The 84,336-nt window shown below is 33.9% G+C and carries 66 protein-coding genes and 1 pseudogene (1 of these 67 cut by a window edge); 30 read left to right on the top strand and 37 right to left on the bottom strand.

The window, feature by feature from the left end; translation table 11 throughout:
* Nucleotides 1–177: 177 nt before the first annotated feature.
* The 8 genes and pseudogenes from NZ698_RS14500 to NZ698_RS14465 all read right to left on the bottom strand — a co-directional run bounded on the left by NZ698_RS14500 (nt 178) and on the right by NZ698_RS14465 (nt 15,692).
* Nucleotides 178–4,113 carry a hypothetical protein gene (locus NZ698_RS14500; RefSeq protein WP_263003912.1) on the bottom strand — a complete coding sequence of 1,312 codons (3,936 nt, stop codon included), beginning with the start codon at nt 4,111–4,113 and terminating at the stop codon, nt 178–180.
* A gap of 18 nt (nt 4,114–4,131) precedes the next feature.
* Nucleotides 4,132–9,000: a hypothetical protein gene (locus tag NZ698_RS14495; protein WP_263003911.1), complete on the bottom strand. Its 4,869-nt coding sequence runs from the start codon at nt 8,998–9,000 to the stop codon at nt 4,132–4,134.
* 217 nt (nt 9,001–9,217) lie between these two features.
* A complete protein-coding gene (locus tag NZ698_RS14490) occupies nt 9,218–10,822 on the bottom strand; it encodes a BamA/TamA family outer membrane protein (protein WP_263003910.1) in 1,605 nt (534 codons plus the stop codon).
* A gap of 182 nt (nt 10,823–11,004) precedes the next feature.
* Nucleotides 11,005–11,805, bottom strand: a complete 801-nt coding sequence (locus NZ698_RS14485) for an SDR family oxidoreductase (protein WP_263003909.1) — start codon at nt 11,803–11,805, stop codon at nt 11,005–11,007.
* A 458-nt stretch (nt 11,806–12,263) separates the two neighbouring features.
* Nucleotides 12,264–13,487: pseudogene (locus tag NZ698_RS14480) on the bottom strand (3-phosphoshikimate 1-carboxyvinyltransferase); the annotation flags it as partial.
* Nucleotides 13,488–13,497: 10 nt separating this feature from the next.
* Nucleotides 13,498–13,947 carry a hypothetical protein gene (locus NZ698_RS14475; protein ID WP_263003908.1) on the bottom strand — a complete coding sequence of 150 codons (450 nt, stop codon included), beginning with the start codon at nt 13,945–13,947 and terminating at the stop codon, nt 13,498–13,500.
* 4 nt (nt 13,948–13,951) lie between these two features.
* On the bottom strand, nt 13,952–14,278 hold the full coding sequence (locus NZ698_RS14470; protein WP_263003907.1) for a nucleotide pyrophosphohydrolase: 327 nt from the start codon (nt 14,276–14,278) through the stop codon (nt 13,952–13,954).
* Nucleotide 14,279: 1 nt separating this feature from the next.
* Nucleotides 14,280–15,692, bottom strand: coding sequence for a hypothetical protein (locus tag NZ698_RS14465; protein ID WP_263003906.1), 1,413 nt, complete (start codon nt 15,690–15,692; stop codon nt 14,280–14,282).
* A gap of 239 nt (nt 15,693–15,931) precedes the next feature.
* Here NZ698_RS14465 and NZ698_RS14460 point away from each other — a divergent pair, with 239 nt between their 5' ends.
* The 8 genes from NZ698_RS14460 (at nt 15,932) to NZ698_RS14425 (ending at nt 24,102) form a co-directional block, all read left to right on the top strand.
* On the top strand, nt 15,932–16,183 hold the full coding sequence (locus tag NZ698_RS14460) for a type B 50S ribosomal protein L31 (RefSeq protein ID WP_047445187.1): 252 nt from the start codon (nt 15,932–15,934) through the stop codon (nt 16,181–16,183).
* A 200-nt stretch (nt 16,184–16,383) separates the two neighbouring features.
* Entirely contained in the window at nt 16,384–17,544 is a 1,161-nt protein-coding gene (locus NZ698_RS14455; RefSeq protein WP_263003905.1) for a GlmU family protein, read from the top strand.
* Nucleotides 17,545–17,805: 261 nt separating this feature from the next.
* The gene (locus NZ698_RS14450; protein ID WP_263003904.1) at nt 17,806–18,315 is read left to right on the top strand and encodes a GFO_1088 family ECF-type sigma factor; all 510 of its coding nucleotides are present in this window, start codon (nt 17,806–17,808) and stop codon (nt 18,313–18,315) included.
* Nucleotides 18,290–18,949, top strand: a complete 660-nt coding sequence (locus tag NZ698_RS14445) for a hypothetical protein (RefSeq protein ID WP_263003903.1) — start codon at nt 18,290–18,292, stop codon at nt 18,947–18,949. Before NZ698_RS14450 ends, NZ698_RS14445 begins: the two co-directional genes overlap by 26 nt.
* Nucleotides 18,950–19,012: 63 nt before the next feature.
* Nucleotides 19,013–20,281, top strand: coding sequence for a DUF4252 domain-containing protein (locus NZ698_RS14440; RefSeq protein WP_263003902.1), 1,269 nt, complete (start codon nt 19,013–19,015; stop codon nt 20,279–20,281).
* A gap of 11 nt (nt 20,282–20,292) precedes the next feature.
* Nucleotides 20,293–20,793: a DUF4252 domain-containing protein gene (locus NZ698_RS14435; protein ID WP_263003901.1), complete on the top strand. Its 501-nt coding sequence runs from the start codon at nt 20,293–20,295 to the stop codon at nt 20,791–20,793.
* 154 nt (nt 20,794–20,947) lie between these two features.
* A complete protein-coding gene (gene guaB / locus NZ698_RS14430) occupies nt 20,948–22,408 on the top strand; it encodes an IMP dehydrogenase (RefSeq protein WP_263003900.1) in 1,461 nt (486 codons plus the stop codon).
* Between the two features lie 278 nt (nt 22,409–22,686).
* Nucleotides 22,687–24,102 (top strand): T9SS type A sorting domain-containing protein, encoded by a 1,416-nt coding sequence (locus NZ698_RS14425; RefSeq protein ID WP_263003899.1) that lies wholly within the window; start codon nt 22,687–22,689, stop codon nt 24,100–24,102.
* A gap of 156 nt (nt 24,103–24,258) precedes the next feature.
* Here NZ698_RS14425 and NZ698_RS14420 read toward each other — a convergent pair whose 3' ends face one another.
* The 4 genes from NZ698_RS14420 to NZ698_RS14405 form a co-directional block, all read right to left on the bottom strand.
* Nucleotides 24,259–24,780 carry a DsbA family protein gene (locus tag NZ698_RS14420; RefSeq protein ID WP_263003898.1) on the bottom strand — a complete coding sequence of 174 codons (522 nt, stop codon included), beginning with the start codon at nt 24,778–24,780 and terminating at the stop codon, nt 24,259–24,261.
* A gap of 5 nt (nt 24,781–24,785) precedes the next feature.
* Nucleotides 24,786–25,253, bottom strand: a complete 468-nt coding sequence (locus NZ698_RS14415; protein WP_263003897.1) for a redoxin domain-containing protein — start codon at nt 25,251–25,253, stop codon at nt 24,786–24,788.
* A 30-nt stretch (nt 25,254–25,283) separates the two neighbouring features.
* The gene (locus NZ698_RS14410; RefSeq protein ID WP_263003896.1) at nt 25,284–25,481 is read right to left on the bottom strand and encodes a KTSC domain-containing protein; all 198 of its coding nucleotides are present in this window, start codon (nt 25,479–25,481) and stop codon (nt 25,284–25,286) included.
* A gap of 117 nt (nt 25,482–25,598) precedes the next feature.
* On the bottom strand, nt 25,599–26,669 hold the full coding sequence (locus NZ698_RS14405) for a DUF4407 domain-containing protein (protein WP_263003895.1): 1,071 nt from the start codon (nt 26,667–26,669) through the stop codon (nt 25,599–25,601).
* A 228-nt stretch (nt 26,670–26,897) separates the two neighbouring features.
* Here NZ698_RS14405 and NZ698_RS14400 point away from each other — a divergent pair, with 228 nt between their 5' ends.
* Nucleotides 26,898–28,793, top strand: coding sequence for a zinc-dependent metalloprotease (locus NZ698_RS14400; protein ID WP_263003894.1), 1,896 nt, complete (start codon nt 26,898–26,900; stop codon nt 28,791–28,793).
* A gap of 53 nt (nt 28,794–28,846) precedes the next feature.
* Complete coding sequence (locus NZ698_RS14395; protein WP_263003893.1) at nt 28,847–29,293, top strand: lipocalin family protein; 447 nt, start codon at nt 28,847–28,849, stop codon at nt 29,291–29,293.
* Nucleotide 29,294: 1 nt separating this feature from the next.
* Here NZ698_RS14395 and ruvC read toward each other — a convergent pair whose 3' ends face one another.
* Nucleotides 29,295–29,849: a crossover junction endodeoxyribonuclease RuvC gene (gene ruvC / locus NZ698_RS14390; RefSeq protein ID WP_263003921.1), complete on the bottom strand. Its 555-nt coding sequence runs from the start codon at nt 29,847–29,849 to the stop codon at nt 29,295–29,297.
* An 89-nt stretch (nt 29,850–29,938) separates the two neighbouring features.
* Here ruvC and NZ698_RS14385 point away from each other — a divergent pair, with 89 nt between their 5' ends.
* Both NZ698_RS14385 and NZ698_RS14380 read left to right on the top strand, forming a co-directional pair.
* Nucleotides 29,939–30,418: a hypothetical protein gene (locus NZ698_RS14385; protein ID WP_263003892.1), complete on the top strand. Its 480-nt coding sequence runs from the start codon at nt 29,939–29,941 to the stop codon at nt 30,416–30,418.
* A gap of 2 nt (nt 30,419–30,420) precedes the next feature.
* Nucleotides 30,421–31,785, top strand: a complete 1,365-nt coding sequence (locus NZ698_RS14380; protein WP_263003891.1) for a T9SS type A sorting domain-containing protein — start codon at nt 30,421–30,423, stop codon at nt 31,783–31,785.
* Nucleotides 31,786–31,834: 49 nt separating this feature from the next.
* Here the strand turns inward: NZ698_RS14380 and thpR are convergent, their stop codons facing one another.
* Nucleotides 31,835–32,362, bottom strand: coding sequence for an RNA 2',3'-cyclic phosphodiesterase (gene thpR / locus NZ698_RS14375; RefSeq protein WP_263003890.1), 528 nt, complete (start codon nt 32,360–32,362; stop codon nt 31,835–31,837).
* Nucleotides 32,363–32,453: 91 nt separating this feature from the next.
* On the opposite strand from thpR, the gene NZ698_RS14370 reads away from it, so the two are divergent.
* The 3 genes from NZ698_RS14370 to NZ698_RS14360 are packed head-to-tail and all read left to right on the top strand — an operon-like array spanning nt 32,454 to nt 34,123.
* Entirely contained in the window at nt 32,454–32,777 is a 324-nt protein-coding gene (locus NZ698_RS14370) for a PadR family transcriptional regulator (RefSeq protein ID WP_263003889.1), read from the top strand.
* Nucleotides 32,774–33,385: a hypothetical protein gene (locus NZ698_RS14365; protein ID WP_263003888.1), complete on the top strand. Its 612-nt coding sequence runs from the start codon at nt 32,774–32,776 to the stop codon at nt 33,383–33,385. Before NZ698_RS14370 ends, NZ698_RS14365 begins: the two co-directional genes overlap by 4 nt.
* A 12-nt stretch (nt 33,386–33,397) precedes the next feature.
* Complete coding sequence (locus tag NZ698_RS14360; RefSeq protein ID WP_263003887.1) at nt 33,398–34,123, top strand: hypothetical protein; 726 nt, start codon at nt 33,398–33,400, stop codon at nt 34,121–34,123.
* Here the strand turns inward: NZ698_RS14360 and NZ698_RS14355 are convergent.
* The 5 genes from NZ698_RS14355 to NZ698_RS14335 form a co-directional block, all read right to left on the bottom strand.
* Nucleotides 34,116–35,222: a serine hydrolase domain-containing protein gene (locus NZ698_RS14355; RefSeq protein ID WP_263003886.1), complete on the bottom strand. Its 1,107-nt coding sequence runs from the start codon at nt 35,220–35,222 to the stop codon at nt 34,116–34,118. The two genes, NZ698_RS14360 and NZ698_RS14355, sit on opposite strands and share 8 nt — an antisense overlap.
* Nucleotides 35,223–35,325: 103 nt before the next feature.
* Nucleotides 35,326–37,575, bottom strand: a complete 2,250-nt coding sequence (locus NZ698_RS14350; RefSeq protein WP_263003885.1) for a carbohydrate-binding domain-containing protein — start codon at nt 37,573–37,575, stop codon at nt 35,326–35,328.
* Nucleotides 37,572–38,063: a T9SS type A sorting domain-containing protein gene (locus NZ698_RS14345; protein ID WP_263003884.1), complete on the bottom strand. Its 492-nt coding sequence runs from the start codon at nt 38,061–38,063 to the stop codon at nt 37,572–37,574. Before NZ698_RS14345 ends, NZ698_RS14350 begins: the two co-directional genes overlap by 4 nt.
* Nucleotides 38,064–38,206: 143 nt before the next feature.
* On the bottom strand, nt 38,207–39,100 hold the full coding sequence (locus NZ698_RS14340) for a hypothetical protein (protein WP_263003883.1): 894 nt from the start codon (nt 39,098–39,100) through the stop codon (nt 38,207–38,209).
* 37 nt (nt 39,101–39,137) lie between these two features.
* Nucleotides 39,138–39,848: a Dph6-related ATP pyrophosphatase gene (locus NZ698_RS14335; protein ID WP_263003882.1), complete on the bottom strand. Its 711-nt coding sequence runs from the start codon at nt 39,846–39,848 to the stop codon at nt 39,138–39,140.
* A gap of 10 nt (nt 39,849–39,858) precedes the next feature.
* Here NZ698_RS14335 and NZ698_RS14330 point away from each other — a divergent pair, with 10 nt between their 5' ends.
* The 3 genes from NZ698_RS14330 to NZ698_RS14320 all read left to right on the top strand — a co-directional run bounded on the left by NZ698_RS14330 (nt 39,859) and on the right by NZ698_RS14320 (nt 43,424).
* Nucleotides 39,859–40,167: a hypothetical protein gene (locus NZ698_RS14330; RefSeq protein ID WP_263003881.1), complete on the top strand. Its 309-nt coding sequence runs from the start codon at nt 39,859–39,861 to the stop codon at nt 40,165–40,167.
* A 136-nt stretch (nt 40,168–40,303) separates the two neighbouring features.
* A complete protein-coding gene (locus NZ698_RS14325; protein ID WP_263003920.1) occupies nt 40,304–42,421 on the top strand; it encodes a M16 family metallopeptidase in 2,118 nt (705 codons plus the stop codon).
* A 259-nt stretch (nt 42,422–42,680) separates the two neighbouring features.
* A complete protein-coding gene (locus tag NZ698_RS14320; protein WP_263003880.1) occupies nt 42,681–43,424 on the top strand; it encodes a phage tail-like protein in 744 nt (247 codons plus the stop codon).
* A 127-nt stretch (nt 43,425–43,551) separates the two neighbouring features.
* Here NZ698_RS14320 and NZ698_RS14315 read toward each other — a convergent pair whose 3' ends face one another.
* Nucleotides 43,552–46,899: a methylmalonyl-CoA mutase family protein gene (locus NZ698_RS14315; protein ID WP_263003879.1), complete on the bottom strand. Its 3,348-nt coding sequence runs from the start codon at nt 46,897–46,899 to the stop codon at nt 43,552–43,554.
* Nucleotides 46,900–47,257: 358 nt separating this feature from the next.
* Here NZ698_RS14315 and NZ698_RS14310 point away from each other — a divergent pair, with 358 nt between their 5' ends.
* From NZ698_RS14310 to rpsB, 4 genes are all read left to right on the top strand, one after another.
* Nucleotides 47,258–47,590, top strand: a complete 333-nt coding sequence (locus NZ698_RS14310) for a hypothetical protein (protein ID WP_129535865.1) — start codon at nt 47,258–47,260, stop codon at nt 47,588–47,590.
* A gap of 169 nt (nt 47,591–47,759) precedes the next feature.
* Nucleotides 47,760–48,215: a 50S ribosomal protein L13 gene (gene rplM / locus NZ698_RS14305; protein ID WP_047445148.1), complete on the top strand. Its 456-nt coding sequence runs from the start codon at nt 47,760–47,762 to the stop codon at nt 48,213–48,215.
* A gap of 5 nt (nt 48,216–48,220) precedes the next feature.
* Nucleotides 48,221–48,607, top strand: a complete 387-nt coding sequence (gene rpsI / locus NZ698_RS14300) for a 30S ribosomal protein S9 (protein WP_263003878.1) — start codon at nt 48,221–48,223, stop codon at nt 48,605–48,607.
* A gap of 183 nt (nt 48,608–48,790) precedes the next feature.
* Nucleotides 48,791–49,558, top strand: coding sequence for a 30S ribosomal protein S2 (rpsB, locus tag NZ698_RS14295; protein ID WP_047445142.1), 768 nt, complete (start codon nt 48,791–48,793; stop codon nt 49,556–49,558).
* A 60-nt stretch (nt 49,559–49,618) separates the two neighbouring features.
* Here the strand turns inward: rpsB and NZ698_RS14290 are convergent, their stop codons facing one another.
* The 11 genes from NZ698_RS14290 to tsf form a co-directional block, all read right to left on the bottom strand.
* Nucleotides 49,619–49,807 carry a bacteriocin-like protein gene (locus tag NZ698_RS14290; RefSeq protein WP_263003877.1) on the bottom strand — a complete coding sequence of 63 codons (189 nt, stop codon included), beginning with the start codon at nt 49,805–49,807 and terminating at the stop codon, nt 49,619–49,621.
* Between the two features lie 190 nt (nt 49,808–49,997).
* Nucleotides 49,998–50,408 (bottom strand): DUF6759 domain-containing protein, encoded by a 411-nt coding sequence (locus tag NZ698_RS14285; protein ID WP_263003876.1) that lies wholly within the window; start codon nt 50,406–50,408, stop codon nt 49,998–50,000.
* 2 nt (nt 50,409–50,410) lie between these two features.
* Nucleotides 50,411–51,136: a DUF6759 domain-containing protein gene (locus NZ698_RS14280; RefSeq protein WP_263003875.1), complete on the bottom strand. Its 726-nt coding sequence runs from the start codon at nt 51,134–51,136 to the stop codon at nt 50,411–50,413.
* A gap of 15 nt (nt 51,137–51,151) precedes the next feature.
* Nucleotides 51,152–51,829, bottom strand: coding sequence for a tRNA (guanosine(46)-N7)-methyltransferase TrmB (gene trmB, locus NZ698_RS14275; RefSeq protein WP_263003874.1), 678 nt, complete (start codon nt 51,827–51,829; stop codon nt 51,152–51,154).
* 92 nt (nt 51,830–51,921) lie between these two features.
* Nucleotides 51,922–52,704 carry a DUF6759 domain-containing protein gene (locus NZ698_RS14270; protein WP_263003873.1) on the bottom strand — a complete coding sequence of 261 codons (783 nt, stop codon included), beginning with the start codon at nt 52,702–52,704 and terminating at the stop codon, nt 51,922–51,924.
* A gap of 172 nt (nt 52,705–52,876) precedes the next feature.
* Nucleotides 52,877–53,665: a hypothetical protein gene (locus tag NZ698_RS14265; protein ID WP_263003872.1), complete on the bottom strand. Its 789-nt coding sequence runs from the start codon at nt 53,663–53,665 to the stop codon at nt 52,877–52,879.
* A gap of 135 nt (nt 53,666–53,800) precedes the next feature.
* Nucleotides 53,801–57,217 (bottom strand): FIDD domain-containing protein, encoded by a 3,417-nt coding sequence (locus NZ698_RS14260; RefSeq protein WP_263003871.1) that lies wholly within the window; start codon nt 57,215–57,217, stop codon nt 53,801–53,803.
* Nucleotides 57,218–57,331: 114 nt separating this feature from the next.
* Entirely contained in the window at nt 57,332–60,160 is a 2,829-nt protein-coding gene (locus NZ698_RS14255; RefSeq protein WP_263003870.1) for a T9SS type B sorting domain-containing protein, read from the bottom strand.
* A gap of 137 nt (nt 60,161–60,297) precedes the next feature.
* Entirely contained in the window at nt 60,298–63,393 is a 3,096-nt protein-coding gene (locus NZ698_RS14250) for an FIDD domain-containing protein (RefSeq protein WP_263003869.1), read from the bottom strand.
* Nucleotides 63,394–63,472: 79 nt separating this feature from the next.
* A complete protein-coding gene (locus NZ698_RS14245; protein WP_263003868.1) occupies nt 63,473–67,936 on the bottom strand; it encodes an FIDD domain-containing protein in 4,464 nt (1,487 codons plus the stop codon).
* A gap of 195 nt (nt 67,937–68,131) precedes the next feature.
* On the bottom strand, nt 68,132–68,959 hold the full coding sequence (tsf, locus tag NZ698_RS14240; RefSeq protein ID WP_263003867.1) for a translation elongation factor Ts: 828 nt from the start codon (nt 68,957–68,959) through the stop codon (nt 68,132–68,134).
* A 147-nt stretch (nt 68,960–69,106) separates the two neighbouring features.
* Between tsf and NZ698_RS14235 the strand changes: the two genes are divergently transcribed.
* Nucleotides 69,107–69,796, top strand: coding sequence for a DUF6759 domain-containing protein (locus NZ698_RS14235; RefSeq protein ID WP_263003866.1), 690 nt, complete (start codon nt 69,107–69,109; stop codon nt 69,794–69,796).
* 57 nt (nt 69,797–69,853) lie between these two features.
* Here NZ698_RS14235 and NZ698_RS14230 read toward each other — a convergent pair whose 3' ends face one another.
* The 3 genes from NZ698_RS14230 to NZ698_RS14220 form a co-directional block, all read right to left on the bottom strand.
* Nucleotides 69,854–70,810 carry an acetyl-CoA carboxylase carboxyltransferase subunit alpha gene (locus NZ698_RS14230; protein ID WP_242803636.1) on the bottom strand — a complete coding sequence of 319 codons (957 nt, stop codon included), beginning with the start codon at nt 70,808–70,810 and terminating at the stop codon, nt 69,854–69,856.
* Nucleotides 70,811–70,857: 47 nt separating this feature from the next.
* Nucleotides 70,858–72,585 (bottom strand): glutamate--tRNA ligase, encoded by a 1,728-nt coding sequence (gene gltX / locus NZ698_RS14225; protein WP_263003865.1) that lies wholly within the window; start codon nt 72,583–72,585, stop codon nt 70,858–70,860.
* A 75-nt stretch (nt 72,586–72,660) separates the two neighbouring features.
* Complete coding sequence (locus tag NZ698_RS14220) at nt 72,661–73,569, bottom strand: glycosyltransferase (protein WP_263003864.1); 909 nt, start codon at nt 73,567–73,569, stop codon at nt 72,661–72,663.
* Nucleotides 73,570–73,661: 92 nt separating this feature from the next.
* On the opposite strand from NZ698_RS14220, the gene NZ698_RS14215 reads away from it, so the two are divergent.
* The 7 genes from NZ698_RS14215 (at nt 73,662) to NZ698_RS14185 (ending at nt 81,328) form a co-directional block, all read left to right on the top strand.
* On the top strand, nt 73,662–74,006 hold the full coding sequence (locus NZ698_RS14215) for a phosphomannose isomerase type II C-terminal cupin domain (RefSeq protein WP_263003863.1): 345 nt from the start codon (nt 73,662–73,664) through the stop codon (nt 74,004–74,006).
* 2 nt (nt 74,007–74,008) lie between these two features.
* Nucleotides 74,009–75,388 carry a hypothetical protein gene (locus NZ698_RS14210; protein WP_263003862.1) on the top strand — a complete coding sequence of 460 codons (1,380 nt, stop codon included), beginning with the start codon at nt 74,009–74,011 and terminating at the stop codon, nt 75,386–75,388.
* A complete protein-coding gene (locus NZ698_RS14205; protein WP_263003861.1) occupies nt 75,378–76,205 on the top strand; it encodes a class I SAM-dependent methyltransferase in 828 nt (275 codons plus the stop codon). Before NZ698_RS14210 ends, NZ698_RS14205 begins: the two co-directional genes overlap by 11 nt.
* Nucleotides 76,206–77,432, top strand: coding sequence for a glycosyltransferase family 4 protein (locus tag NZ698_RS14200; protein WP_263003860.1), 1,227 nt, complete (start codon nt 76,206–76,208; stop codon nt 77,430–77,432).
* 385 nt (nt 77,433–77,817) lie between these two features.
* A complete protein-coding gene (locus tag NZ698_RS14195; protein WP_263003859.1) occupies nt 77,818–79,062 on the top strand; it encodes a hypothetical protein in 1,245 nt (414 codons plus the stop codon).
* Nucleotides 79,063–79,067: 5 nt separating this feature from the next.
* Nucleotides 79,068–80,090: a glycosyltransferase family 2 protein gene (locus tag NZ698_RS14190; RefSeq protein ID WP_263003858.1), complete on the top strand. Its 1,023-nt coding sequence runs from the start codon at nt 79,068–79,070 to the stop codon at nt 80,088–80,090.
* Nucleotides 80,087–81,328, top strand: coding sequence for a glycosyltransferase (locus tag NZ698_RS14185; protein WP_263003857.1), 1,242 nt, complete (start codon nt 80,087–80,089; stop codon nt 81,326–81,328). Before NZ698_RS14190 ends, NZ698_RS14185 begins: the two co-directional genes overlap by 4 nt.
* Before the next feature lie 6 nt (nt 81,329–81,334).
* Here NZ698_RS14185 and NZ698_RS14180 read toward each other — a convergent pair whose 3' ends face one another.
* The 3 genes in view from NZ698_RS14180 to NZ698_RS14170 are tightly spaced (at most 4 nt apart) and all read right to left on the bottom strand, a layout consistent with a single transcriptional unit that may run on beyond the window.
* Entirely contained in the window at nt 81,335–82,546 is a 1,212-nt protein-coding gene (locus tag NZ698_RS14180) for a glycosyltransferase family 4 protein (RefSeq protein ID WP_263003856.1), read from the bottom strand.
* Nucleotides 82,547–82,550: 4 nt separating this feature from the next.
* A complete protein-coding gene (locus NZ698_RS14175) occupies nt 82,551–83,495 on the bottom strand; it encodes a WaaS/CpsH family glycosyltransferase (protein ID WP_263003855.1) in 945 nt (314 codons plus the stop codon).
* Nucleotides 83,495–84,336, bottom strand: the 3' portion of a protein-coding gene (locus NZ698_RS14170; RefSeq protein ID WP_263003854.1) for a hypothetical protein. It continues 145 nt past the right edge of the window; 842 of the gene's 987 nt are visible here — the last part of the coding sequence; its start codon lies off the right edge, out of view; it ends in the stop codon at nt 83,495–83,497. Before NZ698_RS14170 ends, NZ698_RS14175 begins: the two co-directional genes overlap by 1 nt.

Raw genomic sequence — 84,336 nt, 5'->3', positions numbered from 1 at the left:
AGCCCACCAGCGCCGATGGTACTGCGAAAGCGGGAGAGTAGGTCGCCGCCAGTCTTTTTAAATCCTCAATCATTTATTTGATTGAGGATTTTTTTTGCGATAAACTCTAAAAGTAAAACTGAATAAAGTATAAACCTGACATTATATGATTTTAAAAGGTAAGTTCAAAAAGGATGATTAGCAATCCTCACAACAAGTTTCTGATACCGGAGTTAATACTGAAGTTCTGTAGATTCTGAATCTCCCTAACTGATCTGTTAATGGATTGATAATTTTCTTTTCTTCCATGTATTCATTCATAAAATGTTGATCCCAGAATGTGCGGTCATCAATCTTTCTCTCTTTCTTTATAGTATGTTGCCAGCGGCTATCCATTGGGAACATCTCCACTGCGATAACGCTAAGAGTATTGGTTTTAGACAAGCCAAGTTCTTCGAGTTTATTTCCTATTTGTGATAATAAAATTCTTGCTTTTCCCAATCGGTTTCCGCTTTCGCGTTCAAATTGTTTTTCATTTCGCTTTGACCGTTTTGGACGGTACATCATCGGTCCGGAGTCGACAAGAATATTTCTGAAAGACTTTCCGTCGGCTTGCATAACCTGAGTATACATCAAATACCAAAGCGAAGTTGTGGGTGGAAACGAACTGATATTTTTTCCATTTAAAACTGCATTCGCAAATGGAGCTGAAATTTCTAAATATTTCGTAACAGATTCTTTCATTATCCTTTCTGAGCGATAAACATTGCATACCAATTCGGGAGCAGGATGTTGAACGCCGTTCACTTTTAATGGTCTTCCATATCTTCCCTGCGCGGTGCTCCATGATTCTTTTTTATGACCAAGTCTGATTTCATAGGTGAAAAAACCAAAAAGTTCATCGCTGTTAGCATGTAGTCCGGAAGGTAAAGGCAGAAGATAAGTTTTGGTTCCATCAGAAGATGTTTCAGGGATAAGTTCCTGCATTACGCCAATTCCTGCATAATCATTGGTCATATTTGGAATAATTTCCCGTATTTTTTCTTCATTTAAAGCAAATGGTAAATCTTCAGAAACGTTAGATATTAAATTTTCGTCGACTCTACATAAGTATGGATCGGGAGAATGCGCCAATATTCTTGCAAAATAAGTATCTTCAGGATCATCAGGAGGAGTTTCAAATTCAAACCATAGATATTTCTGTCTTTCAACAGAAGATTTGTAATATTCTTCGTCATATTGATATGAACTCATTGCAAGTCCGGCCGAGATCATTTTAGGAATTTGATGCGGAATAATTGTGATCGGAAGTTCTAAAGATTTCTGGTGTAAATTATCAATATTTTCTGCTGGATAATTTTCTTTAAAATTTGGAACTAAAGTATATTCTGCAAATATTTCTCGCGGAAATTTTTGGCTCAGCTGTTCGGGATCAATGACATCTAAAAATAGAATTCTTGTAAAGCTTCTGTCAACATCACCCTGAAGCATAGAAATACTTGCGGTATCTTTCATATCGATATTTCCAACGATGATTTGTGATTCTATTTTCTGACCTGAAATAATAACGCTTCTAATAACAGTGAAACTATTTATTTTCAAGTCGTCCCAAAACCAATCTCTGTTTAAAGTAAAATCGACAGCTACAATCCAGTGATTAAAAAGTTCTTTCACACTTGAGAAGCTGACCGAGCCCGAATCGGGAGAAAGAGAATGCCTGAATTGGTTACTGACTCCAAATTGCGCTCGTGTTCCTTTTAAACCTTCTAACGTTAAATTTTTAACTGTAAGATTAAGCGCGTCTGCCAATCTTTGGAGCTCTACAGAAGTTCCATTTTCTAAAGATTTTTTTAAAATTTCTTTTTGTTCTAAATTTGCCGGTCTATCAGAAGTTTTCTCAGGTTGAAGATAAAATGCTCGTAATCCGCCATTAATTTCTGAAAGCAAATTTTTCTCTGTCTGAGAAGATCTGAATGAAGTGAAAATTATTTTCTTACCTTCTCTTATAAATTCTGAAGCATAATCATTTTTCTCATCTGCATTATCAACAAGAGGAATAAATGTAATTCTTAAATGTCTTGAAGTGGGCAAAAACAGTTCGTTATCAGAAATTTCATTTAATTCTTCATTTAAAGATTTTATATTTAAGATTTTGATATCCTTATAGAAAATTTTTATTTTGGCTGAAAGATCATAGTTTTCATTCGCTGTATCATTTGGAATTTGATATGTTTTTTCTTTTAAAAAAATGTAAGATTCTTTTCCGTTTTCAGAAAGAGCATTATCCATTTCCAACGATTTTACTTCTACAATCACTTTAAAAGTATTTACATCAGGATCAGGTAAACCAACAATATATTCTTTTCGGTCTTCCAAATTTTGCGGTGCCGAAATATTTTCAATTCTATTTTTCAACAAAGTAGCTGCATCAGAATATTTTCCGGTATAAACAACACTTGGATAACTCAGATCAGGACGGCGAATAATTAAAGTATTATCTTCATCAAGAATATTCTCCAGAATACTCATGTCATTTACTTTAGTCTGACTTTGACCCTGATAAAATCTTTCTGCATTTTCGATTTTTAAAGCAGAAGCGGCAATATTTCTTATAAAATGTACTTTCCCGACAGGATTTTGTCCACCGTTTAAAGGATTGTCACTTACACTTGGTCCGCCTCCGGAAATATCCATCAAACGTATTCTGAACTCATAATCTTCTCCATATAAAAGAGGAACAATACTTCTTGAATCTTGCTGGTAAGGATTATAAGTTCTTTTAGGAACTGTGTTAAGTGCATTTTCTGCACCTAAAGTTTCATCAAAAGCTAATTTATCTGCGGTCAGCTGATGAACTTCCTGAGCTTCTTTATCAGGAATGACCATAGAATTTCCACACCATGATGCATAATACATGGGAAGCCAAAATCCTTCATTGATCGTATTTCCGTGTGAAGAAGGATGGACTTCTACAGGTAATTCAAAAAGATGGTTTTGCGGAATGATCAATTGATTTCCAAAACTTATGTTCTGATTTGCAAAAATTAAATTTTGTGAAGACCAGGCTTCAGTATCTTTTTTTCTAACATCAATTTTATATCCGAAAACGCCTAAAGGTGCGTCAATCGGCAAGTCTGTAACTTCATCCTTCTGTTTAAGCTGTCGGTTTCCCCAAATCGTCAGTTGCTCATCATCCCAACCCAGACGAATTCCAATATCTTTTAAAGGAGGATTTGAATGATCATTTTCTTGCAGTAAATCCTGATTAACAGGCTGATTGGCATGCACAATTTTTGCAAAACCATCATTGTACAAAATTGATTCCTGCATCACACTGTCATAGGTTGCATTGTTTTCAGCAGCACTTTTTACCGGAAACAAAACAGGAGCGAAAATCTGACGTTCCTTATCTTTAAGTTTTGGAATTCTACAAGCATAAATCATAGAATTTAAAGTAGAATAACTGTGTTCTGCTGCAAAAGTAGTGTACAACCAACCTCCGTTTAAAAATAAACTGTTTCGTGAAATCTCAGTTCGGACCTTATAAATCAATCCTGCTTTTTCAGCCAATAAAGGATTTCTGATAATAAAAGCAATCAATTTTCCCCATGAAATGTGGTTTCTTTCTATGGCTTCATCGGTGAATATTTTCTCCTTATTTTTGATACTACACTCATATTGGTCATCTGTAATGGCAAATTTCGTTCGTGAGCTGGTAAAATTAAATGAGTTTCTGTAAGACTGCGGAAGATATTTTCTGATCGAAATATTTTTAAATTTTTCTTTTTGAGCACTAAACCCACCATCATTATTTTCATTTACGTCATCGCTGATCTTTAACTGATCGGCTGTTTCAATTTGTTGGATTATTTCTCTGTAAACAATATTTTTATCGTTGATCTCAGAAAGAATTTCAAAGTCAGGAACGTGTGTTACATTTGGAGCGATTGGCAAACCGTCAAGATGATTGATAATTTTCGTTTCAAAACTGAGTTGAACATCTACAAATGGTGGAAGGTTGTCTCCCAGAGAATTATAAAGATTAATATTTCTCGGCAACACCATAATATTATAATACAGATATCCCTCTTTGAAATACTGCGGAAAAGTTAATAGGCTGTATAATGGTTCCATGATTTTAAGTTTTTACAGTTAACTGATTTGGCGGGTTTCTTTCCAGGTTTCCGTGAAATTGAGATTGATCACAAACGCAACCGAAATATCAAGAGCAAACGTACACATTGCAACACAGTTTGTCGGGCCATCATCTATTTTCTCAATCTGACCTGCAGCTTCGATCGAAATAGCAACAGTTACGAGTCCTCCGGCGATTTCCACACGACCGCGGAAATAAATAAATGCTCCCACAACCAAAATGGATGCGTTAATTTTCATATCAATTCCCACCATGTAGGTTACCGAAACAGAACCAATGACCGGTAATCCCACACATAATTCTATTCCGAAACCGAATTTAAAATGTAGAGTCGGTGGATTATTTAAATCTGCGGAAAGACCAACTTCTGCACGTCCTTGAGCATAAATTGTTGCAGCAGCAAGACTTACACACATCACTCTCATATCTGCTCCCAATTCAAGATAAGCACCGATGGAAGGTTTAATCTGATCAATTGTATTTGGAATTTTTATAGGTTGATTAAAATAAACTCCCAACCTGAAAAATGCATCCAATTTCAGTGGAGTTGTTGGTGAATTATAATTAATGGGATCAAAAGGAAATTTTACAAGAGGAATTTCTTTATCTGCTTTAAATTTATATTCCCAACTGTCTGCCGAATTGCTCATTGCTATTTTTAAACCTTTTTTGATCGCCTCACTTGGATTTGTAGGATCAAGATTGTCTAAAAATTCCAGAACTTCATATATTTTTTGAAGAAGGGGATGAAGTTTAAGTTGTGGACCGTTCCCCAATTCTATAGATGGATTGAATTTTTTACCATTCCCAAAATTTCCGGTCACATACATGATTGGTTTAAATCCTAATAAATCAACTGCAATAGTTAAACTTTGCATCCTGTTTGTCCATTGTTCAACTGCGGAAGAATCTGTGACAAAATCTATAACAGATTTCTTTGTATTTTGACCATCCGGATCGGAGGAATCATATTTCACATAAATTCTGAACGCATCTCCATCATCTCCAAATACGTTAAAAGAAAACTGATCCGGAACTTCATATTTAAATGCTTTCTGAATACCTTTCGGAAGCAAGCCCATTGCTGTTTTTGCTGCATCATCAATTGTTATGGCATCAAAAATATTCGGAAAAGGTCCTTTCGAATTCATTAGTCGGAAACAATCTGCAAGCAATGCCGGTTGAGACTCAAACTGATCTGCAAGACCACTCACAAACTCAGGAGCGTTGAGAAGAAGTTTTTGCGTATCTGTATTTTGGAGAAGTCCGTAAGCTTTACCAAAAGAGGTTTGAGAGTTTTTTAACGAATCAGGAAAAGCCAAAAGAGATTGAGGAATAGTATTGGTGAAAACTCCAACTAAGTTTTTAGGTCTCATTCCGTCTTTGATCAATCCTACACTTGTACCAACTTCAAGATTACTTACTTCACCGCCGTTTCTATCGATTTCAACAACACTCCAGCTTCCTTCAGAGGGTAAAATAGTAGAACCTTTTACCGAAGAAACAAATACATGATTATATTGATCATCGTTTTGATAAGAGGCAGAAACTTCAACACGATTTGCTTTGAATTTCTGTAGTGTTTTTTCAATATTAAATGTCGTATCAATACTTCCGCCGAGAGAATTTTGATTTCTGTCAAACATTTCTTTAAGTACTCTTGCAGGAACTGGTGAACCTTCCGGCATCAACTGAAGATAACCTTTAAACTGTTTGCCTGTCACATTTTCATCTAAAGCATTCAGCTTCACATCAGCATCGAAGTAAACAGCGACAAATCTTACATCGACATCGATTCCGGGAACTGCAGTTTTTACTTTCTGAGAATTTGGATTAAAATAATAATCGTCATTTTGTGTAGTATATGTACTTGTGAAAATATCATTTGGATCTTCTTTAATATTTCGGATATTGAAGAGACCTTCAGTCAAACCGGGATAAATTTCATATGGGCTTTCAAAAAAAACTTCGTTATCATTATTATCCAATTCAGTAAAACTAAAGTCGAAAAGTCCTTCACTTTGTGCAACCCAACCGCTGTCTTCCCTAAAAATAATGGCATTGTTGTTTCGAAGAAAAGTAACGGTTCTTGTCGTTCCGATTCCCCACGGATAAATTACACTTACCGCCTGAACGATTTCGTGAGCAGTTCTTCCTTTTAAAATATCAAACTTTGCCTGAGCAATGGAAGCAAATTTGGCACTCGAATCTTTCCAGTTGCTGAAAGTACTTGCACCATAGCCGGAGAAATCGATGTGTGTGAGCGGAACTCCTTTATCTTTGATCTGATTGTTTTTATTAAAAACATTATTGAAAATAAAGGTCACGCTTTCTCCCAAAATACTAATTCCTGGTTGCTCGACTAAATTTTTAATCTGAATGGTTCTTCCTCTCATTAAGGGAGGTTTGTTTTCTGAATTTTGTTTTTTTGCAGCGATTCTCAACTGTATACTTCCGCTAAATTCTTGATTTTGATGTTTAAATTCAGGCATAATGAATTCAAGATGATCATCATTCATCATTTTTTCACCATTGTAAGGAGATAGGGAAACCGTTGCATATTTACCGTTCGGAAGAGTGAATAGAATTTTGCTTTGAAGATTTTCGGATTTTATGACTCCTTTTTTTGATTTTAAATTGGCTTTAAAATATCTGATGAAATTTTTAGGATGGATGGCAATCATCTGATTGCTAAATTGTGAGAAAACCGTGGGAATTGGATTATTTTGCTGCGTTAAAATTCCTTCTTTTGGATCATCGGGAGCGAAAGGTTTGGTCTGATTATAAACAGGTTCCCAACTTACATGCGGAAGAGTAATTCCTTCTAAAAGCGCAAGCGGAGCATGAAGATTATTTCTGCTGATTGTTACTACATTTTCTCCGGTCACGTTGACGTCATCGTGATAAACTTTTCGTAATTCATCAAGATGGTCAAAATTGAGAGAAATTCCCCAATGATCGGATTCTGTACTTACATCAAGCAATGTAAAGGCGCTGTTTCTGACAAACTCATTTTGTGCTAAGGCATAATTTTGAGAATTTGAAATAAATTTCTGCTGGGAAAGTTTAAAATTAACCTCAGATTCTGCGAAATCATTCGTTGTTTGCCAAGTAATAATAGATTGCAGAACTCCGATTTTATTATAAAAAATATCATGACCTTTTACAACTCTTTCTATATGCGGAAGAATATTTGAAGTATAAGGATGAGGAAGTGTCGGAAGAATATCATAAAGCAGATAATTGAAAGTCAGCTTACCTTCGAAAAGATGATTTTCCTGAGTCCAATTGGCATTCAGAAAAACACTCACCTCTTTTGAAGTTGTGAAATAAGCATTTTCTATTGCAAACTGATATATACTGGTGTCTGTTGAAATATTGGGATCTTCAGTTTCACTAATCAAATCTGAATCTGAAAGTATAATGATTTTTTTATCAGAAGTTATTCCTTTTGCATAAATTGACTGCTTAGTTTTAGGATGAATAGGATGATTGTTTGCTCTTAAAGGTTTATCAATCAAAAATTCACTGTCAACATTGGCAGAAATGAGTTCTGTTCCGGCGCTTTGAGATTGCAAAACAAAAGATTGGTATTGACTGAAACTTAGATCAAGTTCCATTTTATAAGGCTTTTCCGGTGATTTTTGCCAAAGTGTAAAATGCTCATGAAGAAGATTGTAATCAGCTCTTTTACTTTGAATATTAATTTCTCCATTATAGAAAAATAATTGACATTGATTGATTTGTACTACATTTTCCTCAACTCTTATTCCGTCCCAATCCGCGGAAAGACCTTGCAATAATTCAAGACGCAAAGCACCGTTCAATTTTACTTCAAGTGATTGATTTTGATTTAAAACTCTGGAAGGCAGCATCCAAAATGCATATCTGATTTTCGCCTGACCTTTTAATTCATAAAATCCGGATTCACAATTTCTGATTTGAAATGTTTCCTGTTCCGAAGCCAATTTTAAAAGAATACATCGACTCTCTGCATCCCAAATGAAAGTTTGATCATTTCCCCGAATATAACTTTCCCAACCAAAGCATGATCCATGCAAAACTTCCATTGCTGAAAGGCTGAATTTAGCATTAAAATAAGTCAGTTTTAAAGAAGAAGGCGGCGTGAAAACTGTTTTTTTAGCATCAATTCCCACATCCGTCGGATTGTCAATAGCTTGATAAGAATTGTCGAGAGACATTTCAATCTCAAATCTTGAATCTTTAGGAATTGTAACCGAATTATTAGCAACCGGAAAACTGTTTCCAAAAGTGATTTTTCCTCCCGTAATTTTGAGCCCGATGTAATTGTTTTGTGGAGCGTTTGCATCTAACAAATCGGCTCTGATCCAAACATTTCCTTTATTTAAAGTGAAAGTATTGAATCTTGTATTGATGAGAACTAAACGATTCAGTCTTACAGGAATGATCAATGCCGCCTGAGTTTCGCCAGGAAAAAAGATTTTAAAATCATTAATATATTTATAGAAATTATAAAAAACAGGAATATCATCAATCGCAGTAAAAGGTCCTAAAATTTGATCCGCAATTGTAAATTTTGAACTCAGGTCAAAATTTTGAAGCAGTTCTGTATTTAAAAAAGGACTTGAAGATTTCTCGACTTCAAATTTCGGGACTTCTGTTTCCGGAACTTGATGGTATTCAAATTTCCGTTTTAGATTTATATTTAAAGGCGAATTTTCGAGAAAAACCTTTGTGGATTTTAAAGGGGTAAAAATTTTCTCAGAAGCGGTGGATTTTTGGATAGTATCAATCAGAATATCCAGTTGCTGAACATCATTTTTGGGATGGGAAAAGTCGATATCTTTCAGCAAATCCAACAGAATGTTAGGATTATTGGGCATGACAGATGACGTTAAGGTTGTTAGTTTTTTGGTGTTTTTTTTTGTTACTCTGCTGCGAAGTATTCTGAAATGGCCATTTACTTCGTATCAAGTTGGCGCTTGTGACTATCCTAAATGGTTGATAAATAGTGTTTTGTTATTTTCAACATAACAAATGTAAGTTTTTTATCCTAAAGTCAATAGAATTTTTTTAATAAATAAAACCAAAATAGAAAGACTAAAATCTACTCAGAATTCCCCAGTGAATTTTAATATCATTAAATTTAAATGGATTTCCAAATTCATTACCATTAGACAACTGGAAACTCATCAAACCGATCGGAATAAAGAAATTAAAACCCAGACCAACGCTGTATAATTTAGGTTTTACGTTGAGTGTTTTGTTATTGAGCTGTCCGTATTGCCCGAAGACGTCAAAAAATGCCTGATTACCGATGAGATAGCGATATTCTAGACCTCCATAATAATAAAAGTCGGCGGCGAGAGAGCTTTCATTAAAGCCCCGCAATGAATTCCAGCCTCCAAAACGGTAGAGTTCGTTGGCTGAAAAATCAATTTTCGAATCCATCATTGCGCCTTCAGCTTTAATGTTGAGAAAATGATTTCCGTTGATGTGATAATTGTGTTCCCCAAAAAAGTAAAACTGATTTTGCGGAGCGGTAATGTTATCTTTGGTATAAACCGTCGTCAGATAATCGTATCCAGCTGTGATTTTTGTTTTATAAAGAAAAAGATCTATGTCTGTAGGTTCAACCATTTCAAACCAGATTCCAATTCCTTTTTTGTTGTAATCTTTTCCCTGAACGTAAAGTGAATCGATGATTGTTGAGCTTTCAAAAGTTCCTCTCAATCCGATTTTATTCCGGCTGTTCAGGTGATAATACAACGCAGGAAGTGCTTTAACGTTGGCGAAAGTAGAATCCTGTCGGAAAATATTCACTTTCATATTCAAACCGACATTTGATTTAAACAGATAAGGAATATCTGCCTGAAGATCAAAATTCTGACCTTTGTCCGGGTTTCTCTGCCAGTATAAATTCACGGTTTCAAAACCGTTGAACATATTTCTGAAATTCACATTCAGCGTTCCGTTTAAGGTAAATTTTTCTGTTTTATCATTTCCAAAACCGATAACACCGTCAAAACTATTCGTCTTTTTCTTTTCCATAAAAAGATAAATCTGCGTAGAATCTTTGGTAAAAAGAGTTTGCGGCGGTCGTTCAAGACTTACAAATGCGTGACTTTGAAAGTTTTTATTAATCGAAATTAAGTTTTTATCATCATACGTTTTTCCTTTAAATTCTTTTTCAAGATTTTTCATAAATCTTTTGGGAACTCTTGAGTAACCTTTCACAACAAAACCATCGATAGTTCGTTTATTATTTTTGCTGATATCTAATTCAACAATCGGATAACCGTTTTTCTGTCCTTTGTATTTGGATTTGATCCTGCTGAATGCAAAACCTTCATCAATATATTTTTTGTTGATGACTTTTTTGGTTGAATCTAAATTTTTAGTGAAAAAATCTCTCTCAATTTTATATCTTTTAATAATAGAATCCGAAAGTGTAACGAATGTTTCGTTGAAGTTTTTTCCTTTGTCATAAAAAATTTCTGTACTATCGCCTTTGATTTTTACATCTTTTAATTCGGTAAAAAAATAATTGCTTTGCGCCAAAGAATCGAGAAATTTGGCCGCAGAAAGTGAATCTTTTACCTTTTTCTTGACTTTCGTTTCAGAATCAATCAGAAAATAATGCTTCTTCTGCGCTTGTACAAAAACGCAAAATAATATAAAAAATATGTTTAAAAATAACTTCAACTGTAATTTATTTAAACCATTAAGATTTATTAAGTTTTTAAGACTATTAAGTTGAGCTTCGCTTTAAGTATTGTAATTCTCAAAAATCTATTGATTTTTCTTAATAAAACTTAATTCTTTAAATCTTCTTAATGGTTCAAATTGTTTTTAATTATATTTAAAATTTGTTTTAATAACTGAATTTACGCCAGTTTATTATACTTCTTCATCAAATTCTCATAAGTTCCCTGTGGAAGAATCCATTTCAAAGGAACTCCGATTTTCTGGCCGAATTTACCGAAATAATAATGAGCTTTCCACTTATTTTTAGTTAAAAGTTGGTCAATGTATTCAGCAACTTCCAATGGTTCAGTTCCGTCTCCAACGTGAGAATTCATTAAGGCATAGACTTTATCAAAAACGTTTTTGTAAGGTTCCGAAACTTTTGTTTTTACTCTGTTTTCTGCAATATTTGTTTTGATGTCACCCAAATGAAGCGAACAAACATCTATGTTCCAAGGGTAAACTTCATATCTCATTGCCTCGGTTACTTTGTCTAAAGCAGATTTTGAAGCCGAATAAAATCCGCGGAAAGGCAATCCCATCTCGCTTCCAATGCTGGAAACATTGATGATCTTTCCGAATTTATTCTCACGCATTTTTGGTAAAACTGCGCTCATCATCTGAACAGCTCCGACCAAATTCAGATTAAATAATTTTAAAATATCTTCTTTTGTAGAGTCCTCCACAGAACCTACCATTCCCATTCCGGCGTTGTTGATCAGAACATCAATTCTGTTTTCTGTTTTTAAAACTTCTGCGATTGCATTCTGAACGGCATCGTTATCTGTAATATCGGTCGGAATTGATTTGAAATATTGACTTTCGGTAAATTTTCGGCTCAAACCGTAAACTTTGTGACCTTTCTTCCCGAAATATTCTGCTAAAACGAAACCTATTCCTGAAGAAGTTCCGGTGATGATGATTGTTTTATGTTGTGACATTTTTAATTACTTGATATTCTTAATTCCAAATTATTTTCAAGTACAAATTCTAAAAAAATATTAAAATGTGAAAAGCAATTTTTATCTTTACTTTCATCATTTAAATTTTTAGTTAATTTCTGTACATTATTTTTAAGCCATATAATATCTGCGTTTGGTATTTCTTCAAATAAATCTAAATAATCCCATCCTTCACATCTCAGCCAATTCATGTAAAAATTAGGTATAGTCGTATCGTTTTTATTTTCAATAAAATCAAATATAGAACTAAAAAGCGATGAAGAATATCCTTTCCACATATCAAAATAATAGATTCCCATTTCTCCTTGCAAATGTTCTCTATTTGTATTCAATTCAAACTTTATGTTTTTAGCATTTGTGTAAAATTTAATATCTGTTTCGTAATATTTTATATAATCCGAAAAGAAATCAAGTTCTAATTCTTCTATTTTTTTTACTTTTTTTAAGATAATCTCCAAATCTTCCCAAAACATCGGATAAGATTTTTCCACTACATTTTCATCTTCAATATTCAATTCTTTAGTCAAACAAAAAGGTGCGAAACTCATTGCCATTCTGTGATCTTGGTAAGTTTTAATCGAAATATTTTCTTCTGCTTCATTAAAAGCTAAAGATTTTATAGTCAGATCTGTAATTTCAGTTTCTGTTCCTAATTTTTTCAGCTCGTTATGCAAAGCTAAAAGTCGATCGGTTTCTTTCACTTTTAAAGTTCCCAATCCTGAAATTTCAAAAGGAATTTTCAACGCAGCTGCAGTTACGCAAAGTGTTTGTGCAATGTCCGGACAATTATTCATATTCAAAATAATCTTTTCAGGAAATTGAAAATCTTCAATTGGTTGAAGTGTCAATTTGTGCTCATCTTCTGTGAAAATTGTTTTAATTCCAAAAAACTTTTCATAAATATTAGCAATCGCAGAATCTCCCTGTGTGGATTCTTTATAAAAAATTTTCAGGTGAATCGTTTTTCTACCTATCGTAGCGAACGAATAAAAGTACGACGCTGAACTCCAATCGCTTTCAACTTCATAATTGACAATTGACGATTGACCGTTGACTTTAAAATTTTCAACTCTAATAGTGTTTCCTTCAAAAGTATTTTTAATTCCGAATTTTGTAAGAATATCCAGAGTCATTTCAATATAAGATCTTGAAGTAATTTCGCCTACTAAATTGATTTCTAAACCGTTTTCTAATTTTCCCGCAATCAATAAAAGAGAAGTGATAAACTGGCTCGAAATATTTGCCGGAACATCTACTTTCGACTGAGTAATTTTCTTTCCCGTAATTTTCAAAGGCGGGAAACCTTCATTTTCTAAATATTCAATTTCGACTCCCAAATTCTGTAATGCAGTGACCAGATTTTTAATTGGTCTTTCTTTCATTCTTCCTGATCCGGTAAGAATTGTAGTTTTTCCTTCCTGAATCGAATAATATGATGTCAAAAATCGCATTGCCGTTCCTGCGTGATGAATGTCAGCAGTTTCAGCATTTTGTTCTAATGCTTTTTTGAGTAATTGTGTGTCCTGAGAATTAGACAAATTCCCGATTTTTATGTTTGAAAATAAACTTTCCAAAATCAACAAACGATTCGAAATGCTTTTCGAACCGCTGATTTGTATGGTTTTATTTTCAATTAATTTTGATTTTTCAAGCTTCTTCATTATTTCTTTTCTATTTTAAAGACAAGCAATCTATTAAAGTTTCTTTACTACTTAATTCTGTCTTAAATTTTTTTGGAAGACTAATTTTATTTGAACAAAAATTCTTTTCGTCATATTTTTGTAATTCCTGATTCCAAATTAATGCTTTAGGCTCATCATAATCAGAATTATAATAATATAAATTTTCCTTATCATCAACATAGCAAAGCCAATAATGATAATCGCTAAAGGCCACATTCATTGGCTGTTGATAAAGAACTTTACCTTTTTTATCAATAATAGCAAATATCTTGCATGAATTCTCTATCTTCTTTACAACAATAGTCTTTTGTGTTCTTCCCCAAAGATAAGTTCCGGTCGTCTCAATAAATCCTTCGTCAATAGATTTAAACTTAGAATTATGGTCAGAAGAGCAGTTTGTTAAAGCAAGAATGGTTATTAAAAGTAGAATGAATTTCATCCAACTATTTCAATTTCTCATTATTCTGATGACGATCTTTATCGCGATCCGTCTTTACTTTCATTTTTTTATCAAAAGCTTCTTGTAGATTGGTTCCGGTTTGATTGGCTAAACAGATCGTAACAAACAAAACATCAGCTAATTCTTCACCCAAATCTTTGGTTTTATCGCTTTCCTTTTCGCTTTGTTCGCCGTATCTTCTGGCAATAATTCTTGCAACTTCTCCAACTTCTTCGGTCAGCATTGCCATGTTGGTTAGCTCATTAAAATAACGAACACCAATGGTTTTGATCCATTCGTCGACTTGTTGTTGAAGATTTGTGATTTCCATATTATTGATAAGCTCCCAAAGTAGGATTTGTAGTTCTCGTAACACCTACAATATCTGAAGGAACAGTTGCTGCAATTGTAGTTGCACCTTTATTTCTTGCCGGAGAATCTGCTTTTACACGCAAATTCATCTGTGCTGTGAAATAATTGATAAATTTAGGATCTTCATTTTTAATACTTTGAATAACGCTCATCGGATTGTTGTCAAAAGTAAAGCCTGCTCCTGAAGCTCCTGCATATTTTATGGATGAGTTTTGAATTAAATATTGAAATTGCTGACTAGGAGTTTGCTCAAAATTTATCGAGTTATCTCGGTCTGAATAAACGATACTATTCAAAATACTTAAATTTTGAAGAGCACCTTGTTCAGTTTGTCCGCTGTCATTTTTCCATTCGTTGGTGGCGAAAATTCCCAATCGGTTAAGAGAGCCCATCGTTCCCGAATAATTGGCGATTGTTGCATGAGTGTAAGAATGATTTCCACCTTTGAAAATTCCTATAGCAGATTCTCCGCAGTTATTCATTACTAAATTATTTGCGGTCACTGTAGAAGCAACTGCATAAATTCCGTATTCCTGAAAGGTATGAATGAATGAGTTTTTAATGGTAGCGGTGCTTTGTCTCAGATCTAAACCTTTTGTTCCTCCGAAAAGTCTTGTGTGGTTCATATTTAAAAGAGAGCCTGCTGCCATTCTGATAGAGTTCCAGTTTTTTGGGATCGTATCATAATAAGGATCATTTCTGTCTCCACGCATGATTACCTGTTGGCTTTGGGTTCCGTTAATATTTAAAATTCCTCCTGCAGCGACTTTCATTCCGCTGTTTTTATGGAAATAAACTTTCGTTCCAGGTTGAATGTCCAAGGTAATATTTTGATCGACAGTAAGATCACCATATATGATTTTCGCTTTATTACTCGTCCAGGTTGTATTATTGGTTAAAACATTCGGGTTTGTAGGCGTCTGAATAAAAAACTCAGCGTCCTGAACTACAGAAAATAAAGTAACATGTTGTTGTCCTGCAGGACTTGTGAAAATAACACGATCTTCAGCGATTGCTTCCGGGCCGGTTGCTTGTGGAGCGATTTCAACGAAAATATACAGACTGTCTTTCTTTCTCAAAGGAACATTGGTAAATTCGTACCCTGCTTTTCCATCAACATTGATCTTATATAAAGAAGCAGCACCTTTTTCAAGATTGATTTTCGGGATCATGATGTCTTTGTCCTCATTGTTATAGACTTTTACAGCATAAGTTTCAGATCGTACCTGATGATAAACTGTATCGCAAAACACAGTGTCTCTCGAGAAACTCAGTTCTTGAGAAGGAGCATCGAAAGAGATCTCATCTTTATTACAAGAAACTGCAAAAACAAGCATCCAGAAAGAGCAAAACAGAAGTAATTTGAATTTCATCGAAATTTAAGTTTAATATAGATTTCAAATTTAACGAAAATACTTCAATTTTCTTACTTTACCATTTATTGTAATGGTTTTTAATTAATTTAAACATATCAATTTCTTATCTCTAAAAAATTATTGCTCAACTATTTGTATATTATAAAAAATATTGTATTTTTGCAACCTAAAATTTAGCAGAGAAATACCATTACTATTTCGAAAGCAAAACTTTAATTTTTTTAAAAAATTGTATTATGAAAAAAGGAATTCACCCAGAAAATTATAGACTTGTTGTTTTCAAAGATATGAGTAACGACGAGGTATTTGTAGGAAAATCTACTGCTGACACAAAAGATACTATCGAGCACGAAGGTGTTGAGTACCCATTGATCAAAATGGAAATCTCTTCTAGCTCTCACCCTTTCTACACAGGAAAGACTAAATTAGTTGATACTGCAGGTAGAGTAGACAAGTTCATGAATAAATACAAGAAATTCTCTAAGTAATTTTTTGTTTTAAAAATATTTAAAGTCTTCCAAATTTTGGGAGACTTTTTTTATACGCTTTAATTAGAATTAAAAGTCAAATCTCTAAAATTAATTCCAGGATTCGTATTTTTGTGCAATGCAGATGTTAGAAATAAAAAGAACAATTATAAACTCCCAGCTTCTAACATCCAGCTTCCAACCTAAAAAACTTTATTCAAATGCAACTCGTATTCTCCGATGCACAATATTGGGAAGATTTTCTTCCGCTTACATTTACCCGCCCTGTTGCAGAAATGCGATGCGGAATTTTAACCTTCTCTGAAAGATGGCAGAAAATTTTAGACAACACAGAAGTTTCTTTTTTTACTGAAAATTACCTTCAGGGAAAATTTAAAAATCCGGAAGATGTAGAAAGTCTTTTTTTGGTAACCAATTTTTTACCGACAGAAACAATCATTCAACAAATTAGAGATTTAAAATTGGGAGAAGCTTTGGTCTATGAAGATGAATTAATTGCTGCAAGAATCAATATGAAAGGTTTTTCTCTGAATCAAATTGAGAAAATGACCGACATCAAAGAAGAATTGATTTTCTTTAAAAAGCCAACTGATCTTTTCACTTACAACGATAAAGCAATTGATTTCGATTTTAAATTATTAGCGGAAGGAAAAGTTAGTCAGGAATTATCTTCTACCAACGGATTTTTGGGTGATAAAAATGATTTGTTCATCGAAGAAGGCGCGCAAATTGAATTTTCAACAATCAATACCAAAACCGGGAAAATTTATATCGGAAAAAATGCTGAAGTGATGGAAGGTTGCAATCTCCGAGGCCCGATTGCATTATGTGAAGAATCAAAATTTAATTTAGGTGCGAAAATTTACGGTGCAACTACGATTGGTCCTCATTCTAAAGTGGGTGGCGAAGTGAATAACATCATTATTTTCGGATATTCTAATAAAGGTCATGACGGTTTTATAGGAAATTCCGTGATTGGTGAATGGTGTAATCTGGGTGCAGATACCAATTCATCTAATTTGAAAAACAATTATGCAAATGTCAAACTTTGGAATTACAGAACCAAACATTTTGAAGATACAGGTTTACAGTTCGCAGGTTTGATTATGGGAGATCATTCTAAAACAGCCATCAATACCCAACTCAATACAGGAACGGTGATTGGCGTAGCTTCCAATATTTTCAGAGAAGGATTTCCGCCAAATCTGATAGAAAGTTTTTCGTGGGGCGGATTTAAAGATGATGAAAGATTTAAATTAGACAAAGCCTACGAAGTTGCGGAGAAAGTGATGGCGAGAAGAAAACTGCCTTTAACAGATGGTGACAAGACAATTTTGAAACATATTTTTGATAATTATTAAAAAAAATAGTGAGAAAATTGAACCATTAAGATGATTTAAGCAGTTAAGTTTTTTTAAGAAAATTATCTGAAGATAATCATTAAGCGATGCGTCTTAAAACAAAGCTCAGCTTAAAAAATCTAAAATTCTCAAATGCCTTAATGTTTAAAAATTGAATTGTTTTTCAATTAAAAATAAAACTTCAAACTTTTTTTTGAAGTTTTTTTGTTTTACATGTAATGTTTTACAGTTTTTAGATGTCTTACTTATAGAAACAAACTTATGACCCAAGAGACTTTCAAGAATACGGTTTTCATTCTCAAAGATGAGATGTATCGTTTTGCGAAAAGATTTGTCATGAGCAGTGATGAGGCAGAAGATGTGGTGCAGGATTTAATGATCAGGTTTTGGCAGAAAAAAGAAGAACTTGAAAGTTTTGGAAATCTAAAATCGTACGCACTAAAATCTGTGAAAAACGAATGCCTCAATAGATTGAAACACCACGATGTGAAGTTGGGTTTTGCAGATCTGCAGCTTCACCGATCGGAACTCTACAGTATGGATGTGAATAATCTCAAGGAACATATCATTAGTTTTATTAATCAGCTTCCTGAGAAACAGAAAATGGTCATCCATTTGAAAGATGTAGAAGAGTATGATGTATCTGAAATTTCCACCATGCTGGAAATGGAAGAAAATGCAGTAAGAGTGAATCTTATGCGGGCAAGAAAAAAAGTAAAAGAACAAATCTCACAACTGATGAGCTATGAGCAAAGATCAATTTCAGGATAAATATAATGAAGTCTTAAAGGACTTAAAAGAGGAAAAAATGAACTGGGATTTTGAAGATTTTCTTCAAAAAGCAGAAGGTAATGCAAATAACGGAGCTGAAATTATTCCGATCAGCAAAGCCAAACCTTCATTTCCAAAATGGTTCTGGATGGCTGCAAGTATAGTTTTGCTTTTCAGTGTCGGGTTTATTTTTAATTATAATCAAAATGCAGACTTAGAAAATCAGGCACAATTGGTTGCTAATGAAATTCAAAAACAGAAATCTGATTTTATTAAAGAAAATCATGAACATCAGACTCAGGTTGCGGTATTAAGCAACGATTCAATTTCCGGAGAGAAAAGAGATTCCATTTTTGAAGAGAATTCGATAGCTGAAGTAGATGTTTTAGATAAAATTCTTTCTAAAAAAAGCAGAATTAAAAAGGAGACCAAACCAAGATACGTCAGTAATTCTGCTGTCAAGAATATAAAAGATTCTACCGGGTACAAAGATTCTTATGTAATTGTCAACGGTAAAAGAATCGAAAATATGGAAGAAGCTATAAATGTTACAAAATATTCGTTTCAGGTGGTTGCAAACAATGTCAATCAGGCTTTGTCACAACCAAAAGTAATGGACAACGTAGAATACTAATAGAAATCATAGATTACGCAACTGATCAGGCGGCTTGTAGTCAACTAAATTTTAATTAAAGTCATGAAAAAAATATTCATCATATTCGCACTCGCTTTCTCACATTTTTTTAATGTGTATGGGCAAAAAGATAAACTCAATCAACTTTTTGATAAATATCAAGAAGCGGAAGGTGTCACTTCTATCAAAATTGCAAAACCCATGTTTGGAATGCTGAGCAATTTAAATATTGGAGATTCTGAATTGGATCAGATAAAACCTTTACTTTCAAAAATAGATGGCTTGAAAGTTTTAATTACCGAAGATTCTGGTAATACGAAAAGTCTCATCAACGTTTCTCAGTTAAATAAAGAAATCACGTCTTACCTGAAAAACATGAATTATAACGAAATCATGTCGGTAAATAACGGAGAAAGCAAAATCAAATTTCTTTCATCTGAAGCTAAAGACGGAATTCTTGAAGACATTCTGTTGAGAATTGACAGCGGAGGTGGCGAAAACATTTTGGTAATGCTTGATGGTAAACTTTCTATGGATGATGTTAATAAAATCATCAACTCAAGTGAAACCAATACCACTTCATCAAAAACTTCTACAACAAGGAGCAGTTTTAATTCAGAAAACACATCATCTTATCTTAATGGGGAAAACAGAAATGTCGGCGAGTTTTCAGGAATCGAAGTGAGTACAGGTGTAAATGTAGTTTTCAAACAGGAAAATGCAACTAATGTTAAGGTTTATGCAGATTCAGACAAACTTCAGAATATCATTACAAAAGTAGAAAATGGAGTTTTGAAAGTGTATATCGACAATAAGGGTGCAAAAAAAATGAAATTTAAAAACTTAAGTGTTAATATTTCTTCACCAAAAATGGATGATATTAAAACATCTTCAGGTTCTACTTTTACAGTTGTAAATTCTATTAAAGAAAATAATCTGAGAATCGATGCTTCGTCAGGATCGAATGTGGCAGGAAAATTTACCATCAATAATACGACAGATCTTACGGTAAGTTCAGGTTCTAATGTAAAGGCGAATATCACTTCTGGTAAAATAATTATGAAAAGCTCAAGCGGTGCAAGTGCAAACGTGGAAGGGAATGCAGACGTTGGAATGATTGATGTAAGCAGCGGTGCAGTGGTAAAAGCAGAAAATCTTCGTGTAAATGTTGCGGAAGTAGAATCTACATCAGGAAGCAGCGCTTCAGTAAATGTTCAGAATAAAATGAGAGTGAAGGCATCTTCAGGAGGATCGGTAAAATATAAAGGAAATCCAAAAATTGATTCTGATGTCAGTAAAGTTTCTGGAGGAAGTCTATCATCAATCAACTAAATATTAAAGCCATGAAAATCTTAAAAACAATCTTCGTTGCCATTTGTGTAATGTTTCTGATGCAATCATGTATCGTTTCAGAAAAACCGAATATGGCATTTTTCTCAAAATCAGAATATGATTACAAAGGCGCAAAATTCGTAAGCATCAATGTGCCGTTATTTTTAGCTAAACCTTACATCAAAAAAGCTTTGAAGGAAGAAGGTGATAATGATGCAGTCATTGCATTAGTAAAAAAAGTTTCTAAAATAAAAGTTCTCACGGTAGAAAACGGAAACAAAAAGATGCTTAAAGATTATGCGAGTTATTTAAATGATAACAATTATGAAGACTGGGCGACTATAAAACACGACGGCAATAACGTAAACATCAGAGTAAAACAAAATGGTGAATCAATCAAGAATATGCTGATTACGGTAAACTCAGATAAAGATTTGGTTTTTGTAGATGTAAAGGGAAGTTTCACGCCGGATGATATTTCCCAGATGATCAGTCACGTTTCAGATAAATAAAATTCATATTAACTTATTTTTATATTGTGGAAAGTCGTAGTCGTTTAGATTGCGACTTTTTTAATAAATATAATTGATTATTAAGTTTTATTTAAACTATTAAAAACGATTTTCGTATCTCGCTAAAAAGCCTTAATTTTGCAAGAAAGTAAAGATGTCTATTCATAACAAAATTGTAGAGACAGCCATCACTTTCGATGACGTGCTTCTAGTCCCTGCTTATTCTGAAGTTTTACCTAATCAGGTTTCATTAAAATCAAGACTTACCGATAAAATTACGCTTAATGTTCCGATAGTTTCCGCTGCAATGGATACGGTAACAGAAGGTGATTTGGCGATTGCATTGGCAAGAGTTGGTGGTTTAGGTTTCATACACAAGAACATGACGATTGCTGAGCAGGCTGCACAGGTAAACCGTGTAAAACGTTCGGAAAACGGAATGATCTCTGATCCTGTAACTCTTACAAAAGATCATACTTTGGCTCAGGCTAAAGAAACAATGGCTAAATATAAAATTTCTGGTCTTCCTGTTGTAGATCCGAATAATGTTTTAATCGGAATTATTACAAACAGAGACGTGAAATATCAGGAAAACCTTGATATGAAAGTCGAAGAAATCATGACCAAAGATCACTTGATTACTTCCGATAAAAGCACAAACCTGGAAAAGGCTAAAGAAATTCTTCTTAAAAACAGAGTTGAAAAACTTCCGATCGTTGATAAAGAATATAAACTGGTTGGTTTGATTACTATCAAAGATATCGACAATCAATTAGAATATCCAAACGCAAACAAAGACGAAAACGGTCGCTTATTGGTAGGAGCCGGAGTTGGAGTGGGTGAAGATACAATGGACCGAATTGCTGCTTTGGTGAAAGCCGGAGTAGATATTATCGCTATCGATTCTGCACACGGTCATTCTAAAGGAGTTTTAGATAAAATTTCAGAAATCAGAAAAGCTTATCCGGATTTGGATTTGGTAGGTGGAAATATCGTTACTGCTGAAGCTGCAAAAGATTTGATCAAAGCAGGAGCAAACGTACTTAAAGTGGGTGTTGGTCCCGGTTCTATCTGTACAACAAGAGTTGTTGCAGGAGTTGGAGTTCCTCAATTATCAGCAATTTATAACGTTTACGAATATGCTAAGTCTAAAAATGTAGCCGTAATCGCTGATGGAGGTGTTAAGCTTTCAGGAGATATTGTAAAAGCAATTGCAAGTGGAGCAGGAGCTGTAATGGTTGGTTCGCTTTTAGCAGGAACTGACGAATCTCCGGGTGAAGAAATTATTTACCAAGGAAGAAAATTCAAAGCTTATCAGGGAATGGGAAGTCTTTCCGCAATGAAGAGAGGTGGAAAAGAGAGATATTTCCAAAGTGAGGCTAAGAAATTCGTGCCTGAAGGTATTGAAGGTAGAGTTCCGCACAAAGGGAAGTTAGAAGATGTTATTTTCCAGTTGACAGGAGGTCTTAGAGCCGGAATGGGGTACTGTGGAGCAAAAGATATTGAAGCTTTACAGAAAGACACTAAAATGGTGATGATCACAGGAAGCGGATTGAAAGAATCTCATCCTCATGACGTTATCATAACTTCGGAAGCTCCAAATTATTCTCTGTAATTGATTATATTAAAAAATAATTTTAAAACATACAGAATCGGCAGTCGCATTGTGACCGCCGATTTTTTTATATATATAGTTCACTCAGTAATTTGGTTTCTTAAATATGATCTTATTTTATAGTATTGTTATAAGAAAAATCATACTTTAGTAAAACAAACTGTCTGAATATCAGTTGCTAAGATCTTGTCGGTAGATAAAAATTGATGACTGAAAATCACAAGCTTGTGGTATTTTAAATAGGATATTTATTATATATATTTGCATAAAAAAAAATTATGAAAAAATCTTTCCTTTCTTTAGGAATTTTATTAAGTATTCAATTTGGTTTTGCACAGTCTGTTGATACTAATTTTGGGAGTAATGGTACTGTAACACATGCCGAAAAAGGTTCTTTTTTCCAGACCACTCTTTTGCCAGACGGAAAAATGATTTTCAGTGGAAACTTTGAAAGCTCTACATCCAAAAAAGCAGTTATTTTGAAATTAAATGCTGATGGATCTTTAGATCAAACTTTTGCAACTGCTGGTGTTTTTACAATGGATCTTTATGCAAATACTAATTATTTCGAAGGTTTTTCGAAGGTTTTAGTACAAAGTGATGGAAAATTATTTTTTGCGTACGGAAATCAGCTTGACAATGGTATTGATCCCGAATCTCTTACATTAAATCTTATGAGACTTAATGCTAATGGTACACTAGATACAACTTTTACTAATCCATGGACGACGACGACAACAGATATTGATAATGCTCCTATGGATTTTAAAATTCTTTCATCAGGAAAATATCTTTCCTATGGTCCTAACTACATGATGAGATTTAATTCAAATGGAAGCCTTGATACAACTTATGGTACCAATGGAATTAGAACAATTACATTTGAAATTAATGATGTTTATGTAAATGGAGATAATGTTTATATCGATGGACATCCAACAAATAACACCAGCAACAGGACGTTATACAAGCTTTTAAACGAGACTGCAGGTATTTCGGGTTCCAATAATTATGTGACAGGAAGAGTTTATCAGAACAATGCATCTTTTTACATAGATAAGAATAATTCTTCTGTTCACGAACTGCTGAAATTAGATTCTAATCTTGCTCCGGATGCGGCGTTTGGAATCAATGGGAAAGTGTCATTATCAACTCAGCTATATGTATCACAAATGCTTTTTCAATCAGGAGGAAGTGTTATAATGTATGCTAATAATGGTTCGAGTTCTCAAACTGATCATACTTTTACAAGATTGAATTATAATGGTGCAGTTAATACAGGATTTGGACAGGGAGGTACTTTCACAATGACGATTCCGAACTCGACCGGTTTTGAGTCATACGCAGATGTTCTAGTTCATCCAAATGGAAGTATTTATAATTTGTTCTACGGCAACAATAACACAAATAATATTTTTCTTAAAAGAATACTTCTTCCAAACGAAGTTCTTGCTGTAAAAGATGATATAAAAGCAAATCATAAGATTTCTATTTTAGAAAATCCGGTAGGAAATATACTTAAACTTTCTGATGATTTAGAAAATGGTAACATTTACAATATTTCAGGAAAGCTTATCATGAGTAATCTTAAAGGAAGTGAACATACTGTAAACTCACTACCTAAAGGTGTATACATTATTAGCGATAAAGGAAATAACGGACAAGTAAGTAATCTTAAATTTATAAAGAAATAAAATTTGTCTATTTAAATTTAGCGGACATTCTTCTGAATGTCCGCTTTTTGTTTGAATTTATATGAATTTACGTAGAAATGTAATTTATATGAAATGAAATAATCCGTCTCACCTATTTTTTGTGTGACGGATTATTTTTTATTTGTTGAAATAGATTTATTGATTTGACAGCAAAGAAGAGAGAGATTCCTCAGTTCCGTCATAGCCTTCCCATTTCTCACCATTGACAAAGAATGAAGGAGTTCCATTGACACCGCTTCTTACACCGCCTTCAAAATCTTCGTCAATTTTGTTAAGTAATTCTTCGCTTTTAACATCTTCTTTAAATATTTCGTTGTCAAGTCCGACTGCTTCTACCAATTGCTCCAGCGTCTCCACATTTAAACCTGCATGGCTTTGGAAAATTTGATCATGCATTTCCCAGAATTTCCCTTGTTTGGCCGAAGCTTCCGCAGTTGCAGCAGCTGCCATAGCATTTGGATGAGCATCTTTTAAAGGAAAGTTTCTGAATACGAAAGCTACATCCTTTCTGTTTTCATCAACAAATTTTTTGACAATCGGGAAAGCATTTCCACAATGTGGACATTCGTAATCTCCGTATTCTACAAGAACTATTTTTGCGGTATTGGGATCACCTACAATATGATCATTTTCACTTACTGGTATGGTTAAAGACATAATATTTATTGATTTTTTGTTAATGTTTCTAATGCTTCGATGATTCCGTCTGCGCCGGGATTAATTCCGTCCGGAGATAAGTAGCTCCATTGGATAATTCCTTCTGGATCAATCACAAATAAAGCTCTCTGTGAAGTTCCGTTTTCTTCATTATAAACTCCATACGCTTTTGAAACTTCACCTTTCGGGTTAAAATCTGCCAAAAGTGGATAATGTAATTTTCTGTCTGAGCTGAAAGCATCGTGACACCAAGAGCTGTCAACCGAAATTCCCACGATATCTGCATTATATTTATGGAAAATGCTGAGCATTTCGTTGTATAAAGCGACTTGATCTCCACAAACAGGACTCCAGTCTGCAGGATAAAAAACTAAGATTAAATTTTTCCCTGAAAAATCAGAACGTTTCAATTTCTGATCGGGAGTTGCGTTAAGTTCAAAATCGGGAGCTGAGGTTCCTTTTTCTAGTATCATAGTATTATTTTGTATTGGTTTATTTTGAATTCAGGATATTTTTCTGAATCTGAATTTTCGTTTAATCACCGCATTCAGAAATTGTCCTTTTGATTTTGCCGCCCTGAATTTATCAAAAATCTCCTGCGGAACTTTTAAGTAATCATAAATCGAGCCTGACTGATATACAATTCTTAATATTTCAGTTTCAGGAATATAGAAATAATGATTGACTACGCTGGAAGGCATGAACTGTTATCTGCAAAAAATATTCCCTTCATATGATCTGAAATAAATTTAATGTTGAGATTTGATTTTTAGAAACAAAAAAGCCTTTCAGTTTTATTGAAAGGCTTGTATTAAAATTTATTTTTTTAAGTTTTCTTTAAAATCATCGATCCGGAAATCGGTTAGAAAGTTTCCCTTTTCGATTTTTTCTTTTGAATAAAGTCTGAAATCATTTTCAGTTTTTTCTAAAAGATAATCGTATGGTCCTACTTGAGAAATCAATTTGACTAAAACCGGAGAAATTTCCAGACAAATGAAAAGTCCCATAATAAAAGCAGCTGCGGTCGCAATAATTGCTGAATTTTTCCCCAACTCATCCAAAGCCTGCAGTCTCGCCGCAAAACCATTAAATTTATCTTCAATTGTTTCTGTTGACTTTCTTTCTGTTTCCAGATTGGTGTAGACTTTAGAAATTTCTTTGTCTAAATATTCCAATCTTGGCGCTGCTTGCTTTTGATAATTTTCAAGGTCAACCCTGCGTTGTTCTTTCAGTTCCTGCTTACGTTTTGCATTCGGCCCGAAACCTTCTTTACCACTCGTTAAACCAGATTGCTTGCCTAAAATTTCTTTTTCTAATTCTACAGCAGCAGAATCGTATGATTTCTGATATTGAGCAATTTTGTCTGTAATCTGTTTTTTTTCTGTATCGAATGGACCGCTCTGTTGCAGGATTCTTCCGCTCATTTCTCCCTGAAGCTGTTTTTTGTTTCTCTGAATGATGGTATTCAATTGTTTATTAACCTCTTTTTCAAATATTTTCAGCTCTAAAGGTTTAGAAATAATAATTCCTAAAAATGTAGCCAAAATCAATCTTGGAATCGACATCAGAATTTGATTCCACCATGTTCCGGTTTTTTTAATAGAAGAAACAATGTATCTATCAAGATTGAAAATCATTAACCCCCATAAAGTAGCGAATCCTACAGAGATCCATATATCATCAAATATCGTATATATAGCATAACCAGCTGAAAGTGTGGCGAAAATGGCTGTAAATAACACGATTCCTCCTATGCCGGAAAATTTATTCCATTCACTTGGTGTTTTTCTGAGGATGTGTATATTTCCTCCTGAACAGATCATCAGAAATTTCTGAAACCAATTAATCTGATGATTGTTCTGATTTATAGTTTGTTGAATATTTTTCATTATTGAAAATTTATACAAAATTAGTATTAAAAACCATACCAATGTTACAAATAGTAATATGTTTTACCAAGTATGCGAAAATGGCTGATTTGATGGTTAAATTTTAATTTAATATCTATTAATTAATGTTAAATATTAACTTATTGTTAAATTTTTAAGTTTAATATAATTAAGAATTGACAAAAAAATGATAGGTTTGCAGGCGAATATTTAAAAATATATATAAAAATGAAAAGAATCAGTACCATTTTAGTACTTATGTTTTTTATTAATTCATTTTCACAGGATTTACATAAAGATTGTGGCTTTGATGTAGTAATGAAAAAAAATGATGAAAAATATCCTGACTTAAAGAGAAAAAGAATAGAAGCTGATCAAAAGTTTTACAATGATAAGCAATCCCTTCTTAATAAATCTGGTGCTACAGTTTCATGGAATGGTCTTTATACTGGACAAGTCTACGAAATTCCTGTTGTAGTACACGTTATAGAATCACAAGCTGCCGCAAACAGCAATCTTACTCTTACAGATCTTGAAATTACAAACTGGATTGCAAGAGCAAACAGTATGTATGCAACAACTTTCGGTAATGGTTTTTATCCTGAAGGAACTGGTCCTACTGGAGGAGCGGTAATGCCTTTCAAACTTGTACTGGCAAAAAGATCACCGAGCTGTATGCCCACTACAGGAATTATAAGATATAACGGAAGTACAATTCCTTCATACGATACAAGAGGTGTGAAAATGTCGAGTAATAACGGTGCGAGTGATTATGATATCAAAAATCAGCTTGCTCCACACTGGCCGGAAAACTCTTATTTTAATATTTATGTAGTGATTGGTTTTGACGGTCAGCAACAATTATCCTACGGATTGATGGGATATGCAATGTTCCCGGATTCTTATGATTACAGTTATGAGAGTTTTATGAAAGTAGCAACAATCAAGAATACAAATGATACAACACTTACTCATGAGTTGGGTCATGCTTTTGGTTTGTACCATACTTTTCAGGGGGTTGCTTATACAAGCCAAACAACTTGTCCTGTAAATAATAACTGCGCAACAGATGGTGACAGAGTTTGCGATACCTCTCCTTCAAGAAGTATGTATGGAGTTAATGTTCCCAATAATAATTCGATTGATCCTTGTACGAGTCAGAATTACGACGGAACACAATATAACATTATGAATTATACGAATGTTGAGCGAAAGTTTACCGAAGGGCAACGTGACAGAGCTGTTTTGATGATGATGGAGTATAGAAAGAATCTTCTTAATTCATTAGGTGCAAAAGATCCTTCTGTAGTTATTCCGTCGCCTGTTTCTGTGATTAATGCACAATGTAATCCTGCTGGAATTGTGAATGCTGCCAATAATAATTTTGCAATCGGTCCTTACAGAGTAGTCTTTGGAAATATCAACAGTCTTACGAATGGTTATGATTCAGACGAAGCCAATCCTATTTATTACGCAGACTATGCGAATGCAACTTGTATAAGACCTGCTTATGCTACAGAAATTCCTGCTACAACTGCGACACCTCTGAAGGTTACTTTTATGAATGGTTTTAGTCAAGCAGATAAATTCAGAATTAAAGTCTGGATCGATTATAATAACAACGGATCTTTTGAAGATGCAGAATTAGTAACCAATACTTTGTCTGGTGTTATGAATGCAGGAGCGGCAAGTACACTTACAGTGAATGTGCTTCCATCTGCAACTGCTGTACAAAATACTTATCTAAGAATGAGAGTTGGAGTGGATGCTGCTACATTAAATTCTGCGGTTCTTCCTGAGTTTACATCATGTTCTCAATTACAATATGGGCAAGTTGAGGATTATGCCGTTAAAGTGTTGGGATCATTATCGACTTCTGAAATTAAGAATCAGTCAGAAACAAAGATCATTTATGTAAAATCAGACAACAAGCTTCAGATCTTTGGTAATAAAAACATAAAATTTGGCGATTATCAAATCTACGACATGAGCGGAAAACTGATACAGAAAGGAAATTCAAAAACAAATGAAATTCAGATTAACCAACAGTTAACTAAAGGCACATACATTGTCAATTACGCAGACGGTGATCAAAAAGGAGCAAAAAAATTCCTTAACAACTAAATTATTTGAAGCCCTTTTTTAAGGGCTTCTTTTTTTATATCTAAATTAGCTATATGAAAAAATTTTTGAGCATATTATTTCTTAGCTTACTCATGATTAGATGTCATTCGCAGAAAATAATTAGTAAAGAAAGTACTAAAAGTAAAGTTGATTATTTCATAGGGTCGTGGAAATTTGTACAGAAAAACTACAAAGACGGAAGTGAAACCAAAATTTATCCTCTTCACGAATGTATGAAAGAATACGAATTGATCTTTAAAAAAGAAAATCAAAAAACAATAATGGCTAAAACATTTGCAACGGGTAAAGACTGCAAAATAAAAAGTCGTTCAGACGATTTTTCTGTGACAATCAGTGAAAGTTCTATATTTTATACAGAATACGATCTTAAGAAAAACGAACAATACAAAATCTATTCAGATAATAAATTTTCAATTATTTATAACGATATCATTGACGGAAAAGTAACAGAAATTGAAGATATTTATCAAAGAAAATAATCTACTTCAAACGATCAGGATTCTGTTTCAAAAAGCTTTCCCAACCCGTGTAAGATTTTGTATCAGCAATCGTTCCCGAATTAAAATGATGACAGACGGCGACAGCCAAACCATCAGTTGCATCCAGATATTTCGTTGGAAATTCTTTTAAATTCAAAAGATTCTGTAGCATTCCTGCAACCTGCTCTTTACTGGCATTTCCGTTTCCGGTGATCGCCATTTTTATTTTTTTTGGAGAATATTCGGTAATAGGGATATTTCTGTGCAGACTTGCAGCCATCGCAACACCTTGAGCACGACCCAATTTTAACATCGATTGTACGTTTTTACCAAAGAAAGGAGCTTCGAGCGCAACTTCATCAGGATGAAATTCGTCAATCAATGCAAGAGTTTTATCGAAAATATATTTCAGTTTTGTCTCGTGATTCGGATATTTTTTCAAAATGAGTTCATGAATAGATATCATTTCCATCTTTCCCTTTTTCACCGAAATCAGTCCAAAACCCATAATGGCAGTTCCTGGGTCTATGCCTAAAATTATTTTCTCTGTTGGAATCATTGGGTCAAAGATAGAACATTCTTCATTTTTTTTAAATATTTCAGTCAACTTATCCATACTTTTTATAAATTAGTAAAAAAACTTACATGAAAAGGTTTACTAATTTATTGACTGTCAGTATTTTGTTTTTCTTTGGTGGCTCTCAACTCAAAAGCCAATCTCAGAACGCGCAAAAAACAAGTGTACAAAGCGAAAATCAGATTTCTTATCTTTTTTTTAAGATAAATAAAAATGGTTCAGGTTTAGAAAAAATTTCTTTGGTAGAAAACAAAATTGTCAAGGGAAAAATGAAATCTAAACCGGTTTTTAATGAGGATGAAGTGAAAAATGGGGACTTATTGATTACCTTAAGCAATGGAAGAGGAAAAGAAATCATCAGACAAAGCATTGAAGATCCTTTGAATCCTCAATTGGAAAGTTTTGGTGATAAAATTGAAAGACGTCAATTGAAACTGAACGAAAGCGAATTTAGCGTAAGATTTCCATATTCTGCAGAAATAAAATCTGTGAAAATCGAGAAAATCACCGATTCGAAGAAACAATTACTTTTCACTCAAAACTTTTAATCATGAAAAAATATTTATCAATTCTGTTGGTGAGCAGTTCATTTTGTTTTTCACAGACATTTGATACCGTGCCTTTGCTGCAAAACGGATCAAATGATAAGCGAATCAATATAGCCGTTTTGGGAGATGGTTTTACGGTAGCGCAACTTCCGGTTTTTGTCACGTCTGCACAGAATACTGTCAATTATCTTTTTACAAAAAGTCCTTACACGGAATATAAAAATTATTTTAATGCTTATGCTGTCAAGGTAATTTCTGCGGAAACCGGTGTGAAGCATCCCGGAACAGCCACTGATGTTACAGAACCAATAATTCCTGTTTCAAATCCCAATAATTATTTAGGATCTACGTTTGATGTTGGTGTTCACAGATGTATTTATAGCAACACGACAAACAAAGTTGCTCAGGTTTTAGCAGCAAATGTTCCTGATTATGATATCACCTATGTTCTTGGAAATTCTACTGAATATGGTGGTTGTGGCGGAACGTATGCTTTTGCTTCATTAGCTACAGCTGCAAATGAAATCGTAGTACACGAATTAGGTCATTCTTTTGGAAACTTAGCCGATGAATACTGGTTTGCAGGTACCGGGGAAGCTCCGAATAAGACGCAAACTTCAAATCCGGCTACGATAAAATGGAAAAATTGGGTAGGTCTAAATTCAATCGGCGTTTTTCCTCATGCAGAAAGCCCGACCTGGTTCAGACCGCATCAAAGTTGTGAGATGAGGTATCTCAATCAGCAGTTTTGTTCGGTTTGTAAAGAAAGAATTATTGAAAAAATTCATTCACTGGTTTCTCCTGTAGATTCTTATACTCCTGCGAATGCAAGTGCAGTCAATGCAAACGCAAATGTTACTTTTACTGTAAATGAAATCCTTCCGATTCCAAATACATTGGTCAATACATGGACTTTAAACGGAACCGTTTTAGCTGCCACAACAAATACATTGACAGTTACTCCTGCTCAACTCAATAGCGGAAACAATACCTTGCTTTTCTCAGTGACAGATAACACAGCCTTGGTAAAAACCGATAATCACGGAACGGTTCATTTTACGAATGTATCCTGGACTTTAAACAAAACAACTTTGGGAACTTCCGAAATAAAAGCGGAAGAAAGAAGATTTACCATTTATCCAAATCCGGCAAATACAGAATTTTTCATCAGAGGAAAATCAGACTTTGCTAAAGATTTAAAAATAAATCTTTACGATGCTTCTGGTAAAGTAATTCCTGTGAAATTTGAGTTGAAAGATGCTGCAACAGTTTATGTAAATATTCAAAATCTGCCTTCAGGAGTTTATACAATGACCGCTACCGAAAATAAAAATTTAATTATTTCTCAGAAAATTATTAAAGAATAAAATTTTTAAATAATATTAAATTAAAACCGACTTTTTCAGGTCGGTTTTTTTATTTCGAGGAAAGCTTCTTTTCTGCAATCGGAACCCATTTTCCATCATGGCGGAGAAGTGTGATTTTGTCGACGGTGAATTTAGTTTTAAATTCTTTTCCGTTATAGACTTCCCACGCTTTCACGTAATTTTCCCAAGTCAAATCTCTGTAACCCACTGTAACATGAGGATGGAATGAATAATTTTTAAAATTAAATCTTTCCTTTACTCTTGAATGTAAATCCGTTAAACCTTGATTTTCTTCCGGCTCTATATACAGAACAGGATTTTTAGGATTCGGAAAACTTCCAAAACCATTTAATGTAATTTCAAATGGCGGAATATTGGTGTCAATTTTCTGAAATGCCACATGAATATCATTTTCTAAATCAAGTTCTCTTTCAAAAGGCGGAAATAATGTGATATGAGCATCATTCTTTAATGCTTTTGAATTATTATAATTTGAAGCTAAATCTTTTTTAAAAACTTTCACCTCATCAATAATTTCCTGAGGCGGATAAATGGCGATGAAATACATTTTTTTCATATGATTAAAAATAAACTTTTTAAAATTACTCAGATTAAAACTTTATACATAAGAAAATTATATATAAATTTGTTATGTATAAAATCGACAATTGAAAAACAACAGTCTTTACAAAGGAACGTTACAAAACATCATTTTGAAATTGCTTTCAAAAGAGGTAAAAATGTATGGTTATCAAATGACTCAGCGTGCAAAAGAGCTCACGGAAGGCGAGCTGGAAATGACAGAAGGCGCATTGTATCCTCTGTTGCACAAGTTGGAAGGTGATGGTTTGATTACTTCTGAAATTCAAAAAATCAATGGAAGAGACCGCAAATATTATCTTTTAACAGAAAAAGGGAAAAAACAACAGGCTACTCAGGAAGCTGAAATGAAAACCTATCTATTTAATCTTAATACCATTTTTAATATATGATAAGCATCGTTCAGGAACATGAAATAAAAGCTTTTCTTCAGAAAAAGAATTTGAGTCCGGTTATTTCTAATGAAATCTACGACCATTTTGTTGTGCAGATTTCAGAATTAATGAAAAACAATCTGAGTTTTCAGGAAGCATTTCTCAAAACAAAACTTGATTGGCAATATGAACTGGAAATGGTAAAAGCTGATCTTTTTTCGTTCAAAAAAATCGCAAGAATTGAAAAGACCGTTTTACAGTCGAGATTCAGAAACATTATTGTCTCATCAACCATTTTTGCATTGCTGGGATTGGTGATATTATTTTTTGTGAGCGATTATTTCTATCTGATACAAATAGGAATGTTAGTGGTTTTAGTTTCTCTTCTCTTTTACAATTTTGTTTTCAAAAAGATGAAGTTTAGAGAGTATTATAATTTGAGTTTTCATCCTCTGATTTTGCAAAATATTCTTTTAGGAGTATTCCTGTTTTTAGGAGTTGGTTATTTTACTCAAAGTATCAGTTTCTGGAATGAAGAAATCAATAAAGTTTTTTCTGTTTATGCCTTTGCAGTACAGATTCAATTGTTGTATTTCAGAAGTAAAAAAGTAAATGTTTTATTATAAAAATTTAGAATAATGACTTCTACAGAAGAAAAACAAATAGATGATTATCTCATTTTAAACAAACTTCCACTTGATATTTTACTTGAAGTTCGTGATCACATGATTTCACAGGTTTCTGATCTTCAAATCAATAAAAAGCTAAGTTTTGAAGAGGCATTTTTTAAAACTAAAATTCTTTGGGAACCAGAATTTAAAATGACCAAATATTTCCTTTTTTACACAGGAGAAGTTTCTGTTTTAGAGAAGAAAATTGTAAAAGCAAAATACAATAGCATTTTTAGGAAATCTTTTTTGATCGCTTCTTTGATTTTTGTAATTAATCTGTTTGCGATTTATATTTCAAAAACTCAGGAATTTTATGGTATTTTATTTAAGATCCAAAACGGATTGGTATTTTTCGCTCCAATTGCACTATGGATTTTTCATTATAAAAAAAGAAAATTTTTCAGAATAGATTATAAATATAAAGGAAAGTTGTTTTATACGATGTATCAGCAAAACAATACCCTGCTTATCGCCTGTCTTTCTTCAATGGGACAAATTGTTATGCATAAAGGAGGTTCTGCTTTTCAGTTTTTTAAAACAGATTTGCCGGTTGATACTGTTTCTCTTTTATTAACGCTTTTGATTCCTTTTGTAGCACATATTATTTTGATTTTTGGAATGATCAATTTATTTGAGCATAATAAAACTTTAGATAGAATTAATAGTTTCATTAAAATTTCAGAAGCTAATTAATAGAAATATTTTCCATCATATCTGTAAAATTCTTGATCTCACGATGAGGTTTGAATGTGTTGCTTTTTCCTTTTTCTTCATCAGCAATATTCGATAAAATAATCACTGAAGTGTTGGTTTCTGGATAATAAATATTGAGTGATGGTGATCCTTTGATATAACCGCTGTGAAAGTAGCATAAAGGTTTTCCGATGTTCATCATAATTCCGTAACCGTAACCCATCTTTCCGAAAATCGGATGTTGTCTTTCGGCACTTTTATTTAAAAAATTTTTTAAAGTTTCCGGCTGTATTACTTTTCCTGAGTAGAGATAGTTGTTCCATAGATGCAGATCATCAATTGTTGAGAGAATTCCGCCTGCAGCAATTCCGATTTCTCTGTTGCCTAATCTTTTGGGCATGTTGGCAATTTTTTCAAAATTTTTTTGATTTCCTAAATAGGCTCCTGCAAAATTTTCACCTTCAAAAAGATTTCCTGTGGAAGAATTTCTCATCCCGACTTTTTTAAATAAATCTATCACATTTTCATCATAAGATTTCCCCGACACTTTTTCAATTATTTTTCCTAAAGCATTGAAGCCGTCATTGGAATAATTAAAACCTGACCCGCTTTTAAACAATAGTTTTTCTCCGAAATTATTCAATCCAGAAGTGTGATTCAAAAGTTGATGAATCGTGATGTTTTCGTATTGTTTAGTCTGAAATTCTCTTAAATATTTTGAGACTTTATCTTCAAGATTCAATTTTTCTTCCTCCATTTTTAATAAAATCAAAACAGAGGTAAATTGTTTGCTGACTGATCCGATCGCAAAAATCGTTTGATTGTCAATGTTTTTTTCATTTTTTAAATCAGAAAAACCATTATCCTTTCTATAAATTTCTACTGAATCTTTAAAAACCGCAACACTTCCGTTGAAATTATATTTTTTTAAAATAGAGTCGATCTGAGTTGTGTAGAGTTTTCTTTTATAAAGATTGACTGCAGAATCTGCAATTGCTTTCTTATCAACAGGAGCTTTTACGGCTTCAGGTTTTTGACAAGAAGCTAAACTCAATATTAGAACTACGAAATATAAAAATGCGAAATTTTTCTTAGTCATTGTGTTGTTTGAATATTTTGAAATGGATAGTGTTTCAAAAATATAAAAAACCTCTCAATTTTATTGAAGAGGTTTTGAAAATCAATTTAAAATTTATTTTTTGTTAAAATGAAACCGTGTTTACTTTGGCTGTTGTTGAAGTTGTAAAAGTGCTTTTTAAAGTTCCTCCAGACGTAGAATAAGTTCCACCTGTATATAATCCCCATCCTGTAGTTCCACCCACATAGCTTCCTCCTGTGTAAGTTCCTCCGAAATAAACTTTGTAGCTCGTTCCCTGAGAAAGATTCGGGCTAGAGAAATGGAAATAATAAACTCCGTTTTTAGGTTTGAAAGTCACCATTTCTGTTCCGGCTGCATTCTCGATGTGTAAAACGGAAGTCGTTGCAAGTTGTGCACTCGATTTTAAATACATTCCGACCTGAGTTGAAGTAAGACTCATTGCTTTTGTCATATTTGAATTTGATCCTGCCGAAATTAAAATTCCGCCATTCATCAGAAAAGTTCCGTTGTAATCAATTCCTTCTTCCGGTTGATTGGTTGGTCCGTTGACGATCGTTGTTCCTCCGGTGATGGTAATGTTTCCGTTGCTGTCGATGGCATCGCTTCCTGCTACGATTACAATTCCACCGGATATATAAAGATGACTGTTGTCGTTAGATTCTGTTCCTCCTGAAACTGTTCCGTATGTTGCATTGATTCCGTCGTTGGAAGCAGTGATATTGTTTACTCCACCTGTAAAAGTAATAATTGGCGCTTCTACACCTTCACCAACTCCTGTAGTTGCAGATATTGCAGATACTGTATTTGTCCCTCCATTTATGGTAATCGATGCATCCGAATGAATCCCGTCGTCAGTAGAAGTGAATGTATTATTTCCGTTATTGATGGTGATTGCGCCTGTTGCAACCAATGTTTTCGGATGACTGTAATCTGTTCCTGAAACCAAAAATCTGGCTCCTAAAGTTTTAATAAGAAGAATAGGATTTCCTGTTGTGGTTCCTATGGTAACTGTACCGTCTGCTTTTAGGCCTTTTCCTCCTGTCCCCGAACTTGTGGTCGTGACCGTTCCGGCGCTAATTAAAAGATTTCCATCTGCGGAAATTGCGGAAGACGAGTAAGAATCTAAAACTCCCGTTGTATTCGTATAAGTTGCGCCGTTTCCTGCTGTGGTAATTGTTACAGATCCTCCGTTAATGGTAACGTTTTGCGTTGCAGAAATCCCTTTTCCTCCGTTGGCTGTGGATGCCAAACCTAAATTTAAAGTTCCGCTGTTGATAATCACATTTGCATCAGTTTTAATCGCTGTTGAGAATGAAGGATCAAATCCTGTTCCTGAAGCTGTTAAAACCGCTGCTCCGGAAAGATTTGCAGTTACTGTTCCGCCACCAAAAGTAATGTTGCCTTTTGCGCTGATTGCTTTAGATTGTGCTCCGGTCAAAGTAAGATTAATTGTTCCTCCTGAAATGGTAATCGTAGAAGTTCCGGTTTTTATCGCCTTTACATCTGCGGAAGCTAAAGTTGTCGTAATATTTCCTCCCGAAATAGAAACTGCGCTGTCTCCTGCATCAATTGCGTCTGCAGTAGCAATAATATTGACCATTCCGTTGGTCATCGTGAATCCTTCGGAATGAAATCCGTCTGAAGCAGCAGCGAGAACTTTCAATGTTCCGCTTTGCACTTCGATTCCTGCAGAAGTGGAAATTCCGTGTTTTTTAATTCCGGTGATATTTAAAGTTCCTGTTCCGTTAAAAATAATTTTTCCGTCGGTTTGTAATGTTCCATTTTTAGTACTTGAAGAGCCGTCTATGAGAGAATTTGTAGTTCCTGCTTGTAATGTAAATGTATGGATCTGTCCTCCTGTAATATTGATTGCTGCTCCAGAAGAATTCGTCAGATTCAAATTATTCATGACGAAATTTGCAGGAAGAGTAGAGCTCATTGTTAAACTTCCGGTTGAGCTTGTTCCCAATAAATTATATTCCAGATTGCTGATTGCAGCAGTAGAAACAACATTTACGGTTCCTCCGGTTGCAGTAATGTTAACTCCCTGATTTGCATACGGATTAATGATTGTTGCATTGTCAGTTCCTTTATAAATGATATAAATTTTAGTCAGATTTACGGTGTTTGAAGTAAATGTAAGACTGTCAATCACTGTTTTTGGAATGTCTAAAACCGTTGAGTTTCCTGTTAATTTAAATTTAGAATAATTGGTATCTAACTTTATGCTATCGACCACAGAAGTTGAAGATGCGAACATCGTATTTCCTGAGTTATGAACAACGATATTTTGCTGTGCTTTTAATCCAAATCCTAAAAGTATAGCGAAGATGATATAAATCTGCTTTCTCATTTTTTGATCATTTTAAGGGTTGTCTCATCTACTTGTACCAAATAGAAACCTGAAGTCAAACTATTGATATTGATTTCTTCATCTGGTTGAAAAGTTCCTTTCAAAACTAAACTTCCCGTTGAAGAATAGATTTTCACATTCATTTTTTGCTTTTTGTCTGAAGAAATTTTCACAAAATCTGAAGCAGGATTGGGATACAATCTGAACTTAGACTTATTCTGTCCGATTTCCTGAGTCGCCAATGATGAAGTGGTGAATGTGATTTTTCGGATAATATTTGTCGGGATTGAAACATTGTTTGCGGTTCCGTTGGTTTTTACCAAAAGATTGCTTCCGGAAAAATAGAGTTTCCCTGTAGTTTCAATGGTGTAATCCTGCGTTGATCCGGTGTAATAAGTGACTTTGATTGCGGTCTGCGAAAAAGCAAAAATCGCAAATAGCAGTAAGAACACCGAAAGTATTTTACTTAAAAGATTCAGATTTTTCATTGTTATATTATTTTACAGAACAAAAGTAAATTCTACAGAACAATGAAAAAATATTTTGAGGTAAACGGATAAAATGTGTCGGCGAAAAGCTTAAAATGTAATTATTTGTATTAAATTTTGTGAATAATTCTGTTTTGTATTCGTTATTTTGGTTTTACAAAAACAATATAAATGTCATTAATTGTTTCTTTTGTTGTAAAGAACTTTACAAATTCCTTGGGAATGTAATGTAATTCATAACGGTTGTAATACATTGAAAAACTTTTGTTAAATAATTTATAATCTAATTTTTTACCATCCATAATAACAAGAGATTTATCTGTTGCAGGTGATGAATTTATAGAAACTTCTCCATACATTTTATCAGAGCCGTTATAATCCAAATTTATAACCTGCTTTTTTCCAAGATTTTCTATCGTGTAGATCGCAAGTTTTGTGTCATATGCATAATAACTTGGTTTAAATTTTAGAAGACTTTCATATTTCAAGATATCTTTTGGAATTTCTAAAGAGTAATATCCATTTTCATCTGTTTTTGCAGTGTAAACTTTTAAAACGGTAATAAAACTTATTTCTGCAGAAAGCGGTTGCTGTTTGTCTCCAGAAATTACTCTGCCCGAAATAATAAAATTTCCGTCATCTGTTTTGATTTTTCCTTGAACAGTCTGTTTTTGAGAATTGACAGAATTTACTAATTCCTTTTGAACAATATTTGTTGTTTGAGCAGGATATGAACCGACAATACTAGCAGTTAATGCTATTCCTGCAGCAACCTTTGCAAAACTTTTTCGTCTGGATTGTTCAAAATGAAATGCTTTTTCTTCGATTAAAGGTCTGTTCAGTTGTTTTTTAAAAAAAATTCCGCAAAGTTTTTCACCTTTATTTTCCAGTACAATTTTTGAGATTTCAGAATCATTTAAAACCGAGAAATCAATCACTTTTTTCGAACACAGATCACAGAATTTTCCTTCCGGAACATCGTGCATATTTTCTTGTGATTCCTCACAAGGTTTTTCAATTCTCAAAAATGGATTCATGCTTTTAAGTTTAAATTAAAACGGGATTTCTAAATTTTTATTTCGAGATCAAATCACAAAACCAAAACACATATTCTCCATTCACCTCATTTTTATCAGATTTTGGTTTTGGATAGGTTTTTTTTACTGTTTCTCCGATTTCAAACTCAATTGGATTTTTAAAAATCGGACCATCAAAAGTGAAGGTGTGAAACTCTCCGTTTTCGCCACAAGGATCAACGTTTTCTGGTAAATCTTTAATGAAATTTTTATCAATAATTCTTCCTGCAAAACTTTTATCAAGATATGTTTCGTTAACGCAGGTCACGATCGTTTTAAAACCAAGATCCAGAAATTCATTAATGAGCTCTGTTGTATTTTGTTTCCAAAGTGGGAAAACAGCTTTCATTCCGATGGATTGTAATTGATCTTCACGATATTTTCTTAAATCTTCGAGAAAAATATCACCGAAAATTGAATGAGTTACGCCTTGAGATTGTATTATATTCAACGTTTTACTCATGATTTCCCGGTATTCTTCCATTGAAGGTTCTTTTGGAAGTTCCATTTTAATTAAATGTAAACCTAAACTTTCAGCCTGTTTTTCCAACAAAGAAACGTGAACACCGTGCATCGAAATTCTCTGAAACTCTTTATTAATACTTGTTAATAGAGTAGTAACTTCAAGTTGATTTTCTTTCAGGGTTTTATATAATGCAAGTGCAGAATCTTTTCCGCTGCTCCAGTTAAATACGGCTTTTAGTTTCATTGAGAAATATTTGCATAATATATTAAATAAATTATTAAATATTTGTTTGTTATTTAATTTTTTTAGTAAATTAGTTTTACAAAAAACCATTTTTATGAAATTAAAGAATATTAAAAACTTAACAAGAAGTGAATTAAAAGGTATTGTTGGTGGAGACACTGCAAGTTGTGTATGCAGATTTGGAGGGACGGTAACGGTAAGCGTTCCTGGTCACAATACATCAGATTTATTAGCTGCTGCTGATCGAGCATGTGGTTTCTCTGGTGGAGTTACACGATGTGTCTCCAATGCTCTAGCACCTAATACTGACATTTGGTAAACTTTTAATTATTAAAAAAAGCTGCCACTTTTATTGCTAATGTAAAAGTGGTTTTTTTATGTGAAAAATTTCAGAAAATAAAGTGGTAAAAATGATTTGAAGTAATAAATAATGTGAACGTTTAAAATCACCAACTCTGCGAAAGTTTTACGAAAAATATTATCAGCCGGATAATGCGACTTTGATAATCGCAGGAAAATTTGATGAAAAAAGTGCTTTGAAATATGTGTCAGATTATTTTTCTGTTTTAAAAAAGCCTGATCGTAATTTAGGCGGAACTTATACTGTAGAACCGGCTCAGAACGGGGAAAAATATTTTGAAATTAAAAGAAATAATGATCAGCAAATCATTGCAGCAGGGTATCATACTTCAGCTTTTGCAGACAAAGATTTTGCTGCACTTTCTGCGCTTTATGAAATTCTGACTTCCGATCCTTCAGGTTATTTATATAAAAATTTAGTGGAAACTCAAAAGGTTTCTTCGATTTGGACATTCAGTCCTGTTGTGAGAGATCCCGGAATGGTTTATTTTAATTTTGATGTTCCGAAAGATAAAAATCTTGATGAAACAACAAAACTAGTAAGAAGCGAGCTTGATAAAGTTTCTTCGATAAAATTTTCACAGGATGATCTTAAAAGAGCTCAGGCTAAACTGATCAAAGGGATTGAAAATGAAAGAAACAATACCATTGATTTCGCAATCAACCTTACCGAAATCGTAGGAGCCGGAAATTACAAACTTGGGTTTCTTTACCGCGATAATGTAGAAAGTCTTAAACTTGAAGACATTAATAGAGTAGCACAGAAATATTTTAAGAATAATAACCGTACAATTGGTGTTTTCCGTCCTTCCTCGAACGAAGAAAGAGTTTTCCCTTCAGAATTCAGAGATCAGCAAATTGCAGATTTGGTAAAAGATTACAAAGGAAAAGCTCTCGAAAAAGAGCCTGCTCCTTTTGAAGCGTCAATTGCAAATGTCAAAAAAAATCTTACCGAAGGAAAACTTTTCAACGGAATGAAATATGGAGTGATCAATAAAGAATTGAAAGGCTATAAAATTCAGGGAACTTTTCGTTTCCGAATAGGGAATGAAAAAGATTTGGAAAGTAAAGAATCAATCGGGAGTATGACTGCTTCTCTTCTAAAAGCCGGAACCAGAACCAAAACAAAAGAGCAGATTCAGGATGAGCTTGATCAGATGAAATCTTCCGTCGGCGCTTATGTTTACGGACAAAATTTAATTATCAGCATAGATACTTACAAGCAACATTACCCAAAAGTAATGGCGATTTTGCAGGATATGTTGACGAATGCAACTTTCCCTGAAAATGAATTGACTAAAACGATCACAGAAACAAACACCTGGCTTGAAGGTCAATTGAAAGATCCGGATGCAATTGCTAATAATGAACTGCAAAGATTGGCAGCACCTTATCCTAAAACAAGTATTTTCTATGTTGCGTCACTTCAGGAACAGATTGATAACAATAAGAAAGTAACCAAAGCACAAGTAGAAGATTTTTACAAGAATATTATGGGAGCTTCGGACGGTGTTGGAACTTTGATTGGAAGTATCGATGCAAAAACTGCTTCAGCAGAATTAGAAAAAACATTTGGGAAATTTACTGCAAAATCGAAATTTATCGAAGTGAAACCAACGTTTTTCGAAACGAAAAAACAGGATAAAAATATCATCACTCCTGATAAAGAAAATGCAGTCGCATTGGGAACTTCAAGCTTTAAAATGACTCAGGATCATCCGGATTATGCAGCTTTGGTTATGGCCAACGAAATTTTAGGCAGTGGCGGATTTCTTTCTGCGAGACTTCCGATGAGGTTGCGTGAAAAAGATGGAATTTCTTATGGAGTAGGATCTTATCTGAATATTCCTGTTTCCAATGATGTCTCTTCATGGAATTATTATGCATATCTGAATCCGACAAAAAGAGATGCTGTAGAAGCTGCGATCAAAGAAGAGGTGAGTAAAGCGATCGCTTCAGGATTTACACAACAGGAACTGGATTCAAATAAGAAAAGTTACGCCAATGAAAGAACTACAAGTTTGGGTACAGACAATACGCTGATCAATCTTGTGAATACGCAATTGCTCTTCGGACGTTCTTTAGATAAATATGATGAGCAGAATGCGAAAATTCAGAATCTGACATTATCTGAAGTGAATGCAGCCTTGAAGAAATATCTTTCTGGAAATAATGTGATCTCGGTTTTTGCGGGAGATTTTAATAAGAAATAATTTGATAACTATATAAAAATGAATCGGCGCAAACTTATTTGCGCCGATTTTTATTTAAATGATTTAATAAAGGAAAAATAATATCAATTATTTTCAAAATATGTTGTTTTGAGAATTTATAATATTTAATAAAATTCAATTATTAACATTTTAATCCTTTCAGTTTATTTGATGTTTTATAATTATAATATTTGTAATGTATTATTATTGTTGATCGAACGGTATATGTTATATATTTGCAGCTGCTAATTTTAAAACGATGAAGAAAATATTTTTGATAGCTATTATTCTTATAACAGGATTTGTTAAGGCTCAAAATGTAGGAATAAATTCAACCAATCCGGTAATGACTTTTGATGTGAATGGTATTGCTGCGACAGCTTCAACGGTAGATGGTATACGTGCCCCAAGAATTACTTTGGCGCAATTGAATCTTAAAACCGGTTATAATACCAATCATACAGGAGCTTTGTTGTATGTGACTGATGTTGCGGGTGGTTCTACCGTTACTGCGACTGCTCAGGTTACAACAGCAGGCTACTATTTTTTTGATGGTACAGCATGGCAATCTGTTGTTTCTAAGGCTGGTTCTGCTGTTTTTATTGCATCATTAGGAAATGGTAATGGGAGTGCGACAGCAACAAGTATCACCCCAGGAACATTTGCAACAATGCCTTTAAACTTGGTTAAGAATGTAGGTGGAGGAGTTTGGTCAAATAACATATATACTGTTCCGAGTTCGGGCACTTATTTAATAAAATCAAGTATAAGATTGGTTGACGGTAGCACAAGCAGAAATGTCTTTCAGGCGGTTCACACATCAAATGCTGATATTCCGGAAGGAATTTGGGATACCAATTCAGGAAACAGATGGACGATGCTTTATACAAGAGTTGCTTATTTCAATAAAAATGATCAGTTGAGACTTTATGTATATTCTGATGGAGCAACTGCAAATATTTCCGATGCTTCGCTTAATATCGTTTTATTAAGTCAGAACTAAATTCAAGAATTCTGATTGTTTAAATTTTGAATATCTTAAATTTTAAATAGTAAAAAACAAACCTCAAAGAAATTTCTTTGAGGTTTGTTTTTATATTCGTAAAAACGGTAGCTGAGCGAAGTCGAAGCTACATATTTCTTCTATACTTACCACCCACTTCAAACAAAGCGTTGGTAATCTGCCCAAGTGAACAATACTTCACTGCATCCATCATAACATTGAATAAATTCTGCTGATTGATGGCAGCGTGTTGCAGAGTTTTTAAAGCGGCTTCAGATTTATCTTTATTAGCTTGCTGGAAATTATGAAGCGTTTCGATCTGCACCTGCTTTTCTTCTTCGGTGGAACGGATAACTTCTCCCGGACGAACCGTTGGCGAACCATCTTTTCCAAGGAAAGTATTTACTCCGATGATCGGATATTCTCCGGTGTGTTTCAGCCATTCGTAATGCATCGATTCTTCCTGAATTTTTGAACGTTGATACATCGTTTCCATAGCTCCCAATACGCCACCTCTTTCCGTGATTCTGTCGAATTCTGCATACACAGCTTCTTCCACCAAATCTGTCAGCTCTTCAATAATAAATGAACCCTGAAGCGGATTTTCGTTTTTAGCCAATCCTAATTCTTTATTGATAATCAACTGAATCGCCATTGCTCTTCTTACAGATTGCTCAGTCGGGGTTGTAATCGCCTCGTCATAAGCATTGGTGTGCAATGAATTACAGTTGTCATAGATGGCATAAAGCGCCTGAAGCGTTGTTCTGATGTCGTTAAAATCAATTTCCTGAGCGTGAAGAGAACGTCCTGAAGTCTGAATGTGGTATTTCAGCATCTGACTTCTTTCGTCTGCACCATATTTCAGTTTCATTGCTTTTGCCCAGATTCTTCTCGCTACACGTCCGATTACTGAATATTCAGGGTCGATACCGTTGGAGAAGAAGAACGATAAGTTCGGTGCAAAATCATTAATGTCCATTCCTCTTGACAGATAATATTCAACATACGTGAAACCATTTGCCAGGGTAAATGCCAACTGAGAAACCGGATTTGCACCCGCTTCTGCAATGTGATATCCTGAAATAGAAACCGAGTAGAAGTTTCTTACTTTTTCTGTGATAAAATATTCCTGAACGTCACCCATTAATCTTAGGGCAAATTCAGTTGAGAAAATACAAGTATTCTGAGCCTGATCTTCTTTTAAAATATCAGCCTGAACGGTACCACGAACAGTTGCAATGGTTTTAGCCTTAATTTCAGCATAAGCTTCCGCAGGAATCACTTCGTCACCTGTCAAACCTAATAATTTTAAACCTAAACCATTGTTTGATGGTGGAAGTTCGCCATTGTATTTTGGTCTTTCTAAACCTTTATCGTCGAATTTTGCTTTTAAAGCTTTTTCAACATTTGCTTCTAATTGATGTTCAGCAATATATTTTTCAACATTCTGGTCAATAGCCGCGTTCATAAAGAAAGCCAGCAACATCGGCGCAGGTCCGTTGATGGTCATTGAAACGGAAGTCATTGCATTCACCAAATCAAATCCGGAATACAGTTTTTTCGCATCATCTAAAGTTGCGATAGAAACTCCTGCATTTCCGATTTTACCGTAAATATCTGGTGGTAGAGCAGGGTCCTGACCGTATAAAGTTACAGAATCAAACGCCGTTGATAAACGTTTTGCATCCATTTCCGCAGAAACATAGTGGAATCTTCTGTTCGTTCTTTCGGGTCCGCCTTCTCCGGCAAACATTCTTGTTGGATCTTCTCCAGTTCTTTTGAAAGGATAAATTCCGGCTGTATAAGGGAATCCTCCCGGAAGGTTTTCCTGACCTTTCCATTTGATCAAATCACCCCAATCGGTATATTTTGGTAAAGATATTTTTGGAATTTTTAAATGTGATAAAGATTCTGTTGAGGTTTCAACTTTAATTTCTTTTCCGCGAACGAAATAAGAGTAAAACTCAGCTTTGAAAGCCTGTTTAGTATCTTCCCAATTGTTCAGGAAGTCAATATTTTCCTGCTGAAGATCTTTTTCAGCTTTTTGATATTCTGTATCCAAAGTTTCATTAGAAAGAAATTTTTTAACTCCTTCAATGTGATACATTTTTCTTGCTAATTCTGCTTGTTTTTCAACGTTAGCATCGTAAATTCTATTATTTTCTACAATTTCCGATAAATAACGAACTCTTTTTGGAGGAATTATCGTGATATCTTCAGAAACTTCTTGTTCAACAAAACCTTGCAGGTTTAAATCTAAAAACTTGTCATTTACTTTTTCAACTAATCTATTGTATAAATCAGTTGTTCCGTGGTCGTTAAACTGAGAAGCTTTTGTTGCGTAAACCGGCATATCATCCAAAGGACTTTCCCACAACAAATGGTTTCTCTGGAACTGTTTTCTTACCGCTTGCAGTGCGTCAAGAGCACCTCTTTTATCAGATTTATTTAAAGCAACTAAATCTGCATAATCTAACATATCTATTTTTTCCAATTGTGTAGAAGCTCCATATTCAGGAGTCATTACGTACATTGAAACATCCGCAAAATCTGAAACTTCAGAACCGGATTGTCCGATACCCGAAGTTTCCAGAATAATTACATCAGGATGAGCCAGTTTCAAAACATTTAATGCTGAATGAATGAACGGAGATACAGAAACGTTGTTTTCTCTCGTCGCCATCGAACGCATATAAACTCGTGGATCATTGATCGCGTTCATACGAATTCTGTCTCCCAAAAGCGCTCCTCCTGTTTTCTTTTTTGAAGGGTCAATGGAGATGATCGCAATCTTCTTACCTGGATTTGAGCGTAAAAAACGTCGTACCAATTCATCTGTCAAAGATGATTTTCCAGCTCCACCTGTTCCTGTAATCCCGATGATTGGGATATTTAAGTTTTTTGATTTTTCGTCAATGGCTTTTACCAAATCCGGTTTTTCTTCTGAGAAGTTTTCAACGGCAGAAATGATTTTAGCAATGCTGGTCGAGTTTTCGAAACTGATGTTATCCAAATCTTCAGCAGTCACTTCTTTTCCTGTCGCAAAGTCTGATCTTTTCACCAAATCGTCGATCATTCCCTGAAGACCAAGTTCACGGCCGTCGTCCGGAGAATAAATTCTGTCGATTCCGTAAGACATTATATCTTCGATTTCTTCGGGCAGAATTACACCGCCACCACCACCGAAAATTTTGATTTGCGGTGAGTTTTTTTCTCTTAAAAGGTCGTAGATATATTTGAAATATTCGTTGTGACCACCTTGGTATGAAGTCAGTGCAATAGCGTTGGCATCTTCCTGAATGGCTGTGTTTACTACTTCTTCCGCTGATTTGTCGTGGCCAAGGTGAATGACTTCGCATCCCGTTCCCTGAATCACACGACGCATGATATTAATAGCTGCATCATGACCGTCGAATAACGACGCTGCTGTTACAATTCTTACTTTGTTTGTTGGCGTATATTTTTGGGTTTCCATATTGTTTGTAGAAAATTTCTAAGTTCCCAAATATAACAATTTAATAAAAACTTATTTTAATTATTCAAGGTATTGATTTTTAAGTATTTAAATAAAATTTTAGAAATGCAAGTTTCCTGTTTTAAGTTTAAAAAAAACTTTGTCTTTCATTGAGATTAAAACGCAATGAAAGACAAAGAAAAATTAAATGTAATGCCACAGTCAAGATAAACAAGGCCGTTTGACTATGTCGAATCTTCGATTTCACTTATTTTCGAAATACAAAGTTTTTAAAATGTACAACGGATAAGGGACTTATTTAATGGTAAGAGTTTCTTCTCAAAATAAAATTCGTTATTTTTGCACCATATAATATAGTATGCAGAAAGCACTGATGTATTTCGCTTTGGGAACGGTTCTCAGTTTTGTGATCAATTACTTTTTCATCAGCAGTGAAAATATTGGGTTAGATATTTTTTATGCAATTGCTTTCGGCTCAGCTTGGGGATTGTCTTACTATCTTGATACTCCGAAATTTACTTTAGTTCAAAAATTACTGAGTTCTTTTGCAGCAATGGGACTATTGGTTTTAATTGGTTATCTAATATTTAATCTTGAATTGGCAATTCCTGCCATTCTGAAATTCTCTACGGTTTTTGTGGCGTATTATTTAATTGCAAGTTTCAGGGCTAATAAGTCTTTGCGTAATTAATATTTGCTTCAAAAATTCTTCTTTGAAAACTGTTATTGAAATATTTAAATCTGATCATATATATAGATGCTGATTTATTAAGTTTAAATATGTTTTCACAATCTAAAAATAATTTGTACCTTTGCACACCCTTATGGGGAAAATTATGTTTAATCTTTAACTAAAACGTGTGAATACATTAAGTTACAAAACTGTTTCAGCGAACAAAGCTACTGCAAATAAAGAATGGGTTGTAGTAGACGCTGAAGGACAACCGTTAGGAAGACTAGCTTCTAAGGTTGCAAAGATTTTGAGAGGTAAGCACAAAGCAAACTTTACACCTCACGTAGATTGTGGTGATAATGTTATTGTTTTGAATGCTGGGAAAGTTACACTTTCCGGAACCAAGTGGGAAGACAAGACTTACATTTGGCATACAGGTTATCCTGGAGGTCAAAAGTCTATGACGGCTACTGAACTTCTAAAGAAAGATTCTTTAAAAGTATTGGAAAAATCTGTAAAAGGTATGCTTCCAAAAACTAAATTAGGATCTGCTTTGTTCAAAAACCTTTATTTATATGAAGGAACTGAGCACAAGCATGAAGCTCAACAGCCTAAAACACTTAATATTAACGAATTTAAATAATTAATATGTCTATAGTTCACAAAATCGGAAGAAGAAAGACTTCTGTAGCAAGAGTTTATGTAAAACCAGGTTCTGGTGTGATTACAGTAAACGGTAAAGAAGCTGCAACTTATTTCTCTACAGACGTAATGGTTTATAAATTAAATCAGCCGTTTATCCTTTCTGAAACTGCAGGTCAGTATGACGTTACCGTAAATGTTTTCGGTGGTGGTAATACAGGTCAGGCAGAAGCTATCAGATTAGGTATTTCTAGAGCGCTTTGCGAAATCAATGCTGAATACAGATTGTTGTTGAAGCCTGCAGGTTTACTTACAAGAGATGCAAGAATGGTAGAAAGAAAGAAACCAGGTCAGAAAAAAGCAAGAAAGAGATTCCAGTTCTCAAAACGTTAATTTTCAGACTTCAGATTCAGGATATCAGATTTCAGAATTTTTTCTGTCTGTTGTCTTATATCTGAAAGCTATTTATCAAAACAAAAAAATTGCCCGTTACGTTTAGCATCCAAACACTTCTCCCATCTAAAGAAGTTGTTGATTGTTTAAGAAACGGAAAGTAAACTAACAAAAACAGAAAACATGGCAAAAGCAAATGTAAAAGACCTTCTAGAGGCTGGTGTACACTTCGGTCACATGACTAGAAAGTGGAATCCAAATATGGCTCCATACATTTTTATGGAGAAAAATGGTATTCACATTGTAGACTTACATAAAACAGCTGTTAAATTGGATGAAGCGTGCAGCGCTTTAGAAAAATTAACTTCTGCAGGTAAAAAAGTTCTTTTCGTAGCTACTAAAAAGCAAGCGAAAGAAGTAGTTGCTAAGCACGCTGCTGAACTTAATATGCCTTATATTACAGAAAGATGGCCGGGAGGTATGTTAACGAATTTCGTTACAATCAGAAAAGCTGTAAAGAAAATGAACTCTATCGACAAAATGAAAAAAGACGGTACGTTCGAAACTTTATCTAAAAAAGAAAGATTACAAGTTGACAGACAAAGAGCTAACTTAGAGAAAAACTTAGGTTCTATCTCTGACATGGTGCGTCTTCCTTCTGCAATCTTCGTTGTAGATATCATGAGAGAACACATCGCTGTTACTGAAGCTAAGAAATTAGGTATCCCGGTTTTCGGTATTGTTGATACTAACTCTGACCCAAGAAAAGTAGACTTCGTTATCCCAGGAAACGATGATGCTTCAAAATCTATCGATATGATCTTAAACGTAGTTTCAGATTCTATCAAAGAAGGTCAGTCTCAGAGAAAAGCTGATAAAGAAAAATCTAAAGAAGAAGGAGAAGTAGTATCTGCTGATAAAGATGCAGATTTCGACGCTGCTGCTGAATAATTAAGATTTTATCTTTAAAATAATAAATCCGCTAAACTTGTTTAGCGGATTTTTGTTATCTTATGGACATCTCAAAATAGTAATGGGTGGATTTGGATCATTTGGATCAGTAGGTAAAGTATAGGGGATACCAATTCTACAAACTGCACCACAGCAGATTTCACCTTCGTTACAGCCGTCACTGCAACGTCTGTAACCTCCTTTGATTGTCATCAATTCTCTTCTTGAGATTTTTTTTAAATTTTTCATATTTTTTGGTTTGATGGGTTTCCTACTCTATATGCTTTTCGGATGCCGCAATTTTATATCCAAATATAATGAAATCTTTAATATTCTTGTAAAAGTGATAAAATTTTTAATAATTATTTTTTTTAGCGAAATTTTATTCTATTTAAACAATCAAAAATTGGCTTTAGACAAGACATCATTAAAATAGCAATTAATCTGAAAGCTTTACAGAGTAAGAGGTTGCAATAAATTTCGAAGTCAGATATGAAGATTTACAAACTATTGCTGAAAGTTGATATGTCTGATTTTTAGGAATCATTGCCGAACCTATTTTTCCTTTTCCAATAGGGATTCTTTTAAAATAATTATTTCCACTTACGGTTAAAACCATATTACAACTTGAGGTATTTTCTACAGTCAAGGCTGTTTTAGTTTCTTCCGGAGATTCACCGTTCAATAAATAAGTTAAAACTTCTGCAGTTTCAGATTTATAGGTTTTTAAAACTTCCTGATACTCTCGTTCTGCATTTGATGGAGAATTCACAACAGGATAATTATTGTATGAAGGCATACAGCTGTTTAAAACAAATAGAATTGCTGACCATACAAACAGTGTCCTCATCTTTACTTTTTCTTCTTTTTTTGTTTGGCTAAAGTAGCTTTTTTTGCCGAATATTTTTCGTCTGAATCCCTTCCTGGACTAATGTTTGAAGCTAAACTTTTATTGTCCTCGAATTTTTTATATTCAGGATTAGTGATAACAAGTTGGATGTTTTTTTTGATTAGTTTTTGTGATGCGTACTTTACATCGCAGACATTTCCAGAGATAGAGTAGTTGTCTTTATCTAAAACAATAAAATTTTCATTGTGGGTAGGAACGGCTAGATTATAAAACTTTTTTCCAGTGATTTTCAAAACCATATTGCAGTCAGAATTATTTCTGAAAAGCAATATTGCTTCGTTGCTGTTGATGTCTTCATTAAACATCGTATTGAGCAGTTTTACGGTCTTTTCCTTGTGTTCGGAAGTAGTTTCGGCGATCAATTTCTTAAACTGTTCAGAATCATCGGAAATACTTTTTCCCCTCACACTTTGCGGAAATTCTGTGATAATGGGACGAACTTCCATTGGCTTTGCGGTAAGTGCACCTTTCGTCCATTCTTTGTTTTTGAGCGCAATCACTTTAGACTGTAAAATGTGTTTTTTAGGATCTTCAGGATGCGCATTTTTCAAATATTCTTCAATCTCGGAAATGTTTGTGTTTTTTAAAATATCATCATGATTTGCAGTTTGCGTTGAGCATGATAATGTGAGAGAGAAGAATAAAATGATGAGTGAATTTTTTTTCATCAAGTTATTTTTTCATTAATTAATTCTAAATTTTATATAAGTAATTGTTTTTCCTTTGGCAGAAAAAAGTTCTTCGTAATAGGTTCTGATGTCTCTTAAATGAGGAGTGTTCGGGTCGTATTCCAAAGCTCCGTAAATATCGTGGTGAGCAGAGATAATCTCATAACCTGCACCCTGAAGATAACCTAAAGTGTAACCATGCAGAAATTCTGAATCGGTTTTAAGATGAATAATTCCCCCTGGTTTCAGAAATCTTTTGTAACGTTCAAGAAAATCGGGATGCGTCAATCGATGTTTTGTACGTCTGTATTTGATTTGAGGATCCGGGAAAGTAATCCAGATTTCGTCTACTTCATTTTCTGCGAAAAAGTGGTCAACCAATTCGATTTGTGAACGGACAAATGCCACGTTTTCCATACTATTTTCCACAGCTTCTTTAGCTCCAAACCAAAATCTGGCGCCTTTGATGTCAATTCCGATAAAGTTTTTTTCAGTAAAAGTTTTGGCAAGTCCTACTGTGTATTCACCTTTTCCACAACCTAATTCTACAACGATAGGATGGTCATTTTTGAAGAAATCTTTTCTCCAGTTTCCTTTGAGTGCAAAACCGGTGATGGCTTCTTCTCTAGTTGGCTGAATGACGTTTGGTAATATTTTATTCTCTGCGAATCTTGCTAGTTTGTTCTTGCCCATGTCTAAATATGAAATCTCGCAAAATTAGCAAAAATAACATACACTTTGTAGATATTTAATGCAAAAGAAAAAGCAAAATAAGTTTTCGGAAACTATTTTTTTGAAGAACTTCCAAGTGCTACCATCAAGGGTTTTTGGATGGTTTTCTGAGAAGCGTATTGAGCACCGCAAACAATGCTCGTCAGAAGATAGTCGCCTTTTTGTATGACAAGAGAATTGTCACCACCTGCAGGAACCGGGAGTCGGTACTTTGTGGTTCCGACACCTTCAATTCTTACGATTATGTTACAGTCAGATTTATTTTCAATCATGATGATGCATTCTTTTGCATTCGGATCATTATCAAATAAAGAATTTAATATTTTGACGGTCTTATTTTTATGTTCCATCGGATTGTCTGCCATCAACATATTAAATTCTGAGGCTTCCGTATCAGCAATTGCAGTGGTAGTTTTTGCAACTGTAGGCGATGCAACAAAAACATTTTTCGGTGAACTTGGAGTATAAACGACGGCAGATTGACCAACCTGAAGTTCTCGTTGATATTTTGCAATCTGTTTCTGCTTGATGATGGCATTCATCTCATCAAAAGTAATTTTTGTAGATGGCTTTCTTCGCAACATTGCTAACCAATCCTGCATTTGCTTTACCTTAGAATCATTTGGAGCTGCATTTTTTATATACTCTTTCATAAGATCCATCACTTTGGGTTTCAGAACTGATCTTCGGGGATCATCCGGATGAGCATCTCTTAGGAATGCATTGATTTCGTATATGTTTTTGCTTTTTAAAATATTGCTGTAATCTTTACCCTGTTTCTGGGCAGAAAAGCAGATGAACAAAAGTGTAGTAAAAACTAAAAATAACTTTTTCATTTAATATTACATTAAGGCGATTGAAGTGATTTTCTTCAAATATGTTTATGTAAAAAGGGATCGTGATTGGCTTTAACACTGATAAAATTAAACATATTTTTAAAGATTGGAAAAAAAATACGGTTAAATTTTTTTAAAGTAAGATAATTAGCAACCCTCAAATCTTAATATATCACTTTACAACGTCCTGTAAGTGTGAATTTCTCAACCTTCTCTGATAAATTGGAATGTACTTCTCAATAGGGAGTTTTATAGCTTCAAAATTTCCGGTCTGCACGTAGACTTCCACATTTTCTGAGGTGTAAACGAATTGAAGGAAATTATCAATCAGATTTTCAGGAATTTTAAATCTTGTGAAATAATCCTTACCTAGGTAATTTTTGATAGACGTAACAGAGTTGGTCATTCTTTCGTAGGCAACATATCGCTGTTTTTTCTTTCTTTCACCAGACAAGATATCAAATATACTTTCTAAACTGAAAGTAAGGCCTCCATCTCTCAAACCTGCAACAGGAAGTTGTGGCGGAGTACCGTCTCCTTTAGGTTCAGGAAGTCCGATCACCTTTTTCAAGGCGTAAGCTTTGTCCTCTTTTCTCAATGAATTAACATCATATCTCAAATTTCCTGTAGGTCGGAAACGATTGATCACCACTTCCTGAATATCGTGGTAAGCAACTTTTAATTCAACTAAATTTCTGTTATTAAAACTTTGCGGGGAGAGTTTTACATCTTTTCTCTCAGTGACAATTGAGGTAAAACGGATGACATCTTCAGGATTTGCCTGAATGGTAAAATCTCCGTTGTAATTGGTAAGTACGGTTTTTAGTGTCGTAAGATTGGTCACATAAACCTGATTAAGATACAACACCGAATTGTCTCTTAAAAAAACCTGACCCGAAAAAATCTGTGCATTAATTTTAACTAAAAAAATCAATAACAAAAGGGTAATTACTTTCTTCATATAATGTGCAAAATTACATAAGAAAAGCATCATTATTTGATATTACTCCCCCTGAAACAGGTTAAAATTATATTAAACTTTTATTTAAACTGTTAATGAATGTTATAAAACAGGCCTTATAATTAAAAACTTAGTTTATTTATCCCACAAACTGTCGTTTCTGTTTTTCACTAAAAGCCAACTTGTGTACTTTACACTTATATTTCCAGATTCTGTCCAGGAGATAAAGTACCAATAGGTTGCTGTAGAAACAGGTCTTCCTTTCATTTTTCCGTCCCATGTAAAGTTGTTTGAAGGCGCACCTCTGAAAAGTTCTGCTCCGTAACGGTCAAAGATCCTGAATTCGAGATTATTTTTGCTCATCAATGCTGAATAATTGATTCCGTCATTGTGACCGTCTGCGTTTGGTGTAATGGTGTTAATTAAATTTATAATAACAAAAGTTTGTTCTACAACTTCACATTTCTGAGAATCTCTCACATAGATTTTGTGATTACCCGTCGTTACATTATAAAATATATTTGAATTTTGCCAAGTATTGTTATCCAGTGAATATTCGTAAGGTGGAACTCCGCCACTTACGCCAATAGTTACTGTAGATCCGTTAATATCAATTGATGTAATCACCGGTAAAACAGATTCTGAAACATTCACAAACTGCTTGTAAACGCAACCGTCAAAAGTAAGCTCTACCCAATAATTTCCTGCACCAACATTGGTTATTGATGGAGTTGTTGCTCCTGTGCTCCATAGATATGCTGTGAAACCCGAACCTGCATCTAATGTAGTTTTAGTTTTCGGACAGATTAATTTATCAACTAAAATATCAGATTTTTTAGGAACTTTAAGAGTGATTCTCAAAGTAGCAACATTCGGACAGAATCCGGCTTTTTCAAATCTTATGTAATAAATTTGTGTTCCTGTAAGCGAGACTGCACCACTTATCGCAGCCGTATCATTTTGAGCATCGGCTAGAGTTGCATGATAAGTGACTGTCACTAAAGGATCTGCTGTAAATTGTGGTATAAACTGAGCAAGATTTACAGGTTTAATTCCATCTAAATCGTCGTCACAAAAGTTTGTAACTAAAGAGGTCGTCAATAATGGAAGTCTTGTTCCAACCGTAAAATTAATTGGCTGAATAACAGGCGCACATCCGTCAGGGGATTCTACCCGAATGTAAATCGTCGTATTTGCAGTATAGCTCCAGTTGTTGGGAAGAGTAGTGTTATTACCAAGGTTTGCATCTGCTAACAAAGCGTAATATCTTACATTGGTAAAATAGGCAGGATTATTCAATATTAATTGGGTAATATCTGATAAAACCACATTTACCGTTCCGTCAAGATTTTCATCACATTGAGCACCGAAAGTTCCTACTGTAACGACAGCGAGAGGAAATAAATTGAGCGTAACCTGTGCAATATTTTTACAACCTGTAGGATTTTTAACTACAACGTAAACAATTGTTCCGTTTGGAGCAGAATAGGTTGTCGGTACCAGAATTTGTCCTGTTGCATTTTCTGTCTGCGCTGCCAATAAACTCGTGTAATATGTTTTTATGACAGGATTATTTGTGGTAACGTTTGCTGTTGTCAAATCAAACGTTCCTACACCATTTACATTACAAACTGTTAATGTTGTATTATTGACAGTTACTGGCTGAATGTTTATGGTTACAGTTACCGATTCGCAATCTGGAAATTCGGGATCGTTTCCGCAGAAAGTATAAGTGAAAGTATCTGTTCCACCCGCTGAAGGATTGGTAGCGGTGTAAGTTATGACACCCGTTGTCGTATTGATCACCGCAGTTCCTAAAGTTGGTGCCGTAGTAATAGCTACCGTTGATACTACGGGAGTTTGTATGGATGTTGTAAAAGTAGGAACAATAGTTTTTGTGTCGCAAATATTATAGTTTGCTGTGGTCAGTTTTAAACAGTTTAAAACTTTATATTGAGCAGTCACAAGTGGTGCACAACTTCCCATCGTAACCGAACATGTGTAGTAACCTGATTGTATTGGAGTATAAGATGGTCCGGTTGCACCCACAATTAATATTCCGTTTCTGTACCATTGATAAGTTTCGTAAATAATAGGATCTACCGTCAAAACAATTCCCGGAACGCAGTCTCCTCCGGATTTGATAATAACAGGTTGTGTCGCAAATCCGGCAAAGAAACCGCCGTATCCTACTGCGTCACTTCCGGCTGTGATTCCTGCAGTAATTGCTTTAGTGGAAACAACTGTAATTGTCCCAACTGTATTTGGAATTCCGTAAGTTACCCATGCATTCAGACCTGTCATATCAAATGGTCCTGTTGTTGCTGGTGGAGTAACGCCATTTACAGTGACTACTGCGCCACGTTCTGTAACTAAATTTAATTTTGTAGGAATATTCAATATTCCCAAGGGATTTGCATTTGAATGAACAAAATTTTCATTAATAAATCCAATTTCATTAATCTGTTTAGGAAGATAACAACTCAAAGCCGGTATAAAATTGAATCCGCCTGTTGCAATTTCAGTTCCGCTTACAGAATCTCCGGCCAAAAGCTGATAAACATATGCATTTTTGGTAGTTCGGATATACATGTTGTAGTGACTTGTACCCTGCAGCTGATATTTGGTGTCTGAAACTACATAATATTGTCCGGTATTTAGCGTGGTAATCGGTGATCCTTCATTATTTAAGAAAACCTGCGTATTATCCTGAGTTGCAATTACCAAAGCTCCTTCCATGTTGCTTCCAATGCTTCCATTTCCTTTTACCAAGGCGAACTGAGTACCGAGTTGCTCGACAGGCACAGACTGATCCATTAGAATATCTGAACTGTTTGGTGCATTCCCGGAATATTGACCGTTGAAGTTTCCGTTGGTCACATTGACGGGTTTGTCTGATGTAATTTTAGCTCCAATGAAACCGTCAAAATTTCCAGTAATATTTCCTATACCGTCGATGATGTAAGATTGCCCTTTATTTAAAATAAAAGTCATGGTAGGATTGGTTATTCCTGTTGTTCCATTCGAAAACTGAACGGTAGGTTTGTATCCGGAAATCGTAACTGTGGTGTTGTCTTCTGTTGCCAACACGCTCGTCATAAAATTCAGAATGCCGTTACTAACCGTTATGGGAGCACTGGCAACGAAGAAATTTTTTCCAGTGGAAGGAATTCCTTTTGAAGTAATGATTTCAGCATGATTGTAAACTGAAAATCTAAGATTGGCATAAAAAGGGAAATCTGCTTTTACATACAAACCTTTTGTACCCGGAGTAAAAAGATCAGTTTGTAATGTTGTAATAATATAATCTCTTAAAACATTAAATTTCTGAGGATTATTTTTACTGATTGTAACAGTTCCAATTACAACGTTATTGTTATATATCGTGACAGCAAATGGTGTCGTACGATTTGTTGAAAGATATAAATTTTGATACGGATTCGGATTTCCTGTTCTGTCTACCATTGGCGCAAACCAATGCTCTCTATCCAATTGTGCGAAAGAAATAGAGAATATATAAAAAATAAGAAAAAAAGATAGAATTTTCTTCATTCTGTATTTGATTTTATCACAAATTTAATAATAATATGCGTTGAATCATTTAAAAATAAACAAAAAAAACCACGATCTGGAATCGTGGTTTTAATAATATTTAAAAAGTATTAATTATTCTCTGTTTTTCACAAGTATCCAACCTGAAAATTTAATTGGAGTTTTGTTTTTCGACTCATTCCAAGTGATGCTGAACCAATAATTTCCTGTAGAAACTTTCTTGGTCTTATTAATGGTTCCATCCCATTTGAAGCCAGTGTCTTTGTTACCTTCGAAAATTTTCACTCCATATCTGTCAAAAATTCCTAGAACTAAATTAGGCTTATTGGCAAGAGCTGAATAATCTAAAACATCATTCACTCCGTCACCGTTTGGTGTAATTACATTTACAATATTCGGTATAGTAATCGTAACCTCTATCGGTGTACAGTCAAAACTGTCTTTTACATAAACCGTTGTGTCACCTCTAGGAAGATCAGTAAATACATTAGAATCCTGCCAGTTGATATTATCAATTGAATATTTGTATGGGGCAGTACCTCCGACAACAGATACGGTAATCTCAGTACTTGAAATATCGATATTTGAAACTACAGGTTGTTGTGTAGGATATACACTTACAGTTTGTCTTGTAATACAGTCTCCGGTTTTCAGATCTACCCAGTAAGTTCCGACACTCACATTAGAAATTGTCTGAGTAGTAGCTCCTGTACTCCAGGTATAACCGCTAAAGCCCGGACCTGCATCTAATATTGTTCTGTTTTCGATACAAATTTCTTTGTCGACCAAAACCGTAGATTTCACAGGAGGGAAAACGATCAATGTAATCATTGCAACTCTGTAACAACCATTAGCATTGCTTACTCTGACGTATACAACACCGTTTGGTGCAATATAGCTGGCCGGAGTCAGAATTTCATTCGTCTGGTTATTAGCATCCGTCAATGAAGGATAATATTTTTTTGTAACCCCAGGCTGTGTAGTTACACTAGCATTGGTAAGATTAAACAATCCCGTAGCGATATTATTTTCGAGATAACAGGTTCTTAGGATTGCATCATTTACAACCGGGCTTTCTGAGATGGTAAGTGTTAATGTGATTTGTTCGCAATCTATAAAATCCGCAGCATTTCCGCAGAATTTATAAGTGATGGTGTCAGTACCTGCAAATCCGAAGTTCGGAACATAACCGATCACACCTGTTGTAGGATTTATAATTGCAGTACCATTGATTGGTGGAGTTACAATTTGCACCGTACTCGGAACAAAAGTCTGTGTAGATGAAGTGAATGCAGGAACAATATTTAAGTAACCTTCACACACTGTCTTAGCAGCAGTTGTCTGTTGAAGACAAGTATATACTTTATATGCAGGTGTAGTTGCAGGAGCACAAGAACCAACTGTAATTCTTACCGTATAATTTCCTGACTGAGTCGGCGTATATGAGTAGCTGTTTGCTCCTGTAATCGGAACATCATTTCTAAACCATTGGTAAGTATCATAACCATCATCCACTTCTAGAACTAACCCCGGAATACAATCTCCTGTTTGTTTTGCAATAAGCGGAATTGAAGAGAAACCTGCGAAGTATCCACCGTATCCTGAAGTGCTGTAGCCACCGTTAAGACCTGCGGTAACAGCTTTATTTGAAACGATAGTGAGATTACCTGTAACGCCTTCTAATGCATAAGTCACCCAGTTTGTATTTCCTGTTACAGGATATGGTCCTTGTGCAGCAGTAGGAGCTACGTTGTTTACAGTAACAGTTGCTCCCGCTTCCGTTAAAATATTTAATTTAATAATTGTTCCAGATGGTGTTGCACTTGCTCCACCTGCTCCTGTAGGCATTTCGTTAATCTTACCAATTTCATCGATTTTTCTTGGTAAGAAGCAATTTAAAGGTGGTATGTAATTAAAACCACACGTTGCATTACTGCCATCCACAGATACCAATTGATATAAATACACATTTTTAGTAGTACTTATAAACATGTTTCTGTGAGTTCCTCCTTGTAAAATGTAATCGCTTCCGGCAATTCTGTACCATTGTCCTGCACCAAGAGTTGCTGCCGGAGTTGTAGAACCATTCAGGAAAACCTGTGTATTGTTTTCTGTAGCAACTACAATTCCTCCTTCAATATCAGAAGCATTAGGAGATCGGGACTTCACCATTGCAAAGGTATTTCCCAATCTTTCTAAAGGAACTGATTGATCTAAAATAATATCAGCACCCTGGCTGCTTGCCGCTCCAAAATTTCCAAGTACATTTCCATTGGTTAATGTAATCGGTTTGTCGGCAACAATTTTAGCTCCAATAAAGCTCTGCATGTTTGCAGCTGGGCTTCCCGCACCTGCAAATATGAAAGACTGACCTTTATTGATCGTAAAAGTGTGCGTGTTGGTAGGTGGGGTTGCTCCATAAAAAGCAATAGGAATAGTATTGCTCCATGTTGCGGTTACAGTTGTGTTGTCTTCGGTTGCCAAAACTCCTGCAGTAAAGTTGTTACCTGTACTTACAAAGGGAGAAGGTGTAGCGGCTACATAGAATTCTTTACCAATCCCAGCCTTTCCTTTACTTGTAAGAATTTCGGCATGCGTGGTGCTGCTCACAATCCTCAAGGTACAGTAGAATGGTTTCGTTCCATTAAGGTATAAACCTTTATTGATCACAGCAAACCCCTCCGAAGCCGTTGTAGCAGAAATATTTGCAGCAGATACAATATAAGTTTGCGGACTTCCCTTACTGATTGTCACAGTTCCTAAAGCTATATTATTACTGTAAACAGTTACCACAAAAGGTGTTACTGAATCTGTAGATAAATAAAGGGATTGTGTGACTGAGGAGGATGCATAAAAAGGTGCTATCCAATGCTCTGTGTCTCTTTGAGCAGAAACATTGATGCCCGTAATCATTAGTAGAAAAATGAGTAGAAATTGTTTCATAAGCGTAGAATTAGGATTTTTACAAAAATAATGTAAAAAGAGATATGTTTTCAGAAATTTTTTAAAATATTGTTAATGATGTTAACTAAAAAGCCACAACTGGTTGCTGTGGCTTTTTTTTTATTATAAATAAAATATTACTCTCTATGTTTTACCAAAATCCATCCTGTATATTTTACAGGTGTTTTTTGCACATTCGGTTCTACCCAGTTGATATGATACCAATATGTTCCTGTAAGGATTCCTTTACCGGCAAATCTTCCGTCCCACTTGTAGTTGTTTGACTTGTCTCCGGTAAATAATTTATTTCCGTATCTGTCATAGATTACAAATGTAAGGTTTCCTTTGTAAGCTAATGCGCTGTAATCTAATACGTCATTTACATTATCTCCATTTGGTGTGATTGCGTTGACTAGATTAGGTACTGTAATTTCAATAGAAATAGGAGTACAATCTAAAGCATCTTTTACATAGAATGTATGTTGACCTCTTGTAAGATTTGTAAATACATTTGAGTCTTGCCAAGTTGTAGTTCCGTCCACTGCATATTTGTATGGTGCAGTTCCGCTTTCTACAATTACTGTAGCAGTATTGTTAGAGATTTCGATAGATGTTACAACCGGTTCGTTAGCTTTTTTAACGCTTACTGCTTGCTTTATAGAACATCCTTCATTCTGAAGAATTACCCAATAATTGCCAACAGGAACTCCCTGAATAGTTTGAGTAGTTGCTCCTGTACTCCACAGGTAAGACTGGAATCCTGATCCTGCATCTAAAGTGGTTCTGTCATCAATACAGATAAATTTGTCCTTTAAAACAGTTGATCTCTTCGGAGGAGTTACTTTCAGATTGATTTTAGCGATTGCATAACATCCGTTTGAATTAAATACTCTAACATAGACAGAGCCGTTGCTTGAAATATAAGCCGTTGGAATAGGGCTTGTAATCTCATTAGTTCCGTTGCTTGCATCTGTAAATGTTGGATAATATTTTTTGGTAACCGGAGTTTCATTCGTAATTACCGCAGAAGTTAAATTGAATGTACCTTTAGTTTCATTATTTTCTATAAAACATACTGTTAATGTTGCTTCATTTACTACCGGAGTAGGGAAGAACTCTAAAGTAATTTTAGCATTACCTACACAGCCTTCAGAGGTCGTTACTCTTACATATACAAAGCCAGCTCCTGAGAAGTAATTTGTAGGATTAGTGATTTGATTTGTATTTGCATTAAGATCAGCCAAAGTAGGATAGAATTTTTTAGTTGTCGGTACTAAATTATCTGTAACGTTAGCAGTTGTTAAGTCAAAATATCCTTTTCCTGCATATTGACAAGCCTTGATAGTTCTGTCTGTCAATACAAATGGTACTAAATTTAAATTTAAAGTAATTTGTTCACAGTCTACGAATTCCGGAGTATTTCCACAGAATTTATAAACGATTACATCTGCTCCCAAATATCCTGCTTGTGGAATGTAAGTAATGGCACCTGTTGAAGGATTAATCGAAGCAGTTCCGTGTGCAGGTTGTGTAATAATTGTTACTGTACTCGCTAAAGGAGATTGGGTAGAATTTGTAAAAGTAGGCGTAATCACTTTACTTCCACATATATTCACTGATTGAGTGGTTTGTGTTAAACATGTAAATACTTTGTAAATAGGCGTTGTCACAGGAGGGCAGGTTCCCATTGTAACTCTTACTGTATAATTTCCACCCACTGTAGGAGTATAGGTATTTGATGTTGCTCCGGTAATAGCTGTAGAACCTAAAAACCATTGATAAGATTCGTAACTGTCATCAACCTCCAAAACGATTCCGGGTACACAGTCTCCTGTCTTTTTTGCGATAATCGGGATAGATGAGAATCCTGCGAAGTATCCACCATATCCAGATGTACTATAACCTCCATTAATACCAGCTGTTACAGCTTTAGTTGATGTTATTGTAAGATTTCCCGTAACTCCTTCTATCCCGTAAGTTACCCACGAGGAATTTCCTGTAAGTGGAAAAGGTCCTTGAGTTGCTGTTGGTGCAACATTGTTTACTAACACAGTTGCCCCTGCTTCAGTCAATATGTTTAATTTAATAACCATATCACTTGGAGTAGGAATTGGTAAAGGCATTTCGTTGATTTTGCCGATCTCATCAATTTTTCTTGGAAGAAAACAATTCAATGGCGGTATATAATTGAAGCCACAAGTTGCGCTACTATCACCGACCGATACTAGTTGATATAAATAAACATTTTTTGAAGTGCTTACAAGCATATTGTAATGACCAGAAGACCCTTGAGGAACATAGTTGTCACCGGTAATTCTATACCATTGTCCTTGATTTAATGTTGCTACGGCAAGACCAGAGCCATTCAAAAATACTTGAGTATTGTTTTCAGTTGCTACAACAATTGCGCCTTCCAAATCAGCGGTTGTAGATCTCGTTCTAACCATTGCGAAAGTGCTTCCAAGCCTTTCTACTGGTACAGATTGATCAAGAATGGCATCAGAACCTGAGCCTGTATTGTTACCAAAATTACCATTCACATTTCCATTGGTAAGTGTAATTGGTTTGTCTGCTACAATTTTTGCACCCATGAAAGGGGCAGTACCTGATGTATTACCTGCAAAAATGAAAGATTGCCCTTTATTTAAAGTAAATGTTTGTGTATTTCCTGTCGGGGTGCCCCCTATGAAACCTACAGTACCAGTCCATGTTGCAGTAACGACTGTGTTATTTTCAGTTGCTAAAACTCCGGCAGTAAAATTATTTGAAGTAGCAGTAGAAGGAGTATTAGCTACATAAAATTCTTTTCCGATACCTGCTTTACCTTTGCTGGTAACGATCTCAGCGTGTGTAGTGCTGCTTACCATTCGCAATGTGCAATAAAATGGCTTTGAACCTTTAAGGTAGATACCTTTTGTGATAACAGTGAAAAGTTCTGCACTAGTATTAGTTGAAATAACCGAACTTGGAATTACCAAAATTCCAGGATTATTTTTACTGATAGTAATGGTCGATGGTATTGGTGCTGCTGGTAGTGGCGGTGAAGGTAATGGCAAATTGTTACTTGTAATGGTCACTTCAAACGGAATTACCGAATCAGTAGACAGATAAACAGATTGCGTATAAGCCTGTGTGTAATGAAACGGAGCGATCCAATGTTCGGTATCCCTCTGAGCAAACAGAGAAGAGAATGTTGCAAAAACTAATACTAAGCTGAGTAGAAATCTTTTCATAAATTATGGAATTAGGATTTGTACAAAATTAAAATAATATTTAATATATTGTTAATAAATCATAAAGAAAATTTAAAAATTATTCTCTATTCTTAATTAATAGCCATCCCGAATACGAAACTGGTAATTTTGTATCAGGTTCTGTCCAGTTCAAAATATACCAATAAGTCCCTGTTGAGAGGGTTCTTCCGCCTGCTTTACCGTCCCAGATATAATTTTTATCAGATGATTTATAAACTGGAGCTCCGTAGCGATCAACAACCTCAATACTCACATTTTGCTTCAATCTTAGCTCAGAATAGTTTAAAACATCATTATGACCATCCCCGTTTGGAGTAATAGCGTTCACAAGATTGATAATCAGGAACTCTTTTATGACTGGTCGGCATCCATCTGCACCTAAAACATAAACGGTATGCGGTCCTCTCGTAAGTCCGCTAAAGACATTTGATGACTGATAATCAATTCCGTTGATAGAATATTTATAAGGAGCAGTTCCACCTGTAACATTGATAGTTGCAGTTGATCCTGTTACCTGAATACTTGTAATGACGGGAGACTGAGCAGTTGTTACTTTTACTTCTTGTCTATAAATACAGCCATTAAATCCTAAATCAACAAAGTAAATTCCTTCACCTACTGTAATTGATGGAGTAGTCGCTCCGGTGCTCCACAGATAAGATGTAAATCCGGCTCCGGCATTTAAAATTGCTTTTTCACCTGAACATACAACCTGATCTTTTAATACATCAGATTTTTTTCCTGCTTTTAAAGTAATAGTTAATGTTCCGGTATTCGGACATGCATTATTGCTTGTAAATCTTACGAAATATGTTCCTGTAGTAGTAATTACCTGTTGCGTTGCAATCGGATTGGTTCCTGCCTGTGCATTGGCTAAAGTAGTATGGAAAGTCAGAGAAACTCCGGGATCAACTGTAAATTGATTTTTATAATCGTTTAAGTTTACCGTTTCAGAACCATTGAGATCACTGTCACAAACTTGAGTATTTACAGTATTTGTGATAAGAGTGATTTTATTTCCGATTGTAAAGTTGATTTGCCCGAAAGCCGGTGGACAAGGAGCGTTACCTTCAACTCTTACATAAACGGTTGTATTGGCTGTATAAGTCCAGTTTACAGGTAAAGTATTATTGTTTCCGGCGTTTGCATCGGCCTGAATTAAATAATACTTTACAGTAAAATTAGCGGAGTTTGTTACAATCTGCTGTGTTACTGTGCTGAAATTTACGTTTATAATTCCATCAAGATTATCATCACAGATGTTTGCATTAAAATTAGCTGTATTGATATTAGGAACTGCGTTTACTTTTACAGTCAGTGTTGCAGTATTGAAACATTGTGAGCCATCTGAAAATCTTATGTAAAAAATTCCTGTAGCACCGGTATTTATCGTTTGCGTTGCAGAAATAGCATTTGTTCCCGCTTGTGCATCTGCCAAAGTGCTGTGGAATGTTAAAGTTACTAAAGGATCATTTGTAAATATATTTTTATATGTATTTAAATTCACTATTTCAGAGCCATTATTGTCTGTATCACATAAATTGGATACATAAGTTGTCACTAGTAAAGGAACTTTAATTCTGATTTTGAAATTAATCTGTCCGAAAGCGGGAGAACAAGGTGCATTTCCTTCAACTCTTACGTAGACAGTTGTATTTGATGTATAGCTCCAGTTAATAGGTAAAGTATTGTTGTTTCCAGCAGTTGCATCAGCTTGATTTAAATAATATTTAACTGTGAAACTTGCCGAATTTGTAACAATTTGTGGAGTTACAGTCGCAAAATTAATATTAATAATTCCGTCGCTGTCATCGTCACAGATATCCGCATTGAAATTAGACGTGTTGATATTGGGAGTTGCATTTACAGTTATAGCCAGATTTCCGGTGTTGTAACATTGGGCTGCATTGGTAAATCTTAAATAATAAGTTCCGGTTGCGCCATTGTTGATTGTCTGTGTATTAGAAATAGCATTTGTTCCTGATTGTGCATCAGCCAAAGTACTGTAGAATGTTACTGTCGTTAAAGGATCTGTAGTAAATATGCTAATGTAATTATTTAAATTAACAGTTTCAGAACCGTTGTTATCTGTGTCGCAAATTTGTAAAACGTGGGTCTGAGTAAGTAAAGGAGCTTTATTTTTAAGTTTAAAATTAATTTGTCCGAAAGCAGGAGGGCATCCGTTTGTACTTTCTACTCTTACATAAACGGTTGTATTGGCTGTATAACTCCAGTTAACAGGTAAAGTATTGTTGTTTCCCGCAGTTGCATCAGCTTGATTTAGATAATATTTTACAGTAAAACTTGTTGAATTTACCACAATTTGTGGAGTTACAGTCGTAAAATTAATATTGATGATTCCATCATTGTCATCATCACAAATATCTGCATTGTAGGAAGCTGTGTTGATATTCGGAGCGGAATTTACAGTTAAAGTTACTTGTGCTGTTTTTGAACAACCGAATGCTGAAGTTACTTTTACATAAACAATTCCTCCATTTGAAACATAAGCAGAAGGAGTAGTAATTGGTGTCGTCAAAGCAGCATCTGAAAAATAAGTAGATGTCGTTCCGGAATCCGGAGTAACTGCAGCTGTAGTTAAATTAAATGTTCCATTGGTTCCGCTGTTTGTACACAGAGTTAATGAAGCATTGTTTACCTTTAAAACATCAATATTGAGAATGACTTTAAAATATTCAAAAGCGGCAGGAGTTCCGTTGCCTTCAATGTAATAAGTAAATGTATCTGTAATATCATTTGCCAAACCTGGGTTTGGCGTGTAAGTAATTTGTCCGTTTGCAGGATTTACTGTTGCAGTTCCTGAAGTTGGCTGTACAACAACGCTTGTCTGAATTGGCGAAATTACCTGTGTAGAATTTGTAAATGCAGGAATCACTGTTTTTGTATTACAAGATCCTATATTGTAAGTTGTCGTAGAGATCGGTGGACACAATGTGTAATTATAAACATTGGTAAGTTTAGACTCGCAATTGTTTTTTGTAACTAGACAAGTATAATTTCCTGCACCGTAAGTTTCAGGATTTATGAAATAAGTTGTTGCTCCTGGAATAGGATTTCCGTTGAGAAACCATTGGTAAGCGTCATATGTATTGTCAACCTGAAGAATAATTCCGTTTAAACAATCTCCAGTTTTTGAGATTACCGGAACTGATGAAAATCCGGAAAAATAACCACCATAACCTACTGCGCCACTTCCTCCGATGATTCCTGCAGTTACGGATTTTGTAGAATTTACAGTTACAGTTCCTGTGATATTCGGGATAGAATAAGATACCCAGTTTGCATTTCCTGTCACAGAATAAGGTCCGTTTCCGGCTGCAATCGGATTTCCGTTAAGTGTTACGGCTGCTCCGGTTTGGGTGATGATATTCAGTTTTGTATTATAAGTTTGAGATCCTATACTATTAATAAAGCCAATTTCGTCAACTTTATTAGGCAAAAAACAGCTCAATGGCGGGATATAATTAAATCCTCCTGTCGCATAGATAGTTCCTGTTGCTACACCAGCTAACAATTGATAAACATACATGTTTTTGTTTGAGGAAATTCCCATATTGAAATTGTTATTCCCCTGATTGATGAATGAATTTCCGGGAATCATAAAGTATTGTCCCGCATTCAGAGTCACTCCTGATGGTGCGCCGTTTACAGTGAAAGTTGTATTATTTTCTGTAGCGATTACTAAAATTGTTTCCATGCCGGAAGCTGCAGGGCCATTTCCTTTTACCACCACAAAATCTTTCCCCAATCTGTCTACAGGGACAGCCTGATCCATCAAAATATCATTATTCGTAAAATTTTGATTGGTATAGATTGCATTAAAATTTCCGTTAGTTACCGAAACTGCTTTTGTTGCTACGATCTTGGCTCCTACCAATCCGTCTAAATTATTTGGACTGTCGCTACTTACAGCATCCAAAATATAAGATTGTCCTCTGTTTAATGTAAAAGTTTTTGTCGGTGATGAAGTTCCATCTGCGAAGACAACTGCTGGATTATAACCAGAAACAACGACCGTAGTGTTATCTTCTGTAGCAGTAACTCCTATCGTAGAATTGATGTATGTTTGATCGGCAGTAAGTGGTGCCATTGCCGCATAAAAAGTAGTTCCTAGTCCGGCTAAACCTTTAGAAGTAATGATTTCTGCATGATTGGTTACCGAAAACCTGTAATTTGCAAAGAATTTTTTAGGACCTTTCGCATACATTCCCATTGATACAGGTGTCATAAGGTCATTTTGGTTGGTCGCCAATAAAAAAGATTGCGGAATACTTACCTGAACAGGATTATTTTTACTGACAGTAACAGTATTGTAAAGTATATTGTTGTTGTAAATCTGGACTGCAAATGGAGTAGTTTCGTTGGTCGACAGATAAAGAAAACTCTGAAGGCCCGACGTTCCGGCTCTTGCAGACATTGGAGCAAACCAATGATCAGTATCCAATTGAGCATTCACCAATAAACAAAGAAATGTACAAATACTTAGTAAAAATTTTTTCATGCCAGAATTAAAAGGGCGACAAATTTAAGTATTAATAATCAAATTATTATATTAATTTTTTAACATATTTTAATGTTTTTTCAAAATGTGAATTTTTTAAGTGAAACTTCATAATTTGTTAATGTTCATAATTTGGATAAAATAAAAAATCCCGGTGAAAAATTCACCGGGATCGTATATTTGTTTGAAGATCGATTAAGATAAGCTTACTCTTACAAATCCTGTCACTTTCAAGTCTCCGTTTACAGATTTTACATAATCAGCAACAGACATAGAGCTGTCTTTGATGAAATCCTGGTGTACCAAAGTGTTGTCTTTGTAGAATCTCTGCATTTTACCTTTAAGGATATTTTCGATAATGTTTGCAGGTTTACCTTCTTCAGTAAGTTTGTGTCTTTCGATTTCCAATTCTTTGTCGATAGTTTCCTGAGAAACTTTAGTTTCGTCAAGAGCGATTGGGTTCATTGCAGCAGCCTGCATAGAAACAGCTTTAGCAGCTTCGTCAGCACCGTCTACTTTTGCAGAAAGTGAAGTGATTGCAGCGATTTTGTTTCCAGCGTGGATGTAAGCTCCCAAGAAAGGTCCTGTAATTCTTTCGAATGCACCGATCTCGATTTTCTCACCAATTACACCTGTTTGCTCGATCAATTTCTCAGCAACAGTCATTCCATGGAAATCTGTAGCCAACAATTCTTCTTTAGTAGCAGCGAAAATAGCCATTTCAGCAATTTCGTAAGCTAGCTCGATGAACGCTTCGTTTTTAGCAACAAAGTCAGTCTCACAGTTTAAAGAGATGATCGTACCTAAAGTGTTATCTTCGTTTACTCTCGCGATTACAGCACCTTCAGAAGAATCTCTGTCAGCTCTGTTAGCAGCTACTTTTTGTCCTTTTTTTCTAAGGATATCTACTGCTTTTTCGAAGTCTCCTTCTGCTTCAACTAAAGCTTTCTTGCAGTCCATCATACCTGCACCTGTTTGGTTTCTCAATTTTGCTACGTCTGCAGCAGCTGGTGAATAAGACATAATATTTATTATTTTTTTATTTAAAATTATGATTAACTTTAATAGTTTATTTTAAAGATGTGCAAAGATAATGATTTTAATGATAAACTAAAAAATGACTTTTCACGTTATAGTATTATTTAATAAATTTTTTAAAGTTTTTACTACATGAAAAAAATATTTCTAGTCTTATTCCTCTCTATATTCTGTTTAGGCTTCTCCCAAAAGAAGAAAAAATCTAAAACGAAAGCTGTTGCAGAGAAAGAAACAGTCATTATATATACAGAAACTGAAGCTGAAACTTCAAACGAACCAAGAATTATCGCAGGATTTCTAAAACAAAATCCGGGTCACGCACGAACAGATTTTTTTAAGAAAAGACTGATCACGATTATTATGGCAGACAATTCTCCGGAAGCCAAACCAACCATAAAACCGTTAAGCAAAGATAAAATTGAAAAAATTGTTAGCAATAATGAACTCAATAAGGGTAAAAATTTAGCAACTACAAATGCACCCGAAAGAAGCGTAAGTTATGCAAGTGTGGGAAGTTCAAGCAAAAAAGCCGAACCAAGTGATAAATCGAAAAAAACAGCATCAATGTTGACTCATCTTTTTAATAATGATCCAAGTGATAAAGAAGCATATGTCAATATTAAAAATAAATCCAACTGCAGATTGATTGTGAAAATCAGCGGAAAAAAATATTATAATCTTGACGTTCCTGCAAAAGGACAGAATTTTTTAATGATTGAAAAAGGTGAATATGTTTTGACGACAATGGTTTGTGATGCAAAATATTCTTCATTAAAGAAAATTAATAAAGATATTGAGATACAGCTTGATGTAGCTGATTAGGTTTAAATTAAATCAAAATAAAAAAGGTAGCTTTGAAATTCTCAGCTACCTTTTTTTTTATCCTTTAAATTGCCCCATCGCAATAAATTTGTCTTGTCTCTGTGTTTCCAATTCTTTACCTGTGAATTTTGAGAACGCTTTGATGTTTTGCAAAATCGAAGTTTTCAGATTCAAATAGGTTGTTTCTGGATCGTAATGAGCTCCACCAAGTGGTTCTTCGATGATTCCGTCGATGAATTTTTCTCTTAATGCATCTTTTGGAGTCAGGTTCAATGCGTTTGCGGCATCCTCTTTATGATCCCAGTTTCTCCATAAGATTGAAGAACAGCTTTCCGGTGCAATTACGGTGTACCAAGTATTTTCAAGCATGTATACTTTGTTACCAACACCAATTCCTAAAGCTCCGCCACTCGCTCCTTCACCGATAATGTAAGTGAAAATAGGAGTTTTAAGCATCGTCATTTCAAAAATATTTCTTGCTATCGCTTCACCCTGACCTCTTTCTTCAGCTTCCAATCCAGGATAAGCTCCCGGTGTGTCCACTAAAGTGATTACAGGAATTTTAAACTTTTCGGCTAACTTCATTAGTCTTAAAGCTTTTCTGTATCCTTCAGGATTCGGCATTCCGAATCTTCTGTGTTGTCTTTCTTTGGTTGTTCTTCCTTTTTGAGTACCGATAATCATCACTCTTTGACCGTCTAAAGTCGCCAATCCTCCGATCATCGCAGGATCATCTGCAAAGTTTCTGTCACCGTGAAGCTCCAAAAAACTGCCTTTATCTACCATACCTTTAATATAGTCAATAGTATAAGGGCGATCCGGATGACGCGATAACTGTACTCTTTGCCAAGGCGTAAGATTTCCATAGATCTGTTTTTTGGTATCTATAATCTTATCCTCGATCTGACTGCATGCTAATTTTACATCAACACCACTTTCTTCTCCTACCAATGAACAGGTTTGATACTGATCCATCAGTTCTTTTATAGGAAGTTCGAAACTTAAATATTCCATTCTTGAAGTAAATTAAATCTTTCAAATTTATGAAAAATTATGCAACTCTATTTAAAATTATTTATAGCATTGTTTATTCTGGCCGTACTTTCTTCTTTACCAACCAGTTCCAAGATATCTGGAACGTCCGGACCTTTGAGTTCTCCAACCAATGCTAAACGCAACGGCATCATCACTTTTCCCATTCCTACACCTTTGTTTTCCGCAAAATCGTGTAAGTTTTGTTTAATATTTTCTGAACTGAAATCATTTATTGAATTCAAATTTTCAGCAAATTCAGTCAAAAGATCTGCAGTTTCCTCATTCCAAGCTTTTTTAGATGCTTTTTCGTCGTGAGAAGTTGGAGCTTCGAAAAAGAATTTTCCGTTTTCGTAAATATCTTTCGGAAAAGTGGCTCTCTCTTTCATCAGATGAATAATCTTCAACAATTTTTCATCTTCAGCATTTAAATTTAAATCTGAATTTTTTAGAATTTGTAGTAATTCATCATCTGATTTCAACTGAATGTATTGATGATTAAACCATTCTGCTTTTTCTTTGCTGAATCTTGCTCCGGCTTTGTGAACTTTATTTAAATCAAATTCTTGTGTCATTTCATCCAAGGATAAAATTTCTTTGTCAGCAGCAGGAGACCAACCCAAAAGCGAAACCATGTTGATAAATGCTTCAGGAAGATAACCGTTTTCTCTATAACCTTGAGAAACATTACCAGTTGCAGGATCTGTAAAAATTAAAGGAAATACTGGAAATCCGAATTTATCACCGTCTCTTTTGCTCAGTTTTCCGGAAAGTCCTTTCTTTAAAAACTGTTTTACAGAAGCTGTGATTTCATTATCCTTTTCGTTTTCATTCAGCATTGATTTGAATCTCGGACTTTTCACTTCTGAAAAGAATGATTTAATAATGGCAGATGATTCATCAAAAGAAAACTGACTGTTTTTTGTAACAAACTCTTCAGTGAAAGATTTTGTAATGCTGTCAATATTTTCTTTACTGATTAACGTTGAAACATCTGGTTTTAAAATCAAAGATAGGTGTGCAAACTCAGGAGCTTCCCATCCCATTGCTTCATATAATAAAGTATGAAGTCCTAAAGATGGCAACCATTCTTCACCACGAATGACGTGAGAAATTTCCATTTCGTGATCATCAATAATGTTGGCGAAATGGTAAGTCGGCATTCCGTCGTTTTTTACTAAAACTTTATCGTCTAAAGTGTCTGTATTTACTGCGGAATTTCCACGGATAATATCTACTAAACCTAAAGTTCTGTCAACAGGCATTTTGAATCTTACAACATAAGGAGTTTTTGCATCCAAAAGTTTTTGAACTTCCTCTTCAGAAAGTGCAATGCTGTTTTTAAGACGATTTCTGGTTTTGTTATCGTAAGAGAAAACTTCGCCTTTTGCTTCAAATTCTGCACGGATTGCATCTAATTCTTCGGCAGTATCAAAAGCAATATAAGCGTAATCTGTTTTTAAAATTTGCTCGGTGTATCTGTCGTAGATATCTCTTCTTTCAGATTGTCTGTAAGGAGCAAATTTCCCGCCTTTTTTTGGGCTCTCGTCGGGAATGATTCCGCACCATTCAAGAGCTTCTTCAATATAATCTTCGGCTCCTTCAACGTATCTTGCGGTATCTGTATCTTCAATTCTCAATACAAATTCACCGCCCTGATTTTTAGCAAAAAGATAATCATACAATGCAGTTCTTACACCTCCCAAATGCAAAGGTCCTGTAGGACTTGGTGCAAAACGGACTCTTACTTTATTCATTTCTTTGAAATTAAGGTGCAAATTTAAGCATTTCAAAAAAGTTTATCAGTAAAAGGATGTCTTTTTTAGAAAAAACTATTTGATGTTTTTAAGTAAAATGTAATTTTTGTATTCGCCGATTCTTATTTTCAGCAAATCTTCCAGCGGTTGTACCAATTTGTCTTTCTTGTCCCAAATTGCCTGAGATTTATCGTGTTCAAAAACAAAATCGTGATCCGCAATGGCCTGTGTCATTACTTTTGGATGAGTTCCTAAAAATTTACCGACTCTGTCAACTGTGTGGTAATTGTACTCTTCTTTCGGCGCTTCAGCTAATTTTTGATCCTTTTGACCATAATAATATTGAAAATTATTGGCTTTAAGAGTCATTTTTTTTGTAGATCTCACAGAATTATAATGATATATTGGAGCATCAAGACGTAAAACTTTTAATTTTTCTCCTCTTTCGCTTCCATTTAAATATCCTTCATTAGATTTAAACTTTCTAAAACCCTGCGAATCGATATAAGATCTAATCTCAGAATTGTTTTTAAAAATTCTGATCTCGTTTTTGTGTACAGCTCTGCTGTTTCTGATATGATTGTAATCTCCCCAAAAATGAAGGAACGGCTGTAGAAAACCTTCTACAATAAGATTGTCGTTGTATTTTTTTATATTTTCAAGAATTTTAGGCAAATCATTTTCATGAATAACTTCATCTGCCTGAATATGAAAAACCCAGTCTCCGGTAACGTGTTCCAACCCAATATTGGATTGCTGGGCAAAAATTTTGCCGTGCTGTTTCAGATTGTCATCCCAAATGGTATCAACAATTTTGATTTTAGGACTATTTAAGTTTTCAATAGCTTCACGTGTTCCATCTGTTGAGTCACCTACAACAGCGATGAATTCGTCACAAATTGGCAAAACCGATTGAATGGATTCTAGAAAAGGAACACCATACTGGAAACCATTTCTTACATAGCCGTAGCCGCTAATTTTCATTTTATTAATTTTATGCAAAATTCTTATTTTTTTTTAAATAATACGGGATTTATAATTTAAGTTTTTACTTTTGTATTTAAAGATTACAAATAATGTTAGAAATTGGTGAAAGACCGTGGGGAAAATACTATGTATTGGCAGATGAGCCTCACTACAAATTAAAAAGAATAGAAGTAAATCCGGGACAAAAATTATCCTATCAATATCATCACAAAAGACAGGAACAATGGACAATTATCGAAGGAGACGCCACAATTGTACTTGATGATCAAGAAATCAAGTTGTCTTACGGAGAAAGTATTTTTATTCCATTAGGAGCAAAACATCGTATCATGAATTTGTCTGATAAGCCAGTTGTTTTTATCGAGGTTCAAACCGGAACTTATTTTGGTGAGGATGATATTGTGAGGTTAGAGGATGCATATGATAGAAGTTGATTGTGAAAATTCTTAAAAATTATATTGAAAAATTAAATAAAATATCTGTATTCTTATATGGATATTTTATTTTAGGAGCACTGCTGTCCATATTTATAGGCTCAAATTCAAAGCTTAGTTTCTTACCCATTTTATCTTTTATTCTGTTTCTTATTATTTTTACTTTCTCGGAAACCAAATTTTCTTTAACTGAAGATTTTTCTGTTACAAAATGTATATATTTTCTCAGTTTTATTAATATTTTTATTTTTCTTACTGGAAAAATAGAAAACGAAAGTCAATTTTTTTTAACGTTAAAAAATTATATTGGATTTAATTCAAAAATTATTTTTCTCATCATAAATGGATTAATTATAATATTAAGCTTCAATAAAAAAATAAAAATTTTGACAATTGCATACTTGATTGTTTTTATATTATTTTCATTAATTGTTCCTTTTTTATATCCAGACCCTTTTATTGATTTGTTTATAATTCTCAAACAGTCAATAAATGACTTGTTACACTTGAAAAATCCATACGAAAGAGTTTATACTGATATTTACAATGGAACTTATAATTATGCTTACGGAAAACAGGATATAAAATTAGTTTATTGGCCAATAAATATTTACTTGCTGACTCCATTTCAAGTGTTTTTTGGAGATTTACGTTATGGTAATATATTTTATCTTATTTCGGGATGTTTAATTTTATTTTTTGGTCTGAAAAAAGATTTGAAAATTTTAAGTATAAGTATATTATTGGTTTTTACTTGTCCTTATACTTTTTATATGATAAAATATGCATGGATTGATAGCTTATCATTTCCTTTTTTCTGTTTGTTTTTTATATCAATCATCTATAGAAAAAAAGCTCTTGGTTTTATTTTTTTAGGAATAATCATGTCTATGAAACTTTATTTTTTACCATTGCTGCCATTGGTTGTTTTGTATTATCATAAAGAGTTTTCTATTGGTGATTATTTTAAATATATGTCGCTGACTTTTCTGTCATTTTTCATATGCTTTTTACCCTTTTTGATTATTGATAATAAAAGCTTACTTTATAGTATAGACTATTTTAATATTTCTAACCCCAGATATGATGCTCTTTCGATAACAGGATATTTATTTAAAAAGGGAATTAATATTTCTGATTTTGCCAATTATTTAATTCTTGCTGTTTTGGGGATCATCTATTTTATGTTTTATAAAAACAAAAGTTATACACCTTTTTCACTGATAAAATATTTTATATTGCTATTGTTTATAATATTTATATTGTCAAAACAAGCTTTTGGCAACTATTATTATAATATTATATTGCTATCGATTTGTTATATTGTAATTTATATTTTTACTTTTAAAGAAAAATCAAAAATTTTATCACATGGAGTGTAAAATATGTAAACAACCTTCTCATAAAATTTTTGAGAAAACTGTTCTAGTCAAATATCTGGTAGATTATCATCAATGTTCAAATTGTGGTTTTATACAGACTGATGACCCATTTTGGCTAAAAGAAGCATATGAGAATGCGATTACATCATTAGATATTGGTATTTTAAATCGGAATGATTTCTTAAAGGAAAATGTGAGCAAAATGATAGATTGTCTATTTCCTGAAGCACAGTTTTTTTTGGATTTTGCGGGAGGTTATGGTCTTTTTGTACGAGCAATGAGAGATAAAGGATATAATTTTTACAGACAGGATATTTATTGTGAAAATTTGTTTTCAAAACATTTTGATATTGAAGACTTAAACGAGTCAAATTTTGATTTAGTTACAGCTTTCGAAGTATTTGAGCATCTGGAAAATCCACTTTTGGAAATTGAGAATATTCTAAAATATTCTAAACATCTTATTTTTTCTACAGATATAATTCCTCAAACAGTATCCGAAGTTGAAAATTGGGTATATATTGCTGCGGAAACCGGACAACATATTGCTTTTTATTCTGAGAGATCATTACAGATCGTCGCGCAAAAATTTTCTAAAAATTATTACAGGAAAGGAAACCTTCATATTTTCACAAATAAGACTTTTTCTCAAGTACAAGTAGATGTTGCGCTGAACGATAAAACTGAATATTCGTATTTTTTTGGTCTTATAAAAAAGAAAATTGGAACTAATTATCCTCAAAGAGAAAGTTATCAACATAGAGATTATCTTAAAATAAAAGAGATTCTAAATGAAGAAGCAGCAAATCAAAGTTAAATGAAGACTAAACTTATATTTGATATAGAGATTATCGGGAAAACCTACAGAATTAACGAGACCGGAATTTTTCGGGTAGCTTATGAGCTATTTAATCGATTGGTTTCTGATCAGAAGATAGATATTTCATATTCTACTACTGATGTCAAGAATTGTAAAGATACTTCATCAAAAATTGATTTCTTTTTTGATGACCACAATATTACTTCTCCAATCTTTGCGATCAATTGTGAAAGAGTAAAATTCATCCCTTTTAGAAAAGAAAAACCTTTCAGAATCTTTTACAATAAAATTGGCATTTACGATTATAAAATAGATTATAATAATGATGTGCTACAAAGTGCACAAATATATCACTCTGTATATAATCCTCTTCCAAAAGGACTGGATAAATTTCCTCATATTAAAAAGGTGATAACGATTCATGATTTAATACCTTTATTATTACCCGATTTACATTTTACTTCAAATCTGCTAAAGAAAATTGTTTCAAGCATCGGAAAAGATGGTTATGCTATTTGTGTTTCGGAGAATACAAAAAAAGATTTGCTAAATTATGCTCCTTACATAAATCCCGATCATGTTTATGTAAGCCTTTTAGCCGCTTCAAAAGAGCTTTTCTATGTTTGTAATGATGAAGAAAAGTTTAATTCAATTAAAGAAAAATATAATCTCCCTGCAAAATATTTTTTAAGTGTGGGTACTTTAGAACCTCGTAAAAACGTAGATCATGTCATTCGTACATTCTTGAAAGTTGTGAAGGAAAATAATATTGATGATCTCGGATTGGTTTTGGTAGGGGCAAAAGGGTGGGATTATGACAGGATTTTTCATGAATATGATAATGCCCAAGAATTAAAAGATAAAATAATCATTACCGGAAGAGTTCCGGATGAAGATCTTGCAAGTTTATACAGCCATGCAAATTCTTTTTACTATATGTCTCTTTACGAAGGTTTTGGTTTGCCGCCTTTGGAAGCAATGCAATGTGGTGTTGCGACCGTTACTTCCAATACATCTTCTTTGCCGGAAGTTGTTGGAGATGCAGGGATTATGCTCGATCCTAAAGATGTAGAATCACTTTCTCAGACAATGCTTACTTTGTATAAAGATGATCATCTTCGAACTGTATATTCTCAAAAAGGATTGGAAAGATCAAAAATGTTTTCTTGGGAAAAGTCTGCTGATGAAATTGTTGAGATCTATCAGAAAATTTGCAATTCATAGTTTTTTTTATCCACAAAATTTCTTTGTCTTTTCTAAAATTGATTGTTCTACTAATCGTTTTCTGTTTTAATTTTAATTAAAAATTTAATGTCGATAATAAGAAATTCAATAGTAATCGGTATTTGTTAACTATTAATAAACAAAACCAAAACTATTTCAAAAAAATCAATAATTTTTTTATTAAATAACTAATAAGTAATTGTTTTTGATCTTATATTTGTGAAATTTTGTAATTAATAATTATTTGCTTAAACTCAATCAAAAGGATATCTCATATTTCAAAAATTATCAATATCGATCGTAGATTGAAGATAAAAGCTTAGTTCTCAATTATTAAAAAATAGGAAACGAAAAGTGTTATAAACAATAAATAACGAATAGAACAATGCTTCAATATATAAAAAAGTGGAAATTTTTGCTTCTGCTTATCGTTTTTGCAATTTCTTGTTCTCAAGAGGAAGAAAGCTTATTTGCAGAAAATGTACCTTCTGTATCAGATAATAATAAAGAATATGATGGTTTACTAGATTATCTTACAGATCTTGGAACGATTAATATCAACGCAATAGCAAACGGAAATTATCCGGGACAAAATAATCCTGCTCTTATCAAAAATATCAATAGTCCGAATATGGCGTATTGTCATCCTGATGTACAATATTTTCCAAACGGATTTAATGGTTATAAATATTGGATGGTTTTCACTCCTTACTTTGGATCAGTTGGAAACGAACAGACTTCTAAGAGATATGAAAATCCGACAATTGTCGTGTCAAATGACGGTATCAATTGGAGCGGTCCAAATGGAGTTGCAGGTCCGTTGCAAAAAGCACCTTCTGTAAATGAAAGTTTTTCTGAAAATAAAGTTGATGCTAAACAAGGTTTCTGGTCAGATGTTGACTGGACTTTTGAAAATGGAAAATTCTCATTGTACTACAGAGGAAGTATGATAAAAGCTGTTGCTTTGAAAGCTAGAGGAGCCAAAAATCAAAATAATACAAAAAAATTAGGAAAAAATTCTCAAAGAACGATTGTGAGACAAACTTCTACCGACGGGATCAACTGGACTCCTTTAGAAGCTGTTTACACAAGCAATACTCCTTATGCGCCAAAAGATAATCATATCATTTCGCCAAGTATTGTTTATAATGGTCAAAAATATACGAGTTATGAAGTTGAGAATAATATCAGTCCGAATTTTCCGGGAAATGATCCTTCTTATGTGATCACAAGAACGTCTAACAACGGTTTGGATTTTTCAAATTTTAAAGATAGTAAAGTAGTCAATTTTATTAATAAACCTTGGACTAAAATTAATTCAGAATACGCACCATGGCATATTCAGGCAACTTATGTAGACGGATATTATTTCTTATGTATTGCTGCAGGTGAAGTGAAAAAATATACTGCTGAAAGTCTTTATTTAGCTTTTTCGAAGGATGGGCTAAATTTTAAAGTACTTCCAAAACCATTAGTAGAAAAAAATACTTACAGATCTTGTGTTTTTCCGATGAATACCGATAGCGAAACGATTGATTTTGGAGCAGTTATCGCCTATAAATCCGGAGTTTTTAAATACAGAGAATTTAAGCTTAATAAAGCAAAGCTTAATGCCTGTCTTACTAAATAACATTCATGAATGCTATTTCAGTTTCTGTAATTATTCCGATATATAACACAGAGAAATTTTTGAGTGAAACAATAGAAAGTGTTCTTTCTCAAAGTTTTGATGATTTTGAGCTTATTTTGGTGAATGATGGAAGTACAGATAATTCTGGAATTATTTGTGAAAACTATTTGAAAAAAGACAACAGAATACAGTATTTCATTCAGGAAAATTCGGGAGTTTCAGTTGCAAGAAATTTAGGATTATCAAAAGCTTATGGTGAATATGTTTTTTTTCTTGATTCTGATGATATTCTCGATTCCGAATTTTTAAAAACTTCTTACGAAGCAGCTAAAAATCAAAATAGTTATATAACGATTGTCGGAAAAGAATTTTGCAAACGTTTACCCAATGTTTCTGCATTGCCGACTTGCGCTCAGTTTTTGAAAATGGATTTCTTGAAAAAACACTTAGATATAAGATTTCCGGAACACATTCAACCCTGTGAAGACGGTTTGTTTTCTCATCAGTTAATTGCATTGACTCAAGAAATTGGGACAAATCCTCATGGAATTTATCATTACAGACATCATGAGAATCAAAATCATCTAAAAATCAATGAAGATTGTTGGAAGGTTATCCATCAGATTCCCGTTTGGTTTGACATTTTATATGAGTTTTATACTAAGAACAACTTATTTAAATCTCACGCTCTTCATTTAGCACTCTTTGTGGAACATGAACCATTTGAGCTGAGATATTTATCAATGTCTCTGAACAAAGAGCAAAAAACTTTTTTACTAGATTTAATTAAGAAGTTTATGCTAAAAGTTTTGCCATATCTTTCAGATGCAGACAAACAATTGCTCAGGCAGCCTTTTCTTTATTTTATCAATTCTAATGATGTTTCTGATTTTGATCAATTTTATTCAGATTACATAAAACGAAAGAGAGCTAAGAAGAAATTTTATTTGTTTATGATAAAGTTGCTTCCCGTGAAAAATGTAAGAAGAAAGCTGAGAAAAAAGATTAATGATAATTTCAATCAATGAAAATTTTATTCGTACAACATAAAGGTTTTATTAACGGATCGGGAGGTACTGAAAAAATTTGCAGTTTTTTGGCCAACAAATTATCTGATTTGGGACACACAATGGTGATTGCAACCAATGAAAATGTTGACGGAAAACCAGTTTTTCCTTTAAATGATAATGTTTTGGTAACGAATATTTTTGACGAAAATATTTCTCAGATCGAGCCCAAAAAAACATATAATTATAAAGGTTTCAACCCTGTAAAATGGGTTTCTTATAAAATTGAGAAGAAACTTACGAAAAGAGAAAATAAAAGTTTAATCAAAAAAAATGGTGGTTTAGATGAAATTTTTAAATTAAATCTTCAAAATCGTTCGAAAGCTTGGAAATCTTACATTGATTCTTTGAATCCAGATATTATTGTAACAATGTCTATAAGTTCTCTTCTGGAAATTACTTTTGGAAACGAATATCAAATTCCGATTGTCAATTCGACCAACGGAAGACCGGATTATGATTATTCTGATATTTTGTGGCATAGAAGTCCTTTTGAAATGGATTTATTAAAAAATGCGTATCAAAAACTGTCAGGAATTCAGATTTTATTTGAAAGCTATAAAGATTTTCTTCCAAATACATATTATGGAAAATCGAATGTGATTCCAAATCCGGTTCCGCAATGTCTTGATAATAAATTAGTAAATCATAAAATTTCAAAGAATAAATATAAGATTATTAATATTGCATCTTTAGCAACCGATTGTAAACAGCAACATCTTGCAATAGAATCTTTCGCGGCAGTTTCAGGAAAATTTCCGAATTGGGAATTGCATTTTTTTGGAGTAGGAAATGATTTTAATTTTTTAAACGAAAAAATCAAGCAACTTAATTTACAGGATAAAATATTTCTAAATGGTTTTACAGAAACTCCGGTTTCAGAGCTCAGAGATTCTGATATTTTTATTTTTCCGAGTAAATATGAAGGTTTTCCTTTAGCACTTACCGAAGCAATGTCGGTTGGTCTTCCAAGTTTGGGATTTGTGACTTGTTCGGGAGTCAATGAACTAATAAAACACGAAGAAAATGGCTTTCTTGCAAAAGATACAGACGAATTGACGATATATCTTGAAAAATTGATGCAAGATGCCGAACTGCGACATAATCTGGGACAAAATGCTCATGTGGTAATGAAAAAATATACTCCCGAAACAATCAGTATTGAGTGGGAGCATTTCTTAAAATCTTTTGTTTCTTAATTTGTCCTAAGATAGCATATTGAAAATTTCTTCTTTCTGAGCTTCAATCGAAAACGGATAAATTCCTTTTTCAGAATTGAAATGAAGTGCATTCCACAATTCTTTATTAGTACAAATAGCAACGATATTATCTGCAAATTTTTGATAATCTTCGTTACCAGCGATCAATGCGGTAATTCCGTCTTCTAAAAACATTCCTTCTGCGCCGATTTCAGTTGTTAAAACAGGAAGTGTATATTCCAAAGCCTGACCGATTTTTCCTTTTACACCTGCACCAAATCGCAGTGGCGAAACAGATGCAAAACATTTTTCATAATACGGAATAATATCTTCTACATAACCTGTAATTTCAAACTTCTCAGAATTCATTTTCAGGATAGATTCCGGAGCTTCGGAACCGATGATTGTGATTTTCAAATCAGGTAAAACTTTCCAAACTAAAGGCATAATTTGACTGTGCAAAACTTCAACTGCATCCACATTCGGATCGTGAAGAAATGTACCGATAAAGAAAATTCCGTTTCGCTTTTCAAAAGGCGGCATATTTTCCGGCTGTACTTTCAGATTATGAACATTGCTTACTGTAAAGAGTTTAGACTCATCTACAAAAGCTTTCATAAATTCCTTTTCTTTATCGCTGATTACAGCAATTTTATCGGCTTTTTTACTCAGTTCGGTTTCAATATACTTGTAACGTACGACTTCTTTTTCTCTTTTTTTATCGTATTTTATCTCAAGACCTCTTTCCATTCTCAGATAGTGAATATCGACCATGTCATAAATAATCTTCGCTTTTGGAGCTTTATTTCTGAAAAAATCTAAATAATATTCAAATAATTCAGGTCTGTGACACCATACAAAATCAATCTTCGGCAGCAAATTATCTATGAAATGTTTCTTCCCTTTCAGAATACCAAATCTGTTGATAAAAGGAGTGTAAACCGTTACATTATGATCATTTAGATTTTTAATGTATTTTTTTGAATCAACGTTTGGGATTGCTTTTCGCCAGTCAACAAGATAAACGTTGTAATATTTTGCTAAAAACTTTGCAATTTCCGTGATTCTATTGGATGCAGAATCTTTATCAAACGTAGGAATTTGACTGTCAACAATAAGAATTGTTTTTTTACTTTCATCATGAGGAATTACCTTTTCAGATAAAGGATAATATTTTTTGATGTGAATGTAATTTTTTATCTTTCTTTTGATTCCCATTGTTTTATAGTTTAAATATTTTTTTTGTGAAATTCTTCAGACTGTACTTAAAAAGTATGTCTTTAGAAATTTCTACATAAGAAAGGCTTAGAAATGATTTGATCTCGTCAACATTGATGTTGTTGCTGTTAATTACGAGAATATTGTTTGGATGATAAAACTCAAAATTCTTTACCGTTTCATTGGTTGTGATAAGTTTTTTGCGATAACCTAAACTTTCAAAAGTTCTGAAAGAAAGTCCTTTTTGATCGGTTCTCTGAATATCGATCATTGCTTTCGATTGCGAAATTAATTCTTTTGTTTCGGAAAGAGAAATGTATTCTGTGGTTGAAATTAAATGTGGAAAGTTCAGTTTTTCAAACCAAAATAATACAAAATAGATTTTTAAACCCGAATCATGTAATAATTTTGAAATTGTGTCGATCTCATTTATTCTCGTGTCATACGATGAAATGTTGAAAATGTCATATTTTAATTCTTGCTGCTCAATCGTTTCATCGTAAATAAAATTTGAAGTTTCAGTAAAATTATATTTTTCGATGTCTTCTTTTTCGTAAGAATATATTTCATCAAAAAAATGGATAATTTCAGTTTGTTTAGGATATTTTGTACAACTGTCGTAATAATATGCGATAAAATTATCTGTTTTATTTTTTAAATCATTTAGTAAAGAAATATCCAAAAGATCGGGACGGATTATGAAAATAATATCCTGTTTTTCTGTAATTTGTTGTAAAATCTGATTCTTGAAAAAATCTTTCTTTATATTTTTGCCAAAAATTTTAGTGATACCATTTTTTATTTTGACGCCAAGATTCGGATATTTAAACTTGATCTTATCTGTTTTAATATCGGTGACAATCACATCAGGATAACTCTGAAGTTCTTTGACTACAAAATCGATATACCCGTAAGCAAAAGGATAAATTAATGTAATTTTCTTTGACATTATTTAAAAATTTCTTTCAGTTTCTCCTCAAACACAGCTTCCTCATTCAAAACCACGTTTTTATAGGTCTTAAAATTAAGAATATGTCGGGAATAATTGTCAAAAATACATTGTATCTTATTTAGAATAGCAGGAATTTTTTCTGTACTGAAATCAAATTTATACTCATCCGGAATCATTAAATCTTCATAATATGCTGAAGAACCATTTTTCCCCGAAATAATACAGCAATCTTGGGAAACAGACTCACGAAGCATCTTGTCACGTCCAGGATTTTCTCCGAAATCTACATACAAAAGTGATTTTGCCATCAAATCTTTTATTTGATCAGCATTCATGTTCTGAATAGGAATCCACTTCAGTTCGGGAGAATTTTTAATCAGTTCTGCAATCTCGTTTTTCCCCTTTTTTGGATTGTAAAGTATAGTTTTATTCGAAAAATCTTTCTTAATTATCTGATTTTTATCTAAAAATATCGGATTAATGTAATCACAGACATAATCGATCTGGCTTTCCGGAATATTGTGATCTTTTAGATAAACACTTGATCTATAAGATTGTGCCCACTGAAAAACATTCGGAAGATTTTCAAAATGATATTCTCTATCATCTTGCTTATAAAATAATTTTGTGAAAAAACTCTGTTTTCTTATTCTGTAATCCATCAAGATTTTGTAGAAATCAACGCTTAACCACCAAATTACTTTTTGACTTTTTGGATATTTTTTAATTAAAAAAGTCATCGATTCTGGAATAATCAAAATATTCTCAGGACTGTCTTCGAATGTATGTATTTCCTGAGTTTTATAAATATCATAATTTTTCGCTTTTGCATTTTTTC

This window comes from Chryseobacterium edaphi, assembly GCF_025628985.1.
Taxonomy (GTDB): Bacteria; Bacteroidota; Bacteroidia; order Flavobacteriales; family Weeksellaceae; genus Chryseobacterium; species Chryseobacterium edaphi.
This window is presented reverse-complemented; position numbering and strand designations above follow the sequence as displayed.

What these genes read in the sequence shown, in the direction of transcription:
- NZ698_RS14500 (WP_263003912.1), bottom strand. Translation starts at nt 4,113, where the DNA reads ATGGAACCATTATACAGCCTATTAACTTTTCCGCAGTATTTCAAAGAG.
- NZ698_RS14495 (WP_263003911.1), bottom strand. Translation starts at nt 9,000, where the DNA reads ATGCCCAATAATCCTAACATTCTGTTGGATTTGCTGAAAGATATCGAC.
- NZ698_RS14485 (WP_263003909.1), bottom strand. Translation starts at nt 11,805, where the DNA reads ATGTCACAACATAAAACAATCATCATCACCGGAACTTCTTCAGGAATA.
- NZ698_RS14475 (WP_263003908.1), bottom strand. Translation starts at nt 13,947, where the DNA reads ATGAAATTCATTCTACTTTTAATAACCATTCTTGCTTTAACAAACTGC.
- NZ698_RS14470 (WP_263003907.1), bottom strand. Translation starts at nt 14,278, where the DNA reads ATGGAAATCACAAATCTTCAACAACAAGTCGACGAATGGATCAAAACC.
- NZ698_RS14465 (WP_263003906.1), bottom strand. Translation starts at nt 15,692, where the DNA reads ATGAAATTCAAATTACTTCTGTTTTGCTCTTTCTGGATGCTTGTTTTT.
- NZ698_RS14460 (WP_047445187.1), top strand. Translation starts at nt 15,932, where the DNA reads ATGAAAAAAGGAATTCACCCAGAAAATTATAGACTTGTTGTTTTCAAA.
- NZ698_RS14455 (WP_263003905.1), top strand. Translation starts at nt 16,384, where the DNA reads ATGCAACTCGTATTCTCCGATGCACAATATTGGGAAGATTTTCTTCCG.
- NZ698_RS14450 (WP_263003904.1), top strand. Translation starts at nt 17,806, where the DNA reads ATGACCCAAGAGACTTTCAAGAATACGGTTTTCATTCTCAAAGATGAG.
- NZ698_RS14445 (WP_263003903.1), top strand. Translation starts at nt 18,290, where the DNA reads ATGAGCAAAGATCAATTTCAGGATAAATATAATGAAGTCTTAAAGGAC.
- NZ698_RS14440 (WP_263003902.1), top strand. Translation starts at nt 19,013, where the DNA reads ATGAAAAAAATATTCATCATATTCGCACTCGCTTTCTCACATTTTTTT.
- NZ698_RS14435 (WP_263003901.1), top strand. Translation starts at nt 20,293, where the DNA reads ATGAAAATCTTAAAAACAATCTTCGTTGCCATTTGTGTAATGTTTCTG.
- guaB (WP_263003900.1), top strand. Translation starts at nt 20,948, where the DNA reads ATGTCTATTCATAACAAAATTGTAGAGACAGCCATCACTTTCGATGAC.
- NZ698_RS14425 (WP_263003899.1), top strand. Translation starts at nt 22,687, where the DNA reads ATGAAAAAATCTTTCCTTTCTTTAGGAATTTTATTAAGTATTCAATTT.
- NZ698_RS14420 (WP_263003898.1), bottom strand. Translation starts at nt 24,780, where the DNA reads ATGTCTTTAACCATACCAGTAAGTGAAAATGATCATATTGTAGGTGAT.
- NZ698_RS14415 (WP_263003897.1), bottom strand. Translation starts at nt 25,253, where the DNA reads ATGATACTAGAAAAAGGAACCTCAGCTCCCGATTTTGAACTTAACGCA.
- NZ698_RS14410 (WP_263003896.1), bottom strand. Translation starts at nt 25,481, where the DNA reads ATGCCTTCCAGCGTAGTCAATCATTATTTCTATATTCCTGAAACTGAA.
- NZ698_RS14405 (WP_263003895.1), bottom strand. Translation starts at nt 26,669, where the DNA reads ATGAAAAATATTCAACAAACTATAAATCAGAACAATCATCAGATTAAT.
- NZ698_RS14400 (WP_263003894.1), top strand. Translation starts at nt 26,898, where the DNA reads ATGAAAAGAATCAGTACCATTTTAGTACTTATGTTTTTTATTAATTCA.
- NZ698_RS14395 (WP_263003893.1), top strand. Translation starts at nt 28,847, where the DNA reads ATGAAAAAATTTTTGAGCATATTATTTCTTAGCTTACTCATGATTAGA.
- NZ698_RS14385 (WP_263003892.1), top strand. Translation starts at nt 29,939, where the DNA reads ATGAAAAGGTTTACTAATTTATTGACTGTCAGTATTTTGTTTTTCTTT.
- NZ698_RS14380 (WP_263003891.1), top strand. Translation starts at nt 30,421, where the DNA reads ATGAAAAAATATTTATCAATTCTGTTGGTGAGCAGTTCATTTTGTTTT.
- thpR (WP_263003890.1), bottom strand. Translation starts at nt 32,362, where the DNA reads ATGAAAAAAATGTATTTCATCGCCATTTATCCGCCTCAGGAAATTATT.
- NZ698_RS14365 (WP_263003888.1), top strand. Translation starts at nt 32,774, where the DNA reads ATGATAAGCATCGTTCAGGAACATGAAATAAAAGCTTTTCTTCAGAAA.
- NZ698_RS14360 (WP_263003887.1), top strand. Translation starts at nt 33,398, where the DNA reads ATGACTTCTACAGAAGAAAAACAAATAGATGATTATCTCATTTTAAAC.
- NZ698_RS14355 (WP_263003886.1), bottom strand. Translation starts at nt 35,222, where the DNA reads ATGACTAAGAAAAATTTCGCATTTTTATATTTCGTAGTTCTAATATTG.
- NZ698_RS14350 (WP_263003885.1), bottom strand. Translation starts at nt 37,575, where the DNA reads ATGAGAAAGCAGATTTATATCATCTTCGCTATACTTTTAGGATTTGGA.
- NZ698_RS14345 (WP_263003884.1), bottom strand. Translation starts at nt 38,063, where the DNA reads ATGAAAAATCTGAATCTTTTAAGTAAAATACTTTCGGTGTTCTTACTG.
- NZ698_RS14340 (WP_263003883.1), bottom strand. Translation starts at nt 39,100, where the DNA reads ATGAATCCATTTTTGAGAATTGAAAAACCTTGTGAGGAATCACAAGAA.
- NZ698_RS14335 (WP_263003882.1), bottom strand. Translation starts at nt 39,848, where the DNA reads ATGAAACTAAAAGCCGTATTTAACTGGAGCAGCGGAAAAGATTCTGCA.
- NZ698_RS14320 (WP_263003880.1), top strand. Translation starts at nt 42,681, where the DNA reads ATGAAGAAAATATTTTTGATAGCTATTATTCTTATAACAGGATTTGTT.
- NZ698_RS14315 (WP_263003879.1), bottom strand. Translation starts at nt 46,899, where the DNA reads ATGGAAACCCAAAAATATACGCCAACAAACAAAGTAAGAATTGTAACA.
- NZ698_RS14310 (WP_129535865.1), top strand. Translation starts at nt 47,258, where the DNA reads ATGCAGAAAGCACTGATGTATTTCGCTTTGGGAACGGTTCTCAGTTTT.
- rpsI (WP_263003878.1), top strand. Translation starts at nt 48,221, where the DNA reads ATGTCTATAGTTCACAAAATCGGAAGAAGAAAGACTTCTGTAGCAAGA.
- rpsB (WP_047445142.1), top strand. Translation starts at nt 48,791, where the DNA reads ATGGCAAAAGCAAATGTAAAAGACCTTCTAGAGGCTGGTGTACACTTC.
- NZ698_RS14290 (WP_263003877.1), bottom strand. Translation starts at nt 49,807, where the DNA reads ATGAAAAATTTAAAAAAAATCTCAAGAAGAGAATTGATGACAATCAAA.
- NZ698_RS14285 (WP_263003876.1), bottom strand. Translation starts at nt 50,408, where the DNA reads ATGAGGACACTGTTTGTATGGTCAGCAATTCTATTTGTTTTAAACAGC.
- NZ698_RS14280 (WP_263003875.1), bottom strand. Translation starts at nt 51,136, where the DNA reads ATGAAAAAAAATTCACTCATCATTTTATTCTTCTCTCTCACATTATCA.
- trmB (WP_263003874.1), bottom strand. Translation starts at nt 51,829, where the DNA reads ATGGGCAAGAACAAACTAGCAAGATTCGCAGAGAATAAAATATTACCA.
- NZ698_RS14270 (WP_263003873.1), bottom strand. Translation starts at nt 52,704, where the DNA reads ATGAAAAAGTTATTTTTAGTTTTTACTACACTTTTGTTCATCTGCTTT.
- NZ698_RS14265 (WP_263003872.1), bottom strand. Translation starts at nt 53,665, where the DNA reads ATGAAGAAAGTAATTACCCTTTTGTTATTGATTTTTTTAGTTAAAATT.
- NZ698_RS14260 (WP_263003871.1), bottom strand. Translation starts at nt 57,217, where the DNA reads ATGAAGAAAATTCTATCTTTTTTTCTTATTTTTTATATATTCTCTATT.
- NZ698_RS14255 (WP_263003870.1), bottom strand. Translation starts at nt 60,160, where the DNA reads ATGAAACAATTTCTACTCATTTTTCTACTAATGATTACGGGCATCAAT.
- NZ698_RS14250 (WP_263003869.1), bottom strand. Translation starts at nt 63,393, where the DNA reads ATGAAAAGATTTCTACTCAGCTTAGTATTAGTTTTTGCAACATTCTCT.
- NZ698_RS14245 (WP_263003868.1), bottom strand. Translation starts at nt 67,936, where the DNA reads ATGAAAAAATTTTTACTAAGTATTTGTACATTTCTTTGTTTATTGGTG.
- tsf (WP_263003867.1), bottom strand. Translation starts at nt 68,959, where the DNA reads ATGTCTTATTCACCAGCTGCTGCAGACGTAGCAAAATTGAGAAACCAA.
- NZ698_RS14235 (WP_263003866.1), top strand. Translation starts at nt 69,107, where the DNA reads ATGAAAAAAATATTTCTAGTCTTATTCCTCTCTATATTCTGTTTAGGC.
- NZ698_RS14230 (WP_242803636.1), bottom strand. Translation starts at nt 70,810, where the DNA reads ATGGAATATTTAAGTTTCGAACTTCCTATAAAAGAACTGATGGATCAG.
- gltX (WP_263003865.1), bottom strand. Translation starts at nt 72,585, where the DNA reads ATGAATAAAGTAAGAGTCCGTTTTGCACCAAGTCCTACAGGACCTTTG.
- NZ698_RS14220 (WP_263003864.1), bottom strand. Translation starts at nt 73,569, where the DNA reads ATGAAAATTAGCGGCTACGGCTATGTAAGAAATGGTTTCCAGTATGGT.
- NZ698_RS14215 (WP_263003863.1), top strand. Translation starts at nt 73,662, where the DNA reads ATGTTAGAAATTGGTGAAAGACCGTGGGGAAAATACTATGTATTGGCA.
- NZ698_RS14205 (WP_263003861.1), top strand. Translation starts at nt 75,378, where the DNA reads ATGGAGTGTAAAATATGTAAACAACCTTCTCATAAAATTTTTGAGAAA.
- NZ698_RS14200 (WP_263003860.1), top strand. Translation starts at nt 76,206, where the DNA reads ATGAAGACTAAACTTATATTTGATATAGAGATTATCGGGAAAACCTAC.
- NZ698_RS14195 (WP_263003859.1), top strand. Translation starts at nt 77,818, where the DNA reads ATGCTTCAATATATAAAAAAGTGGAAATTTTTGCTTCTGCTTATCGTT.
- NZ698_RS14190 (WP_263003858.1), top strand. Translation starts at nt 79,068, where the DNA reads ATGAATGCTATTTCAGTTTCTGTAATTATTCCGATATATAACACAGAG.
- NZ698_RS14185 (WP_263003857.1), top strand. Translation starts at nt 80,087, where the DNA reads ATGAAAATTTTATTCGTACAACATAAAGGTTTTATTAACGGATCGGGA.
- NZ698_RS14180 (WP_263003856.1), bottom strand. Translation starts at nt 82,546, where the DNA reads ATGGGAATCAAAAGAAAGATAAAAAATTACATTCACATCAAAAAATAT.
- NZ698_RS14175 (WP_263003855.1), bottom strand. Translation starts at nt 83,495, where the DNA reads ATGTCAAAGAAAATTACATTAATTTATCCTTTTGCTTACGGGTATATC.